The 111,922-nt window shown below is 62.5% G+C and carries 110 protein-coding genes and 1 pseudogene (1 of these 111 cut by a window edge); 59 read left to right on the top strand and 52 right to left on the bottom strand.

Annotated elements, in window-relative coordinates; genetic code table 11:
• From CXP40_RS05635 to metG, 6 genes are all read right to left on the bottom strand, one after another.
• Positions 1-979, bottom strand: the 5' portion of a protein-coding gene (locus CXP40_RS05635; protein WP_106732992.1) for an RnfABCDGE type electron transport complex subunit D. 53 nt of this gene lie to the left of the window's left edge; 979 of the gene's 1,032 nt are visible here — the first part of the coding sequence; the start codon lies at positions 977-979; the stop codon falls past the left edge of the window.
• A gap of 228 nt (positions 980-1,207) precedes the next feature.
• A complete protein-coding gene (gene rsxC, locus CXP40_RS05630) occupies positions 1,208-3,652 on the bottom strand; it encodes an electron transport complex subunit RsxC (RefSeq protein WP_106732991.1) in 2,445 nt (814 codons plus the stop codon).
• Positions 3,649-4,224 (bottom strand): electron transport complex subunit RsxB, encoded by a 576-nt coding sequence (gene rsxB / locus CXP40_RS05625; RefSeq protein ID WP_013714593.1) that lies wholly within the window; start codon positions 4,222-4,224, stop codon positions 3,649-3,651. The genes rsxC and rsxB overlap by 4 nt, the downstream gene beginning before the upstream one ends.
• Entirely contained in the window at positions 4,221-4,805 is a 585-nt protein-coding gene (gene rsxA, locus CXP40_RS05620; RefSeq protein WP_013714594.1) for an electron transport complex subunit RsxA, read from the bottom strand. The genes rsxB and rsxA overlap by 4 nt, the downstream gene beginning before the upstream one ends.
• Before the next feature lie 133 nt (positions 4,806-4,938).
• On the bottom strand, positions 4,939-5,706 hold the full coding sequence (locus tag CXP40_RS05615; RefSeq protein ID WP_106732990.1) for a DUF4349 domain-containing protein: 768 nt from the start codon (positions 5,704-5,706) through the stop codon (positions 4,939-4,941).
• Between the two features lie 21 nt (positions 5,707-5,727).
• Positions 5,728-7,764 carry a methionine--tRNA ligase gene (gene metG, locus CXP40_RS05610; RefSeq protein ID WP_106732989.1) on the bottom strand — a complete coding sequence of 679 codons (2,037 nt, stop codon included), beginning with the start codon at positions 7,762-7,764 and terminating at the stop codon, positions 5,728-5,730.
• 162 nt (positions 7,765-7,926) lie between these two features.
• On the opposite strand from metG, the gene apbC reads away from it, so the two are divergent.
• Positions 7,927-9,015, top strand: coding sequence for an iron-sulfur cluster carrier protein ApbC (gene apbC / locus CXP40_RS05605; protein ID WP_106732988.1), 1,089 nt, complete (start codon positions 7,927-7,929; stop codon positions 9,013-9,015).
• A 258-nt stretch (positions 9,016-9,273) separates the two neighbouring features.
• Here apbC and CXP40_RS05600 read toward each other — a convergent pair whose 3' ends face one another.
• A complete protein-coding gene (locus CXP40_RS05600) occupies positions 9,274-9,483 on the bottom strand; it encodes a cold-shock protein (protein WP_004423761.1) in 210 nt (69 codons plus the stop codon).
• Between the two features lie 1,334 nt (positions 9,484-10,817).
• On the opposite strand from CXP40_RS05600, the gene ltrA reads away from it, so the two are divergent.
• The 4 genes from ltrA (at position 10,818) to CXP40_RS23805 (ending at position 14,165) form a co-directional block, all read left to right on the top strand.
• Positions 10,818-12,551: a group II intron reverse transcriptase/maturase gene (ltrA, locus tag CXP40_RS05595; RefSeq protein WP_106732987.1), complete on the top strand. Its 1,734-nt coding sequence runs from the start codon at positions 10,818-10,820 to the stop codon at positions 12,549-12,551.
• Between the two features lie 170 nt (positions 12,552-12,721).
• A complete protein-coding gene (gene dcd, locus CXP40_RS05590) occupies positions 12,722-13,288 on the top strand; it encodes a dCTP deaminase (protein WP_004423764.1) in 567 nt (188 codons plus the stop codon).
• A 70-nt stretch (positions 13,289-13,358) separates the two neighbouring features.
• Positions 13,359-13,913, top strand: a complete 555-nt coding sequence (locus CXP40_RS05585; protein WP_256579246.1) for a hypothetical protein — start codon at positions 13,359-13,361, stop codon at positions 13,911-13,913.
• Between the two features lie 75 nt (positions 13,914-13,988).
• Positions 13,989-14,165, top strand: a complete 177-nt coding sequence (locus CXP40_RS23805) for a hypothetical protein (RefSeq protein ID WP_177429631.1) — start codon at positions 13,989-13,991, stop codon at positions 14,163-14,165.
• Between the two features lie 121 nt (positions 14,166-14,286).
• On the opposite strand, the gene nadE is transcribed toward CXP40_RS23805, so the two are convergent.
• From nadE to CXP40_RS05570, 3 genes are read right to left on the bottom strand one after another with little or no spacing between them, the layout of a single operon-like run.
• Positions 14,287-15,114: an ammonia-dependent NAD(+) synthetase gene (gene nadE / locus CXP40_RS05580; RefSeq protein WP_106732986.1), complete on the bottom strand. Its 828-nt coding sequence runs from the start codon at positions 15,112-15,114 to the stop codon at positions 14,287-14,289.
• Between the two features lie 10 nt (positions 15,115-15,124).
• Positions 15,125-16,324, bottom strand: coding sequence for a nicotinate phosphoribosyltransferase (gene pncB / locus CXP40_RS05575; RefSeq protein WP_106732985.1), 1,200 nt, complete (start codon positions 16,322-16,324; stop codon positions 15,125-15,127).
• Positions 16,321-16,965 (bottom strand): nicotinamidase, encoded by a 645-nt coding sequence (locus CXP40_RS05570; protein WP_106732984.1) that lies wholly within the window; start codon positions 16,963-16,965, stop codon positions 16,321-16,323. Before CXP40_RS05570 ends, pncB begins: the two co-directional genes overlap by 4 nt.
• Positions 16,966-17,106: 141 nt before the next feature.
• Between CXP40_RS05570 and CXP40_RS05565 the strand changes: the two genes are divergently transcribed.
• Positions 17,107-17,799: an NUDIX domain-containing protein gene (locus CXP40_RS05565; RefSeq protein ID WP_106732983.1), complete on the top strand. Its 693-nt coding sequence runs from the start codon at positions 17,107-17,109 to the stop codon at positions 17,797-17,799.
• Positions 17,800-18,046: 247 nt separating this feature from the next.
• On the opposite strand, the gene CXP40_RS05560 is transcribed toward CXP40_RS05565, so the two are convergent.
• The 4 genes from CXP40_RS05560 to CXP40_RS05545 form a co-directional block, all read right to left on the bottom strand.
• Complete coding sequence (locus tag CXP40_RS05560) at positions 18,047-20,560, bottom strand: penicillin acylase family protein (RefSeq protein WP_106732982.1); 2,514 nt, start codon at positions 20,558-20,560, stop codon at positions 18,047-18,049.
• A gap of 99 nt (positions 20,561-20,659) precedes the next feature.
• A complete protein-coding gene (locus CXP40_RS05555; RefSeq protein ID WP_106732981.1) occupies positions 20,660-21,124 on the bottom strand; it encodes a DUF2489 domain-containing protein in 465 nt (154 codons plus the stop codon).
• A 7-nt stretch (positions 21,125-21,131) separates the two neighbouring features.
• Positions 21,132-21,326, bottom strand: coding sequence for an SEC-C metal-binding domain-containing protein (locus tag CXP40_RS05550; protein ID WP_039964455.1), 195 nt, complete (start codon positions 21,324-21,326; stop codon positions 21,132-21,134).
• Positions 21,327-21,343: 17 nt separating this feature from the next.
• Entirely contained in the window at positions 21,344-21,841 is a 498-nt protein-coding gene (locus CXP40_RS05545; RefSeq protein ID WP_106732980.1) for an LEA type 2 family protein, read from the bottom strand.
• Between the two features lie 192 nt (positions 21,842-22,033).
• Here CXP40_RS05545 and CXP40_RS05540 point away from each other — a divergent pair, with 192 nt between their 5' ends.
• Positions 22,034-22,588 (top strand): hypothetical protein, encoded by a 555-nt coding sequence (locus tag CXP40_RS05540; RefSeq protein ID WP_106732979.1) that lies wholly within the window; start codon positions 22,034-22,036, stop codon positions 22,586-22,588.
• 66 nt (positions 22,589-22,654) lie between these two features.
• Here CXP40_RS05540 and CXP40_RS05535 read toward each other — a convergent pair whose 3' ends face one another.
• The 3 genes from CXP40_RS05535 to CXP40_RS05525 form a co-directional block, all read right to left on the bottom strand.
• Positions 22,655-23,770: a hypothetical protein gene (locus CXP40_RS05535; RefSeq protein WP_106732978.1), complete on the bottom strand. Its 1,116-nt coding sequence runs from the start codon at positions 23,768-23,770 to the stop codon at positions 22,655-22,657.
• Between the two features lie 67 nt (positions 23,771-23,837).
• Positions 23,838-24,320, bottom strand: coding sequence for a YchJ family protein (locus CXP40_RS05530; protein WP_106732977.1), 483 nt, complete (start codon positions 24,318-24,320; stop codon positions 23,838-23,840).
• 4 nt (positions 24,321-24,324) lie between these two features.
• Complete coding sequence (locus CXP40_RS05525; protein WP_099522087.1) at positions 24,325-24,822, bottom strand: DUF6231 family protein; 498 nt, start codon at positions 24,820-24,822, stop codon at positions 24,325-24,327.
• A gap of 439 nt (positions 24,823-25,261) precedes the next feature.
• Here CXP40_RS05525 and CXP40_RS23920 point away from each other — a divergent pair.
• The 3 genes and pseudogenes from CXP40_RS23920 to CXP40_RS05510 form a co-directional block, all read left to right on the top strand.
• Positions 25,262-25,615: pseudogene (locus CXP40_RS23920) on the top strand (OmpA family protein); the annotation flags it as partial.
• A gap of 290 nt (positions 25,616-25,905) precedes the next feature.
• Positions 25,906-26,208, top strand: coding sequence for a DUF1145 domain-containing protein (locus tag CXP40_RS05515; protein ID WP_106732975.1), 303 nt, complete (start codon positions 25,906-25,908; stop codon positions 26,206-26,208).
• The gene (locus CXP40_RS05510; protein WP_106732974.1) at positions 26,201-26,962 is read left to right on the top strand and encodes a hypothetical protein; all 762 of its coding nucleotides are present in this window, start codon (positions 26,201-26,203) and stop codon (positions 26,960-26,962) included. Before CXP40_RS05515 ends, CXP40_RS05510 begins: the two co-directional genes overlap by 8 nt.
• Positions 26,963-27,011: 49 nt before the next feature.
• Here the strand turns inward: CXP40_RS05510 and CXP40_RS05505 are convergent, their stop codons facing one another.
• Positions 27,012-27,476 (bottom strand): CopD family protein, encoded by a 465-nt coding sequence (locus CXP40_RS05505; RefSeq protein WP_106732973.1) that lies wholly within the window; start codon positions 27,474-27,476, stop codon positions 27,012-27,014.
• A 140-nt stretch (positions 27,477-27,616) separates the two neighbouring features.
• On the opposite strand from CXP40_RS05505, the gene dinG reads away from it, so the two are divergent.
• The gene (gene dinG, locus CXP40_RS05500) at positions 27,617-29,761 is read left to right on the top strand and encodes an ATP-dependent DNA helicase DinG (RefSeq protein ID WP_106732972.1); all 2,145 of its coding nucleotides are present in this window, start codon (positions 27,617-27,619) and stop codon (positions 29,759-29,761) included.
• Between the two features lie 5 nt (positions 29,762-29,766).
• On the opposite strand, the gene mnhG is transcribed toward dinG, so the two are convergent.
• The 6 genes from mnhG to mbhE are packed head-to-tail and all read right to left on the bottom strand — an operon-like array spanning position 29,767 to position 35,527.
• Positions 29,767-30,108, bottom strand: coding sequence for a monovalent cation/H(+) antiporter subunit G (gene mnhG / locus CXP40_RS05495; RefSeq protein ID WP_106732971.1), 342 nt, complete (start codon positions 30,106-30,108; stop codon positions 29,767-29,769).
• Complete coding sequence (locus CXP40_RS05490) at positions 30,105-30,416, bottom strand: monovalent cation/H+ antiporter complex subunit F (protein ID WP_106732970.1); 312 nt, start codon at positions 30,414-30,416, stop codon at positions 30,105-30,107. Before CXP40_RS05490 ends, mnhG begins: the two co-directional genes overlap by 4 nt.
• A complete protein-coding gene (locus CXP40_RS05485; RefSeq protein ID WP_106732969.1) occupies positions 30,413-30,910 on the bottom strand; it encodes a Na+/H+ antiporter subunit E in 498 nt (165 codons plus the stop codon). Before CXP40_RS05485 ends, CXP40_RS05490 begins: the two co-directional genes overlap by 4 nt.
• Entirely contained in the window at positions 30,910-32,406 is a 1,497-nt protein-coding gene (locus CXP40_RS05480; protein ID WP_106732968.1) for a proton-conducting transporter membrane subunit, read from the bottom strand. Before CXP40_RS05480 ends, CXP40_RS05485 begins: the two co-directional genes overlap by 1 nt.
• On the bottom strand, positions 32,403-32,807 hold the full coding sequence (locus CXP40_RS05475) for a sodium:proton antiporter (protein ID WP_106732967.1): 405 nt from the start codon (positions 32,805-32,807) through the stop codon (positions 32,403-32,405). Before CXP40_RS05475 ends, CXP40_RS05480 begins: the two co-directional genes overlap by 4 nt.
• Entirely contained in the window at positions 32,807-35,527 is a 2,721-nt protein-coding gene (gene mbhE / locus CXP40_RS05470; protein ID WP_106732966.1) for a hydrogen gas-evolving membrane-bound hydrogenase subunit E, read from the bottom strand. Before mbhE ends, CXP40_RS05475 begins: the two co-directional genes overlap by 1 nt.
• Before the next feature lie 220 nt (positions 35,528-35,747).
• Between mbhE and CXP40_RS05465 the strand changes: the two genes are divergently transcribed.
• The 15 genes from CXP40_RS05465 (at position 35,748) to CXP40_RS05395 (ending at position 50,526) form a co-directional block, all read left to right on the top strand.
• Positions 35,748-36,893 (top strand): serine hydrolase domain-containing protein, encoded by a 1,146-nt coding sequence (locus CXP40_RS05465; RefSeq protein WP_106732965.1) that lies wholly within the window; start codon positions 35,748-35,750, stop codon positions 36,891-36,893.
• 242 nt (positions 36,894-37,135) lie between these two features.
• On the top strand, positions 37,136-37,789 hold the full coding sequence (locus CXP40_RS05460) for an OmpA family protein (RefSeq protein WP_099522076.1): 654 nt from the start codon (positions 37,136-37,138) through the stop codon (positions 37,787-37,789).
• 80 nt (positions 37,790-37,869) lie between these two features.
• Positions 37,870-38,517 carry a pyridoxamine 5'-phosphate oxidase gene (gene pdxH, locus CXP40_RS05455; RefSeq protein WP_099522075.1) on the top strand — a complete coding sequence of 216 codons (648 nt, stop codon included), beginning with the start codon at positions 37,870-37,872 and terminating at the stop codon, positions 38,515-38,517.
• A gap of 104 nt (positions 38,518-38,621) precedes the next feature.
• Positions 38,622-39,140, top strand: a complete 519-nt coding sequence (locus CXP40_RS05450; RefSeq protein ID WP_106732964.1) for a ProQ/FinO family protein — start codon at positions 38,622-38,624, stop codon at positions 39,138-39,140.
• A gap of 100 nt (positions 39,141-39,240) precedes the next feature.
• Complete coding sequence (locus CXP40_RS05445) at positions 39,241-40,371, top strand: sugar diacid recognition domain-containing protein (RefSeq protein ID WP_106732963.1); 1,131 nt, start codon at positions 39,241-39,243, stop codon at positions 40,369-40,371.
• 185 nt (positions 40,372-40,556) lie between these two features.
• Positions 40,557-41,924 (top strand): GntP family permease, encoded by a 1,368-nt coding sequence (locus CXP40_RS05440; protein ID WP_106732962.1) that lies wholly within the window; start codon positions 40,557-40,559, stop codon positions 41,922-41,924.
• Positions 41,925-42,123: 199 nt separating this feature from the next.
• Positions 42,124-43,257, top strand: coding sequence for a glycerate kinase (locus CXP40_RS05435; RefSeq protein ID WP_106732961.1), 1,134 nt, complete (start codon positions 42,124-42,126; stop codon positions 43,255-43,257).
• A gap of 114 nt (positions 43,258-43,371) precedes the next feature.
• Positions 43,372-43,833, top strand: a complete 462-nt coding sequence (locus CXP40_RS05430; protein ID WP_004423834.1) for a membrane protein — start codon at positions 43,372-43,374, stop codon at positions 43,831-43,833.
• Between the two features lie 346 nt (positions 43,834-44,179).
• On the top strand, positions 44,180-46,972 hold the full coding sequence (locus tag CXP40_RS05425; protein ID WP_106732960.1) for a monovalent cation/H+ antiporter subunit A: 2,793 nt from the start codon (positions 44,180-44,182) through the stop codon (positions 46,970-46,972).
• 1 nt (position 46,973) lies between these two features.
• Complete coding sequence (locus CXP40_RS05420) at positions 46,974-47,303, top strand: Na+/H+ antiporter subunit C (RefSeq protein WP_099522068.1); 330 nt, start codon at positions 46,974-46,976, stop codon at positions 47,301-47,303.
• Positions 47,300-48,811: a monovalent cation/H+ antiporter subunit D gene (locus CXP40_RS05415; protein WP_106732959.1), complete on the top strand. Its 1,512-nt coding sequence runs from the start codon at positions 47,300-47,302 to the stop codon at positions 48,809-48,811. Before CXP40_RS05420 ends, CXP40_RS05415 begins: the two co-directional genes overlap by 4 nt.
• On the top strand, positions 48,808-49,305 hold the full coding sequence (locus CXP40_RS05410) for a Na+/H+ antiporter subunit E (protein ID WP_106732958.1): 498 nt from the start codon (positions 48,808-48,810) through the stop codon (positions 49,303-49,305). The genes CXP40_RS05415 and CXP40_RS05410 overlap by 4 nt, the downstream gene beginning before the upstream one ends.
• Complete coding sequence (locus tag CXP40_RS05405; RefSeq protein ID WP_013714638.1) at positions 49,290-49,559, top strand: K+/H+ antiporter subunit F; 270 nt, start codon at positions 49,290-49,292, stop codon at positions 49,557-49,559. The genes CXP40_RS05410 and CXP40_RS05405 overlap by 16 nt, the downstream gene beginning before the upstream one ends.
• A gap of 13 nt (positions 49,560-49,572) precedes the next feature.
• A complete protein-coding gene (locus CXP40_RS05400) occupies positions 49,573-49,911 on the top strand; it encodes a Na+/H+ antiporter subunit G (RefSeq protein ID WP_106733157.1) in 339 nt (112 codons plus the stop codon).
• 99 nt (positions 49,912-50,010) lie between these two features.
• The gene (locus CXP40_RS05395; protein WP_106732957.1) at positions 50,011-50,526 is read left to right on the top strand and encodes a GNAT family N-acetyltransferase; all 516 of its coding nucleotides are present in this window, start codon (positions 50,011-50,013) and stop codon (positions 50,524-50,526) included.
• 224 nt (positions 50,527-50,750) lie between these two features.
• Here CXP40_RS05395 and CXP40_RS05390 read toward each other — a convergent pair whose 3' ends face one another.
• From CXP40_RS05390 to CXP40_RS05375, 4 genes are all read right to left on the bottom strand, one after another.
• The gene (locus tag CXP40_RS05390) at positions 50,751-52,364 is read right to left on the bottom strand and encodes an NAD(P)/FAD-dependent oxidoreductase (protein ID WP_106732956.1); all 1,614 of its coding nucleotides are present in this window, start codon (positions 52,362-52,364) and stop codon (positions 50,751-50,753) included.
• A gap of 165 nt (positions 52,365-52,529) precedes the next feature.
• Positions 52,530-53,687 (bottom strand): MFS transporter, encoded by a 1,158-nt coding sequence (locus CXP40_RS05385; protein ID WP_256579245.1) that lies wholly within the window; start codon positions 53,685-53,687, stop codon positions 52,530-52,532.
• Between the two features lie 68 nt (positions 53,688-53,755).
• On the bottom strand, positions 53,756-54,367 hold the full coding sequence (locus CXP40_RS05380) for an NADPH-dependent F420 reductase (RefSeq protein ID WP_106732955.1): 612 nt from the start codon (positions 54,365-54,367) through the stop codon (positions 53,756-53,758).
• 68 nt (positions 54,368-54,435) lie between these two features.
• Positions 54,436-55,200, bottom strand: coding sequence for a 3-oxoacyl-ACP reductase family protein (locus CXP40_RS05375; RefSeq protein WP_106732954.1), 765 nt, complete (start codon positions 55,198-55,200; stop codon positions 54,436-54,438).
• A gap of 116 nt (positions 55,201-55,316) precedes the next feature.
• On the opposite strand from CXP40_RS05375, the gene CXP40_RS05370 reads away from it, so the two are divergent.
• Positions 55,317-56,246 carry a LysR family transcriptional regulator gene (locus tag CXP40_RS05370; protein WP_106732953.1) on the top strand — a complete coding sequence of 310 codons (930 nt, stop codon included), beginning with the start codon at positions 55,317-55,319 and terminating at the stop codon, positions 56,244-56,246.
• A gap of 59 nt (positions 56,247-56,305) precedes the next feature.
• Here the strand turns inward: CXP40_RS05370 and CXP40_RS05365 are convergent, their stop codons facing one another.
• Positions 56,306-56,977 carry a COG3650 family protein gene (locus CXP40_RS05365; RefSeq protein WP_106732952.1) on the bottom strand — a complete coding sequence of 224 codons (672 nt, stop codon included), beginning with the start codon at positions 56,975-56,977 and terminating at the stop codon, positions 56,306-56,308.
• 126 nt (positions 56,978-57,103) lie between these two features.
• Here CXP40_RS05365 and CXP40_RS05360 point away from each other — a divergent pair, with 126 nt between their 5' ends.
• On the top strand, positions 57,104-57,985 hold the full coding sequence (locus CXP40_RS05360; protein ID WP_106732951.1) for an RluA family pseudouridine synthase: 882 nt from the start codon (positions 57,104-57,106) through the stop codon (positions 57,983-57,985).
• Between the two features lie 149 nt (positions 57,986-58,134).
• On the opposite strand, the gene CXP40_RS05355 is transcribed toward CXP40_RS05360, so the two are convergent.
• The 5 genes from CXP40_RS05355 to CXP40_RS05335 all read right to left on the bottom strand — a co-directional run bounded on the left by CXP40_RS05355 (position 58,135) and on the right by CXP40_RS05335 (position 63,475).
• On the bottom strand, positions 58,135-59,157 hold the full coding sequence (locus tag CXP40_RS05355) for an AbrB family transcriptional regulator (protein ID WP_106732950.1): 1,023 nt from the start codon (positions 59,155-59,157) through the stop codon (positions 58,135-58,137).
• Entirely contained in the window at positions 59,141-60,661 is a 1,521-nt protein-coding gene (locus CXP40_RS05350; RefSeq protein ID WP_106732949.1) for a tripartite tricarboxylate transporter permease, read from the bottom strand. The genes CXP40_RS05355 and CXP40_RS05350 overlap by 17 nt, the downstream gene beginning before the upstream one ends.
• A 1-nt stretch (position 60,662) precedes the next feature.
• Positions 60,663-61,106 (bottom strand): tripartite tricarboxylate transporter TctB family protein, encoded by a 444-nt coding sequence (locus tag CXP40_RS05345; RefSeq protein ID WP_106732948.1) that lies wholly within the window; start codon positions 61,104-61,106, stop codon positions 60,663-60,665.
• 90 nt (positions 61,107-61,196) lie between these two features.
• The gene (locus CXP40_RS05340; protein WP_104727086.1) at positions 61,197-62,177 is read right to left on the bottom strand and encodes a tripartite tricarboxylate transporter substrate binding protein; all 981 of its coding nucleotides are present in this window, start codon (positions 62,175-62,177) and stop codon (positions 61,197-61,199) included.
• 32 nt (positions 62,178-62,209) lie between these two features.
• A complete protein-coding gene (locus CXP40_RS05335) occupies positions 62,210-63,475 on the bottom strand; it encodes an OprD family porin (RefSeq protein ID WP_256579255.1) in 1,266 nt (421 codons plus the stop codon).
• 268 nt (positions 63,476-63,743) lie between these two features.
• Between CXP40_RS05335 and CXP40_RS05330 the strand changes: the two genes are divergently transcribed.
• Together CXP40_RS05330 and CXP40_RS05325 are read left to right on the top strand one after the other, a co-directional pair.
• On the top strand, positions 63,744-64,415 hold the full coding sequence (locus tag CXP40_RS05330; protein WP_106733155.1) for a response regulator: 672 nt from the start codon (positions 63,744-63,746) through the stop codon (positions 64,413-64,415).
• Complete coding sequence (locus CXP40_RS05325) at positions 64,412-65,809, top strand: sensor histidine kinase (protein ID WP_106732946.1); 1,398 nt, start codon at positions 64,412-64,414, stop codon at positions 65,807-65,809. The genes CXP40_RS05330 and CXP40_RS05325 overlap by 4 nt, the downstream gene beginning before the upstream one ends.
• On the opposite strand, the gene CXP40_RS05320 is transcribed toward CXP40_RS05325, so the two are convergent.
• The 3 genes from CXP40_RS05320 to CXP40_RS05310 all read right to left on the bottom strand — a co-directional run bounded on the left by CXP40_RS05320 (position 65,792) and on the right by CXP40_RS05310 (position 68,437).
• A complete protein-coding gene (locus CXP40_RS05320; RefSeq protein WP_106732945.1) occupies positions 65,792-66,547 on the bottom strand; it encodes an ABC transporter substrate-binding protein in 756 nt (251 codons plus the stop codon). The two genes, CXP40_RS05325 and CXP40_RS05320, sit on opposite strands and share 18 nt — an antisense overlap.
• Before the next feature lie 65 nt (positions 66,548-66,612).
• Positions 66,613-67,449, bottom strand: coding sequence for an HDOD domain-containing protein (locus tag CXP40_RS05315; RefSeq protein ID WP_017677773.1), 837 nt, complete (start codon positions 67,447-67,449; stop codon positions 66,613-66,615).
• A gap of 46 nt (positions 67,450-67,495) precedes the next feature.
• Positions 67,496-68,437, bottom strand: a complete 942-nt coding sequence (locus tag CXP40_RS05310; RefSeq protein WP_106732944.1) for a folate-binding protein YgfZ — start codon at positions 68,435-68,437, stop codon at positions 67,496-67,498.
• Positions 68,438-68,582: 145 nt separating this feature from the next.
• Between CXP40_RS05310 and CXP40_RS05305 the strand changes: the two genes are divergently transcribed.
• Positions 68,583-68,837, top strand: a complete 255-nt coding sequence (locus CXP40_RS05305) for a succinate dehydrogenase assembly factor 2 (RefSeq protein ID WP_017677771.1) — start codon at positions 68,583-68,585, stop codon at positions 68,835-68,837.
• Complete coding sequence (locus tag CXP40_RS05300) at positions 68,821-69,288, top strand: protein YgfX (RefSeq protein ID WP_106732943.1); 468 nt, start codon at positions 68,821-68,823, stop codon at positions 69,286-69,288. The genes CXP40_RS05305 and CXP40_RS05300 overlap by 17 nt, the downstream gene beginning before the upstream one ends.
• Here the strand turns inward: CXP40_RS05300 and nadB are convergent.
• Positions 69,242-70,873: an L-aspartate oxidase gene (nadB, locus tag CXP40_RS05295; RefSeq protein WP_106732942.1), complete on the bottom strand. Its 1,632-nt coding sequence runs from the start codon at positions 70,871-70,873 to the stop codon at positions 69,242-69,244. The genes CXP40_RS05300 and nadB overlap by 47 nt on opposite strands.
• 367 nt (positions 70,874-71,240) lie before the next feature.
• Here nadB and rpoE point away from each other — a divergent pair, with 367 nt between their 5' ends.
• The 12 genes from rpoE to pdxJ all read left to right on the top strand — a co-directional run bounded on the left by rpoE (position 71,241) and on the right by pdxJ (position 81,640).
• Entirely contained in the window at positions 71,241-71,822 is a 582-nt protein-coding gene (gene rpoE / locus CXP40_RS05290) for an RNA polymerase sigma factor RpoE (protein WP_017677768.1), read from the top strand.
• Between the two features lie 30 nt (positions 71,823-71,852).
• On the top strand, positions 71,853-72,425 hold the full coding sequence (locus CXP40_RS05285) for a sigma-E factor negative regulatory protein (protein WP_106732941.1): 573 nt from the start codon (positions 71,853-71,855) through the stop codon (positions 72,423-72,425).
• A 15-nt stretch (positions 72,426-72,440) separates the two neighbouring features.
• The gene (locus CXP40_RS05280) at positions 72,441-73,388 is read left to right on the top strand and encodes a MucB/RseB C-terminal domain-containing protein (protein ID WP_106732940.1); all 948 of its coding nucleotides are present in this window, start codon (positions 72,441-72,443) and stop codon (positions 73,386-73,388) included.
• Complete coding sequence (locus CXP40_RS05275; RefSeq protein ID WP_106732939.1) at positions 73,385-73,840, top strand: SoxR reducing system RseC family protein; 456 nt, start codon at positions 73,385-73,387, stop codon at positions 73,838-73,840. The genes CXP40_RS05280 and CXP40_RS05275 overlap by 4 nt, the downstream gene beginning before the upstream one ends.
• Positions 73,841-73,875: 35 nt before the next feature.
• Positions 73,876-75,300 (top strand): DegQ family serine endoprotease, encoded by a 1,425-nt coding sequence (locus CXP40_RS05270; protein ID WP_106732938.1) that lies wholly within the window; start codon positions 73,876-73,878, stop codon positions 75,298-75,300.
• Positions 75,301-75,449: 149 nt separating this feature from the next.
• On the top strand, positions 75,450-77,249 hold the full coding sequence (gene lepA, locus CXP40_RS05265) for a translation elongation factor 4 (RefSeq protein ID WP_106732937.1): 1,800 nt from the start codon (positions 75,450-75,452) through the stop codon (positions 77,247-77,249).
• A gap of 6 nt (positions 77,250-77,255) precedes the next feature.
• On the top strand, positions 77,256-78,110 hold the full coding sequence (gene lepB, locus CXP40_RS05260; RefSeq protein ID WP_106732936.1) for a signal peptidase I: 855 nt from the start codon (positions 77,256-77,258) through the stop codon (positions 78,108-78,110).
• An 88-nt stretch (positions 78,111-78,198) separates the two neighbouring features.
• Positions 78,199-78,576, top strand: a complete 378-nt coding sequence (locus tag CXP40_RS05255; protein WP_099522040.1) for a DUF4845 domain-containing protein — start codon at positions 78,199-78,201, stop codon at positions 78,574-78,576.
• A complete protein-coding gene (gene rnc, locus CXP40_RS05250) occupies positions 78,573-79,262 on the top strand; it encodes a ribonuclease III (protein WP_037000004.1) in 690 nt (229 codons plus the stop codon). Before CXP40_RS05255 ends, rnc begins: the two co-directional genes overlap by 4 nt.
• Complete coding sequence (gene era / locus CXP40_RS05245) at positions 79,249-80,154, top strand: GTPase Era (RefSeq protein WP_177429630.1); 906 nt, start codon at positions 79,249-79,251, stop codon at positions 80,152-80,154. Before rnc ends, era begins: the two co-directional genes overlap by 14 nt.
• A gap of 57 nt (positions 80,155-80,211) precedes the next feature.
• Positions 80,212-80,901, top strand: coding sequence for a DNA repair protein RecO (recO, locus tag CXP40_RS05240; protein WP_106732934.1), 690 nt, complete (start codon positions 80,212-80,214; stop codon positions 80,899-80,901).
• On the top strand, positions 80,894-81,640 hold the full coding sequence (gene pdxJ / locus CXP40_RS05235) for a pyridoxine 5'-phosphate synthase (RefSeq protein ID WP_013714669.1): 747 nt from the start codon (positions 80,894-80,896) through the stop codon (positions 81,638-81,640). Before recO ends, pdxJ begins: the two co-directional genes overlap by 8 nt.
• A 154-nt stretch (positions 81,641-81,794) precedes the next feature.
• Here pdxJ and CXP40_RS05230 read toward each other — a convergent pair whose 3' ends face one another.
• Positions 81,795-82,679, bottom strand: coding sequence for a LysR substrate-binding domain-containing protein (locus CXP40_RS05230; RefSeq protein WP_106732933.1), 885 nt, complete (start codon positions 82,677-82,679; stop codon positions 81,795-81,797).
• 116 nt (positions 82,680-82,795) lie between these two features.
• Here CXP40_RS05230 and CXP40_RS05225 point away from each other — a divergent pair, with 116 nt between their 5' ends.
• The gene (locus CXP40_RS05225; RefSeq protein ID WP_106732932.1) at positions 82,796-83,056 is read left to right on the top strand and encodes a hypothetical protein; all 261 of its coding nucleotides are present in this window, start codon (positions 82,796-82,798) and stop codon (positions 83,054-83,056) included.
• Positions 83,057-83,117: 61 nt separating this feature from the next.
• Here CXP40_RS05225 and cmoB read toward each other — a convergent pair whose 3' ends face one another.
• From cmoB to CXP40_RS05210, 3 genes are all read right to left on the bottom strand, one after another.
• Complete coding sequence (gene cmoB, locus CXP40_RS05220; protein ID WP_106732931.1) at positions 83,118-84,086, bottom strand: tRNA 5-methoxyuridine(34)/uridine 5-oxyacetic acid(34) synthase CmoB; 969 nt, start codon at positions 84,084-84,086, stop codon at positions 83,118-83,120.
• Entirely contained in the window at positions 84,083-84,826 is a 744-nt protein-coding gene (cmoA, locus tag CXP40_RS05215; RefSeq protein ID WP_106732930.1) for a carboxy-S-adenosyl-L-methionine synthase CmoA, read from the bottom strand. The genes cmoB and cmoA overlap by 4 nt, the downstream gene beginning before the upstream one ends.
• A gap of 197 nt (positions 84,827-85,023) precedes the next feature.
• Entirely contained in the window at positions 85,024-85,662 is a 639-nt protein-coding gene (locus CXP40_RS05210; protein ID WP_106732929.1) for a lysoplasmalogenase, read from the bottom strand.
• Positions 85,663-85,815: 153 nt separating this feature from the next.
• Between CXP40_RS05210 and CXP40_RS05205 the strand changes: the two genes are divergently transcribed.
• Positions 85,816-87,051 carry an RNA polymerase sigma factor gene (locus CXP40_RS05205; RefSeq protein WP_106732928.1) on the top strand — a complete coding sequence of 412 codons (1,236 nt, stop codon included), beginning with the start codon at positions 85,816-85,818 and terminating at the stop codon, positions 87,049-87,051.
• Between the two features lie 74 nt (positions 87,052-87,125).
• Here CXP40_RS05205 and rapA read toward each other — a convergent pair whose 3' ends face one another.
• Positions 87,126-89,969, bottom strand: a complete 2,844-nt coding sequence (gene rapA, locus CXP40_RS05200; protein WP_106732927.1) for an RNA polymerase-associated protein RapA — start codon at positions 89,967-89,969, stop codon at positions 87,126-87,128.
• 166 nt (positions 89,970-90,135) lie between these two features.
• On the opposite strand from rapA, the gene CXP40_RS05195 reads away from it, so the two are divergent.
• The 7 genes from CXP40_RS05195 (at position 90,136) to CXP40_RS05175 (ending at position 94,775) form a co-directional block, all read left to right on the top strand.
• Positions 90,136-90,429, top strand: a complete 294-nt coding sequence (locus CXP40_RS05195; RefSeq protein WP_106732926.1) for an aspartate-semialdehyde dehydrogenase — start codon at positions 90,136-90,138, stop codon at positions 90,427-90,429.
• A 34-nt stretch (positions 90,430-90,463) separates the two neighbouring features.
• Positions 90,464-91,063, top strand: a complete 600-nt coding sequence (locus CXP40_RS05190; RefSeq protein ID WP_106732925.1) for an alpha-ketoglutarate-dependent dioxygenase AlkB — start codon at positions 90,464-90,466, stop codon at positions 91,061-91,063.
• Positions 91,060-91,221: a hypothetical protein gene (locus tag CXP40_RS23800; RefSeq protein ID WP_017361613.1), complete on the top strand. Its 162-nt coding sequence runs from the start codon at positions 91,060-91,062 to the stop codon at positions 91,219-91,221. The genes CXP40_RS05190 and CXP40_RS23800 overlap by 4 nt, the downstream gene beginning before the upstream one ends.
• Positions 91,222-91,421: 200 nt before the next feature.
• A complete protein-coding gene (ccoM, locus tag CXP40_RS24105) occupies positions 91,422-91,538 on the top strand; it encodes a cytochrome c oxidase subunit CcoM (RefSeq protein ID WP_017361612.1) in 117 nt (38 codons plus the stop codon).
• A gap of 195 nt (positions 91,539-91,733) precedes the next feature.
• Positions 91,734-93,722, top strand: coding sequence for an FUSC family protein (locus CXP40_RS05185; RefSeq protein ID WP_106732924.1), 1,989 nt, complete (start codon positions 91,734-91,736; stop codon positions 93,720-93,722).
• Positions 93,709-93,912 carry a DUF1656 domain-containing protein gene (locus tag CXP40_RS05180; RefSeq protein ID WP_106732923.1) on the top strand — a complete coding sequence of 68 codons (204 nt, stop codon included), beginning with the start codon at positions 93,709-93,711 and terminating at the stop codon, positions 93,910-93,912. The genes CXP40_RS05185 and CXP40_RS05180 overlap by 14 nt, the downstream gene beginning before the upstream one ends.
• 11 nt (positions 93,913-93,923) lie before the next feature.
• Positions 93,924-94,775 (top strand): HlyD family secretion protein, encoded by an 852-nt coding sequence (locus CXP40_RS05175; RefSeq protein ID WP_106732922.1) that lies wholly within the window; start codon positions 93,924-93,926, stop codon positions 94,773-94,775.
• Between the two features lie 188 nt (positions 94,776-94,963).
• Here CXP40_RS05175 and codA read toward each other — a convergent pair whose 3' ends face one another.
• From codA to CXP40_RS05145, 6 genes are all read right to left on the bottom strand, one after another.
• Positions 94,964-96,199 carry a cytosine deaminase gene (gene codA, locus CXP40_RS05170; RefSeq protein WP_106732921.1) on the bottom strand — a complete coding sequence of 412 codons (1,236 nt, stop codon included), beginning with the start codon at positions 96,197-96,199 and terminating at the stop codon, positions 94,964-94,966.
• An 11-nt stretch (positions 96,200-96,210) separates the two neighbouring features.
• A complete protein-coding gene (locus tag CXP40_RS05165; RefSeq protein WP_106732920.1) occupies positions 96,211-97,434 on the bottom strand; it encodes a PucR family transcriptional regulator in 1,224 nt (407 codons plus the stop codon).
• Positions 97,431-98,702, bottom strand: coding sequence for a cytosine permease (gene codB, locus CXP40_RS05160; protein ID WP_106732919.1), 1,272 nt, complete (start codon positions 98,700-98,702; stop codon positions 97,431-97,433). The genes CXP40_RS05165 and codB overlap by 4 nt, the downstream gene beginning before the upstream one ends.
• 268 nt (positions 98,703-98,970) lie before the next feature.
• Positions 98,971-100,503, bottom strand: a complete 1,533-nt coding sequence (locus tag CXP40_RS05155) for a Fic family protein (protein WP_106732918.1) — start codon at positions 100,501-100,503, stop codon at positions 98,971-98,973.
• Positions 100,504-100,821: 318 nt separating this feature from the next.
• Positions 100,822-101,295: a MaoC family dehydratase gene (locus tag CXP40_RS05150; protein ID WP_106732917.1), complete on the bottom strand. Its 474-nt coding sequence runs from the start codon at positions 101,293-101,295 to the stop codon at positions 100,822-100,824.
• Complete coding sequence (locus CXP40_RS05145) at positions 101,292-102,242, bottom strand: alpha/beta hydrolase (protein WP_106732916.1); 951 nt, start codon at positions 102,240-102,242, stop codon at positions 101,292-101,294. Before CXP40_RS05145 ends, CXP40_RS05150 begins: the two co-directional genes overlap by 4 nt.
• 217 nt (positions 102,243-102,459) lie before the next feature.
• Between CXP40_RS05145 and fadD2 the strand changes: the two genes are divergently transcribed.
• From fadD2 to CXP40_RS05130, 3 genes are all read left to right on the top strand, one after another.
• Complete coding sequence (gene fadD2, locus CXP40_RS05140; RefSeq protein WP_106732915.1) at positions 102,460-104,148, top strand: long-chain-fatty-acid--CoA ligase FadD2; 1,689 nt, start codon at positions 102,460-102,462, stop codon at positions 104,146-104,148.
• A 390-nt stretch (positions 104,149-104,538) separates the two neighbouring features.
• Positions 104,539-106,227 carry a long-chain-fatty-acid--CoA ligase FadD1 gene (gene fadD1 / locus CXP40_RS05135; protein ID WP_106732914.1) on the top strand — a complete coding sequence of 563 codons (1,689 nt, stop codon included), beginning with the start codon at positions 104,539-104,541 and terminating at the stop codon, positions 106,225-106,227.
• A 276-nt stretch (positions 106,228-106,503) separates the two neighbouring features.
• Complete coding sequence (locus CXP40_RS05130) at positions 106,504-107,037, top strand: transposase (protein WP_106732913.1); 534 nt, start codon at positions 106,504-106,506, stop codon at positions 107,035-107,037.
• Positions 107,038-107,118: 81 nt separating this feature from the next.
• Here the strand turns inward: CXP40_RS05130 and CXP40_RS05125 are convergent, their stop codons facing one another.
• Positions 107,119-108,021, bottom strand: a complete 903-nt coding sequence (locus tag CXP40_RS05125; protein WP_106732912.1) for a DMT family transporter — start codon at positions 108,019-108,021, stop codon at positions 107,119-107,121.
• Between the two features lie 85 nt (positions 108,022-108,106).
• On the opposite strand from CXP40_RS05125, the gene CXP40_RS05120 reads away from it, so the two are divergent.
• Positions 108,107-108,613, top strand: coding sequence for a MarR family winged helix-turn-helix transcriptional regulator (locus tag CXP40_RS05120; RefSeq protein WP_106732911.1), 507 nt, complete (start codon positions 108,107-108,109; stop codon positions 108,611-108,613).
• Positions 108,614-108,925 (top strand): hypothetical protein, encoded by a 312-nt coding sequence (locus CXP40_RS05115; protein WP_106732910.1) that lies wholly within the window; start codon positions 108,614-108,616, stop codon positions 108,923-108,925.
• A 12-nt stretch (positions 108,926-108,937) separates the two neighbouring features.
• Here the strand turns inward: CXP40_RS05115 and CXP40_RS05110 are convergent, their stop codons facing one another.
• Positions 108,938-109,831 (bottom strand): LysR family transcriptional regulator, encoded by an 894-nt coding sequence (locus CXP40_RS05110; RefSeq protein WP_106732909.1) that lies wholly within the window; start codon positions 109,829-109,831, stop codon positions 108,938-108,940.
• Between the two features lie 95 nt (positions 109,832-109,926).
• On the opposite strand from CXP40_RS05110, the gene CXP40_RS05105 reads away from it, so the two are divergent.
• On the top strand, positions 109,927-111,093 hold the full coding sequence (locus tag CXP40_RS05105) for an MFS transporter (protein WP_106732908.1): 1,167 nt from the start codon (positions 109,927-109,929) through the stop codon (positions 111,091-111,093).
• A 43-nt stretch (positions 111,094-111,136) separates the two neighbouring features.
• Here CXP40_RS05105 and CXP40_RS05100 read toward each other — a convergent pair whose 3' ends face one another.
• Complete coding sequence (locus CXP40_RS05100) at positions 111,137-111,586, bottom strand: carboxymuconolactone decarboxylase family protein (protein WP_106732907.1); 450 nt, start codon at positions 111,584-111,586, stop codon at positions 111,137-111,139.
• Positions 111,587-111,922: the final 336 nt, after the last annotated feature.

Raw genomic sequence — 111,922 nt, 5'->3', positions numbered from 1 at the left:
GCCGGGTGTAGTAGTCGATGGTCGGCGCCGCCAGGTTCATCAGCAGCACGGCGAAGGCCACTGCATCCGGGTAACCGCCCCAGGTGCGGATCACGTAGACCAGCACGCCGACACCGATGCCGAACACCAGGCGCCCGCGATTGCTGGTAGCGCCGGATACCGGGTCGGTGACGATGAAGAAGGCGCCGAGCATGGTGGCGCCGGTGAGCAGGTGGAACAGCGGCGAGCCGTTGGAGTCCGAACCACTGCCGTTCCAGAACAGCAGGCTCATAACGAACAGCGCGGCGAGCATGCCCACTGGCGCATGCCAGGTGATCAGGCGCTTGTGTAGCAGATACAGGCCACCAGCGAGAAACGCCAGGTTGACCGCCTCGCTGCCGGCTCCGCCGAAATGGCCGAAGGCGGGGTTGCTGGCGTGTAGCTCTTCGATGGTCAGACTTTTGTTCACTTTCAGCGCGTCCAGCGCGGTGGCCTGAGCCCAGCCATCCGGGAGATTGGCGATGCCGAGGATGTGCTTGATGCCGTCCAGTGCAGCGACACCATGCGGCGCGGGCCAACTGGTCATGTCGACGGGGAAGGAGATCAGCACCACCACGTAGCCGACCATGGCCGGGTTGAACGGGTTCTGCCCGAGGCCGCCATAGAGCTGCTTGCCGAAGCCGATGGCGAAGCCGCAGGCGATCAGCGTCAGCCACCAGGGCGAGTAGGGCGGCAGGGCCAGGGCCAGCAACACGGCGGTGACCAGGGCGCTGTAGTCCTTGAGGAAGAACGCCAGCGGACGCTTGCGTGCGGATAGCAGCGCAGCCTCGAAACCCAGGGCGCAGAGGCTGGCCCAGACCAGATTGAACAGGGTGCCGGCGCCGAACAGCCAGGTCAGGGCTAGAATGCCCGGCACGGTGGCCAGCAGCACCTGCAGCATGACCTGCTGGGTACGGTTACTGCCCGTGGCGTGGGGCGATGTGATGCGGGGCAGGGCCATCGGCGCTCCGGTGGTTCTATTGCTGCGTTCTTGGTGATCGCAGTGGTGTTCATTCCCCGGATTGCAGTCCGGGTCGATGTGCCAGCATGCCGGCTTTGTCGTTCTCCCTCTCACGTTTAGGGGAGAGGGCCGGGGAGAGGGGACGGTATACTGGCCCTCTCCCCAACCCCTCTCCCACAAGTGGGAGAGGGGCTTTGATTGTTGTGCTGCCAGCTCCCGAGCCGGATGTCAGGGTTGGTATTCGGCCAGCTTGCGTTCGGCTTCGCTCAGGCGCGTGCGCGCCTGCTCCAGTGCATCGGCAGTGGTGTTGTCGTCACGTTCCAGCTTGCGCAGGTCTGCTCGGGCGAAGGCCACTTCGGTTTTAAAGGCTTTCAGATCAGCATCCACGCCGGGACGTTCGGTGCGCACCAGATCCGGTGCCGGTTTGTCCGAGGCCGCTTCGGCGGCGTGCAGCGCTTGTTCAGCGGCGGCCAGGGCATCGCGCAGCGGTTGCAGTGCGGCGTCGTCGCAGCCGGCCTTCTCGGCCTTCTTCAGTTCGGCGCGTTTCATCGCCAGTTCGATCTTGGCTCTTTTCAGCGCATCGTCGCCGGCGGGTTTGGCGGCTGGTGCCGGCGCCTGGCTCTGCAACTCGGCCAGGGCTTTCTCGGCGGCTTCGAGCTGCTGGCGTACACGGGCGACTTCGGCCTGCTGCTCGTCGTCCGGGTTCTCGATTTTTTCCAGCTTGCGCAATTGTGCCTTGAGCATGGCGGCGTCGATCTTGGCTTTCTTCAGCGCTTCGTCGCCAGCGGGTTTGGCAGCGGCTGTGGGCTTCTGGCTGTCCAACTCGGCCAGGGCCTTCTCGGCGGCTTCCAGTTGCTGGCGCACGCGGGCGATCTCGGCCTGTTGTTCGTCGTCCGGAGTTTCTATCTTCTCCAGCTTGCGCAGTTGCGCCTTGAGCATGGCGGCTTCGATCTTGGCCTTTTTCAGCGCGTCGTCACCGGCCGGTTTGGGCGCCGGGGCTGGTGCTGCTGCCTGGGCATTGGCCAGCGCTTTCTGCGCGGCTTCGGCTGCTGCACGCAGCTCAGTGACCTGCGCCTGCAGTTCGGGCGTGTCGTGGGCGGCCAGCTGTTTCTCTGCCTTCTTCAACGCGACCTGGGCCATGCTGGCTTCGATCTTGAGCTTCTTCAGCGCTTCATCGGCCGGCGCCGCCGCAGCAGCAGGCTGGGCTTCGGCTTGTGCTGCCTTGGCGCGGGCGGCTTTTTCGGCGCGGGCCTTGCGTTCGGCTTCCTTCTGCTCCTCTGCGCGGCGCAGGCGTTCCTGGCGTTGCTCGAAGCGCTGTTTGGAGTGTTCGGCCTTGAGTTGCTTCTGCTCCAGCTCGCGGATTTCCGCCTTGGCCACACGGTAGTACTGCACCAGTGGGATGCTCGACGGGCAGACGTAGGCGCAGGCGCCGCACTCGATGCAGTCGAACAGGTTGTGCGCTTTGAGTTGCTCGTGTTCCTGGCCCAGGGCGAAGAAGTGCAGTTGCTGCGGCAGCAGGCTGGCTGGGCACGCCTGCGCACATTCGCCGCAGCGGATGCAGGGCATGGCCGGCGGCGGTGGCGGTAGTTCGGCGGCGGTGCTGGCCAGCAGGCAGTTGCTGGTCTTGATCAGCGGCACATCGAGACTGGGCAGGGTAAAGCCCATCATCGGCCCGCCCATGATCAGGCGATTGATCTTGCTCGGGTCGAGCCCGGCGAACGCCAGCAGCTCGCCCACCGGCGTGCCGATCAGCGCTTCGACATTGCCGGGGCGCACCAGCGCTTCGCCGGTGAGTGTGGTGATACGCGAGATCAACGGTTTGCCCAGCAGCACGGCGTCGTGGATGGCCACGCAGGTGCCGACGTTCTGGCAAAGGATGCCGATATCGGCGGGCAGGCCGCCGCTGGGCACCTCGACGCCGGTGAGAATCTGGATCAGCTGCTTCTCACCGCCGGACGGGTACTTGGTCGGGAACACTCGCACCTGATAGTCGCGGCCGGCGCAGGCAGCACGTACTGCGTCGATGGCCTCGGGCTTGTTGTCTTCGATGCCGATCAGCACCTGCTGTGGCTGAATCAGGTGGGCGAGCACCTCGATACCAGCCACCAGCTCGGCGGCGCGCTCGCGCATCAGCACGTCATCGGCGGTGATATAGGGTTCGCATTCGGTGCCGTTGATGATCAGTGTGTGGATCTTCTGCGTCGGCCGTGCGGTGAGCTTGACCGCCGTGGGGAAGCCGGCGCCGCCCAGGCCGTTGATGCCGGCCTCGCGGATCAGCGTCAGCAGTTCGGCTGGCTCAAGGCTGCGGTAGTCGGTTGGCGGCGTCAGCTCGATCCACTCGTCCAGGCCCTCGCTGTCGATGACGATGGCTGGTGCCAGCATGCCGGAGGCGTGCGGATAAGGCTGCTCACCGATAAAGGCGATGGTGCCGGAAGTCGGCGCATGCAACGGCACACTGACGAAGCCGTTGGCATTGGCCACCTTCTCGCCCTTGAGCACGCGCTGGCCGACCGCCACGCAGGGTTCGGCGGCAGCGCCGATATGCTGACCAAGCGGCAACACCAGGCGCTTGGGCAGCGGCGCCTGCTGGATCGGTGTGCGGTTGGACAGCTCCTTGCGCTCGGCAGGATGGATACCGCCGGGGATTTCCCAGAACTTTTCCTGCACCGTCATGCCGCCTGCTCCCGGTCACTGGCGATCAACTGGCCGGGTGCCAGCGGCTTGTCCCATTTCCAGCTCTGCACGCTGCTGCCGACTTCGATCATGTCGATGCAGTCCACCGGGCAGGGTTCGACGCACAGGTCGCAGCCGGTGCATTCGCTGACGATCACCGTATGCATCTGCCGCGCCGCGCCGACGATGGCGTCTACCGGGCAGGCCTGGATGCATTTGGTGCAGCCAATGCACTCTGCTTCGCGGATAAACGCGACCATCTGCGGTTTCTCGCCTTCCACCGCGTCCAGTGGTTCCGCCTCGACGTCGAGCAGATCGGCCAGGGCGGCAATGGTGGCTTCGCCGCCGGGTGGGCACTTGTTGATCTTGTCGCCGCCGGCGATGGCCTCGGCGTAGGGTTTGCAACCTGGGTAGCCGCATTGGCCGCACTGGGTCTGCGGCAACAGCGCGTTGATCTGCTCGGCGATGGGGTCACCTTCGACCTTGAAACGCACCGCGGCAAAACCGAGGATGGCGCCGGCGATCAGGCACAGCGCGAGCAGGGCGAGGACGGCGACCAGAACCAGGCTCATAGCTTGATCAGCCCGGAGAAGCCCATGAACGCCAGCGACATCAGCCCGGCGGTGATCATACCGATGGCCGCGCCCTGGAAGGATTTCGGCACGTCGGCGATGGCGATACGCTCACGCATGGCGGCGAACAGCACCAGCACCAGGGAGAAACCCAGGCCGGCGGCGAAGCCATTGACGGTGGCGGTGATGAAGGTGAACTCGGCCTTGTTGGCGTTGAGCAGGGCGACGCCAAGAACGATGCAGTTGGTGGTGATCAGCGGCAGGAAAATGCCCAGCACGCGATAGAGCAGCGGGCTGGTCTTGTTCACCACCATCTCGGTGAACTGCACCACCACGGCGATCACCAGGATGAAGCTGATGGTGCGCAGAAACTCCAGGTCCAGCGGTTTGAGCACGTACTGCTGCACCAGGTAGCTGCACATGGCCGCCAGGGTCAGCACGAAGGTGGTGGCCAGAGACAGGCCGATCGCGGTTTCGATCTTCTTCGACACGCCCATGAACGGGCACAGGCCGAGGAACTGCACCAGCACGAAATTGTTGACCAGGATGGCGCTGACCATGATCAGGACGAGTTCGGTCATCGGATTGCCGTCGAGTGCGCAAAGGCCATAGGAAAAGGGCGCCTATTATCGGGAAGCCGCCCCGGCCATACAAGCCGGATGCGGCGAATTGCCTGCCCTCGGCGACCTCGCGTCACATGCAGTATGGCTCTTTTCAGCGGCTGGCGAGTCGCCGCCACAGCTTGCGCAAACCCAGTGCCAAGGGGAAAAGCACAATCAGGAAGGGCAGGCCGTAGCCGATGAACTCGATCAGGTTGGCGGTGCCTTCGGCGAGGTTGTCCGTCAGGCGCGAGAAGGCGTCGCCGATGCGCCCCAGAGGCGAGCTTTCGTAGGGGCTACTGAAGTTCAGGGTCAGCAGGTTGGTATCCAGGCGGCGCTGCTGTTGGGCGGCTTCCTGCGCCAGTGCCTGCAGTTGCACTTCCAGGGCGGCCTGCTCACGGGCCAGGGCCAGCAGGTCGGCAACGGCCAGACCATCGCGCTTCTCGAACTGCTGCAAGGTCTGTTGCTGGCGCAGCAGTTGCTCATTCTGGCGACGGTTGTCGGCAACGGCCAGGGCCAGGTCTTCGGCACGGGTGGTGCGGCTGCTCAGCTCGCCGCCCTCGCTGGCCAGTGCGGTGATGGCCTCGACACCATCCGGCGCGATACGCAGGGTCAGCTCGCCACGTGGCGCACGGCCGCTGCTCTGCTGCGCGGCGATCAGGCTGCAGGCGCCGAAACGCTCGGCCAGGCAGGCTTCGCGGGTGGCTGCGATCCGCTCGCCGATCTGCTCTGCAGCCAGCTCGATGCCTACGCGGTGTTCATAGGCCAGGTAGCTACCGGCCTTGTTGCGCTCACCCTGCAGGGCACCGCCGAGCGGTGTGCCTGATTGATCGGAGCAACCCGCCAGAATCAGCAGAAGGGGGACGACCATCCATGGTTTCATCATTGCCTCCTGGCGCTGGAGTTACTTGACGCGCTGGCCTGGCTTGGCGCCGCTATCCGGGCTGAGCAGGTAGATTTCCTCACCGCCGGGGCCGGCAGCCAGGACCATGCCTTCGCTGACGCCGAACTTCATCTTGCGTGGCGCCAGGTTGGCGACGTACAGGGTCAGGCGGCCTTCCAGCTTGCTCGGGTCCGGGTAGGCGGACTTGATGCCGGAGAACACATTGCGCTTTTCGTCGCCGATATCCAGCGACAGACGCAGCAGCTTGTCGGCACCTTCGACGAATTCGCACTTCTCGATCAGCGCGATGCGCAGGTCGACGGCGGCGAAGGCGTCGAAGTTGATCTCGGCTGCCAGCGGATCTTTGGCCAGTTCGCCATTACCCTGAGGTTTGGGCGCTTCGGCGGCGAGGTCTTCCTTGGAGGCTTCGATCATGGCTTCGATTTTCGGTTGCTCGATGCGGGTCAGCAGCGGATTGAACGGATTCAACTGGTGGTTGGCCAGCGGCAGCGCCAGGTCGGACCAGGACTGAGGCTTCACGTTGAGGAAGGCTTCTGCCTCGGCGGCCAGCTTCGGCAGCACCGGCTTGAGCATGATCACCAGTTGGCGGAACAGGTTGATACCCAGCGCGCAGATCTGCTGTACCTCGGCTTGCTTGCCTTCGACCTTGTTCAGTGCCCAGGGCGCCTTGTCGGCGATCCAGGCGTTGGCGCGGTCGGCCAGCGCCATGATTTCGCGCATGGCGCGGGAGAAATCACGCGCCTCGTAGGCATCGGCGATGCTCGGCGCGGCGGCCTGGAAGGCATCCCACAGCTCGGGTTCCGGGTTGGCGGCGACCAGCAGGCCGGCGTTGCCCTTGTGGATGAAACCGGCGCAACGGCTGGCGATGTTGACCACCTTGCCGACTAGGTCCGAGTTGACCTTCTGCACGAAGTCCTCGAAGTTCAGGTCGAGGTCGTCCACGCCACGGCTCAGCTTGGAGGCGTAGTAGTAGCGCAGGTATTCCGGGTTCAGGTGGTCCAGGTAGGTGCGCGCCTTGATGAAGGTGCCGCGCGACTTGGACATCTTCTGGCCGTTGACCGTCAGGTAGCCGTGCACGTTGACCGCGGTGGGCTTACGGTAGCCGGCGCCTTCGAGCATGGCCGGCCAGAACAGGGCGTGGAAGTTGACGATGTCCTTGCCGATGAAGTGATACAGCTCGGCGCTCGAATCCTTGCCCCAGAACGCGTCGAAATCCAGTTCCGGACGTTTGCTGCAGAGGTTCTTGAAGCTGGCCATGTAGCCGATCGGCGCGTCCAGCCAGACGTAGAAGTACTTGCCCGGCTCGTCCGGAATCTCGAAGCCGAAGTAGGGGGCGTCGCGGGAGATGTCCCACTCCTGCAGGCCGCCATCGAGCCACTCGGCGATCTTGTTGGCCACCGCTTCCTGCAGCGCGCCGGAGCGCGTCCACTGCTTGAGCATGGCTTCGAAGTCCGGCAGCTTGAAGAAGAAGTGCTGCGACTCCTTGAGCACCGGCACCGCACCGGAGATGGCCGAGCGCGGGTTCTTCAGCTCGGTTGGCGAGTAAGTCGCGCCACATTTCTCACAGTTGTCACCGTATTGGTCCTCGGTGCCGCATTTCGGGCAGGTGCCCTTGATGAAACGGTCGGCGAGGAACATGCCTTTCTCGGGGTCGAAATACTGGGTCACGGCGCGGGTGGCGATGTGCCCCTTGTCGCGCAGCGCCAGGTAGATGGCCGCCGACAGCTCACGGTTCTCGTCGGAGTGGGTCGAGTGGTAATTGTCGAAGTCCACACCGAAATCGGCGAAGTCAGCCATGTGCTCGGCACGTACACCATCGATCAACTGCTCGGGCGTGATGCCTTCCTTTTCTGCGCGCAGCATGATGGCGGAGCCGTGTGCGTCGTCCGCGCACACATAGATGGCCTGGTTGCCACGCAGCTTCTGGTAGCGCACCCACATGTCGGTCTGCACGTACTCGAGCATGTGGCCGAGGTGGATCGAACCGTTGGCGTAGGGGAGGGCGCTGGTAACGAGAATCTTGCGGGCTTCGGTCATGGTGATCGGCTGCACTGGTAAAACGAGGGAAGTCGGCAACTATAAAGCAGCGGCAGGCTGCAAGCCACCTGCTGCAGGCAAGCATGCTCGATGTGCCGCGCATGGGGCGGTGCTGCTGCTATGATGCCGGCCTGTTTTTCCGCTGCCTTCTGGAGTTCATGCATGAGTGCCGTCACCCGCGAAGCGGTCGAAGCCTGTCTGCGTCAGTTCACCGACCCCCATCTCGATCAGGACCCGGTCAGCGCCGGTTGCCTGCGTGAGATCGACATCCAGAGCGCGCGTGTTTCCGTACGTCTGGAGCTGGGCTATGCAGCTGGTTTGTTCAAGAACGGTTGGGCGCAGATGCTGCAGATGGCGCTGGAAAATCTCGATGCAGTCGAGAGCGCGCGGGTGCAGGTCGACTGCGTAATCGACTCGCACCAGGGCCAGGCGCAGGTGCCGGCCCTGGCTGGTGTGAAGAACGTGATTGCCGTGGCCTCGGGCAAGGGCGGGGTGGGCAAGTCCACCACCGCTGCCAACCTGGCGTTGGCGCTGGCGCGTGAAGGCGCGCGGGTCGGCATTCTGGATGCCGATATCTACGGTCCCAGCCAGGGCATCATGTTCGGCATCGCCGAAGGCACGCGCCCGCAGGTCAAGGATCAGAAGTGGTTCGTGCCGCTCGAAGCTCATGGCGTGCAGGTGATGTCCATGGCCTTTCTCACCGACGACAACACGCCTATGGTCTGGCGCGGGCCGATGGTCAGTGGCGCTTTGCTGCAGTTGATCACCCAGACCGCCTGGAACGATCTCGATTACCTGGTGGTGGACATGCCGCCGGGCACCGGCGATATCCAGCTGACCCTGGCGCAGAAGGTGCCGGTGGCTGGCAGCGTGATCGTCACCACGCCTCAGGACCTGGCGCTGCTCGATGCCAAGAAAGGCGTGGAAATGTTCCGCAAGGTGCACATCCCGGTGTTGGGCGTGGTGGAAAACATGGCCGTGCACATCTGCTCCAACTGCGGCCATGCCGAACACCTGTTTGGCGAGGGCGGCGGTGAGAAGCTGGCTGCGCAATATGGCGTCGAGCTGCTGGCCTCGCTGCCGCTGTCGATGGCCATTCGCATGCAGGCCGATGACGGCAAGCCCACCACCATTGCCGATCCAGAAAGCCAGATCGCCATGATCTATCAGGACCTGGCGCGCAAGGTCGGAGCACGTATCGCCCTGGCGGGTAAGCCGGCGATGCCCAGCATCGAGATCAGCGAGGACTAAAAGCAGCCGCGCAGCGGCTTTCTGATGACCCTCTCCCGCTTGCGGGAGAGGGTGCCCGAAGGGCGGGAGAGGGTAGGCAAGCGACTCGTTTCTGGCTCGGCGATTTTCCCATTGCCCCGATCCCGCTTCTGTAGGAGCGGCTGGGCGGCATTCCGCTTCAGCCGCGAATCGCGGATAAATCCGCTCCTACAGGGCGTGCAAACACCCATAAAAAAGCCCCGCACTAGGCGGGGCTCTTTTCAAGCAGGTCAGATCAGGTTAGACAACCTGAACTTCCTCAGCTTGCATGCCTTTCTGACCACGGGTGGCCACGAAAGTCACTTGCTGGCCTTCTTTCAGGCTCTTGAAACCATCGCTCTGAATGGCTTTGAAGTGTACGAAGAGGTCGTCACCGGATTGCGGGGTGATGAAGCCGTAGCCTTTCTCATCGTTGAACCACTTAACGGTGCCAGTCTGACGATTGGACATGTGATGTCTCCTAACAAAAGTAATAGCAGCCCTGGAAAAGCCCAGGCCGGGACTGAGTGCAACGAGTACTAGGAGTCGGACGATGTTTGGATCGAGATCTAGGCATCAAGTAGCGATTCGCGGTGACACATGCAGCACAGTGGGGACACCATACGTGTTTTTATCGCCAAGTGCGAATAGTCGATGCAGCTTTTTTGCAAATAATCTCCGGCGCTGGAGGCTGCGCTCTTTGAAGCGTGGCGCCTGCATCGGTAAGATGCGCTCACTTGTGCGACACGTATGATCGTGTCGTGCTTGGTCGGAGAGCTTTCTCCTTGACGCCAAACCCTTTGATTTCAGGGGGTTGAAGTCGAATAAAGCACAAGAACCTGGTTTTGACTTGCTCAAAACGACCCGCGCGGGGATGTATAGATTCCTCGCTGTCGAGGAAGAAATACGTCACCAACACAGCCTTTAAGGGCTGTGATTGAGTCGTCAAAAGCTGTCAAAGTGCAATTCTGGTCTCAGGATTGTTACAAGACATTTCAAATGCCCTGAGGGTGAATCCGCCCTTTGGGCGGTCATTCATCTTCAAAGGCTATTTGGCTGTCTCAGCCTATACCGCCGTCGTGAGACGTTGGAGGTGTCTTGTCCAAGCACGGAGCGTCAAGCTCCTAATCGCATTGCTCAGCTCCGCTAGTAACGGGAGTACCGAGCCTGGCATGTACCTGCCAGTTCATTAGATCGGCATGCGTCAGGGGCCAACCCTGGGGTGTGAAGCCCGATCGACAATGTCTCGCTCGCAAGAGGGTGTTAGCCGGTGACGGAGAACACTATGTGTCCGAATTGCACGGACGCGCCGAGGCTAATGACCCAACCCGCATGGCTAACTCATGTGAATCGTCGACAGAACCCTCGCTAGCATCGACGGGCCTACGGCAATTATCGGCCTCAGCCAAAACGGCACAGCAGTGGGTCATCCCTATGAGTGAAAGGGATGCGGTACCACAACCACTGCCGGGGGAAAGACGAAGCCTAAACGGGGAATAGATGCGATTCGGGGAACGTGGCAATCCCGACCACTCGCCTGACCAGCAACATCGGACAGGCAGGTTTACTGCAAGGTGAACTGACGGGTGTGGGGAATGGGAGGATGCAAGAAGCGAACGGCTGCCTGTAACGGGTGGCATACCGGTTGAAACATCACCGGCAGGGGAAACCCTGGCAGACGTGCATCTGGTCTACGAGCGCAAAAACAGCCGCTGATTCCAGCGATAAACAAACGACCCTATGGGCGAATTACTGCCCATAGGGGAGTAGTCCGTCCTGAATGTCGTTCATCTCAGGAGGACTGTATGAAAACGCAACCAGCAACAGCGGAAGCGTCTGCGTCCTCAGGCGGAGGGGCGAACTGGCACGATCTCGATTGGGTCAACGTTCAACAATCCGTTCGGAGAACGCAGCTGAAGATTGCGCAGGCAACACGGGAAGGTAACTGGCGCAGGGTTAAACGCCTGCAACGGATGCTGACTCGCTCGTTTTACGGTCGCTGCTTGGCTGTAAGGCGAGTCACGGAGAACCGGGGTCGCAAGACTCCGGGCGTCGATGGAGAAACCTGGGGTACGCCCCAAGCCAAGTTCCATGCCGTGAAGCGTCTGTCGAAACAACGAGGCTATCGGCCCAAACCGCTACGGCGGGTCTGGATACCGAAGCCCGGCAAGCAGGAAAAGCGCCCACTGGGTATCCCGACGATGTTGGATCGGGCCATGCAAGCGCTGTATCTGCAAGCTTTGGAGCCCGCAATAGAAAGCACCAGCGACCCGAAAAGTTATGGCTTCCGGCCTGACCGCTCAACCGCTGACGCCATGGTTGAACTCTTCCACCTGTTGTCGCCCACCGTGGCGCCGACTTGGATTCTGGAGGGGGACATCAAGGGTTTCTTCGACAACATCAATCACGAGTGGCTGTGCCGAAATGTCCCGATGGACACAAAGGTGCTGCGCAAATGGTTGAGAGCTGGGGTTATCGACCGGCGACAACTCATGGCTACGGAAGCCGGGACGCCACAGGGTGGGATCATTTCCCCCTGCCTGGCCAACGCCACCCTGAACGGTCTGGAAACTCAGCTGAAACGTCATCTGGCGAAGAAGTTGGGAATCAAGAAGGCCGAGAAGACCAAGGTGCAATGTGTAAGGTATGCGGACGACTTTGTGATCCTGGCAGCCTCGAAAGAGCTGCTGGAGGAAGAGGTTAAACCTTGGGTAGAACAATTCCTGTCGGTACGAGGGGTTGAACTGTCCCGCGAGAAAACGCACATCACGCACATTCATCAGGGCTTCGACTTTTTGGGATGGAATTTCAGGAAGTACGTGCCGAAGTCACCACGCAGGAAGGCCAAGCTGCTGATCAAACCCTCGAAGAAGAACGCCTCGGCGCTCTATCGGAAAGTGCGCGGGATCATCAAAAGCAGCGGGGCCATGACGCAGGAAGCGTTGATCGGCCAACTGAACCCGGTACTGAAGGGGTGGGCGCAATACCACTCCCCGGTCGTGGCAAAGGAAACCTTCAGCAAGCTGGATCACCTGATCTTTTGGCGAATCTGGAGGTGGGCGAAGCACAGGCATCCGAGGAAGTCAGCTGACTGGATCAGGAATCAATACTTCCGATCCATAAGCGGGCGTAACTGGGTGTTTGCGTATCCCTACAAAAACAGCAAAGGAGAGCGGCAGTACCGCCAGTTGCACCAACTGGCTAAAACCACAATCGTGCGCCATAAGCGTTTACCAGGGCACTACAACCCCTATGATGCGGAGCACGAGCTGAAGTGGGAGGCGCTGAGGGTTCAACGTATGCAGCACAAGCTGCGTTACCGAGGACAAATACTTAGCCTATTCCGCAGGCAGCGGGGCATCTGTGCCTTGTGTGGGCAAGCGGTGAGCAAGGAAACTGGATGGCATGATCATCACGTCATAAGGCGTGTGGACGGCGGTTCGGATAATCTGCGAAACCGTGTACTGCTTCATCCCAACTGTCACTCGCTGGTTCACAGCCAGCGACAGGAGGTAAATCTACGATTCGGCGGCTTATAGCTGTAGAATCCGACGCCACACTCCGTGCGTTGTCGGCCAGGCTACTTGGTTTTACGTAGGCTTGAGCCGTGTGCGATGAAAGTCGCACGCACGGTTCTTAGGGGGGGATAGGCCAGTAATGGCCCATCCCTACCCGACTTCTTGCAATAGCCCACTCAGGACACCTCGCCATGAGCATCAAATCGGACAAGTGGATTCGCCGCATGGCCCAGGAACACGGCATGATCGAGCCCTACGTCGAGCGTCAGGTACGCGGTGCCGACGATAGCCGCGTCATCTCTTACGGCGTTTCCAGCTACGGCTACGACGTACGTTGTGCCGACGAATTCAAGGTGTTCACCAACATCCATTCGGCCATCGTCGACCCGAAGAATTTCGATGAGAAGAGCTTCGTCGACATCAAGAGCGACGTTTGCATCATTCCGCCTAACTCCTTTGCCCTGGCCCGTACCGTCGAATACTTCCGTATTCCGCGTGACGTGTTGACCATCTGCCTGGGCAAGAGCACCTATGCGCGTTGCGGCATCATCGTCAACGTCACGCCGCTGGAGCCGGAGTGGGAAGGCCACGTGACCCTGGAGTTCTCCAATACCACCAACCTGCCGGCGAAGATCTATGCCAACGAAGGTGTGGCGCAGATGCTGTTCCTGCAGTCCGACGAGGCCTGCGAGGTGTCGTACCGTGATCGTGGCGGCAAGTACCAGGGGCAGACCGGGGTGACCCTGCCGAAAGCCTGATCAATCAGGCGGGCAGCAGAAGCCGGGCAACGCCCGGCTTTTTCATGAGCGAGAATCGGAGTCAGGGACGATGACCATCATCACGATATTGAAGCGAGTCGTATTCTGCACCTTGCTGTTCGGCTGCCTGTCCGCTCGCGCCGAGCTGCAGGTGTATTCGGGCAGCAATGTGTTTGGCCTCGTGCCCACGGCGTCGCCAGCGGATTTTGCCATGACCCTTGGTGAGCCCACCGCGGAGCTGCCGCTGCACGCTGGGCGCCGTGGTCTGCTGTATGGCAACAGCCTGATGCTGGTGTTCGACGGTGACCGCTTGCGGGAAGTGCGTTGCTGGTTGGTCCCGCGTTTTACCGGTGATCTCTATTTGGGCTGGTTGCAGGAGGTGCGTGCTCGCGCCGGGCTGGAAGGCTTCGTACTGGATGATCGGCTGCATCTTGGTATGCCGCGTGAAGAGGCGGAGTTGGCGCTGGCAGGGCTGGAGGGTTCGGCCGACCAGCATTCGGCGGTGGCGATCAAGCATGGCCAGCCGATCTGGCTGGGCTTCGGCAGTGCCGACAGTCATGGCCAGGCCGAGGGCGGCGAGCCGCAGGTGCTGGTCTCACTCACCGTGCATTTCGACGCGCAGTAGGCCTGCTGAAAGTTGGAATTAGTATCTGCTGGAGCACTCTACCCTCTGCAAGCCACTCTGAACGAGGGTAGAACCATGTCCGTTTCAGCCTTTACCTTGATCTCCTGCGAGATTCGGGCTGGCGATATTCCCGGCCAGCCGGAGCCTGATATTCCTGATCAGCCCGGTAAGCCCGTGCCGCCGCACGAACCGGGTGAGCCGACCTTGCCGGATCAGCCACCTCCTGCGCCAGTCGCCGGTTGCCGCCCCTGAGACATCTGCGAGCGCAGCGCTCGCCCGCGTGGTCAACGGACTGCTCTGAGGAGCGCGCCATGCAAATGCCGAATACGAAGAAGCCGGGCGATTGCCCGGCTTCTTTTTATGCCTGCGAGTATCAGGGCACCAGCGGTAGCTCGCGCTTGTGCCGCGTGTTGTCGTAGGTGCGCACGATGGTGGCGTAGGCTTCGTCGCTGACTTTCTCGCCATGCAGGAAGGCATCGATTTCGGCGTAGGTGACGCCATGGGCTTCCTCATCCGGCTTGCCCGGGCGCAGCTCTTCCAGATCGGCGGTGGGCGTCTTCTGCACCAGGTGCTGCGGTGCGCCCAGATGCTTGGCAATGGCGCGTACCTGGTTCTTCACCAGGCCCGATAGCGGAGCGAGGTCGCAGGCGCCGTCGCCGAACTTGGTGAAGAAGCCCATCACTGCTTCAGCGGCGTGGTCGGTGCCGATCACAAGGCCGTTGTTGGCATTGGCGATGGCGAACTGGGCGACCATGCGGATGCGTGCCTTGATATTGCCCACGACGAAATCGCGCCGGGCATCGGTCAGTTTCTGCAGGTGGCTGACCTGCTCGCCGAGGCCGCTCACGCTGCTGGCGATGTTGACCGTGTCTTCTTCATCGGCACGGATGAATTTCAGCGAATCCTGGGCGTCATGTTCGTCGTGCTGGGCGTTGTGCGGCAGGCGCACGGCGATGAAGCGATAACCTGTATCGCCCGTTTCGGCGCGCAGCTCCTCGATCGACAGCTGGGCCAGGCGCCCGGCAGTCAGTGAGTCGACGCCACCGCTGATGCCCAGCACCAGTACCTTGAGGCCGGCGTTCTTCAGGGTGTGCTTGATGAAGCTCTTGCGGCGCTCGATCTCTGCGCTCAGCGCTGCCTCATCGGCGAACGGCGGCACTACGTCGAGGGCGGCGGCGATTTCGGCTTGGCGGTTGCTCATGTCTGGGTCCTCACTGGGTCACGCGAAAGACGTGTTTCAGGTAACTGACGAAATTCTCGTCGCGGCATTGGGTCTTGCCAGGCGTATCGGAAATCTTCGCCACCGGCTGACCATTGCAGGCGGTCATCTTGATCACGATGTTCATCGGGGTGACGCCAGGGATGTCGCAGGTCAGGTTGGTGCCGATGCCGAAGCTTACGTGGATTCGCCCGGAAAGTGCACGGTAGAGCTGTAGCGACTTGGGTAGGTCGAGTCCGTCGGAGAACACCAGGGTCTTGCTTCTGGGGTCGATGCCGAGTTTCTCGTAGTGGGCGATGGCTTTTTCCGCCCATACCAGTGGGTCGCCGGAGTCATGGCGCAGGCCGTCGAAGAGCTTGGCGAAATACAGGTCGAAATCGGCGAGGAAGGCATCCATGGTGATGCAGTCGGTCAGGGCGATGCCGAGCAGGCCACGATACTCGCGCACCCAGCAGTCGAGTGCGGCGATCTGGCTGTCGATCAGGCGCGGGCCGAGTTGCTGGTGCGCCATCAACCATTCGTGGGCCATGGTGCCAATGGGCTTGAGGTCGAACTCGCGGGCCAGGTGCACGTTGCTGGTGCCGACGAAACGCCCGGGAAAATCGCGCTTGAGGATATGCACCGCCTGCTCTTGCACGCGGTAGGAGAAGCGCCGGCGAGTACCAAAATCAGCCAACTGGAAGCCGGCCAGCTCGCTCGGCGAGGCTTCGGCCTTGAGCCAGTCGAGCTTCTCGTACAGACGCTCAGCGGCCTGTTCGAGCAGCACTTCGCGGTAGCGATAGCGGTTGCGCACTTCGCTGACGATGGCCAGCAGCGGTACTTCGAAGAGGATTACGTGCAGCCAGGGACCGCGCAGGCGGATGTTCAACTGGCCGTCTTCGATGCTGGTGTGCACGTAGCGCAGGTTGAAGCGGAACAAACTCAGAAAGCGGATGAAGTCGGGCTTAATGAAGGGAATGCTGTCGAGAAAGGCGAGCTGGTCGATGCTTAGGCTCAGCTCGCTGAGGCGTTCGATCTGGTAGCGAATCTCGGCCAGGTAGGGCGTCAGATCCTCGCTGCTGCGGCAGCGGAACTCCCATTCCACTTCGGCGTTGGGGTAGTTGTGCAGCACCGCCTGCATCATGGTCAGCTTGTAGAAGTCGGTGTCCAGCAGATTCTGCACGGTGCGCTCGGCGAAGATGCTCTCGCTCATCGCAGGTTCTCCTTGGCGAGGGTGTCATCCAGCTGTTCCAGGCTGGTGGCAAGTGTGATGCCCTGTTCGCGCATGGCGATGCAGGCGGTTTCGGCCGTTTCGCTGGCAATGGCTCGGCAGGCCGGTAGATGCACGATCACCTCGAAGCCGGCGCGGCGCAGCTGCAGGGCGGTGGTCTTGACGCAGTAGTCCAGGGCCAGGCCACCGACCAGAACGAGGTCGACGTCATTTTGCCGGAGAAACTCGATCACGCCCGTGCTGCGCTTCTCGGCCAGGTCGTGATAGCAGGCACCGTAGGGGTGCAGGTCCGGTTCGACGCCTTTCCACACGAAGTAGTCGTAATCCAATGGCGCGGGCAGGTCATCGAGCAGTTCGAAGCCGGGCGTACCAGGCACGCAGTGGCTGACCCAGGTCAGGTCTGCATTGGCCAGTGGCAGGGGGCGCAACATCTCATCGTGTTTATCGACGACCCAGGCGGCTTGCGGGCTATGCGCATCCTTGCTGCCGATGCGCAGCTGGGCGCGTGCGGCCAGTTGGTTCAGCGCCGGGACGATGGTCTCGCCCTCGGGCACCGGTAGCTCGTTGGGGCACAGCGGGGTGAAGCCTTTCTGGGCGTCGACGTCGAAGCTGGCGATCTTCATGGTGCGCCTCCTTCTCTTGGGTGAGTGACTACATATTTCATCTGATGAAATATGTAGTCAAGTGTTTTCGCCAAATCCTGCGTGAAAAAATATGAGTTATTGGTCAAGATGAAATAAGTACATGAAGGAGCAAGCAACAGGATGAGTGCAGTTGAGGTGCTGGCCGGGGTGGATATCGTTGCTCTGCGCTTGAGCGAGGAGGGGACGCTACAGGTGCTTCTGTTGCGTCGCCAGCGTGAACCTTACGCTGGGCAATGGGCGCTGCCGGGCGTGCTGGTCAACGGCCGTTGTGCCGATGCCAGCCTGGACGCCGCCGCTGCCCGTGCACTGGCCGACAAGGCGCGCCTGCAACCGCAGTATCTGGAGCAGGTGGCGACAGTCGGTAATGGTCTGCGTGATCCGCGCGGCTGGTCGCTGAGCACCTGCTACCTGGCGCTGTTGGCGTCTGATGCAGAGCCGCAGGATGAACACCTGCGGTTCGTCGAGTTGGCGGGCGTCATTGCAGGGGAACAGGCATTGCCGTTCGACCATACGCAACTGGTGCGCCTGGCAGCCGAGCGGCTGCGTGGCAAGTCGGTCTACAGCTCGTTGCCGCTGTACCTGCTGGCACCGCGATTCACCGTGACCGATGCGCTGACGGCATTTCAGGGGTGTCTGGGTGAGCCTGTGCAACACACCACCTTGCGCGGGAGGCTGGAGCGGATGAAGGCGCAAGGCTGGATCAGTGATACCGGCGAAAAGAATTACCCGAAGATGGGGCGACCGCAGAACCTACTGGCGCATAGCCCACACGCGGGTGAGGCGTTTATCTTCGACCGCAGCCTGCTGGCTTAGCAGGTGCTCCCGAATTGCAGGCAAAAAAATAGGCGCCAGAGGCGCCAGGGGAGCATTTCAATCGATGCATAGTCTCTGAACCTGCTTTGTCCGAGAAGTTCCATCCGGTGATGGAAAAAAGCCATCTTTTTCTTCGGGGCAAAAGAAAAGGCGCCAAGGGCGCCTTAAAACGATGATCTATGGAGTAAGTCGATTATTCAGAGTGGGGCGCTGAGGCAAAGGTTCAGCGCCGCCCGACGAACGGTCATTACTTGGCCGGCATCAGCAACAGGCGCTGATTGCCATAAACCTTGTCCAGATTCTCTGCCTTGAACGGGAAGCTCATGTAGCCGCCCTTGAGCCATGCCTCGATGCCGTCGGCGTAGTGCGGGCTGGCTGGGTTGCCCGACTGCCCTGAGCTGTTGACGCCGACCAACGGCTCGTCGGCGGCAAAATCCACCACGATACGCATGGCCGGGATGAGGAAGGTATTGAAGTCCTGGCCCCAGGCGTAGGCAGAGACGTTCAGCGTGCTGTGGTCGCCTCCGGCCGGATAGGGGCCGCGATCCAGATAACCTTTCAAGGCGTTGATGCTGCTGCGTTGACTGGCGCTCATGTAAGGCGCCATGCGCGTGGTATCGGTCACCCACTCATAGGTGTGCAGCTTGCCCCACTGCCAGTCGCGCCGCTCCGTGCCCAACCGGCTCTCCAGCAACTCGATGCTGGCGGCCAGGCTGCGCGCGAGGATAGTCGGTTTGTCTTCCTGCTCTGGCGTGCGGATGTCATTCCAGAAGGGGCTGTCGGCACGGCCGAGCATGTGATCGGCCTGTGCCGAATAGGAGGTGTTTGCGGCTTGCACCAGCGCCTGCCAGGCCGGGCTGTCTTCCGGGCCCAGTTCGTCGAGGAAGATATGTCGTGCACTCTCATGCAGGAAGGCGCCGTAGATGGCGGCATCAGCAGAGCTGGCAGCGAGCTTGCCGTCGAACGCCAGCAGGCGTTTCAGCGCTTCGTCGGCACGTGCGCGTTGCCCAGCCGGCAGGGCGGCGATGGCCTGGCGCAACGAGTCGTGCATGGCCGGGTCGTTGAACATGGCCTGCAATTTGGCGACGAAGGGCGAGGTCTGGTCGTACTGCATGGCGATCATGCTGCGGCCATCGTGACGACCGTTGCCGGCCAGCTCGGCAATGCGCTCGGCGCGCTCCGGGTAGTACCAGGAGCTGGACAGCTGCATGCCGTAGCCGGGCGGCACGCTGCGCTCATTGGCGGTACCCAGCCAACCTTGCGGCGGGTCCTGATCGTAGGGGTGGAGCATCGGGTCAGCGAAGCCATCCCAGGCGTAGCGCTCGTCCCAGCCGGGGGAGGGCAGCAGGCCGCGACCTTCGCGGCGGTTCGGGTAGCGGCCGGTGACCTGCCAGCCAATGTGCTGGGCGTCTGCGAAGACGATGTTCAGCGGCATGGCGCGGATTTCCCGCGTCGCTTCGAAGGCCTGGTCCACCGACTGCGCGCGCGACAGGTCGAAGAAGGCGTCGAGGCTCTGATCACGCTCGAATTGCGTGGTTTTCAGCGCCAGGCCGTAACCGCTCTGCAGAGCCAGGGGCTGCAGCATATGCTTGCGTTCGCCCAGCACCGAGTTGAGTAGCGGACCGTTACGGGTCTCGTAAAGCGTTTCGCGAATCGGGCGTTGGCCCTTGATGAAGAAGGTCTCCTGGCGTTCGGCGACCGGCAGCCATTTGCCGTCGGCCTGGTACATCAGGCGGCTGCCTTCGCGTTTGATGCGCTCCAGGTAGATGTCCTGGTTGTCACCCATGACCATGGTCATGCCCCAGGCCAGCTTGCCGTTGTAGCCGGCGACTACTGCCGGTACGCCCGCCAGGGAGATGCCCGCGGCTTGGTATTTGGGCGAGCGGATCTGCACGAAGCTCCATAGCGAAGGCATGCTCAGCGGCAGGTGTGTGTCATTGGCCAGCAGGCTCTTGCCGCCACGGCTGCGTTGCGGGGCGATGGCCCAGTTGTTCGAGGCAGCGACGCCGAGCATGTGCTGTTCGGCGATCTGTGCTGCGGTGCGGGAAATTGCCTGCAGGCCCGGTAGCTGGCCCTTGAGGTCGAGACCGGCGAGTTTTTCTGCTTCGGCGAAGGGCAGCGGCTCGTCTGGGTAGATCGGCAGCAGCCAGGGCAGCTTGTCGGTGCCCACGCGCTGGGCCATGGTCAGCGCGGCGATCTCTTCCTGCATGTTCACCGCCAGACCGAAGTTGAGCAGGCAGAACAACAGCACCGAGTCCTCGGGCTTCCAGTACTCGGGACGGTAGCCGGATTCGGCCAGATCCATCGGCAGGCGATCGCGGTAGCGGAACAGATAGGCGTTTACGCCGCGCGAATAGACTTCGAAGAAACGTTTCAGGCGTGGCGAGGCGTCGGCGTAGAGAATTTCCGCACTCTTTTTCAGGTTGACCGCGCGCATGAACCGGTCCATTTCCAGCACGCCGGGCCCTGCCATTTCGGCCAGGCGGCCCTGAGCCAGCAGACGCATGCCGACCATCTGGCTGAGACGATCACCCGCATGCACGTAGCCCAGGGTAAACAGGGCGTCGTGGAAATTGCTCGATTCGATCAGTGGCATGCCGAGGGCATTGCGTCGCACCGATGCACTTTCTGCCACGCCCTGAATGCGCTCGACGCCGCGCGTCGGTGGCACGCTGTCGGCATAACGGCTATTGAGCAGGGACTGGCAGCCGGCGAGGCTGGTCAGTGAGGCGGCGAGAGTCAGGCAGGCCAGCGTGCGCATGGCGAATTTCCTTGGTGTGCGGTCGGTCGAGGCCGGTCACACAGGGACCGGCCACAAAGGCGCCAAGGTAATGAGGCTACCGCGACCTGGCAAGAGGCCTCAGGCGTTCGCCTGATGCCTCTTCAACCCTTCATCCAGCAACCAGCGTGCAGCGACACGCGCAGCAGCCTTGTGTTGTAGCTCCAGTTCGGTGAAGCGTTTCTCGAAGCGGCGCCGTTCGGCCTTGTCCAGCGCTTTCCAGCCCGCGTGCGTGGGCACCTCGGCGGTCGCCTCGAAGAGCAGATGGAACACCTGGCAACGGCTGTCATTGCTCAAGGCGCTGTCATAGTTGTCGAGCAGCACCTTGATTCGGATGGCTCCTTCGATCAGCGGCAACTGTTCGTCGAGCAGGCCGCTGGCGAGAATGTTCAGATCGCCGCCGATACGTTGTTGGCGTTCTTGCTGTGCTTCGTCGCGCACGCGCTGGTTTGCCCATACGCGGCGCCACAGGTGCCAGGCATAGGCGGCCAGCGCTGCGATCAGCAGCAGGCCGGTCAGGAGCAGGGTGAGGCTCAGAGCATCCATGCGCGGTTCAGGCGCCGTGGCACTTCTTGAATTTCTTCTCGCTGCCGCACGGGCAAGGATCGTTACGGCCGACATCCTTCAACGCGTTGCGCACGGGCTCCTGATGGCCGTGGTTGCAGTGCGGGCCGTGCACATGGTCGTGATCGTGATGATCGTGGTCATGGTTGCAGTCAGGGCCGTGGACGTGGGGTTGGTTGCTCATGGTGTTACTCATGCAGGTTATTCGGGGATGAAATCGCCGGGAATTATCTCTCCATTGCGCGCCATGTGCACGCTGCGGCCGAATAACATACCGGTTTTTACCTGGCCCTTGAGGCTGTAGCGAATTGGCTCGTTCGGTTTTTCCAGCGCTTTGACGATCTGTCGCACATGACGCCAGAGGTTGGTGCGCACCGGTACTTCGAAGGTGTGGTGGCCGTGGGCGGGCACGGTGAACCACTCGTTGGAGTAACCCTCGGCCAGTTGGATGCCGTTGAGATGGACGTTGTAGTCCAGCCCACGCACCGGCAGGCTGACGCCGTTGGGATTGTCGATTCGAAAGCGCAGGCGGAACTCCTGTTCGAGCAGCCTGGCCTTGACCACATCAACTTTGATGAGTTGGACGTCCGGGTCCTTGAAGCCACCTGTCATCCAGGTGGAGCATCCTGTCAGGCCTGAAAGCAGGCCAAAAAACATCAATAGGCTGATAATTCTTATCATTTGCGCCTGAGAAAGCATTTCATACCCCCATTGCGGCTCAGTGTAACAAGCAAGCGCTTGGCTGCAACGGGGAAGCACTCATTATTTTCAATGAGATAGTGGGGTGGTCTGGTGCTGTCGAGGTTCGGGAGAGCATGAATGAGAAGCCTGCAGTGTCGGGGCAAAGGAACCTGCGCCATACTGAGCGGCGAATAGGACAGGAGTGTGACCATGAGTCGCTACGAGATCGTCTTCTCCGGGCAACTGGTGCCGGGCGCCCAGCCGGAGCTGGTCAAAGCCAATATGGCCAAGCTGTTCCAGGCCGATGCTCAGCGCATTGCCCAGTTATTCTCTGGGCGTCGCATCGTGATCAAGAACAACCTTGATGCCGCTGCCGCGGAGAAATACCGTGCGACCCTGGAACGGGCTGGTGCTCGGGTCGAGGTCGTCGACATGGACGTGGTGATCGAAGAGGTCGAGCTGGCTCCGCCGCCGCCCGTACAGTCGGAACCTGCGCCGGTAGCCATCCCCGCTGCGACCAGGCCGGGTCGCCTGCAGGTCGCTCCCCGAGATGAGTACATGGCCGCGTTCAGTGATGTGGATGCCCCGGATTTCGATATCGCTCCGGTAGGCAGTAATCTGCAGGACGCCAGACCCGACACTGCAGCACCACAGGTCGATCTTTCGCAGTTCAGTCTGGCCCCCGTCGGTAGCGATATGGGGCAAGCCAAGCCCGTAGCTCCTGCTCCTGAGCCGGATACCTCGCACCTGAAACTGCAGGATTGACTGTCCAGCAGGCAATGAAGCGCCGTGAGCTGCCCAGGCAGCCACGGCGTTTTTGCGTTCAGGCTGCTAACCAGCCTTGCACTTGGTGGCGGCCTCTTCAGGTTTGAGGTTACGCACGCTGGTGAAGAACAGCTCGCAGGTTTGCAGTTTCTTCGTCACCTGCCATTTCTCGGTGCAGGTGCTCAGCGTCTGCTGCGGATCAGCTGTGGGTTGCTGGCCCATACCGGCTTGCCAGCAGGCGGCGCTCAGGTCCTGCCCCATGACCTTGATCCCGGCTGCGTTGGCGGCGGCCTCGCTGCCCTTGTTGTTGGCAGGGTCGGCGGCATACCAGATATAGCTTGGATGATTGGCGCCGAGCACGGGGACCTGCTGTCCAGGCCTCGCCTCGATCTGGCCGAGGCCCAGCACCGGCAGATTCACTCCGTATTGCTGTGTGATCCAGCTGCGCACCGGCGCACCAAAGGCGACCATCGGCAGGCTGGTATTCCCCGGGCCGTGGCTGAGTTCGCTGACCATGCGCCGTTGATAGCTGGTGAAGTAGCCATAGACGCCTTCCAGAGCACTGCCGGCACTGGCTGGGGCGGCAATCGGAGCGATGTCGACGATGGTCTGATAAGCGGGTGTGTGTTCTGGTTGTACACCATTGAAACTGAGCAGGGAGGCCCAGCGGTCTGTGGTGCTCGAACGCAGGTAATCCTGAGCCTGGGTCAGTGAGTAGTCCGGCGGGAAGTGCAGCAACTCGACGCTCTTGCGGTTCTCCAGGGCCATGCCCAGGGGCAGGAAGAAGTACCAGTTGTACTGCCATTTTCCGTCACGATTCAGCTGGCTGGCGCCCTGATAGGCCAGGTCACCGGTGTCGAGCAATTGCAGCAGCGGCTTGCCGTAATCCGTTGGCGCGCCGTCGAAGGTGGCATGAATGCGTTCCCCGTTGCGTGTTACGCGCACGTTGGCCTGGGTGTAGCCATCGCGCGTCAGGCTCTGCTGCAGGTAGTGTTCGACCGTCTGTTCCAGCGTCCAGTCGCGGTAGCAGATCACGCTGCAGTTGTTCGGGTAGGCGAACAGGCGGCTGACGCGCTGGCTGTCACCCAGATCCAGCGTTTCCCCTTGCAGCCCGCCGGGCTGGTTGGCGCAGCCTGCTAGCAGGCCGGCCAGGATAAGAGCGATACCACTTTTCTTGTGCATGGCTTTCTCTTTGTTGAGTGTCCTCGCGGGACGTTTCAACTGAAGCAGAAAGCAGGATTAACGCCAATCAGGCACTCAGGTAGGGCGCACAGCACTTCTTGAACTTCTGCCCGCCTTGGCAGGGGCACGGGTCATTGCGTCCGGCTTTCAGTGGCGCCGTGGGGTCGAGAAAGAACCAGCGTCCGTCCACCTGAACGAAAGCGGAGCATTCGCGGTGACGATGTTCGCCGTTGTCATCGTGCCAACGGGCGACGAAGGTGACCTGGGCGTGCTCCGGTTTGCCGCCGAATACCTCGCTGCCCTCTACTTCCAGTCCCAGCCAGGTGCTCTGCGCACTCCAGGCAGCCATCGCGTCGTGGTCGAGCGCCTGTTGCTGGGCAGGCAAAGTGGTGGCGACAAGATAGTCCACCAGGCCCAGTACATAAGCTGTGTAGCGCGAGCGCATCAACAGTTCCGCGCTGGGAGCGTGGGCCCCCGCATGATAGCGACCGCAGCACTGGCTCAGCAGGCTGCCGCTGCCGCAGGGGCAATTGGGATCGAGTGGGTTCATCGCTCTACCACCAGTATTTGCCGAAGTTTTGTGGATTAGCCCAGAATTTTGCGTTCAACCAGTCGGGAACTTGCTTGTAATCAAGCAGATCATAGGTGAACAGATGCAGGGTCTGTCCTTCGCGCTGGAACTGTTCACTGGCTTGCAAAGCCAGGGCGAAAAGATCGGTTTCCTGCCAACCACATGCCTTCAGGTCGAGCAATACGGCGACCCGGCTGGCATTGAGGTTGCGGATGCCGCCCAGTAGTTGCAGTCCATCGCGTTTGGGTAAGTGCTCCAGACAGTCGACCAGAATTGCCAGGTCGAAGCGCTGTGCGGCCAGTTCAGGCGCCAGGGGGGCAGCAGGTGCGGTGGTGACCTGACACTGCGGGTGGGCGCTTTGAAAGGCGCTGACTGCGGGTAGTTCGCTTGCCCCGAGCAACAGCAGTTTCTCGGGGGTATAGCGGGCAAGCAGTGCCGCAATGGCTTGCTGTGGAGTACGGGTGCTAAGGCTGGCGGTCATCGAACTTCCTCGAAAAGTCTGCAAAGACTAACGTGGTGTCGGTATCAGGCCTAGAGTGAGAGAAAATTATCCGCAGAAGCTGCTATAGCTGGCGGATTGTACAACTCCTGTCTTTACTACTATTGAGTCGGTTATGGGCCGATGAACATTGGAGACCTAAAGTATGAGTATCACAAGGAACGCAGTACCCCTGATTCTGGCTAGTACCCTGCTGACCGGCTGTGCCGGCCTGCAGAAAACCGACTGGCCCACCTGCGCAGCTGTAGGCGGTGTGGGTGGTGCGGCGTTAGGGGCAATCGAAAGTTCTACCTGGGCAGGTGGTGGTGCGCTGGTGGGTGCCGGTATGGCCGCAGCCTATTGCTGGGTACACGGTGCCGAAGAGCAGCAGGTTGCCGTTGTCGAAGAAGTCGTTGTCGAGGAGGTTGCCGTTGCCGAGCCGGCCGAAGCCGTTCGTGTCGAACTGGACGTCAAGTTCGACTTCGACAAGGCCCAGGTCAAGCAGGAAAGCTACGGCGATATCAAAGCCCTGGCCGACTTCATGAAACAGTATCCGCAGACCAGCACAGTGGTTGAAGGTCACACCGACTCCGTGGGCAGCGATGCTTACAACCAGGGTCTGTCCGAGCGCCGTGCCAGTGCCGTTCGCGACGTTCTGGTCAACCAGTACGGTGTCGAGTCCGGCCGTGTGCAGGCGGTGGGCTATGGCGAGAGCCGCCCGGTTGCTGACAACGCCACTGCTGATGGCCGTGCCATCAACCGTCGCGTAGAAGCCGAGGTCGAAGCTCAGCCGTAAGGCGCTTCGCTCAACCGGATAAGGCGTCACCCGAAAAGGCCCAACCGATTTTCATCGGTCGGGCCTTTTCTTGTGCGGAATCTGTCGCTGACCGCGGCTTGCGCGCAATCTCCTTGTACCTGCACCTCCTCGCTGATAGTGGGCCGCGCCCATGACGGATGCAGCGGGGCACTCTGGCGTTCGCGGGTGATAAACAAAGTCGTTAAAAAATATTCGTCGCTCTGGTGGTCATTGTTGCGAGGGGGTAACGTGCAGCGCTAATTAGAAAATAGCTGCGCAAGAGGGCGGGGATGAAAACATTGTTGACGATGGGCAAGGTACTGGCCTTGGCCTTCTGGCTGGTATTCGGGGCGGCGCTGGCCAAGCGTTTCGGTACCCCGTTCGAACAACTCGTCTATGTGCTCGCGGCCTTTCTTGCGTTGCTGCATGGCGTGCAACTGTGGCTGTTTTCAGACCTCCTGTCCGGTCGCGCTAGCCCCTGGCTGGATCGTCTACAGGTCCTGCTGTTCGGCATTTTCCACCTCTACCCGCTGAAGGTAGAGCACAAATCCGAATGCATGGCAGCAGCGTTTGAGGAGGCTACTCATGCGTAGTTTCACGCTGTTGCTCTGCCTGTTCGCGGGTACTTCACTTGCTGCTACGCAGGTCAAGGTGCCTTCCAATACCTTGATGCGCTTACCGGTCGCCAGCAGCAGTCTGCAGCTTGAGCGACTGGAGGTGGCGGATCAGGCCACCCTGATGATTCCTGCAACGGTGACCGAGCTGCATATCGGCGAGTTGCTGATGGGCCGCGACGCACGTATTGGCGTAGCGCCCAGCGAGCAGCCACTGCGTCTGGTGGTTGAGGATGCCGATATCGGCCCGGGCGCCTGGATCAGTGCCAAAGGCGCCGCTGGTACGTACACCCGGCCAGCCACTCCTGGTCGGGAGATCAAGCTCAAGTTGCACAAGCTGACATTCGAATCGCTGACCCTGGATGTACGAGGTGGGCAAGGCAGACCGGGTTATGCCGGACTCGATGGCGCGCATGGGCAGCCGGGTGGTTGCACCTGGGGCCAGGCCAGCGCTGGCTATGATGGCCAGGACGGTACCGATGGGCATGAAGGCGCAGCAGGCGGCAACGTGGTTCTGGAAGTGCCGCACCATGTCGAGGTCGAGCGCATGCAGGTATTGCTCGACGGTGGCGCGGGTGGTGCAGCTGGTTCGGCGGGGCGCCCCGGCCGTGGCGGGGCCGCCAAGGGTTGCCTGGTCTATGGCGTAGAGGGGGCTGCCGATGGCAAACCCGGTCAGCCTGGGCGCGAAGGCGCTGCAGGTCGCAGTGGCGCCGTGCAGGTGTTTCGTTTCTGACCCGACCCAGCCCTCGGTCGCTCATTGCCAGCGAGGGCTGCGTCATCGATCAGAATGACGGCCGCATGGCCACCAGCGTCATCAGTGCCAGGCCGATCAACAGATTGCTGCCTACGATCCTGCGAATTCGCCCCAGCACCTCGCCGCCTGCCGGCCAATTCTCGGCCTCCACGGCGCGCCGCAGCTCCGGTAGCTGCAGTGCTTGAATACGCAGGAACAGGGCGAGCATCACCAGGTACAAGCCCATCATGATGTGCACATAGCGCGGCGCTGCTTCGAAGCCGCTGTAGCCCATGTGCAGCATGCCCATGCCGGTCACAGGCAAGATCAGTACCGCCAGCCAGACCCAGACGAAGAAGCGTTTGAACACACTCAGCCACAGGCGCAGGCGTGCTGGCGGCTCCAGTATTTCCACCGCTGCCGGGCGCAGAATCATCCAGGCGAAGAACATGCCGCCGACCCAGACGACGGCGGCCAGCAGGTGTAGCGCATAGAGCGGTGCGTAAGGTGTCATGCGATATCTCCAGAGGGTCCGTTTGGCAGCTTGGTTGATTCGATTGGCACGCGAGTCTGCGCCAGATCGACAGGCGCGCTATGATAGCGACCGCTCCGCGAATACTGAAAATTTATCCAGCCTTTTTCGTTTCAGAATCCATGCTCAGTACCGAACTCAAGTCCCAGATCCAGGGCGCCTATTCGCGCTTTCTCGAGGCCAAGTCGCTCAAGCCGCGCTACGGCCAGCGGCTGATGATTGCCGAGATCGCCAAGGTGCTCGGCACCATCAAGACCGATGACGAGGGTAAGCGTCTGGGTGATCCTGCCGTGGTGGCGGTCGAGGCGGGCACCGGTACCGGCAAGACGGTGGCTTACAGCCTGGCCACCATTCCCACGGCCAAGGCCGCCGGCAAGCGTCTGGTGATTGCCACCGCCACCGTGGCGCTGCAGGAGCAGATCGTGCACAAGGATCTGCCCGATCTTTTGCGCAACAGCGGCCTGAACTTCAGCTTCGCCCTGGCCAAGGGCCGTGGCCGTTACCTGTGCCTGTCCAAGCTTGATCACCTGCTGCAGGATGGTGCCGCGCAGAGCGCTACCGCGCAGTTGTTCGAGGAAGAGGGTTTTCGCATCGATGTGGATGAACAGGGCCAGAAGCTGTTCACCGCGATGATCGAAAAGCTCGCCGGCAACAAATGGGACGGCGACCGCGACAGCTGGCCGGAGGAGCTGGAGGACGTGCGCTGGGCGCAGCTGACCACCGACCACAGCCAATGCACCAATCGTCATTGCCCGAACTTTCAACAGTGCGCCTTCTACAAGGCGCGCGAGGGCATGGGCAAGGTCGATGTGATCGTCACCAACCACGACATGGTGCTGGCCGATCTGGCCCTTGGCGGCGGTGCAGTGTTGCCTGACCCGCGTGAAACCATTTACGTATTCGACGAAGGCCATCACCTGCCGGACAAGGCCATCGGCCATTTCGCCCACTTCACCCGCTTGCGCTCGACCGCCGACTGGCTGACTCAGATCGACAAGAACCTGACCAAGCTGCTGGCGCAGAACCCGCTGCCGGGGGATATCGGCCGGCTGATCGAACAGGTGCCGGAGCTGGCCCGCGAGCTGAAGACCCAGCAGCAATTCATGTTCACTGTTTGTGAAGAGATTGCCGACTTCAAGGCCGGCGAGGACATGGAAGGGCGCGAACGCCCGCGTCACCGCTTCGTCGGCGGCGTGGTGCCGGAGCATCTGACCGAGTTGGGGCTGGAGTTGAAGAAGGGCTTTTCCAAGCTCAACGACCTGTTCACCGGGGTTACCGAGCTGCTCAAGGAAACCATGGATGGCGAAGGCGCCGTGGGCATCGCCAGCCACCAGGCCGAGGAGTGGTACCCGCTGTTCGGCAGCCTGATGGCGCGCGCCAAGGGCAACTGGGAGCTCTGGCTGGCCTTCACCGCCGAAGACCCGGAGGAAAGCCCGCCGATGGCGCGCTGGTTGACCCTGGCCGAGAGCGGTGCGCTGTTCGATATCGAGGTCAACGCCAGCCCGATCCTGGCCGCCGAGACGCTGCGCCGTAACCTGTGGAATGTCGCCCATGGCTGCCTGGTAACGTCCGCGACGCTTACCGCGCTGGGCACCTTCGACCGCTATCGCATGCGTGCGGGCCTGCCCAAGGTGGCGGTCGCCGCCATCGTGCCGAGCCCCTTCCATCATGCCGATGCCGGCCTGCTGCGTGTGCCTGATCTCAAGGCCGACCCGCGCGAGGCGGCAGTGCATACGGCAGCGATTATTCGCGAGCTGCCAGACCTGGTGGCCGGCAGTCGCGGGACGCTGGTGTTGTTCTCCTCGCGCAAGCAGATGCAGGACGTGTTCGACGGCCTGGATCGCGACTGGCGCAAACGGGTGTTCATTCAGGGCAACCTGTCCAAGCAGGAGACCCTGAACAAGCACAAGGCGCGTGTCGATTCAGGTGAGGAAAGCGTGCTGTTCGGCCTGGCCAGTTTCGCCGAGGGTGTCGACCTGCCCGGTGCCTACTGCGAGCACGTGGTGATCGCCAAGATTCCCTTCGCCGTGCCGGATGACCCGGTGGAAGCGGCGCTGGCCGAGTGGATCGAGGCGCGTGGCGGCAATCCCTTCATGGAAATCGCCGTGCCGGACGCCTCGCTGCGCCTGGTGCAGGCCTGCGGTCGCCTGCTGCGTACCGAGGCCGATCGCGGCACCATCACTCTGCTGGATCGGCGTGTGGTTACTCAGCGCTACGGCAAGGCCATTCTCAATGCGTTGCCGCCGTTCCGCCGGCAGATCGACTGACTGATCTATTCACCATCCCTGTTGCGCTGCTCCAGCTCATCGCCCAACCGCCCCAGCGTCGGCCGAATACCGGCGCGGTGCGCGGCACGGGCGATGGCGTGCGCCGCCAGCGGGGCGCTGGCCAGCAGAATCAACAGGCCGACAAAGGCCTCCAGTGCCAGCTCGCCACTGCTCGCCAGCGCCACTGCGCCAAGTAACAGGACCGCGCCGAGAACCCCGGCCTTGCTCGCCGCATGCATGCGGCTGTAGCTGTCGGGCAGGCGCAGCACGCCAATCGCGCCAAGCAGAGAGATCACTGCGCCGCTCAGCACCAGCAGCGAGGCCAGCCAGGCTTGTACTTCGTTCATGAGCGTTCCTCGCTCTTCTCCGGCATCTGGCTGTGGGCATCATCGAACAGGAAGGCAAAAGCCGCCGTGCCGAGAAACGACACCAGTGCCAGTAGCACGGCGACGTCGATGAACAGCGCCTCGCCGCGCATCAGGCACAGCAGCGCCATGGCGGCGACCGCCAGCAGGGCTAGGGCATCGATGGCGACCGCGCGATCTGGTCGGCTTGGCCCGCGTAGCAGGCGATAGAGGACGATAAGGCCGCTCAGCGCGAGCAGGGCAGCAGCCAGGGGCAATACCCAGGCGGCCCCGGTCAGATGCAAGGTCATGGATTCACTCCTTCGGCTTTGCCCGCGTCGAGCCAGGCCAGCAAGCGGCGCTCAAGCTCGGCCAGCGCGTCGGTCACGTCCTCGCGGTGACGGGCATCGAGTGCATGGATATAAAGCAGGCCCTGGTCCTGGTCATACTCCAGGACCAGGGTTCCGGGGGTCAGGGTCAGCAGCGTGCCGAGCAGGGTGACCTTGTCCACTTCGCGGCGGGTCACCGGATAGGCAAGCACTGCCGGCTCCACGTCGACCCGGCGCGCCAGCACCAGAATGGCGACGTGGTAGGTCGCGAGAAATACCTGGGCGATGAACCACAGGCAGAAACTGACGCCATGTTCCAGGCTGCGTGCGTAACGACCAAGGCGCTGGACGGCCAGCCCCAGCAGGCGAGCGATCAGGTACAACAGGGCGAAGGCCAGCAGGCCACCGCCCAGATGGCCGGCGCCGAGGCTCCATGCCAGGCCAGCGCTGGCCAGCAAATGGATGACAAACAGCATCAGATACCTCCTGCGCCGGTGAAGGGTTGCAGATAGGCTTGCGGGTCGGCGAGCTGCGCGGCGGCCGCCACGGCATAGTCGATCAGCGGGCCGGCGCCCAGGCCGATCAACACGGTCAGCAGCGCCAGGGCACTCATGCCCAGCCACGCCGCGCGTATGCCGGTAACCGTTTGCAGCGCCTCTTCACCTCTCGGATGGGGCTTGAGAAACGCTTCGTTCCAGATCTTGTTCATCGACAGCAGGGTGAACACGCCGGTCAGCAGGGCGATGCCCGCCGCCCACCAGGCAGCTGCATCCAGGCTGGCCTTGACCAGCAGGAACTTGGCCCAGAAACCGGACAGCGGCGGAATGCCCGCCAGCGACAGCGCCGGAATGGCGAACAGCAGTGCCAGCCAGGGCATGCGCTTATATAGCCCGCCCATGTCGGCCAGCCGCTCGGAACCACAGATGCGCGCCGCCAGGCCGCCGATGAAGAACAGGTTGGCTTTCACCACGATATGGTGGATCAGGTAGAACACCGCGCCGGCCAGCGCCAGCGGGGTGGCCAGAGCCAGGCCGAGGATCATGTAACCAACCTGGCTGACAATGTGGAACGACAGGATGCGCCGCACCTCGGTCTGCGCCGCCGCGCCCAGCACACCCACCAGCATGGTGGCGCAGGCGACCCACAGCAGCAGTTGATGCGGCAGGCCATGCTCCGGCCAGAGCAGGGTCACCAGGCGGATCAGCGCGTACACGCCGACCTTGGTCAGGAGCCCTGCGAACATCGCCGAAACGGCTGTCAGGGCGACGTGATAGGTGGCCGGCAGCCAGCCGAATACCGGGAACAGCGCGGCCTTGATGGCGAACGACAGCAACATCAGTAGCAGCGCCGGCGTTACGCCAGGTGGCGCCTCACCGCTGCGCATGATCACCGCCAGCTCGCCCATGTTCAGCGTGCCGCTGGCGCCGTAGACCAGGCCGGCGGAGAGCAGGAAGATCAGCGTGGCGAACAGGTTCAGGGCCACGTAGGTCATGCTGCCGGCTAGCCGGCGGCTGCCACCGCCAAGCGCCATCAGGGCGAAGGAGGCGATCAGCAGCACTTCGAACCAGACGTACAGGTTGAATATGTCGGCGGTGATGAAGGCGCCGCAGATACCGGTCAGCAGACCCTGGATGAACAGGTGGAAGTCGCGACCGATCTTGCTGTCGTTGTCCTTGGCCACGCCATAGAGCAGGGTGACTAGCGCCACTAGGGCGCTGATGGCGATCATCACCGCCGACAATCGGTCGATCACCAGGCTGATGCCGAACGGAGCCTCCCAGTTGCCCACCTGACCGCTGAGCACCACGCCTTGCGCGGCCTGCCAGACCAGCACCAGGCCGACGGCCAGCAGCAGGGCGGCGCCGCTCAGGCTGAGCACGCGCACGGCCAGCAGGTGGCGGCGTAGGATGATCGCCAGCAGCAGGCTGCACAGGGGGATGAGAATCGGTGCAACGAGTAACGCGTGGTTCATCGGCGAACCTCCGCGCCATGGGCGTCGTGTTCATGCTCGCTGTCGTGCCAGTCCGGTGCCGGTTGCTCGGTGATCGAGCTGACCGAGTCGGTGGTCTTGTCGCCATGCAGTTCGCGGGTGCGCTTGAGCAGCGCCAGGGCGAAGATGAACAGGCTGAAACCGATGACGATGGCGGTCAGCACCAGCGCCTGCGGCAACGGGTTGGCGGTGCTGACTGCGTTGCCAGCCTCGACGAATGCCGGGCGTTCGCCGAAGAAGCGCCCAGCGGTGAGTACCCCCAGGTTGATTGCATTACCCAGGACCACCACGCCCAGCACGACGCGCTTGAGGTTGCGATCCAGGAGCATCCACAGGCCCAGACCCGCCAGGCCTCCGGTAGTGATTGCGGCTAGCCATTCCATTACTGGCGAACTCCCGTGAGCTTGTCGATCATGTGCAGGGCGGAGCCGAACACGGTGAGGAAAACGCCTATATCGAAGAGCAAGGGCGTACCCAGCGGCAGCCCACCGGGGAAGGTCCAGAGACCGGTAAGAAAGGCGCTGCCTGCGATCAGGCCAAGAATGCCGGCGCCCGCCGCACAACCCAGGCCGATACCGATCAACTGCGCAGGCGCAACGGGCAGCACCCGGCGAATCTGCCCGTGGCCGTAGGTCAGCACCAGCAGGATCAGGCCGCAGGCCGCCACCAAACCGCCGATGAAACCGCCGCCGGGCAGGTTGTGACCTCGCCACAGCACCAGCAGCGACGCGGCCATCATCAGCCAGGCCAGCGGGCGCAGACCTTGGCGCAGCAGGGGCGAGGTGAAGGCGTCTTCACCGCTATGCTCGTTACCGAAGCGCCGGCCGGTGCCCAGCAGGCTGGCTGCAGCCAGGGCGGAGAGGGCGACCACGAGGATCTCGCCGAGGGTATCGAAGGCGCGGAAGTCCACCAGGATCACATTGACCACGTTGTGCCCGTGGCCACCCGGCAAGCTGTTGGCCTGATACCACTGCGCAATTTCACCCGGCAGTGGCAGGCTTACCGCCAGTAGCAGGGCGCCGGTCACGCTGAGGCCGAAGAGAATCGCCACGCTGGCGTGCAGGCGTCGCTTCCACGGCGCGCGTGCGCCGCTGGTGGGAACCGTGGGCATCTTGCGAAACACCAGGGCGAGGAAGATCAGGCTGAGGGTTTCCACCATCAGCTGGGTCATCGCCACGTCCGGTGCATTGACCGAGACGAACACCAGCGCCAGACCCAGACCGCAAGCACCCAACGCCGCCAGCAAGGTCAGTCGGCCAGGCAGGAAGGCTGCTGCCACGCCGCCAGCCAGTGCCAACAGGCAGCCGGCCAAACCCAGCGGTGAGATGGGGCTGTAGCTGCCCTGCAGCAGTTGCGGCAGAGCAGGTACCAGGCCGACCGCCAAGAGGCCGCCGACCGCCAGGGCCAGCAGCACCAGATGCTGACGCAAGGAGCCGTGCTGAAAACGTGCGGCAAGCAGCCCTGCGAAGTGGAATACGCGTTTGAGCAAGCGATCCCAGATCAGGTCGCCGCTGACGTTCCAGGCCGCGTTGGCGCGATCGAGCAGCCGTCTGACGCGGTCACGCATGACATAGAACAGCACGCCCAGCGAAACGGTCAGCAAGCTGGCTACAAGCGCTGGAGTGATGCCGCCCCATAGATACAGGTGTACATCCACCGGGCCACGTGCCACGGCCTGTACCGCATTATTCACCAGCCAGGTTTCCGGCCAGGCATTCCAGGCACCGAGCAGGAAACCACCGATAGCCAGCAGCATCGGCCCCAGCCACATCGGCAGGCCAACTTCATGCGGCGTGCGTGGGTAGTCGCCGCGCTTGCCGAGGAAGGTCTGCAGGAAGACCAGGCCGGCAGCGGCAAACAGCAGGGCGTTGGTAAGGATCATCACCAGCGTCACCGCCCAGCCGATATGACCCATCTCGATCAGGCCGGTGTACTTGAATTCCTTGGCGATGAAGCCGAAGAACGGCGGCAGGCCGGCGTTGGAGAATGCGGCCAGTGCTACGGCGGCGCCAGTCAGCGGCATGAAGCGGATCAAACCGCCAAGGCGTGCCAACTCGCGGGTGCCGGTGGCGTGATCGATGGCGCCGACCGCCATGAACAGCGCGCCCTTATAGAGAGAGTGCGCCACCAGATAGAGCACGAACGCCTGCAGGCCATAGCTGGTGTTGGTGCCGATCAGCATGGTCAGTTGGCCCAGCACGGTGACCGTGGTGTACGCCAGCAAGCGCTTGAGGTCGGTCTGGCGGAAGGCCAGGAAGGCGCCGAGCACGGCAGTGGCTGCGCCGAAGGTAATCAGCAGCGTGCCCCAGCCGACGGAGCCGCCGAGCACCGGGTTGAGGCGGGCCAGCAGATAGATGCCGGCTTTTACCATGGTTGCCGAGTGCAGGTAGGCTGACACTGGCGTCGGTGCGTTCATCGCGTTGGGCAACCACAGGTGGAAGGGCACCTGCGCCGACTTGGTGAAGCAGCCCAGCAGCACCAGGGCGATGATCGCCGGCAGCAGCACATGGCCTTCGATCTGCTCGGCGCTGAGGTTGGAGAATTGCCAGTTGCCCGTCGCGCCACCGAGCAGAATCAGCCCCGCCAGCAATGCCAGACCACCGCCACCGGTGATCAGCAGCGCCTGCAGCGCCGCACGGCGCGAGACGGCTTTGTCGTGTTGAAAGCTGATCAACAGGAAGGACGCAATACTGGTCAGCTCCCAGAACACGAACATCGCCACTAGGTCGTCGGCCAGCACCAGGCCGAGCATCGCCAGCATGAACACCAGCAAGTAGGCATGAAAGCGACCGAGGTGGGCGTGGCTGGCCAGATAACTGCCGGCGTACAGCACGATCAAGCTGCCGATGCCGCTGATCAAGAGGGCAAAAACCAGCGAGAGGCCATCCAGGCGCAGGCTCAGGTTGATGCCCAGCGCCGGAATCCAGCTCAGGCTCTGCATCACCGCGCCACCGTCGGCGATCAGCGGAATCTGCTGGACGAACCAGACGAAGGCCGCCAGGGGCGCCAACATCAGCAGCCAACCTGTGCGAGCACCCAGCAGGCGCGTCAGGCCGGGTGCCATGATTGCAGCCAGGGCGATCAGGGACAGTAGGTAGAGCACTCGTTTCTCCTATGCCGAGCGTCGAATCCAAAGCGGCCTGACGACCACATACGTACCGTTACTGCGCTGTTCAGGGCGTATCGGTCAGATCAGGCCGCATTTGTTTCATCATAGGAAAAACCAATCGAACATCGCTATTTTATGAAGTTTCAGAACATTGCATGATAAGCGGCTGTCATCATTGGCAGCTTAGAGCCAAGCAGCGAAACGGGAGATCAGCGTGCAGATTCAGGGCTATTTCGACTTGCGCTTCGAAGCGGTGAGGGACGCATTCGCCGCTCTGTTCGACGATGCGCAGGAACGGGGCGCGGCCCTGTGCGTGAAGGTCGGTGGGGAAACCGTGGTCGATTTGTGGGCCGGGGTCATGGACAAGGACGGTCAGCAGGCCTGGCACAGCGACACCATCGCCAATCTGTTCTCCTGCACCAAGCCCTTCGCTGCTGTGGTGGCCCTGCAACTGGTGGGTGAGGGCAAGCTCGATCTGGATGCGCCGGTGGCGCGCTACTGGCCGGAGTTCGCTGCCGCAGGCAAGCAGCGCATCAGCGTGCGTCATCTGCTCTGTCATCAGGCAGGGTTGCCGGCGTTGCGCCAGACTCTGCCCGCCGAGGCGCTTTATGACTGGCAGACCATGACCGACGCGTTGGCGGCTGAAGAGCCCTGGTGGCCGCTGGGTGAAGGTCATGGCTACGCGCCCATTACCTATGGTTGGCTCATCGGTGAGCTGATTCGCCGTGTCGAAGGTCGTGGCCCCGGCGAGAGCATCGCTGCGCGCATCGCCAAGCCGTTGGGCCTGGATTTCCACGTCGGCCTGGCTGACAGTGAATTTGATCGCGTCGCCCATATCGCTCGCGGCAAGGGCAATCTTGGCGACGCTGCAGCGCAGCGTCTGCTCAAGGTGATGATGAGTGAGGCCCAAGCCATGAGCACGCGCTCGTTCACCAACCCGCCGTCGATCATGACCAGTACCAACAAGCCGGAGTGGCGGCGCATGCAGCAGCCGGCCGCCAATGGCCACGGCAACGCGCGCAGCCTGGCGGGCTTCTATGCCGGTCTGCTCGACGGCAGCCTGCTCAATGCCGAGCTGCTGGGTGAAATGACCCGTGAGCACAGTGTCGGTGACGACAAGACCTTGCTGACCCGCACGCGTTTCGGCCTGGGTTGCATGCTCGATCAGGCCGACGTGGCCAATGCCACTTATGGCATGGGGGCAAAAGCCGTCGGCCATCCCGGCGCCGGTGGTTCCAGCGGTTTTGCCGACCCGGAACGAGACCTGGCATTCGGTTTCGTTACCAACAATCTAGGACCGTTCGTCTTGATGGACCCCCGCGCGCAGAAACTTGCGCGACAGATTGCGGACTGTATCTGATTGAAACGGCTAAACTTGCGCCAACCGTTCAGTACCAACCATAACAGGCCGTTGAAAAACGTAGGCGAGGCAGCCAGTGCAAGGCAAAAACAGGCGAAAAAGCGCAGTTTACGAGTTGTAAATGAGCATTTTGATCGGACTCGCGCACGAGCCTGTTTTTAACGCAGCAATGGCAACGCAGGTAGTTTTTCAACAGCCTGATAACGAATCGACCATTAGATCTGTTTGACCCCGGGGGCTACATGCGTGCCAACAAGATTTTTGCCTTTACCTGCTGCCTGCTGATCGCGGGCTGCGCCGGCTCGGAAAAGAAGGAAGTCGCCAAGCCGGCAGTGATGCCACCGCCTCAAGTGACCCGCGCCTGGCTCGACGAGTACGAGCCGAAACTGCGTGAAGCGGTCAAGGGCAGCCACTTCGAGTTCGAGCGCCGCGAAAACCTGCTGGTGGTCACCGCCCCGGTGCAGGGCTCGTTCAATCCGGATCGCCCGCAGATGCTGCTGCCGGTCAGCTTGGGCCCGATCACTCGCGTGGCCAAACTGTTGGAAGCCGACGAGGATGTCGCCGTGGTCGTGCTCGGCCATGCCGACACCAGCGGTGACGACGCGAAGAACCGCGAACTCAGTCAGCAGCGCGCGCGTGCCGTGACCTCGATTTTTCGTCTCAGCGGCCTCAAGCAGAACCGCCTGCAGGTCATGGGCCTGGGCTCCGACGCACCCCGTGCGGCAAACGACAGTGCGGCCGGCCGTGCGCTCAACCGCCGTGTGGAAATCCTCCTGACCTCGCGTGACACCATGCAGGGCCTGATCGCCAAGTACAGCCAACCGGCCAAGGCGGAGCTCAAGGATGCACCCAAGGTAGCTGCTGCAGATCAAGGAAAAGTGGGCAAGTCGGAGTAAGCTTGTGGGCATTTCCACCCTGAGCGGGCAGGCACTCGAATCCAGCGGATTGGTTTCTGGCCCTGCCCTGAGGAATTGCCATGACCCAAACCCTGGCCGATATGCGCCGCGACTATACCCGCGATGGCCTGAGCGAAGCCCAGGCCCCGCTGGAACCCTTTGCCCTGTTTCGTCAGTGGTTCGATGACGCGGTCAAGACCGAGCAATTGCCGGTCGAACCCAACGCCATGACCCTGGCCACTGTCGACGAAGATGGCCGCCCGCACTGCCGGGTGCTACTGCTCAAGGGGCTCGACGAACGCGGCTTCACCTTCTTCAGCAACTACGACAGCGCCAAGGGCCGCCAGCTCGCGGCGCGCCCGTTCGCCGCCATGACCTTCTTCTGGCCCAGCCTGGAGCGCCAGGTGCGCATCGAAGGCCGCGTCGAGCAGGTCACCCCGGCCGAATCTGACGGCTACTTCCAGGTACGCCCGCTGGGCAGCCGCATCGGCGCTTGGGCTTCGCCGCAGAGCAAGGTGATTCGCGACCGCGCCGAGCTGGAAAACCTGCTGGCGGAAACCGAAAGACGCTTCCTCAACCAGACGCCACACTGTCCACCGCACTGGGGCGGCTACCGCCTGCTGCCCGAGCGCATCGAATTCTGGCAGGGCAGGCCAAGCCGCCTGCATGACCGCCTCAACTATCGGTTCAAGGGTGAAGCCTGGATTCGTGAGCGGTTGGCGCCCTGACCATCAGCTACCGTCGAGCATGCTGTTCGCCAATAAGGCTGTACGAAACGAGCACATAAGATACCCTTGCGCCACGAACCAACCAGGACGCTGCGAACCGAACGATGGGTTTTGAACAATTAGCCGAGCTACGTGACCGCCTGCGCGCCGAGAAGCAGCAGGTACAGCAGGTAAAGACCGAAAGCGCGAAGCCGCAAAAACGCAAGCAGCCGCCCAAAGGTAAGGCGCGTGAGCAGGATCCTACCGTCGAGGCGATCTGGCGCTTGCAGAAGCACTTCCCCTTGGCCTTCCCGGTCAATCCGGCGCCCAAGGTGCCGTTGAAGGAAGGCATTCTCAAGGACGCCGAGCAACATCTGCAGTTGCTCGGTATCACCGTTGAGCAGCTCAAAGCGGGTATTGCCGCCTGGTGCCGCGGTGGTCGTTACTGGGCTGCCATGACCGAAAATGCACCGCGTCTGGATCTGCAAGGCCAGCCCGTTGGTATGGTGACGGCGGCGCAGGCGCTGCATGCCAAGCAGCAGGCCAGGCGGCACCGTGCCGAAGCTCGGCGCAATCAGGCCAAGGCGAAAGCTCCAGCGGACGACAAGGCCGTGGAGAGCGCTGCAGCACCTGCTGCGGAGTAAATCCTGGCTAGCTGAAGGTTTTGCCGGCGCTGCGAGGGATACCTCGTGAAGCGTCGCTGGCGCGCCTACAATGACGGCCTCATTCGCGAGGCCGTTTTTCATGCTCGAACTCGACTCTACCCTGGCGCAGCACATTGTCGACCGCGCCATGGCCATCCTGCCGCACAACATCAATGTGATGGATGCCCAGGGCATGATCATCGGCAGCGGTGACCCCAGCCGGCTGCACACCCGTCATGAGGGGGCGCAATTGGTGCTGGCCAATTGTCGCGTGGTGGAGATCGACGCTCAGGCGGCGGCGTGCCTGCGAGGTGTCAAGCCAGGTGTCAATCTGCCGTTGCTGCATGCCGAGCGCCTGATTGGCGTGCTCGGTATCACGGGCGACCCCGAGATCGTGCGGCCCTATGCCGAACTGGTGCGCATGGCAGCGGAAATGTTGGTCGAGCATCGCGTGCTACAAGCCGAGCGGCATTGGCAGCGGCACCAGCAGGAGGCCTGGTTGCGACAGTTGCTCGATCCCATGCTGCGTCTGTCCAGTCTCGAGGTCGATGCCGAACGTCTGGGCCTGCAACTGACCTGGCCACGACAGATGTGTCTGCTGCAACTCGATGGTGAGGGCGATCCGCTGCCGCGTCAGGCGCGTCTGCTCGCCGCATTGGGGGGCAAGAGTGAACATCTGGTGGCGCCGCTCGGGCGCCATGAACTGCTCTGGTGCCGGCCCTACAACGCCACCCGTGATGATCGTGCCTGGCTCCAGCAGGCTGACGAGCGCGAGTGGGGGGTAGGGTCGCTGGCGCTCAGCGATCCGCTGCATGATCTGACCGAGCTGCGCCAGGCCAGCCTGGCCCTGCGCGATCTTCAGGCCTATGGCCAAGCGCGCTTTCCCGATCGTCGCCTGCTACGCCTGGACGAATTGCGCCTGCCGACGCTGCTCTATGCCCAGCGCCACAGCTGGTTACTGCAGGGCTGGCTGGCGCCGTTGCGGCAGGTGCTGATGCAGGACCCGCAAGGCACGCTAAGGGCCACGCTGGAAGCCTGGTGCGCGCATGACGGCCAGGTGCAAACCTGTGCACAGGAGTTGGGCATTCATCGCAATACGTTGCGCTACCGCCTGGAGCGCATCGCCGAACTCAGTGGTCTGGATCTCAATCGGCTGGATCAGCGCCTGCAGCTATCTTTGGGGCTGGGCTTGCTGGAGCTTGCCGCGACAGCGCCGTTGAGCGTTCGGTAATTCATCTTCGCTGGTGAATACGAGGTGCTGGCTTTGTGCGATTGCACAGCCAATTGCACTCAGCTCTTGTTGTTTTGGTGCTGGCGCACAGGGCGATGCTGGTGCAGGCTGAGCCACAATGTGGCGCCTGTCGGCATTCCCATCCGGGCCTCGCGCCCGCCATAACAACAATGAGGAGACTGGTCATGGGCCTTGTCCTGATCCTGGTGACACTGATTGCATTCATCGTGCTGTCCACTACCCGTTTGAAATTGCACCCCTTCCTGGCATTGCTGGCTGCTGCGCTGATCGCCGGCTTTGCCTATCAGCTGCCTAGCGGCGAAATCATCAAGACCATGACTGCCGGCTTCGGCGGCATTCTCGGTTACATCGGTATCGTCATCGTTCTCGGTACCATCATTGGCGTGATCCTCGAGCGCAGCGGCGCCGCCATTACCATGGCCGAGACGGTGATTCGTCTGCTGGGCCAGCGTTTCCCCACCCTGACCATGTCGATCATCGGTTACCTGGTATCGATTCCGGTGTTCTGCGACTCCGGCTACGTCATCCTCAACTCGCTGAAGAATGCCCTGGCTGCACGCATGAAGGTGTCCGTGGTGGCCATGAGCGTGGCCCTGGCTACCGGCCTGTATGCCACCCATACCTTCGTGCCGCCAACACCCGGCCCGATCGCTGCCGCCGGCAACCTGGGCCTGGAAACCTCGCTGGGTCTGGTGATCCTGGTCGGTCTATTGGTCGCTGCGGTCACCGCCGTGGCCGGTATGCTGTGGGCCAACCGTTTCCTCAAGCAGAACGACCACGACTTGCTGGAGGAAGCGCCAAGCGAGCTGCTCGCCGATAACGTCGATTTCGATACACTGCGCGCTCGCTACGGCAAGCTGCCCAGCGCCTGGCAGGCGTTCTCGCCGATCTTCGTGCCTATCATCCTGATCTGCCTGGGCTCGGTCGCTGCTTTCCCGAGCAAGCCCTTCGGTACTGGCGCTTTCTTCGATGTGCTGAGCTTCCTCGGTCAGCCGGTTGCCGCGCTGCTGGTCGGTCTGGTGTTGGCGTGCTCGCTGCTCAAGGGCGAAGGCAAGCGTCAGCAGTTCCATGACTATGTCGCTCATGGCCTGAAAGAGGCAGCTCCGATTCTGCTGATCACCGGTGCCGGTGGCGCCTTCGGTGCCATTCTCAAGGCCACCGCGCTGACCGGTTATCTGGGCGACACCCTGTCGGCACTGGGCATCGGCCTGTTTATGCCGTTCCTGGTGGCTGCTGCGCTGAAGAGTGCCCAGGGTTCCTCCACCGTCGCACTGGTCACCACTTCGGCGATGGTTGCGCCTCTGCTAGGCAACCTGGGCCTCGACAGCGAAATGGGTCGCGTGCTGACGGTGATGGCCATTGGTGCTGGTGCGATGACCGTTTCCCACGCCAACGACAGCTTCTTCTGGGTCGTGACCCAGTTCAGCCGCATGAAAGTGGCGACCGCTTACCGTGCCCAGACCATGGCGACCCTGATCCAGGGTGTCGCCGGTATGGCCGCTGTCTGGCTGCTGAGTCTGGTTTTGCTGTAATCGCGCTTTAACAGACCGTTCAAAAACTACCTGCGTTGCCATTGCTGCGTTAAAAACAGGCTCAAAATGCTCATTTACAACTCGTAAACTCCGCTTTTTCGCCTGTTTTTGCCTTGCACTGACTGCCTCGCCTACGTTTTTCAACGGTCTGTAACCAGCAGGCGACTACGGTCGCCTGCCTCCTTTCGAGGTACCTATCATGAAAATCGTCATTGCTCCTGACTCCTTCAAGGAGAGCCTCAGTGCGCCCGACGTGGCCGCCGCCATCGCCCGCGGTTGGCAGCAGGTGTTTCCCGAGGCCGAATGTTTGCTGAGGCCAATGGCCGATGGCGGCGAAGGCACGGTCGATGCACTGCTCGCTGCCGTCGGCGGCGAGCGCCGCGAGTGTGAGGTGCGTGGTCCGCAGGGTGAGCCGGTCAAGGCGCATTGGGGTTGGCTGGGGCAGGGCACAGCGGTTATCGAGATGGCTGCTGCCAGTGGCTTGCACTGGGTGCCACGTGAACAACGCGATGCTCGTCTGGCCTGCAGCTTCGGCACTGGCGAACTGATCCGCGAGGCGCTGGATGCCGGTGCTACGCGCATCATCCTGGGGCTGGGCGGCAGTGCCACCAATGACGCCGGTGCTGGCCTGTTACAGGCGCTGGGGATGCGCTTTCTCGATGTCCAGGGGCGCGAGCTAGCGCCGGGTGGCGCGGCTTTGGCTGGTCTCGACCAGCTTGATTTGAGTGGGCTCGACGCGCGTCTGCTCAAGGTGCAGATCGAGGTCGCCGCTGATGTCGACAATCCCTTGTGCGGGCCACGCGGTGCATCTGCGGTCTTCGGTCCGCAGAAGGGGGCGACGCCAGAGCATGTCGCCGAGCTGGATACGGCGCTCGGTCGCTTCGCCCGTATCGTGGCGGCGATGCTGGGCGAGGACCACGCCGAGTTCCCTGGTGTGGGCGCGGCGGGCGGTCTCGGCTTCGCTGCGCGTGCCTTCCTCAAGGCAAGCTTCCGCCCCGGTATCGCGCTGGTGGCCGAGCTGTCCGGTCTCGCTGCAGCAGTAGAGAACGCGGATCTGGTGATTACCGGGGAAGGGCGTATGGATGCCCAGACCCTGCATGGCAAGACCCCTGTCGGGGTAGCGCGCGTGGCGCGTGCGGCCGGGGTACCGGTCATCGCCTTGTCCGGTAGTCTGGGCGACAACTATCAGGCGCTGTACGACGCTGGTATCGAAGCTGCATTCAGCCTGGCGCCGGGGCCATTGTCCCTGGAGCAGGCGATGGCCGGTGCGGCGGCTGAGTTGCAGGCTCGCACCACGGATATCGCCCGTCTCTGGCGCCTCGCTCGATCCTGATAGGGCGAACCTCGCTGAACCTGATCTGTCTGAAATAACTATTGGTCAGGCTCCGCCGTGACAGTTACGCTCGCCCGGCGTCTAATGGATTGAGATACCTCTGGAGGAATTGCTATGCGTAAACCCACTCTGCTCATTACCTCGCTGGCCGCGGTGTTGGCCCTCGGGGGCTGTCAGTCCAGTCTGACTGGCGATACCTACAGTCGCGATGAGGCCCGAGCGGTGCAAACAGTACGCATGGGAACCATTGAATCGCTGCGCCCGGTGAAGATCGAAGGGACCAAGACGCCGATCGGTGCCGGTGCCGGTGCTGTGGTTGGCGGTATCGGTGGTAGTGGCCTCGGTGGTGGGCGCGGCAGCGCTGTCCTGGCTGTAGTCGGTGCCGTCGCTGGCGGTCTGTTGGGCGCCGCTGCTGAAGAAGGTCTGACCCGTACTCAGGGTGTTGAGATCACCGTGCGTGAGGACGACGGCACCATGCGCGCCTACGTCCAGGAAGTCGAGCCGAACCAAGTGTTCCGCGTCGGCGAGCGCGTGCGCATCATGACCGTCAACGGCACCAGCCGCGTCACCCACTGATCGTGACAAAAAGCCGGAGCAACTTAGGTTGCTCCGGCTTTTTGTTGTCTGCCATCTCTGACGGCAACTCTTCAGGCTCCGACAAAAACGCTCGCGGCAATTTTTTGTGGCCTCGCTATAGTGATGGTCGGCTGCCAGCAGCGCTTGCATGTTACCAAGTGTGTTTAACGATAATTCAATGCATGACGTTGCGTTGATAGTTATGGATAATCGGCCGTTATGCTTGTGCCGACAACGACTTAGCTGATCCGTTGTGGTGCATGGAATATCACCGTCAGGGAGTTGCGACTCCAGTTTTCGTAGCTGGATCGCACGACCTGACGTGCCTGCATAAGGGGTTTTTCCGATGGCGCTTGCGCTGATTGTCGCCTTGCCATTTCTTGGTTTATTTCTGCCGGTACTCACCGAGCGGCTTGGACGCTCGGCCTGTGCTGCGGCTGCGGCACTCGCGCCCGTGGTGGCGCTGGTGCTGCTGTTCAACCACCAATCGGCGGTGTTCGCTGGTGAGGTGCTGCGGGTCAAGCTGGAGTGGCTGCCGCACCTGGGCCTGAACCTCAGCCTGCGCCTCGATGGTCTGGGTTTCCTGTTCGCCTTGCTGATTCTCGGCATCGGTCTGCTGGTGATCCTCTACGCCCGTTATTACCTGGCCAAGACCGAGCCAATGGGACGTTTCTTCGCGTTCCTGCTGCTGTTCATGGGCGCCATGCTCGGTGTGGTGCTGTCGGAAAATCTGCTGCTGATGTTGATGTTCTGGGAGCTGACCAGCCTGTCATCGTTCCTGCTGATCGGTTTCTGGGGCTCGCGTTCCGAGGCGCGCAAAGGTGCGCGCATGGCGTTGGCAATCACCGGTGGCGGTGGTCTGGCGCTGCTCGCCGGTATTTTGCTGATCGGTCACATCGCCGGCAGTTTTGAGCTGTCTCAGGTGCTGGCCGCCGGCTATGCCATCCGTGCGCACGAGTTGTATCCGCTGGCGCTGGTGCTGGTGCTGCTGGGTGTGTTCACCAAATCGGCGCAATTCCCGTTCCACTTCTGGCTGCCGCACGCCATGGCGGCGCCGACGCCGGTATCGGCCTATCTGCACTCGGCGACCATGGTCAAAGCCGGGGTATTCCTGCTGGCACGCCTGTACCCGGCGCTGGCTGGCTCCGAGTGGTGGTTCTACATGGTCAGTCTGACCGGTCTGGCCACGTTGCTGGTGGGGGCGTGCATGGCGCTGTTCCAGCATGACCTCAAAGGCCTGCTGGCTTATTCGACCATCAGCCACCTGGGCCTGATCACCCTGCTGTTCGGCCTGGATACCCGCCTGGCTGCGGTAGCGGCGGTGTTCCACATCATCAACCACGCGACCTTCAAGGCCTCGCTGTTCATGGCTGCGGGCATCATTGACCACGAAACCGGTAGCCGCGACATGCGGCGCATCAACGGCTTGTGGAAGTTCATGCCGCATACGGCAGTGCTGGCGATGGTGGCGGCTTCGGCCATGGCTGGCGTGCCGCTGCTCAACGGTTTTTTGAGCAAGGAAATGTTCTTCACCGAAACCCTGCACCAGCACCTGCTGGGTGGTTTCAATTGGGTGATTCCGGCAGCCGCGACCCTGGCCGGTGTGTTCTCGGTGGCCTACTCGCTGCGCTTCATCCATGACGTATTCTTCAACGGCGAGCCGATCGACCTGCCCAAGTACCCGCCGCACGAGCCACCTCGCTACATGAAAGTGCCGGTTGAGGTGCTGGTCTTCCTCTGCCTGCTGGTCGGTATCGTGCCAGCCTACACGGTAGCGCCATTGTTGGCCGCCGCCGCCGCTTCGACCCTGGGTGGCGAGCTGCCTGAGTACAGCCTGGCGGTCTGGCACGGCTTCAACCTGCCGCTGCTGATGAGTTTCGTTGCGCTGTTCGGTGGGATCATCGTCTACACCTGCCGCAAACCGCTGTTCCGCTGGTACGAGGGGCTGCCCAACCTGGATGCCAAGGATGCCTTCGATCAGGTGGTGCGTTACATGACGCGCCTGTCCGTGCGCATCACCGTGCTGCTGGAAAGCGGCTCGCAGCAGCGCTATCTGGCCTGGATGCTGGGCAGTGCCCTGACTCTGGTGATCATCGCGCTGTCGCCGCTCGAGCAGTTGACCGGTAGCGTGCCAATGACGCCAATCGATCCGCTGACCACCATTGGCATGCTGATTCTGATGGTGACTGCGGTGCTCACCGTGTTTTTCCACCGCCGCCGCCTCGTGGCACTGATGATCCTCAGCGCTGCTGGTCTGATGGTGGCACTGGCCTTCGCCCGCTTCTCCGCCCCGGATCTGGCGTTGACCCAGTTGTCGGTGGAGGTGGTGACCATCATCCTGCTGATGCTCACCCTGTACTTCATGACCGACCGCACACCTGCCGAGTCCAGCAGCCTGCGTGGTCTGCGTGATCTGACCCTGGCGTTGGGCAGCGGCACCATGGTGGCGATGCTGACCTATGCGGTGCTGACCCGTCCCTATCAGAGCATTTCGTCGTTCTTTCTCGAGAACAGCGTGTCCGGCGGTGGTGGCACCAATGTGGTCAATGTGATCCTGGTGGACTTCCGCGGCTTCGATACTCTGGGTGAGATCACCGTGCTGGCGATTGCTGCCATCGGTATCTACGCGCTGCTGCATGGCCTGCACCTGCCGCATCCGACCCATGACAAGAACGGTCGTCCGTGGTCGACCGACGCGCATCCGATGATCCTCGACAACCTGGCGCGGGCCATGCTGCCGATGGCGCTGCTGATTTCGGCGTTCATCTTCCTGCGCGGGCACAACCTGCCGGGCGGCGGCTTCATCGCCGGCCTGATCACTTCGGTGGCGCTGATTCTGCAGTACATCTCCCATGGTGTGACCTGGACTCAGGAACGCCTGAAATTCAGTTATCACGCCACGGCCGGCTGGGGCGTGCTGATCGCTGGGTTGACTGGTCTGGGTAGTTGGCTCTTCGGCTCGCCGTTCCTGACTTCGGCATTTGGCCATTTCCATATTCCGCTGATTGGCGAAATCGAACTGGCCACCGCGATCCTCTTCGATCTTGGGGTGTATCTGGCCGTTGTCGGCGCCACCCTGCTGATCCTTTCCAATATCGGCCATGTCAGTCAGGACGAGTCGTGCAAGGAGGTCATCTGATATGGAGGCAGTATTCGCAATTACCCTCGGGGTGTTGGCTGCCAGCGGCGTCTACCTGCTGCTGCGGGCGCGCATTTTCCCGGTGGTGATGGGGCTGACCCTGATCTCTTACGCGGTCAATCTGTTCATCTTCGCCATGGGCCGGCTCGGCACGGGCGTGCCGGCGGTGATCGGCAAGAGCGCCGAGTATGGTGATCCGTTGCCACAGGCGCTGGTACTGACCGCCATCGTCATTGGCTTCGCCATGACTGCGTTCGTCGTGGTGCTGGCCCTACGTGGCATGGGTGAGCTGAAAACCGATCACGTCGATGGCGAGGAGCCGCGCGCATGAGTCACGCCATCATCCTCCCCATTCTGCTGCCGATGTTTTTCGGCGCGTTGTTGCTGGTCGGCCACGGCTGGTCGCGTGAGGTGAAGCGGGGTATTTCCCTGATCGGCTGCCTGGCGCTGCTGCCGGTGTGTCTGTATCTGGTACTGCTGGCTGGTGCGGGGCAGTTGCAGGTTTATGCGTTGGGCAACTGGGTGGCGCCGTTCGGCATCATGCTGCTGCTCGATCGCTTCAACGCTGCGCTGCTGTTGCTTACCTCACTGCTCGCTTGCTTCGCCCTCATCTACGCCTGCCGTGGCGATGATGAGCGTGGGCCGAACTTTCATGCGCTGTTCCAGTTCCAGTTGCTGGGCATCAATGGTGCGTTCCTGACCGCCGACCTGTTCAACCTGTTCGTGTTTTTCGAGATTCTGCTGATCTCGTCCTACGCGCTGCTGCTGCATGGCAACCGTGCCAATCAGGTCAAGGCCGGCGTGCATTACGTGGTGCTCAACCTGCTGGGCTCGTCGTTCTTCCTGATCGGCGTCAGCCTGTTGTACGGCCTGACCGGCACCCTGAACATGCCGGACCTGGCAGCGCGCGTAGCCAGCGCCGATGTCGCCGATGCACCGTTGATCAAGGCCGCGGCCTACCTGTTGCTGATTGTCTTCGGCCTCAAGGCTGCCGTGCTGCCGTTGTGTTTCTGGCTGCCACGCGCCTATGCCGCGGCGCCCGCTTCAGTGGCGGCGTTGTTCGCGATCATGACCAAGGTTGGCTTCTACGCCATCGTTCGCGTGTTCACCCTGGTGTTCGGCGAAGAGGCTGGGCCGCTGGCCAACCTAGGCCATGAGCTGCTCTGGTGGATGGCGCTGCCGACCATTGCCTTCGGTGTGATTGGTGCTCTGGGTGCGCGACAGTTGCAGGCGTTGCTGGCTTATCTGGTGGTGGTCTCGGTGGGCACGCTGATGGCTGGCTTCGCCATGGGCAACGTAGCGGCGTTGAGTGCTGCGCTTTATTACATGGTGCATAGCACACTGATCAGCGCGGCATTGTTTCTGTTGGCGGGGCTGGTGGTCGCCCAGCGTGATAGCGCTGGTGGCGATCTGCAGCAGGAGCGTGTGCTGCGTCAGCCGTTGGTGCTGGGCTGCATGTTCTTCTTCGCCTCCATCTCCGTGGCCGGGTTGCCGCCGTTCTCTGGTTTCCTCGGCAAGATGCTGCTGCTGCGCGCGGCAGAGCCAGGCTGGCAGGCCTGGAGCCTTTGGCCGGTAGTGCTGATCGGCGGTTTGCTGACGCTGGTGGCGCTGAGCCGCGCCGGTACCAGCCTGTTCTGGCTGGGCCATGGCGCGGATGCGTCGCCGTCGAAAGCTGAGCCGGCTGATCGTATCAGTCTGCTGGCTGCGCTGGGCCTGTTATTGGCCAGCCCGCTACTGCTGATCGCTGCTGCCCCGATAATGGCGTATCTGGAGGCCGCAGCTGCGCAATTGCTCGATCTGCAACCCTACCTGTCGATCATCGCTGGAGGTGCGGCATGAGGCGTTTGTTCCCCCATCCGCGGATGATGCTGGTGCTGGCGGTGCTATGGCTGCTGCTGGTCAACACCCTCAACCTGGGGCATATCCTGCTCGGGCTGTTTCTGGGCTGGTCGATCGTGCATCTGTGCGGCGATTTCCTGCTGACCGTGCCTAAAGTGCGCAAGCCCCTGGGGCTGCTGCTGTTTATTGGCAAGGTGTTCTACGACATCGTGGTGGCCAACCTGCAGGTGGTTAAGCTGGTGCTCGGGCCGAAATCACGCCTTGAGCCGGCATTCGTCGAGGTACCGGTGGAGATAGAAGACGAGTTCGTCCTGTCGGCCCTGGCCTGCATCATCTCGCTGACGCCCGGCACCGTCTCTGCCGGTCTCAGCTCTGACCACAAGACACTGCTGCTGCACGGGCTCAACGTGCCGGATCGCGACGAGCTGATCGCCGAGGTCAAGAGTCGCTACGAAAAGCCGCTGCTGGAGATTTTCGAATGCTCGAGAACGTAGTCTTTCTGTGCATGGGCATCCTCACGCTGGCCATGTTGCTCAATGTCGCGCGTCTGGTCGAAGGGCCGAGCGTGGTCGACCGCGTCCTGGCCCTGGATACCCTGTACATCAACGCGCTGGCGCTGATCGTGCTGTTCGGCATCTGGCTGGCGTCGGACCTGTTCTTCGAAGCCGCACTGCTGATCGCAGTGATGGGCTTCGTTGGTACGGTTGCGGTGGGCAAACACCTGCTGCACGGCGACATCATCGATTAAGGGGGGAATGACCATGCCGTTCTGGCTGGAACTGTTGATTTGCGCTTGCCTGATCCTGGGCAGCCTGTTCGCCCTGGTCGGTGCCATCGGGTTGTATCGCTTGCCGGACTTCTTTACCCGTCTGCATGGTCCGACCAAGGCCACGACGCTGGGGGTCGGCGCTACGCTGATCGCTTCGATGCTGTTCTTCGCTCATCACACCGGCAGTCTCAGTCTGCATGAGCTGCTGATCACGTTGTTCCTGTTCCTCACCGCGCCGGTCAGTGCGCACATCCTGTCCAAGGCGGCGATGCAGCAGAAGGTCGAGCTGACCGAGAAGACCCGCGGCCAGCCGTGGGACGATGATCACTGATTCACTGTCAGGTATTTCTCGTGCCTGGCTGTCACTGTCGCCAGGCAATTCCCCGGCCTAGACTGCGCCCTGAAATCAAGTTCAGGGGGAGTTGGGAGCATGAGCGAGCTGATCATTCGTCAGGCCATCGCCGAGGATATCGAAGCGCTCTGCGCGCTGATTCTCGAGCACGGGCCCAACCCCTGGAATCATCTGCCCGAGGTCGAGGTTCGCCAGCACCTGCAGGGTATTGCGACGAACGCGACGCTGGCGGTATTGGCCGAGGAGCAAGGGTTACTACTGGGGTTCGTCAGCTATCGCCTGACGCAGGATTTCGCGGATCATCAACCTGCCGCGCGTGCCGGGCAGGTGCATGGCTATATCTGCGAGGCGGTGGTGCATCGTGACTGCGCGGGTCGCGGACTTGGTGCTCATCTGCTCACGGAGGCGGTGCAGGACTTATGGCGTCGGGACGTGTGCGACGTCTATATCGATCGCCACGAAGAGAATGCCGCATCGGCAGGGATGATGCGCAAGGCCGGCTTCAGTGAGCTGCTGACCTATGCCGACCCGGCGCGTCGTCCGAATGGTTCGCGGCGTTCGACGCTGTGCTGCCTGCGCCGCGAGGGCCTTTGACGCTTCTACGGCTGCGCGCTATCGAGACTGACCGATATCCGTGGGTTAGGTGCCTGTCACCTATCCTGATGAGCCCGCACGGTCCGTTGCGCCGTAACCCACCATTGGCGCAACGCAGGACTATCGCCTGGTGGGTTACGCGGCGCACTGCGATGGCGCTGATCGGACATTCTCAGGCTTGGCGCCGCTAACCCACTCTATGGGGTATGTGATCCGAAGAGAGTTTAGCGATTCAACCCAAGCATGCTCTTGGCCACGGCCTCGGCCACACGAATGCCGTCGACGCCAGCAGAGAGGATGCCACCAGCGTAGCCGGCGCCTTCCCCGGCCGGATACAGGCCCTTGAGATTCAGACTCTGCAGATCATCGCCACGGGTGATGCGCACCGGCGATGAAGTGCGCGTTTCGATGCCGGTGAGTACCGCATCGGCCAGGTCGAAACCCTTGATCTGCTTGCCGAAGGCCGGTAGCGCCTCGCGGATGGCCTCGATGGCGAAATCCGGCAGCGACGGAGCCAGGTCGCCCAGCTTTACGCCAGGCTTGTAGGAGGGTTGTACTTCACCCAGTGCACTCGACGGCTTGCCAGCGATGAAGTCGCCGACCAGTTGCCCGGGCGCCTCGTAGTTGCGACCGCCGAGCACATAGGCGTGCGACTCCAGGCGCTCCTGCAGTTCCACGCCAGCCAGCGGGCCGCCCGGGTAGTCCTGCTCGGGAGTGATGCCGACGACGATGCCGGCGTTGGCGTTGCGCTCGTTGCGCGAGTACTGGCTCATGCCGTTAGTGACCACGCGCTCCGGCTCGGAGGTGGCGGCGACCACAGTACCGCCCGGGCACATGCAGAAGCTGTAGACCGAGCGACCGTTGCTGGCGTGGTGCACCAGCTTGTAATCGGCAGCGCCGAGTTTTGGGTGGCCTGCGTATTTGCCCAGGCGGGCGCGGTCGATCAGCGACTGCGGGTGTTCGATGCGGAAGCCGACCGAGAAGGGCTTGGCTTCCAGGTACACGCCGCGGGCATGGAGCATGCGGAAGGTGTCGCGCGAGCTGTGGCCGAGGGCGAGCACCACATGGCGGCTGAGGATCTGCTCGCCACTTTCCAGTACTACGCCGGTGAGCTGATCGTCTTCGATCAGCAGGTCGCTGACACGCTCCTGGAAACGCACTTCGCCGCCGAGAGCCTTGATCTCTTCACGCATGGTGGCGACCACGCCGGTCAGGCGGAAGGTGCCGATATGCGGCTTGCTGACGTAAAGGATCTCGTCCGGCGCGCCAGCCTTGACGAACTCCTGCAGCACCTTGCGCCCGTGGTGATGCGGGTCCTTGATCTGGCTGTACAGCTTGCCGTCGGAGAAGGTGCCTGCGCCGCCTTCGCCGAATTGCACGTTGGATTCCGGGTTGAGCTGGTTCTTGCGCCACAGGCCCCAGGTGTCCTTGGTGCGTTGGCGTACTTCCTTGCCGCGCTCGAGCACGATAGGGCGCAGGCCGGCCTGCGCCAGGATCAGCGCGGCGAAGATACCGCAGGGGCCGAAACCGACCACGATCGGGCGTTCGTCCAGCGGCGTTTCAGCTTTGCCCACTGGTTTGTAGGCGATGTCCGGTGCCGGGCCGACATGCTTGTCATCACTCAGGCGAGCGAGCAGGGCGGCTTCGTCTTTCACCTCGCAGTCGATGGTGTAGATGAACGGCATGTCGCCGTACTTCTTGCGCGCATCGTAGCTGCGCTTGAACACGCTGAAGGTCAGCAGGTCATTGTCGGCGATGCCCAGGCGCTGGACGATAGCCGGGCGCAGGGCATCATCGGCATGGTCGAGGGGCAGTTTCAGTTCGGTCAGGCGAAGCATGGGCGGTGTCCTGGTTGGCCGGTGGTGATCCGGCAAGGTGAAGAAGGGGCGCGATTGTACGGGATTCGCTGCCCGGATGGAGGGGGCCGGCAATCTCGAACGACTGGCGGCTTTGCTTCGTTGAGCGTAGGTGAACGATGTCTTCAACGCTGCGCGAGTACGGGCTCAGCTACGCTGGCGTTCGATCGCGCGCCCCCGAATGAACATCAGGGCAGCGCCCGCTAAGGCTGCTGCCGCGGCATAGACGATCACGGCTTGCGAGTCGAGGCTGTCGATGATCAGCCCTCCTAGAACCGCACCTGCGGCAATGGCGACCTGGAAGGTCGAGGACAGCAGGGCGCCAGCGCTTTCCGCATGATCGGCGGCGGCGCGCGCGTTCCAGATCGAGATCGATACCGGGAAGGCGCCGAAGGCGAAACCCCATAGCGCAATCGCGACGAAGGCAATGTTGGCCTGTGTGCCGAACAGGATCAGCGTGAGTGCAACGGCAGCGATCAGGAACGAGCAACTGCTGACTGCCCAGGCCGGACTGCGCGCGGCGACGGCGCCGCCGGCAAGGTTGCCGAAAAAGCCGCTGACACCGAAGGCCAGCAAGGCAAGCGAGACGGTCGCGACATCCAGGCGGGGAACCTCCTCGAGGAAGGGGCGGATGAAGGTCAGCGCGGCGAAGTGCCCGGAAATGACCAGCAGCCCGGTGCCGATGCCGACGACGACCGCACGCCGCGTCAGCGCTGCCTTGAAGGACGCCAGGCCCGGCGCTGCCGCGGCCGGCAGTTTGGGCAGGGTCAGCATCTGGATTGCCAGCGCCACCACGCCAATACCGGACGCCGCCAGGAAGGTTGCCTGCCAGCCCCACAATTCTCCCAGGTAGGCACCCAGCGGGGCAGCGAAGATGGTGGCGAGCGAGATGCCCATCATGATGATCGAAATGGCCCGCGGCACCTTGTCCGGCGGCACCAGGCGCAGGGCAAGCGCTGCCATCATGGCCCAGAAGCTGCCGAGGGCGAAGCCCAGCAGTCCACGTGCGATCAGCAGTACCGTGATGTTCGAGGCATAGGCCGAAAGGATGCAGGAGAACACCAGCATGGCCATCAGCCCCCAGACGATCTTTTGTCGATCCAGGCGGCCCGAGAACAGCACCACCAGTGGTCCGGCGAATGCGGCGACCACGGCGGTGGCGGTGATGGCCTGGCCCACCGCGCCGTTGGATACGCCCAGGTCCGCGGCCATCGGCGTCAGCAGGCTGATCGGCAGGAATTCCGCCGTGACCAGGCCGAAGGCGCCCAGGGCAAGAGAGATGACGGCCCACCACGCAGCAGACATGGATCGGGTGTCAGCAGATGAATCGGTATGGGGCATTACGGAATCCTTCATTTTCGTCTCCCGGTAGCTCAGCCGAACTGCACCAGTTCGAGCGAGGGCAACGGCCCACCGGGGAATTGCATCAGGCGCCCACCTTCGGCCAGCTCGCCAAGGTCGAGAGCGGCGAAGCCCAGCTCATCGATCAGTGCGCTGACCTGGGTTTTTGCGTGATTGTCGTCACCGGCCAGGAACAGCACACGCCGGCCGCCGCGCTCGGCGGGATCGGCGATGAGCAATCTGGGGTTCAAGTGGTTGAACGCCTTCACTACATGGGCGCCCGGCACCAGGTCGGCAAACACCTCGCTTGAGGTGCGGCCATGCAGATCGATGGGATTGAACAGCGGCGCTTCGATCGGGTTGTTACTGTCGATGACGATACGCCCGGCGAAGTCGGCAAGCCCGGACAGTGCGGCTGGCAGCTTCGACCAGTTCACCGCGACCAGCACGATGGACTGTGCTGCCGCCTGCTCACGGGTGCCGGCACGGATGCTCGGGCCGATGGATTGTACCAGGCCTTGCAAGCTCTCTGGCCCACGGCTGTTGGCGAGGATTGCCGGAATGTTCCGCCGCGCCAGGGCGCGAGCGAAGGCCGCACCGATCTGACCGGCACCGATGATGCCGATGTATGGGGACGTGCTCATGAGCAGGTTCCTTATTGAAATTGGTCGTGGCGTCTGCGGGGCAGGCCTTTGGCCGGCCCCACAGCGCTTCAGGAGGTAAAGCCACCGTCGGCGTGAATGTCTGCGCCAGTGATGAGCGAAGCCTGCGGACTGGCGAGGAAGGCCACGAGGTTGGCGATCTCGGTCGACTCTCCGTAACGACCCAATGCGATGCGCGGGGTGAGCAGCTTGGCGATCTCACCATCGGCCGGATTCATGTCGGTGTTCACCGGGCCGGGGTGGATGCTGTTGACCGTGATCCCGCGTGGCCCCAGGTCATGCGCCAGGCTGCGGTTGAAACCGGCTACGGCGCCTTTGGTCAGGCCATATGCAGCGAGCCCGGGAACGCCCGCATATTTGGTTACGGAGCTGCCGATATGAATGATGCGGCCGCCCTCCTGCATGTGCCGTACGGCTTCCTGGGTGGCGACGAAAACACCAGTGACGTTGATGTCCAGCATTGCCTGGTAGTCTTCGAAGCGGGTGTCTTCGATGGCACTGGCCGAGGCGATACCGGCGTTATTCACCAGAATGTCGAGGCTGCCGAACGCTTCTACCGTCTTCGCGACGGCGGCGCGCACGGCCTCGGGGTCGGCTGCGTTAGCCTGGATCGCCAGCGCTCGACCGCCCGCTGATTCGATTTCGACCGCGACTTCTTCAGCCAGTTTGGGCGAGCCATTGTAGGTGAAGGCAACTTGGGCGCCGTCAGCGGCCAGGCGTTTGGCGATAGCTGCGCCGATAGAGCGAGAGCCGCCTGTTACGAGAGCCGTCTTGCCGGCCAGGGGAAGGGGTTTGGAAGAAATTACGTTGCTCATGGTTCACTCCGTTTGATTGCCGAGACATTCGGTGGAGTGACTATCGCGTTTTCATTCATCTTTGATTAGCAGCTAATCGTTTGGATTATCTTCAAGTATCTGTTTAATATCGGTCCATGGAGACATTAGCCAACCTGGAATCATTCGTACGCAGTGCCGAGAGCGGTAGCTTCTCGGCGGCTGCACGTCGTCTTGCTCTGACGCCTGCAGCGGTGAGCCGCAATGTCGCCATGCTGGAGCGCAACCTGGGTGTACGGTTGTTCCAGCGCTCGACGCGCAAGCTGACGCTGACCGAGGCGGGCGAGTCTTTCTTGGCCGCGGTTAGCGGCAATCTGGAGTCCTTGCAGAACGCCATCGCCGCCGTATCAGCCGATGATGGCCAGCCGGCCGGTGTGCTCAAGATCAGCCTGGCGCCATCCTTTGGGACCGGTTACCTGCTGCCTCTTTTGCCCGAGTTCCTGCAGCGTTATCCCCGCGTTCGCCCTGAATGGCATTTCGAGAACCGTACGGTCGACCTGATTTCCGAGGGCTACGACGCCGCCATCGGCGGTGGCTTCGAGCTGGCCAGCGGCGTGGTCGCCCGCACACTGGCGCCGCTGCACGTCGTTGCCTTTGCCTCTCCCGCTTATCTGGCTCGGCACAGGTTGCCAGCCGATCCATCAGGCCTGATCGAGCTGGACTGCATCGTCATGCGCTCTCTGTCTTCGGGTCGTATCCGTACCTGGAACATGCGCAACGCACAGGGCGATGAAGTGATCGCGACGATGCGTGAGACCCTGGTGGTCAACGATCCAACTGCTGTGCGAGAGGCTGCGCGGTTGGGCCTGGGAGTGGCGATGCTTGCCGTGCCCGATGTGTTGCCCTGGCTGGAGACGGGCGAGCTGGTGCGGGTGCTGCCGCGCTGGTGGGCGGATGCCGGCGCGTTGTCGCTGTATTACCCCAGTCGTCAGTTGCTGCCGGGCAAGACACGCAGCTTCATCGACTTCGTGGTCGAGGCCTTCGAGCGGGAAGATTACGCGCGGCGTTTCGCCGGAAGTTTGGGCTAGCACCCCGTTGAGCAATCCATGCCGGTGACACCTGGCGGGGCCACCGGCATTGGCGCGGCTCAGTTACGCATGGCGCCGAAATGTGCGCAGCCACGCAGCACCTGGCCCTCGAGGCGCAGTTCGGCGCTGAGGTGGTTGACCGCGCCGCTCATGCCGTCGACGCAGCGCTGCGGTGCAACCCACAGGTCCAGACGCTGACCATTGGCTTCGCTGCTGAAATTCAGGCGACCGTCCGGCATCTGTTCTTCCAGATAAGGCAGGGCCAACGGCTCTTGATCAGGGCGGTTCAGTACCAGGCCCTTGCTACCGACTTCCACTTGCCAGAACGGCTCGTTGCCGCTGGCGCGCAGGGCCAGGCGCTTGAAGTTGAGGTCGTCGCAGCCGTGTCCTTCACCTTGCAGACGATAGATCTGGTTGACTTCGAAGCGACCATCGCTGCCCTTGCCCTGGCTGCCGCCCAGGCGCCCGGCCAGATCGGCGAACAGGCTGGACTGGCTATCACTGCCAAGTTGCATGACTTCGCGCTCGATACCGGTGGTGTCGCCATCGACCAGCACGAAGCGACGCTGTTCCTGGCAGGGAGTGAACACCAGCTGACCATTTTCGACCTGGACTTGACCTTGCAAGCGAGTCGCTGGCGGTGGGCCTTCCGGCTTGCCGGTGTAGACCTGGCAGGCGGCCAGGAGCGGGAGAAGGGCGACGCTGGTAAGCAGGGAGCGGGTGATGGACATGAGTCTCTCCAGATACGAGCGGCCACCATAGCCACAGCGCGACCTTGGCTCAAGCCGTTTGCTTTGACTGGGCCGCACGAGTACGGCCTAATTCGCCCCTTCATAAGCCGTCGAGCAGCTTCTGCAATGCCCAACCTCGCCATGCGCCCCAGCACGCTTCATTTGCCCCAGGGCCACTGGGCGACGGTGCTCGATTGCCTGTGCGATCACTTTCCCGCCATCGACCGCGCCACCTGGCTGCAACGTATGGCGCGCGGTCGGGTGCTGGATGCGGCTGGTGCGCCTATCGATGCCACGCACCCTTATCGCGTCGGGCTCAAGGTGCGCTATTTCCGTGAGGTGCCGAACGAGACGCCGATTCCCTTCGACGAGCAGGTGCTGTGGCAGGACGAGCACCTGCTGGTCGCCGACAAACCGCATTTCCTGCCGGTGATGCCGGCCGGTGAATACGTCGAGCAGACGCTGCTGGCGCGGCTGATCAAGCGCACCGGCAATCCCGATCTGGTGCCGATCCACCGCATCGACCGACTGACGGCCGGCCTGGTGCTGTTCTCGGTCAATCCAGCCAGTCGCGGCCAGTATCAGGCACTGTTTCGCCAGCGTGCGGTGGAGAAGTGCTATGAGGCCATCGCCCCTGCATTGCCGCAGCTGCAGTTTCCCTACCTACACCGTTCACGGATGGTTGATGGCGAGCCGTTCTTTCGTATGCAGGAAGTTGCTGGCGAGGCCAACAGCGAAACGCGAATCGAGGTGCTGGAACGACGCGGCGAACTGTGGCGTTACGGCTTGTCGCCGGTAACCGGGCGTAAGCATCAACTGCGCGTACATCTGGCCGGGCTCGGTGCGCCCATCGTCGGCGACGATTTCTATCCGCAGTTGCTGGAGTCGCGTAATCAGCCGGATGACTACGGCAAGCCGCTCAAGCTGCTGGCGCGCGGCTTGCGCTTCGTCGACCCGGTCAGTGGTCAAGTGCGTGAGTTCCAGAGCGAATTGCAGCTGCAGTGGTAGCTTCCACTCGTGGGAGGGGCTTCAGCCGCGAGCTTTTCGCCGCTACGACTGCATGGATGCAGGAGGTAGAGCGAAGCAGGACGCCAGAGCCGAAAGCGTCTTCCACCGTGTGTTGCCGAAGGCATAAAAAAAAGCCCGCACAAGGCGGGCTAAGCGTGGCTCTTGCACCAGAGCTTGAATAAGGGTTCGGCGAGGAACATCACCAGAAACAGCCGTAGCACCTGCAGGGCAGTGACCAGCGCTACCGATAGCTGCAAGGCTTCGGCGGTCAGACACAGCTCCGTGATACCGCCCGGCATCATGCCCAGCATCAACGACAGATGGTCTTCGCCGGCCAGCCAACCAAGGGCTTCGCCGAGTGCGGCAGCGGCGAGCATCGCCAGCAGGGTGAAGGCCAGCACGCGGGCGAGAAAACCCGGCGCGCTGCGGAAGAAGGCGCGGTCGAAGTGACAGCCCAGGGCGCAACCGATCAGCCATTGGCCAAGCTGGCCCATACCTTGCGGCAGGCCCAGATGCAGGTCGAAACTGGCACTGGCCACGGCGCAGGCGACCAGTGGACCAAGCATCCAGGGGTTGGGTTGTTTAAGATGTCCCCAGAGCACTGCCAGCACAGCACCAGCGGCGAGCAGACCAATCAGCCAGGTCCAGTCCACCGGTGCGCGAGGTGGCGCGCTGACGTCGGGCAGGCCCCAGGTGAACAGCGCCGGAATCAGCAGCACCACCAGCAGCAGGCGCAGACTATGCGCCGCAGCGACACGTGCGGGTTGCGCGTCGTGACGCAGGGCCAGATTGACCATCTCGCTGGCGCCGCCAGGCATGCTGGCGAAGAAGGCGGTAGCACGGTCTACGCCGGCACGGCGAAGGATGGCGATGCCGATCAGGCTGAGCAGAAGCGTGCCGAAAGCGCCCATGACGATAACGGGCAAGTGGCTGAGCACCTGTTCCAGCACGTCGCTGGTGAAATGCAGGCCGATACCGCTGGCCACCAGCCACTGTCCGGCCTTGCGCCCGCCGGGCAGTTCACTGAAGGGGCGGTCGGCCAGACAGCGCACGGCGATGACCGCCAGCAAGGAACCGACCATCCACGGCAAAGGCCAGCCGGCGAGGCTGGCCAGGTAACCGCCGACCATTCCGGCCAGCGGCGTTACCCAAAGATCACGCGGCAGTGGCATCAGCCCCAGCCTTGATCTGCTTGCGTCGACGCATCCAGCGGATGCCCGGCAGGGCCAGCATCAGCGCTACCAGCGCCCACAGTACCAGGGTGATCGGGCTGCCCCAGAGGATGCCCAGGTCACCAGCGGAGATCGACAGCGCGCGACGCAGGTTGTCTTCCATCATCTCACCCAGTACGAAGCCGAGAATCACGGCCGAGAGTGGGAAATCCAGCTTGCGCAGGATGTAGCCAAACACGCCAAGCGCGATCATCAATACTAGGTCGAAGGTGGTGCTGTGTACCGCGTAGACACCGACCATGCTGATCACGGTGATGGCGGGCACCAGCACCCAGTTCGGCACGCTGAGCATGCGCGAGAACAGGCCGACCAGCGGAATGTTCATCACCAGCAGGATGATGTTGCCGATGAACAGCGAGGCGATCAGACCCCAGACCACGTCGGGCTGCTGTTCGAACAGCAGCGGGCCGGGTGTGATGTTGTACAGGGTCAGCGCACCGATCATCACTGCGGTGGTGCCCGAACCCGGCACGCCAAGGGTCAGCATCGGGATCAGCGAGCCGCAGGCCGAAGCGTTGTTGGCCGACTCAGGCGCCGCAACGCCGCGCAGGTCACCGTCGCCGAACTTGCCGCTGTCACCCGCCAGGCGCTTCTCGGTCATGTAGGTCATGGCGCTGGCGATGGTTGCACCGGCGCCCGGCAGTACGCCAATGATGAAGCCGGCGACCGAGCTGCGAATCATGGTCCAGAAGGTGAAGCAGTATTCCTTGAAGTTGAACAGCACGCGGCCGCTGGCCTTCACGGCCTTCTGGCCGTTGTGGGTGTTTTCCAGCATCAGCAGAATTTCGCTGACACTGAAGAAGCCGATCACCACGATGACGAACTGGATGCCGTCGGACAAGCTGACACTGTCGAAGGTGAAGCGGTATACCCCAGTGGTGGAGTCGACCCCGACTGTGGCCAGTGCCAGGCCGATCAGGGCCGAGAGCAAGGTCTTGACCGGCTTGTCGCCGACCATGCCGCCGAGGCAGGCAATCGCGAAGATCATCAGTACGAAGTACTCGGCCGGGCCGAAGGCCACTGCCCATTTCGCCAGGATCGGCGCGAACAGCACCACACCGCAGGTGGCGATCATGCTGCCGGTGAAGGAGCTCACTGCCGACAGCGACAGGGCGATGCCGGCCTTGCCCTGACGTGCCAGCGGGTAGCCGTCGAGGGTGGTCATCACCGCGGCGGCATCGCCGGGTACGTTGAGCAGAATGGCGGAAATACGGCCGCCATACTCGCAGCCCAGATAGACGGCGGCGAGCAGAATCAGTGCGGTTTCCGGCGGCAGGCCAAGGGCGAAGGCCAAGGGCAGCAGCAGGGCGACACCGTTGATCGGGCCCAGGCCCGGCAGCAGACCGACGATGGTGCCAACGAAGGCACCGAACAGGGCAACCAGCAGGTTGGTCGGCCGGGTGGCGACGTCAAAGCCCTGCATCAGAAAATGTAATGTTTCCATCTCAGCTCTCCACCAACGCTTCGAACACGCCCAGTGGCAGCGGAACGTCTAGCGCATAATCGAACAATGCATACAGCAGCACACCCATCAGGGCGCCACTAATCAGGCACGGCAGCACACGACCCGTGAACAGCAGGCCCAGAACGAAGGTTGCCAGTGCGGTGCTGAGGACGAAGCCCAGGGGTTCGAAGAGCAGGGCATAGGCCAACAGTGTCAGGATGCACAGGCCTGCACGCTGCAGCGCCTGGCGGCTGAGCGCCTCGGTCTGCGGACCCGGCTTGAAGATCAGCCAGGCGGCACCAGCAGCCATCAATGCCAGCAGCAGCAGCGGATAGGCCCTCGGGCCGACAGGGTCGTAGGCGAAGGGGGCCTGGAAACCCCAGGCGATGACTGCGAGAAAGGCGCACAACAGCAGCCAGATCGCAGCGAACAGGCGAACGTACATAGCAGTGGTCTCTTGCGTTGGGACAGGATCGAGCGGCGAGGCGCTCAACTACAGGTTCGGCGTCGGGCAACGCCGAACCTGTCGATGCACTTATTCCTGCATCAGGCCGAATTCACCGGCCAGGGTCTTGTACTCGGCAACCTGCTTGTGCACCAGGGTATCGAGGTCATCACCGGTAACCGACAATGGCAGCAGGTCGCGTTGTTCACGCAGCTTGGCGAACTCTTCGCTGGCCAGCAGGGTGTCGAACTGCTGTTTCCACCAGTTGAACTGCTCGTCGCTGACTTCCGGGCCCATGTAAAAACCGCGGATCACCGGCCAGGTGATGTCGTAGCCCTGCTCCTTGGCTGTCGGGATCTCGGCCAGTTTGCCCGGCAGGCGCTCATCGGAGAGCACCGCGAGGATGCGTACTTTCTTCGCTTCCAGTTGCGGGGTGACTTCACCCAGGCCGCTGCTGGTGACCTGTACATGGCCGCCGAGCATGGCGGTGAGAGTTTCACCGCCGCCTTCGAAGGCAACATAGCGCAGGTTCTTCGGCTCGATCCCGGCCAGACGGGCGATCAGCGCGGTCTGCATCCAGTCCTGGCCGCCGATGGTGGCGCCGGCGCCGAAGACGATGCTGGACGGATCTTTCTTCAGGGCCTGAACCAGGTCATCGAGATTCTTGTACGGAGAGTCGGCGCGCACGGTGATCGCACCGTAGTCGGTACCGACCGCGGCCAGCCAACGTACGGCGTTTTCGTCATAACGACCGAACTTGCCCTGGGCCAGGTTCAGCAGCGAGCCCGAGGAGAAGGCGGTGATGGTGCCCGGGTCCTTGGCGCGCTGAGCGACCACGGCGTTGTAGGCCACGGCGCCGACACCGCCTGGCATGTAGGTGACGCGCATTGGCGCCTTGAGCAGGCCTTCGTCTTTCAGACCACTCTGGGCCAGTTTGCAGGTCAGGTCGAAACCACCACCGGGCTTGGCCGGGGCGATGCATTCGGGGCGCTTGGGTTCGGCAGCCAGCAGTTGGCTGGCGAAGGCCAGGCAGGCAGTCGCCAGAGCGGCGCGGGTCAGTACGGATTTCATGATGGGTGATTCCTCACGAGTCTTGTTGTTGTTTACCAAATCGGCAGGGTGTAGCCGACGATGACACGGTTCTCGTCCGCGTCGCGGGCGAAGTCGGAGCGGAAGCTGGCGTTGCGCACGCGTACGTAGAGGTCCTTGAGCGGGCCGGTTTGCACCACGTACTTGAACTCGATATCGCGTTCCCATTCGCCGCCACGGTCGTCGGAGCCGGCGATACGTGCGTCGTCACCACGGATGTAACGGGTCATGAACGTCAGGCCGGGAACCCCGATGCTGGCGAAGTTGTAATCGTAGCGGGCCTGCCAGGAACGCTCGTCGGCGTTGGCGAAGTCGTTGATCTGCACGAAGTTGACCAGAAACGGATCGCTGCCATCGATGTAGGCAAAGCCGGTGTCGCCGCTCATGTCCTGGAAACCCAGGCCGAATTTGTGCGCCCCCAGGCCATAGCTGACCATGCCGTTGATGGCGCGGTTGTCGACCTTGCCGGCCTTGGCCGCGCCACTGTCGCTGCTGTAGATCAGGCGCAGATCGCTGCTCAGGGTGCCAGGACCGATCTTGTGGCTGGTGAGCAAGCCGAGGAAGTGCTGACGATAGATGTCATCCAGATCGGCGAAGTAGTAGCGGCCGGTGACACCCGGGGTGAATTTGTAGTCGACGCCGGCCAGGTCCAGATGATCGGCACTGATGCCACCGGCAAAGCGGCTGTTCTTGCTGTTCAGTACCAGGTCTTCTTCGTCGGTGGATGCGCGGTCGATGACCTTGTCCAGGCGACCACCAGTGAAGGTCAGGCCCTCGAGTTCTGAAGAGGTCAGCAAGCCACCTTCGAATACCTGCGGCAGCAGACGGCTGTCGCTGGCCTTGACCACGGGCAGCTCGGGAACGTGCGAGCCATAGCGCAGCTCGGTTGCGGAGACCTTGACCTTGGCGGTCAGGCCTAGGCGGCTGAATTCGTCGGCTGAGCGACCATCATCATGTACGGGCAGCAGATCGGTGCCGGTGCGGCCTCGACCGGAGTCGAGCTTGAGGCCGAGCAGACCCATGGCGTCGACACCGAAACCGACGGTGCCTTCGGTGAAGCCGGATTGCAGGTCAAGACGAAAGCCCTGACCCCATTCTTCACGTTTGTTCTGGCCGGAACCTTCGCGGAAATCGCGATTGAAATAGATGTTGGTAGCGGTGAGGCTGGCACTGCTGTCTTCGATGAAGGCGGCGTTGGCGAGGGGGGCAGCGCCGGTAGCGGCGATGGCCAGGCAGAGCAGGCGGATAGGCGGCAAAGCCTGGCGTGAGGCTGCGAGCATCATGTGGTCTCCGTTATTGTTCTTGTCGCTGCCTGGCACCACTGTCAGGTCGCTTGAGCAGGTGGATCGAGCCACCTTGCAACGATGCTATGAGGGCAAGCTTTCACTAGGCTTTCATGAAAGAAAGATTTTTATGGCGTTGCGATGTTGCGTTCCGGCAGGTCACGCGAGCGGGCAAACAGATGCTGCTTTGGCATTTGAGCAATTCACAGCAGCCGTGGCGGCGCTACACTGCGCGCCTTTAACGATGCTGCAGTTGGAGGTGGCGGTGCGGATTCTGCTGGTCGAAGACCACCCGCAATTGGCGGAAAGCGTGGCTCAGGCGCTCAAGGGCGCCGGCTGGACTGTGGACGTTCTGCATGATGGCGTTGCCGCTGACCTTGCGCTGTGCAGCGAAGAGTACGCCTTGGCAATCCTCGATATCGGCCTGCCACGCCTGGACGGCTTCGCGGTGCTGGCGCGCCTGCGTGACCGCGGCCAGACCCTGCCGGTACTGATGCTGACTGCACGTGGCGAAGTGAAAGACCGCGTGCATGGCCTCAACCTTGGGGCAGATGACTACCTGGCCAAACCCTTCGAGCTGACCGAGCTGGAGGCTCGGGTCAAAGCGCTGCTGCGGCGCAGCGTGCTGGGCGGTGAGCAATTGCAGCGCTGCGGCGACCTGGTCTACGACCTTGGCGCACGTCGTTTCAGTCTCAAAGGCGAAGCGCTCAGCCTGACTGCCCGTGAACAGGCAGTGCTGGAGGCGATGATCGCCAGGCCGGGCAGGGTGATGAGCAAGGAGCAACTGGCGGCGCAGGTGTTCGGTCTGGACGAGGATGCCAGTCCGGATGCCATCGAGATCTACATCCACCGCCTGCGCAAGAAGCTCGAGGGTAGTGCTGTACGCATCGTCACCTTCCGTGGTCTCGGCTACCTGTTGGAAGCGGTCGAGGCATGAGCCGTGGTGTCAGCCTGCGTGGGCGTCTGCTGCGGCGTCTGGCGCTGCTGTTGTCGCTGATCTTGCTGCTGAGCAGCTTCAGTGCCTATTGGAGTGCGCGCCGCGCAGCTGACACCGCCTATGACCGAACGCTACTGGCATCGGCGCGTGCAGTGGCTGATGGTCTCTATGCCGACGACGGTCGGCTGCTCGCCAATATTCCTTACGTGGCACTGGATACCTTTGCCTACGACAGCGCTGGACGCATCTACTACCAAGTGCTTGACCTGCAGGGCAATCAGGTTTCCGGCTATGAGGACCTGCCGCCAGCGCCAGCGGGCACGCCACGCACTGACGATTATCCGGCGCTGGCGCACTTCTACGACGCCGTTTACCGCAACCAGGGCGTGCGAGTTGTCAGCCTGCTGCAGCCGGTCAGCGAACCGCAGCTCAATGGCATCGCTGAAATTCGTGTGGCGGAGACGCAGGGCGCGCGCGAGCGCATGGCCCGTGAGCTGCTGATTGGCACCCTGTGGCGTATGGGCTTGCTTTCGTTCAGTGCACTGCTGCTGGTGTGGTTGGCCGTTAATCTGGCCTTGCGGCCACTGGAGGCGCTACGCCGGGAGGTGGCGGAAAGGGCCAGCGAAGACCTGCAGCCGTTGCCGGATAGTGGCCTGCCGCGAGAGGTGCTGCCGCTTGTGGAGGCCTTGAACCAATTCAACGAGCGGTTGCGAGGCCTGTTCGAGCGGCAGTCGCAGTTCATTGCCGATGCCGCCCATGAGTTGCGTACGCCTCTGGCGGCGCTGAAAGCGCGCATCACCCTGGGCTTGCGTGCCGAGCAGCCCGAGCAATGGCGTAGCACTCTTGAACAGGTGGCGCAGCAGGGTGACCGCCTGACGTTGCTGGCCAATCAACTGCTGTCGCTGGCGCGTATCGAGAGTGGTGCGCGAGCCATTACCGAAGGCGGTGCTCAGCGTATCGATCTCAGTCAGCTGGCGCGTGAACTGGGGCTGGCCATGGCGCCACTGGCTCATGCCCGTGGTGTCGCGCTGGCGCTGGAGGCTGATCATTCGGTGTGGATCGATGGCGAGCCCACGTTGCTCAACGAGTTACTCAATAACCTGCTGGATAACGCATTGGCGCATACACCGGCCGGCGGCAACCTGATCATCCGCGCACTGGCGCCGTCGGTACTCGAGGTTGAGGATGACGGTCCGGGTATTCCCGAGGCCGAGCATGAGAAGGTTTTCGAGCGTTTCTACCGACGTAGCAACCTCGGCAATGGCGCAGGCCTCGGCTTGGCCATCGTTGGTGAGATCTGTCGCGCCCATCAGGCTCGTATCAGCCTGCATCAAGCGCAGCCGCATGGCCTGCGGGTACGTGTCGAGTTTCCGTTATCAGTGGCTGAGGCTTAGCGGCTGCTGAATCTCCAGCAGGTACTGGGAAACCTTGCCACTGTCGCGCAATTGATTCAGGCCACGATTGAAGCGTTGCACCAGTTGGTCATTGCCCGGCACCTCGCGCGATAGCAGCAGATGCAGACTGTCGCTGCGCAGAGGCTTGCGATGAACGCTCAGGCGCTGGCGTTCGGCAGCGCTGAATTTCTGATAGAGCAGGTCGAAGCCCACCACCTTGTCCACGGGAAACACATCGATGCGCCCGGCCAGCAACTGGCGCAGGCCCTGTTCATCACCGGTCAGGCGTACCACCTCGAGCTCTCCGGCGGCTTCGGCACGTTGAAAGGCTTCGCCGTAGTCATAGCCACGGGTACCCGCAATGCGCAGACCGCGCAGATCCTCGACATCGTTCCAGTCAAACGCGTGGCTCTTGCGATGAAACAGGTAGTAACCGCTTTCGACCACCGGCTCGCTGATGTGAAAGTGTTGTTCACGTTCGGGGTTGGCAAGCCAGACGGCGCTGCCGTCGCGGGTACCTTCCTCGGCCATTTTCAGCGAGCGTGCCCAGGGGTGAAATTCCCATTGCACTTCGACGCCTTGCAGCGCAAATGCCTCGGCGACGATGCGTGAGGCCACGCCATGGTGGGGCAGGGTTTCGCCGAGGTACGGCGGCCATTCGCCGTTGGTGAGGCGCACCTGCTCGCCAGCCTGGGCGCTGCCGAGCATCAGGACGAGCAGGAGAAATGCGTAACGCATGGCCCTACTTCCTCAAGCGAATGGCTCGAGTGTAGAGGCATTTTGCCATCCATGGCGAGATGCTTTTATTGCAGCATGCTCATGGCTGCTTCCATGGCAGCGGAGAGGTCTTCGTCGGCCTGCATGTCGACCTGCGGATCAAGACCGAGCTTGGCGAACGCCGGCACCTTGCTCCAGTCCAGCTGGGTGTAGGGGTGCTCGCTGCCCAGGTAGCTCTGCAGTGTGGCGACCTGGACGATATCGACATAATCGACCTTGGCCGAGTCGCGCGTGAAGTCCAGATACTGGCTCGGCACGATGGCGATGGGTTCGGGAAATTCCCAGGTGCGCAGGATCTTGTCGCCGATGATCGGGTGAATCTGCTCGATGACATGGTTGAGGCTGATGGAGTCGGCCAGCAGCTCGTTATGCTCTTCGGCGTAGGTGAGGATCGGCAGCACGCCGATCTGGTGCACCAGGCCGGCGAGCGTAGCCTGGTCCGGCATCAGGCGGGTGTAGTGACGGCACAGCACGTGGCAGATACCGGCGATCTCGGTGCTCTTGTTCCACACCTCGCGCATCTTGCGGTCGACCACGTCGCTGGTGGCCTGGAACATCTGCTCCATGGCCAGGCCGGTGGCCAGGTTGCAGGTGTAGTTGATGCCCAGACGGCTGACGGCCATCTGCAGGTCGGTGATCTCCTTGTTGCTGCGCAGCAGCGGGCTGTTGACCACCTTGATGATGCGCGCGGTGAGGGCGGCGTCGTTACCGATTACCTTGCTGATCTGCGGAATACCCACATCCGGGTCTTCGGCTGCTTCACGCACCCGCAATGCCACCTCGGGCAGGGTGGGCAGTACCAGCTCATCGTTTTCGATGGCGTGGATCAGTTCCTGTTGGACTTTTTCGGCAAGCTTGCTCATGAAGTAGCTCTCTTAGGCGATCCGATGCGGCGCCGGGGAAGTTTAGTCAGCGCTGGATTTCCTGGTCGGCATCCAGCTGATAAGGCAGGTCGAGCAGGGTCAGGGGCGGGCCTTCACTGCTGCCGAGATGAATGCGGCCGTCGTTCACGGCGTCTTCCTGCAACACGGCGAGCAGCTCGATGGCGTCGCCGGCCTGGGCCGCCAGCACCACTTCGCCAACGCTGGAGCCATGCACCGGTGAGAACAATTCGACGCCGACGGCCGGTAGCTCTGCAGCGACCAGACGCAGGCGCTGCAGGCGGCGCTTGAGCTTGCCCAGGTACTGCATGCGCGCGACGATTTCCTGGCCGGTGTAGCAGCCTTTCTTGAAACTCACGCCGCCGAGGGCCTGCAGGTTGATCATCTGCGGGATGAACAGCTCACGTGTCGCGCCGAACACCTGGCCCACCCCCGCACGGACCTGAGCCAGCAACCAGTCGTTCAGTGGCGCCTGCGGCAGTTGAGCGGCCAATTGGGCTTGCAGCTTTGGCGCTTCCTCTGCCGGCGCCCAAAGTTCGGCGCGGCCATCGCTCAGGCGTACGGCGAGCAGTTGGCCGGCGCTGGCCAGGGAATCACTGGCGGTGCCCAGCTGCAGATCGAGTTCGCTCAGCACGGCATCGGCGCCCGCCAGGCCAAAACGGACCCAGGCGGCGCTTTCGTCGCTGAGCTTGGATTTGGAGAACACCGCATATTTCTGCAGATCGGCCTGCTGCGACTCGATCAGTTCGCGTGCCATGGCCAGCAGGTATCCGTCTTCCACCGGGACGATGCGAAAGCTCGACAGCATGCGGCCCTTGGGCGTGCAGCGGGCGCCAAGGCTGGACTGGCTGGCACTGAGGTAATTGATATTGCAGGTCACTTGGCCCTGCAGGAACTTGGCTGCGTCCGCGCCGCGTACGGCGAGCAGGCCTTCGTGATCGAGGAGTGTGAAGTAAGCGCTATCGGCCATGATGCAAATCGAATCACTGAATAAAGGTCAGGGGCGTCATCATAGTGGGCAGGGTGGGGCCTTGTCAGCGCAATTGCGCAGCGTCTCGGTGAACAGCGAGGCAATTCGCCGTTATACTGCCGGCCTCGTTCGAGGAGTCCGTTGCATGGTTGAGCAAAGTGAACTGAATCGCCTGTTCTGGCATAGCCGCCGTGGCATGCTGGAGCTGGACGTGCTGCTGGTGCCTTTCGTCAAGGAGGTGTACCCGAGCCTGGATGCCGAGAACCAGGCGCGCTATCGCAAGCTGCTGGAGTGCGAGGATCAGGACATGTTCGGCTGGTTCATGCAGCGCGGCGAGCCCGAGGATGCCGACCTGCGCCATATCGTGCGCATGATCCTGGACCGTGTCCAACCCAAGTGATGTCTTCGAGTGCCGTTGGCAGCCATCACGCTGGCTGCTGAGGCTCTACCTGTCGGTCCAGGCGCTGGCCTTGCTGGCGCCGTGGCTGGCCGACATTCCCACCTGGTCCAGGCTGCTGTCACTCGTGGCGTGCCTGGCACATGCCGCCTGGGCGCTACCGCGACACGTCTTGCTGACTGCGCCACAGTCCATCACGGGTTTGCGCCGTGATGGATTCGGCTGGCATCTATACAGCGTTGCAGCAGGCTGGCAGGCGGTGCAGCTGCGCCCTGACAGTCTGGCGTTGCCGCTGGCGGTGGTGCTGCGCTACCGCCTGCCAGGCCAGCGTTTCAGTCGTGGGCTGTGCATTGCCCGCGATGCGCTGGCGCCCGAGCAGCACCGGCGCCTGCGCTTGCGTCTGAAGTTCAGCCGGCGGCGCTGGGCTGAGCCTGGGACGTCGGCGTCAGAATAGTGTCGCGGGCTTCGGCCAACTGCTCGGGGTAGTCGAGGGTGTAGTGCAGCCCGCGGCTTTCATGACGCTGCATGGCCGAGCGGATCATCAGCTCGGCGACCAGTGCGAGGTTGCGCAGCTCGATCAGATCACGACTGACCTTGTAGTTGGAATAGAACTCGTCGATCTCGTCCAGCAGCAGGCGCACGCGGTGTTGCGCGCGCTGCAGGCGCTTGTTGGTGCGCACGATACCGACGTAGTCCCACATGAAACGCCGCAGCTCATCCCAGTTGTGGGCGATGATCACGTCCTCGTCGGAGTCGGTCACCTGGCTGGCGTCCCAGTCCGGGAGGTTGCTGGGCATGCCGATGCTGTCCAACTGCTCGACGATATCGGCGCAGGCTGAGCGCGCATAAACGAAGCATTCGAGCAGCGAATTGCTGGCCATGCGGTTGGCGCCATGCAGGCCGGTAAAGCTGGTTTCGCCAATGGCGTAGAGGCCGGGCACGTCGGTGCGGCCATGCTGGTCGACCACCACGCCACCGCAGGTGTAATGCGCCGCCGGCACCACCGGGATGGGCTGCTTGGTGATGTCGATGCCAAAGCCCAGGCAGCGTTCGTAGACGGTGGGGAAATGACTCTTGATGAATTCGGCCGGCTTGTGACTGATGTCCAGGTACACGCAGTCGACGCCCAGGCGCTTCATTTCATGGTCGATGGCGCGGGCAACGATATCGCGTGGTGCCAGTTCGGCGCGCTCATCGAAACGCTGCATGAAGCGTTCGCCATTGGGCAGTTTGAGCAGGCCGCCTTCGCCACGCACGGCTTCGGTGATCAGGAAGCTCTTGGCCTGCGGGTGATACAGGCAGGTAGGGTGGAACTGGTTGAACTCCAGGTTGCCGACGCGACAGCCGGCACGCCAGGCCATGGCGATGCCATCGCCACAGGCACCGTCGGGGTTGCTGGTATAGAGGTAGACCTTGGCCGCGCCGCCGGTGGCGAGAATCACGAAGCGCGCGCTGAAGGTGTCCACTTCACCGCGGTCACGATCCAGTACGTAAGCGCCCAGACAGCGCTCGCCATCCAGGCCGAGCTTGCGCTCGGTAATCAGGTCGACGGCGACGCGCTGCTCGAGTAGCTCGATGTTCGGGCGTTGCCGGGCCTGCTCCAGCAGCGTATTGAAGATCGCTGCACCGGTAGCGTCGGCTGCGTGAATGATGCGTCGATGGCTATGGCCACCTTCGCGGGTCAGGTGGAACTCGAAACCGCCATCCTCGCGCGCAGTTTCATCGTCGCGGGTAAAAGGCACGCCCTGGTCGATCAGCCACTGGATGGCTTCGCGGCTATGTTCTACCGTGAATCGCACCGCGTCTTCGCGGCACAGACCGGCGCCTGCGTCGAGGGTGTCGGCGACGTGGGATTCGACCGTGTCGGTGTCATCCAGTACTGCCGCTACACCACCTTGCGCCCAGTAGGTCGAGCCGTTGGCGAGATTGCCTTTGCTCAAGACCGCGATGCGCAAGTGGGTTGGAAGGGTAAGGGCGAGGGTCAGGCCGGCGGCACCGCTGCCGATAACCAGAACGTCGTGCTGGAAGTGTTGGCTCATGTCCGAGTTCCGCGTGAAAGCGAGCCCTAGTATATAGAGAGGGGCAGCGGCACAATAGGTGGCTTATGACCGACCGTGGTGCTCGGGAACTTTCTTAGTCATTAAGGTTCCATAGAGGGTCGCCCATATAAGGGAGAGCGCTTGCGCGTGCCTGCATCTGAAGTTAACGGAGGGTGTGGGAAATGAGCGGCGATAAGATTATTTGCGCGAGCGGAAAGGTTCCGCTGGCGCTATTCCCGGCAGAGAAAAGCAATCTCTGCGGGAAGCTTGCTTGGAGGGGAGAACTTTTGCGTAAGACCCGAGTCTATCTTGGCAAGCTGATTCGCTTACGGGTGCAAGCCTCCTCCAAGCCTCATGAGGAGAGTGCATGCTAACCCAGGAAGATGATCAGCAACTGGTCGAGCGAGTGCAGCGTGGTGACAAGCGTGCCTTCGATCTGTTGGTGCTGAAGTATCAGCACAAGATCCTCGGTTTGATCGTGCGATTCGTGCACGACACCCACGAGGCTCAGGACGTTGCTCAGGAGGCTTTCGTAAAAGCCTACCGAGCGCTTGGAAACTTTCGCGGTGACAGTGCGTTCTATACATGGCTGTACCGCATCGCCATCAACACGGCGAAGAATTATCTGGTGTCCCGCGGTCGGCGGCCGCCGGATAGTGATGTCAGTAGCGATGACGCGGAGTTCTACGATGGCGATCACGGCCTCAAGGACATCGAGTCACCGGAGCGGGCATTGCTGCGCGACGAGATCGAAGCCACGGTGCATCGAACCATCGCCCAGTTGCCAGATGACCTGCGCACGGCTCTGACCTTGCGTGAGTTTGAAGGTCTGAGTTACGAGGACATTGCCGGTGTCATGCAGTGCCCGGTAGGAACAGTGCGTTCACGGATCTTCCGTGCACGTGAGGCAATTGATAAGTCCCTGCAGCCTCTGCTGCAGGAAACCTAAGGCAGCGGCGACAGCCAAGAGAGGAACACCATGAGTCGTGAAACCCTGCAGGAATCGCTGTCCGCGGTGATGGATAACGAAGCGGACGAACTGGAACTGCGGCGCGTGCTCGCAGCCAGCGATAATGGCGAGTTGCGTGGTACCTGGTCGCGTTACCAGGTAGCCCGTGCAGCCATGCATCGTGAGCTGTTGGTGCCGCAACTGGACATCGCATCCGCCGTGTCTGCGGCGCTGGCCGACGAAGCCGTTCCAACCCGCAAAGCACCCATCTGGCGTAGCGTCGGGCGTGTAGCCGTAGCAGCGTCGGTGACTGTTGCAGTGCTGGCTGGTGTGCGCTTCTACAACCAGGATGACCTGAGCGGTGCCCAACTCGCCCAGCAGGAAGCCTCTCCGGTACTTTCGGTACCTCAGGTGCAAGGTCCTGCATTGCTCGCTGGTTACAACAGCAGCGAGGAAGTCGGCGAACCCGCTGAAGCTGGCACCGCCAGCTGGCATGAGCAGCGCCTGCCGAACTACCTGCGTCAACATGCGCAGGAAGCCGTGATGGGTACCGGTGAAACCGCTCTGCCTTATGCTCGGGCTGCAAGTCTGGAAAACCGCTAAGCGCTAAGGAGTCACATGCGCGCGATTCCCCTCTACCTTCTCGGTGGTCTGCTGGCTCTGCCGGTTCAGGCCTCCGAGGTGCAGGACTTGCTCGGGCGCCTCGCGGCGGCGGAGCGCCAGCAAAGCTTCCAGGGTACGTTCATCTATGAACGCAATGGGAGTTTTTCCACCCATGCCGTGTGGCATCAGGTGGAGGAGGGGGGCGAAGTTCGCGAGCGCCTTCTGCAGCTCGATGGTCCTGCCCAGGAAGTATTCAAGGTCGATGGTCAGGCTCAGTGCGTCAGTGGCGCGTTGGCCGATCAGGTCAGTGAGGGGCAAGCCTGGCCTGCCCGTCAGCTGGATGCCGAGCAACTGAGCAACTGGTACGACATTCGTGTCGCCGGTCAGTCGCGCATCGCCAATCGTCCTGCCGACGTTCTGGTGTTGGCGCCCAAGGATCAGCACCGTTACGGCTTCGAGTTGCACCTGGATCGAGAAACCGGCCTGCCGTTGAAGTCCCTGCTCTTGAACGAGCGCGGTCAGCTTCTGGAGCGGTTCCAGTTCGCTCGGCTGGATACCTCCGCCCCGGTGGCGAGCGCCATGCAGCCGAGTTCGGGATGTCGTCCGGTACGTTTGCGTGCTGCCGACAGCATGGCCGAAGGCAGCTGGCGTTCGGATTGGCTGCCTCCAGGCTTTACCTTGACTGCCGCGCAGCTACGTCGTGATCCTTCTTCTGATAACTCTGTCGCCTACATGATGTACGGCGATGGTTTGGCACGATTCTCGGTTTTCCTTGAGCCCCTGAAAGGCAGCGTTGTTGATGATGCGCGCAGCCAGCTGGGGCCGACCGTTGCCGTTTCGCGGCGCATGAGCACCGATGCAGGTGACGTGATGGTTACCGTGGTCGGTGAGATTCCTTTGGGTACTGCCGAGCGTATCGCCCTGTCCATGCGTGCCGGAGTGCCTGAACAGGCTAGCCAATGATCGAAGAGCAGGGGCGTGTAGTGGCGCTCGAGCCCGGCGCTGTCTGGGTCGAGACGCTACGCAAGAGCACCTGCTCGAGTTGTTCGGCCAATGCGGCGTGCGGTCAGGGGTTGATGGATCGTCTCGGCGTAGGTCGGCAGCGCGGTTACGTGCGCGCCCTCAGTCAAACGCCGCTTGCCGTCGGCGACACCGTGATCATCGGTGTGCGCGAAGATCTGCTGGTGCGCAGTTCTCTTCTGGTTTATCTGCTTCCTCTTCTGGGTCTGTTCGCCGCTGCGCTGCTGGCGGACGGTCTGGGTCTGTCCGAGCCTCTGGTGATCTTCGCCGGCCTGAGTGGTCTGCTTGCTAGTTGGCTATTGGTTCGCTGGCGCGCTGCTCGCGTTGCCGAGAACCCCTTATTACAGCCCGTTGTCCTACGTGCGCTGCTGGTGTCTGTGCCAGCGGCGGGTTGAGAGTGTCCGAGTTTTACATGGGGAGTCGTAGTTCGATGAGAAAACTCAAGTCCATTGCGCCGCTGCTGGCGGTTGCCTTGCTCTGGGGGCAAAGTCTGTTCGCTCAGGCCAGCCTGCCAGACTTCACCAATCTGGTAGAGGAAGCTTCGCCCGCGGTCGTCAATATCAGTACCCGCCAGAAGATGCCCGAGCGCGCCGTTGCCGGACAGCCAGGGATGCCTGATCTGGAAGGTCTGCCGCCGATGTTCCGCGAGTTCTTTGAGCGCAGCATCCCGCAGGCTCCGCGCAACCCGGGCGGCCGCCAGCGCGAGGCGCAGTCGCTGGGCTCTGGTTTCATCATCTCGCCGGATGGCTACATCATGACTAACAATCATGTGGTCGCCGATGCTGACGAGATCATCGTGCGTCTCTCCGATCGCAGCGAGCTGGAAGCCAAGTTGATTGGCGCCGATCCGCGCAGCGATGTCGCGCTGCTCAAGGTCGAGGGCAAGGATTTGCCTGTGGTACGTCTGGGCAAGTCTGACGAGCTGAAGGTCGGCGAGTGGGTGCTGGCCATCGGTTCACCGTTCGGCTTCGACCACTCGGTGACCGCCGGGATCGTCAGCGCCAAGGGGCGCAATCTGCCGAGCGACAGCTACGTGCCGTTCATCCAGACCGACGTGGCGATCAACCCGGGTAACTCCGGCGGTCCGCTGTTCAATCTGCAAGGTGAAGTAGTGGGTATCAACTCGCAGATCTTCACCCGTTCCGGCGGTTTCATGGGGCTGTCCTTCGCCATCCCGATGGAAGTGGCCATGCAGGTCGCCGACCAGCTCAAGGCCGACGGCAAGGTCACGCGCGGCTGGCTCGGTGTGGTGATTCAGGAAGTGAACAAGGACCTGGCCGAATCCTTCGGTCTGGACAAGCCCGCTGGCGCGCTGGTCGCGCAGGTCCTGGAAGATGGCCCGGCGGACAAGGGCGGCCTGCAGGTGGGTGACGTCATCCTCAACCTCAACGGCAAGCCGATCATCATGTCGGCCGACCTGCCGCACTTGGTTGGCGGGCTGAAACCGGGCGAGAAGGCCGAGCTGGATGTGGTGCGCGATGGCTCGCGCAAGAAGCTCAGCGTCACGGTTGGCACTCTGCCGGAAGAAGGCCAGGAACTGGCGTCGTCCGGTTCCGAGCAGGGTGGCGAGCGCAGCAATAACCGCCTGGGCGTCACGGTGGTGGAGCTGACCGCCGAGCAGAAGAAAGGTCTCGACCTCAAAGGCGGGGTTGTCGTGAAGGAAGTGCTCAACGGCCCGGCAGCGATGATCGGCCTGCGTCCGGGCGACGTGATCACTCACCTGAACAATCAGGCCATCGATTCAACCAGCACCTTCACTCAGGTGGCGCAGGAACTGCCGAAGAATCGTTCTGTGTCCATGCGAGTGCTACGTCAGGGGCGTGCCAGCTTCATCACGTTCAAGCTGGCTGAATAAGCCGGGTTCGTTGAAAAGGGCGCTTTCGGGCGCCCTTTTTCGTATCTGCACCAGCGCTGTGCAGACGTGACGCGGTCGCGAGGGATCGGGTACAATCCGCGGCTATTTTCGGCAAGCGTCTTGCCTGTGCCTTCTTTGAGTGTTGATCTGTGAGTGACCTGAGTCATATCCGCAATTTTTCCATCATTGCCCACATTGACCACGGCAAGTCCACCTTGGCTGACCGTTTCATCCAGATGTGTGGCGGTCTCACCGCGCGTGAAATGGAGGCTCAGGTTCTGGACTCCATGGACCTGGAGCGTGAGCGCGGCATCACCATCAAGGCCCACAGCGTCACCCTTCACTACAAGGCTAATGACGGCAAGACCTACCAGCTGAACTTCATCGATACGCCCGGCCACGTCGACTTCACCTACGAAGTCTCGCGATCGCTGGCTGCGTGCGAGGGCGCGCTGCTGGTGGTGGATGCCGGTCAGGGCGTCGAGGCGCAGTCGGTTGCCAACTGCTACACCGCCATCGAGCAGGGGCTGGAAGTAATGCCCGTGCTGAACAAGATGGACCTGCCGCAGGCCGACCCGGACCGCGTCAAGGACGAGATCGAGAAGATCATCGGCATCGACGCCACCGACGCCGTGGCCTGCAGTGCCAAGAGCGGCATGGGCGTGGACGAGGTGCTCGAGCGCCTGGTGCACACGATTCCTGCCCCGACTGGTGATATTGATGCGCCGCTGCAGGCGCTGATCATCGACTCCTGGTTCGACAACTACCTGGGCGTGGTCTCGTTGGTGCGTGTGCGCCATGGCCGCGTGAAGAAGGGCGACAAGATTCTGGTCAAGTCCACCGGCAAGGTGCACCTGGTCGACAGCGTTGGTGTCTTCACCCCGAAACACACCGCCACTGCGGATCTGAAAGCCGGTGAAGTGGGCTTCATCATCGCCAGCATCAAGGATATTCACGGTGCGCCGGTGGGTGACACCCTGACCCTGTCCTCGACGCCCGAAGTCGAAGTACTGCCGGGCTTCAAGAAAATCCAGCCGCAGGTCTACGCCGGCCTGTTCCCGGTCAGCTCCGATGACTTCGAGGATTTCCGCGACGCTCTGCAGAAGCTGACGCTGAACGACTCTTCGCTGCAATACATGCCGGAAAGCTCCGATGCCCTGGGCTTCGGTTTCCGTTGCGGCTTCCTCGGCATGCTGCACATGGAGATCATCCAGGAGCGCCTGGAGCGCGAGTATGACCTCGATTTGATCACCACCGCGCCGAGCGTGATCTACGAGTTGGAGCTCAAGACCGGCGAAACCATTGTCGTCGACAACCCCTCCAAGCTACCGGACGTTTCTTCGGTCACCGATTTCCGTGAGCCGATCGTCGATGCGACCATCCTGGTGCCGCAGGAGCACCTGGGTAACGTCATTACTCTGTGCATCGAGAAGCGTGGCGTGCAGCGCGACATGCAATTTCTCGGCTCGCAGGTTCAGGTTCGCTACGACATGCCGATGAACGAGGTGGTGCTGGACTTCTTCGACAAGCTGAAGTCCACCAGCCGCGGTTATGCATCGCTGGATTATCATTTCGATCGCTACCAGTCTGCCAACCTGGTCAAGCTGGATGTACTGATCAACGGCGACAAGGTCGATGCCCTGGCATTGATCGTGCACCGTGATAACGCGGCCTATAAAGGCCGTGCGTTGACCGAGAAGATGAAGGAACTGATTCCTCGGCAGATGTTCGATGTGGCGATCCAGGCAGCCATTGGTGGCCAGATCATCGCGCGAACCACTGTCAAGGCGCTCAGAAAGAACGTACTGGCCAAGTGTTACGGTGGCGACGTGAGCCGTAAGAAAAAGCTGCTCGAGAAGCAGAAGGCCGGTAAGAAACGCATGAAGCAGGTCGGTAACGTGGAGATTCCACAAGAAGCCTTCCTCGCCGTGCTCAGGTTGGATAGCTAAGGCTCTATGTCGATCAATTTCCCGCTCCTGTTGGTTATCGCGGTCGCCGTTTGCGGCTTTCTGGCCCTGGTCGATCTGATCCTGCTGGCTCCGCGCCGCCGTGCGGCAATTGCGGCGTACCAGGGGCGGGTCGACGATCCCGACGACAGGGTGCTGGAGCGCCTGAGCAAGGAGCCCTTGCTGGTCGAGTACGGCAAATCCTTCTTTCCGGTGCTGGCTATCGTGCTGGTACTGCGCTCGTTTCTGGTCGAGCCGTTCCAGATTCCATCCGGGTCGATGAAGCCGACCCTGGAAGTGGGCGATTTCATCCTGGTCAACAAATTCGCTTACGGCATTCGCCTGCCGGTGATCGACGAGAAAATCATCGAGGTGGACAACCCGCAACGCGGCGATGTGATGGTGTTCCGCTACCCCAGCGACCCGAGCATCAACTACATCAAGCGCGTGGTTGGTCTGCCGGGTGATCGTATCGAGTACACCCAGGGCAAGCGCCTGCTGATCAATGGTGAGCCGGTGGCCGAGAAACTGATCGGCGAAGAGGCCGGTAGCCTGGGCAGTGCGACGCTCTATCAGGAGCGCCTCGGCCAGGTCGAGCACACCATCCGCAAAGAAATGACCCGCATGCGCCGTGAACCCGGCGGCCAATGGGTGGTGCCGGAAGGGCACTTCTTCATGATGGGCGACAACCGTGACAACTCCAACGACAGCCGTTACTGGCGTGATCGTCATATCCCTCAGGAGCTGTGGGGCATGGTCCCGGACGACCATATCGTCGGCAAGGCCTTCGCCATCTGGATGAGCTGGCCGGAGCCCAAGACCGGCAATCTGCCCAATTTCTCTCGGGTCGGCCTGATTCATTGAGCACTGGCGCGCTGTTCAATGCAGTGCCACAGGCTATAAATAGTCTAGCCGTCAGGCTTTCCAACAAGACCGTCTATTGGGGATACACATGACTTTCGCGCGCTCGCAGCAGGGGCTTTCCATTCTGGGTTGGTTGGTGGCTCTGGCCGTGGTGGCATTTTTCGCCAGCACTGCCTTCAAGGTGATGCCGCACTATCTCGACTACATGTCGCTGGAGAAGATCATCACTTCGGTGGAAACCGACAAGGCGTCGGATGTACGCACCGTCGGTGAGTTTTACAACCATGTGAGCAAAGGCATGCAGGTCAACAACATTCGTGACCTGAACATGCGCGACGCTCTGCAGGTGAAGGTGGAGAACAACGAGTTTCTGGTCCACCTCAAGTATGAAAAACGCGAGCCGCTGATCGAGAACCTCGATCTGGTGGTGAATTTCGACAAAGAATTTCGTGTACGGATGCCGTGACTCCCAATCTGTCCCGCCTCGAGCGCAAGCTCGGCTATAGCTTCAAGGACCAGGACCTGATGGTCCTGGCTCTGACCCATCGCAGTTTCGCCGGCCGCAATAATGAGCGGCTGGAATTTCTCGGTGATGCCATCCTCAATTTCGTCGCCGGTGAAGCGCTGTTCGAGCGCTTCCCACAGGCCCGCGAAGGCCAGCTGTCGCGCCTGCGCGCACGCCTGGTCAAGGGCGAGACGCTGGCCGTGCTGGCCCGTGGTTTCGAGCTGGGTGAATACCTGCGCCTGGGCTCTGGTGAGCTGAAAAGCGGCGGGTTTCGTCGCGAGTCGATCCTGGCCGATGCCCTGGAGGCGCTGATTGGCGCCATCTATCTGGACACCGGTATGGATGCTGCACGCGAGCGCGTACTGGACTGGCTGACCGGCGAGTTGGACGGCCTGACCCTGGTCGATACCAACAAGGACCCGAAGACGCGCCTGCAGGAGTTTCTGCAGTCGCGTGCCTGCGAGCTGCCTCGTTACGAGGTGGTGGACGTACAAGGCGAGCCGCACTGCCGTACCTTCATGGTCGAGTGCCAGGTTTCCCTGCTCAATGAAAAGACCCTGGGCCAGGGCGGCAGCCGGCGTATCGCCGAGCAGGTCGCTGCGGCTGCGGCGCTGATCGCCCTCGGGGTGGAGAATGGCAATGACTGATGCACCTGTGACCCGTTGCGGCTACGTCGCCATCGTCGGCCGGCCCAACGTGGGCAAGTCGACGCTGCTCAACCACATCCTCGGGCAGAAACTGGCGATCACTTCGCGCAAACCGCAGACCACCCGCCACAACATGCTCGGTATCAAGACCGAGGGCGAGATTCAGGCCGTCTACGTCGATACGCCCGGCCTGCACAAGCACAACGACAAAGCACTCAACCGCTACATGAACCGTAGCGCCTCCACCGCGCTGAAGGACGTTGACGTCGTGGTGTTCGTGGTCGACCGCATGCGCTGGACCGACGAAGACCAACTGGTGCTGGAAAAGGTGCAGCACGTCAAATGCCCGATCCTGCTGGCGGTAAACAAATCCGATCGCCTGGAAGACAAGAGCGAGTTGCTGCCGCACCTGGGCTGGTTGGCCGAGCAATTGCCGCAGGCCGAGATCGTGCCGATCTCCGCGCTGCAAGGGCAGAACCTCGACACCCTGGAAGCGCTGGTGGGCGAGCGCCTACCAGAGTCCGAGCACTTCTACCCGGAAGACCAGATCACTGACCGCTCCAGCCGTTTCCTGGCGGCTGAGCTGATCCGCGAGAAGATCATGCGTCAGCTCGGCGCCGAGCTGCCGTACCAGATCACCGTGGAGATCGAGGAGTTCAAGCAGGAGGGCCGTATCCTGCACATCCATGGCCTGATCCTGGTGGAGCGCGACGGACAGAAGAAGATCATCATTGGCGACAAAGGCGAGCGCATCAAACGCATTGGCCAGGAAGCGCGCAAGGACATGGAAACCATGTTCGACTCCAAGGTGATGCTCAACCTCTGGGTCAAGGTCAAAGGCGGCTGGTCCGACGACGAACGCGCCCTGCGTTCGCTGGGTTACCTGGATTGATCGAGGCGCCATGCGCATCCTCGTTGTTGCTCATGGCGCATTCTGGCGGTTATTCATATGACTTCTGCCGCCTACGTTCTGCATAGCCGTCCGTACAAGGAAAGCAGCGCCCTGGTGGACTTCTTCACCGCTCAGGGCCGGGTGCGTGCCGTGCTGCGCGCTGCACGCGGCAAGGTCGGCAGCATCGCCCGGCCTTTTGCGCCGCTGGAGTTGGAGCTACGCGGGCGTGGCGAGCTGAAGACCGTTGGCCGCCTGGAAAGCGCCGGCATTCCTCTGTTGCTGACGGGCGAGGCGCTGTTCTCTGGGCTTTATCTCAATGAACTACTGATCCGTCTGCTGCCGGCCGAAGACCCGCATCCTATGATGCTCGAACACTACGGCCTGACCCTGCAGGCGCTAGCGGCCGGTCGGCCGCTGGAGCCACTACTGCGCGCATTCGAATGGCGCCTGTTGGACGAGCTGGGCTATGGTTTCGCCCTGGATCGTGACCAGCACGACCAAGCCATCGATCCGGCGGCGCTGTATCGCTGGCAGCAGGACATCGGCCTGGTAGCGGTGGTACAACTGCAACCCGGTGTATTCCAGGGCCGCGAACTGTTGGCCATGGCAGAAGCCGATTGGCAGACACCGGGTGCGCTGGCTGCCGCCAAGCGCCTGATGCGTCAGGCGCTGGCACCTCATCTTGGCGGTAGGCCTTTGGTCAGCCGCGAACTTTTCATGACGCTCAAGGAGTCCAAGCGTGACTGAGGCCAATCGTATTCTGCTCGGCGTGAACATCGACCACGTCGCCACCCTGCGCCAGGCTCGTGGCACGCGCTACCCGGACCCGGTCAAGGCTGCGCTGGACGCCGAAGAAGCCGGTGCCGACGGCATTACCGTGCACCTGCGTGAAGACCGTCGGCACATTCAGGATCGCGACGTACGTGTGCTGGCCGATGTGCTGCAGACGCGGATGAACTTCGAAATGGGCGTCACCGATTTCATGCTCGGTTTCGCCGAGCAGATCCGTCCGGCGCATGTCTGCCTGGTACCGGAAACCCGCCAGGAGCTGACCACCGAAGGCGGTCTCGATGTGGCCGGGCAGGAGGCGCGTATCGCAGCGGCGGTGGAGCGGCTGACGCTGGCCGGTTGCGAGGTATCGTTGTTCATCGACGCCGAGGAGCGGCAGATTGAGGCGGCCATGCGGGTCGGCGCGCCGGCTATCGAACTGCACACCGGTCGCTATGCTGATGCGCATACCGCGGAAGAAGCTGCGCATGAGCTTTCACGCATTCGCGATGGCGTTATCTGCGGCCTGAACCACGGGCTGATTGTCAACGCCGGTCACGGCTTGCACTACCACAACGCCGAGGCCGTCGCCGCGATTCCCGGCATCAACGAACTGAACATCGGCCACGCTATCGTCGCCCATGCGTTGTTCGTTGGTTTCAAGCAGGCTGTCGCCGAGATGAAGGCGCTGATCGTCGCCGCGGCCGATCGCGGCTGAACGTAGTCGAGTGCTGGGGAGTTGGGCGTTCAACTGCCGTTCGGGTGGCTGATCGTAGGGTGCGCTGTGCGCACCGGCAGGCGCCGCGGTGCGCACGGCGCACCCTACACAGCTCTGTGCGATCGTCTGAATCTCTAAGTAAGCGCCGCCCCATTCAGCCCTGTGCGAAAGCCTGAACCATCTGCCTGGCGAGCGCCTCGACGGCGCCATTGCGTTGATGGCCGAGAATCAGTTTGATGTGGTACTCGCCAAGGGCAGGCAAGCCCTGCTCCGCACCGAGCCGGCGCAGGGGCGGTCTGACCAGGCTGCGCGGGAGTGGCGCGATAGCCAGATCTGCGGTCATCGCTGCTTCCTGGCCGGCGCACTGCTCGCACGAATAGGCGATGCGATACGCCAATCCTTGTCGATCCAGTGCATCAATTGCAGTCCTGCGCCAGGCGCAGCCAGGGTTGGCCAGCGCCAGCGGCAAGGGCGAGCGCTGCATGGCCAGGCCTCCATCACGTCCGGCCCAGACCAGTTCCTCGGAATAGATCACTTCGCCGCGTGAGTCATCCAGACCGTCGTTGCCGGCGTTGATCAGGGTCAGGTCCAACTCGCCGGCATCCAGTTTGGCCACCAGATCCACACTGCGCCCCACGTTTACCTCGACTTCCACGGCCGGGTGGCTGCGGGCGAACAGCATGAGCACACTGGGTAACACGCGGTCACCGATATCGTTCGGCGTGCCGAAGCGCACGCGGCCGGTCAGCGTCGGGGTGAGAAAGCGTGCCACCGCTTCTTCGTTGAGTTTGAGCAGACGCCTGGCGTAGCCCAGCAGCAACTCGCCCTCGGCAGTCAGTTGCACGCGCCTGGCCTCGCGAGTGAACAGGCGCTGGCCGAGCGTTTCCTCCAGGCGCTTGATTTGCAGGCTCACGGCCGCCGTGCTGCGAAATATTTGCGCCGCGGTGCGGGTGAAGCTGCCGCTGTCGGCGATGGCGACGAAGGTACGCAGCACATCGCTTTCCAGAAGCGGCAGATTGGTCGTGGCTGTTGTGTGCATTGTCGTTAAGTATTACTTAATTCAGTATTTGATATTTGTCGTTTGTTTGAACGATAGGCGCGTTTCATTCTGATCGCAAGCCCGGCACAGGCCGGCAGCGAAATGGAGGAAAAGCCATGAACAGTTCGAGCAAGTACGACAAGTCGCGTCCGGCCGTGCCCGAGTTCTACATGCCGGCCATGTGGCCGCTGGATCTGCAGAACGCCATCGTCGACTGGGTGGGCGCCTGGTTCTGGCGGCGGCGCATGCGCCGCCTGCTGGCGCAGGATGCACAGGGGCAGATTCGCCTGGGTAGCGCTCGTGGTGTGGTGCAGCAGGGGGCCGGTGAGCCGCTGCGGCTGATCGCACAGCGGCGGGCGCGTTGGCTACGGCCGTAGGGCGGGTGCAATCGCCAATCGCAGTCTGGCGGGGGCGCTCGCCTTAACAGAGTCGCTGTTATCAGGGTTTGCGCGCGACCAGCACGGCGCGGGTCGGTGCCGGCAGGCCTTCGACGGTGCGGCTATGGTTGGCCGGGTCGAGGAACTCCGGCAGCGACTGAAAGCGCATCCACTCGGTGGCGCGTTGTTCTTCCACCGAGGTGGTGCTGACATCGACGCAGCGCACGTCCTCGAAACCGGCGCGGCGCAGCCAGCGTTCCAGCGCCGGCACCGAGGGCAGGAACCAGACGTTGCGCATCTGCGCGTAGCGGTCTTCCGGTACCAGCACCTGTTCGGCATCGCCTTCGACCACCAGGGTTTCCAGCACCAGTTCTCCGCCTTTGACCAAGGCATCCTTCAGATCGAGCAGGTGGTCGATGGGCGAGCGACGGTGGTACAGCACGCCCATGGAGAACACTGTGTCGAAGCCTTGCAGCTTGGCTGGTAGCTCCTCGAAGGCCAGTGGCAGGTGCCATACCGGTTGATCGGGCAGGTAGCGCTTCATCGCCAGGAACTGGCAGAGGAACAGCCAGTTGGGGTCGATGCCGACCACGCTGTCTGCGCCCGCACCGAGCATGCGCCACATGTAGTAGCCGTTGCCGCAACCGACATCGAGGATGCGTTTGCCGATCAGGTCCAGGTGCGGCGCGACGCGCTGCCATTTCCAGTCCGAGCGCCATTCGGTGTCGATATGCACGCCGAACAGCTCGAATGGGCCCTTGCGCCAGGGAATCAAGCCCTGCAGGGCCGCTTTCAATTGTGCGCGGGTCTCCTCGTCGCAGGCGCCGCCAAAGGCGAAACGTTGCACCAGCTCCAGCTCGCTCACTGGCAGATCCGGCAACGCCTGCACGGCGCCGTACCAGCGTGGGAGGTCGCCGTGACCGATGGCCAGTTTGGCATCGAGTTGCCCGGGCAGCTCACATGCCCAGTCCAGCAGCGGCGTGCCGGCCAGTTGCGCCTGCAGCGCGTCGAGATCCAGGTCGCGCATCATGGCAGGGCCACCAGCGAGGCGAAGTTCAGGCACTGGAACCAGGGCAGCACCTTGCTGAAACCGGCGGCCAGCAGGCGTTCGCGGTGCTGCTGGAGGCTGTCGGGAAGCATCACTTTCTCGATGGCGCTGCGTTTCTGCGCGATTTCCAGTTCGCTGTAGCCGTTGGCGCGCTTGAAGGCGACATGCAGCTCGGTGAGCAACTCATGCTCGGCGGCGTCTTCGAAGCGCAGTTTCTCCGAGAGAATCAGTGCGCCACCGGGCAGCAACGCCTGGCGAATGCGTGTCAGCAGATCCAGGCGCCGCTCCGGTGGGATGAACTGCAGGGTGAAGTTAAGCGTGACCAATGAGGTGGGTTGCAGGTCGAGCGCAAGAATGTCGGCCTCGATCACCTCCACCGGCAGCAGCTCCTGGAACATGGCGTCCTGGGCATGCAGGTACTCGCTGCAGCGGGCGATCATGGCCGGCGAGTTATCCACGGCGATCACCTTGCAGCCATCGACGCGCACGTGGCGACGCAGGGCCTGGGTGACTGCACCGAGCGAGGCACCGAGGTCGTACAGGGTGGTCTGCGGCTGGGCGAACTGACCGGCGAGCACGCCGATGTTCTCGACGATAGTCGGGTAGCCGGGAACCGAACGCTTGATCATGTCGGGGAAGACCCGCACCACGTCCTCGTTGAAGACGAAGTCGGGCACCTCGGGCAGAGGCTGGGCGAATAGACGATCAGGTTCTTGGCTCACGGCGGTCGCAACGGGTAGCGGAGAAGGCCGGCATTTTAGCAAAAAGACGGCCGCAAACCTTAGGCTACGAGCTGCAAGTGCAAGGTAATCAGGCACGCTTTTGTAGGAGCGGATTTATCCGCGATATTCGCGATGAGGTCGCGAATACACGTACATGCGATTGCCCTGGCTGCAAGTGGAAAACTTCGCCGGCTGCCTCAGGCGTTCTGACGCTGGAACGCTGAAGCCGTGATACCCCACTGGCCAAGCCAGTAAGTGAGGATGATGGCGTAAGGCGCGGCGTCGAAGCTGGCGACGAAGCGGTCGATACCGATCAGGCTGTCGGACAGCACGAAGAGCGCTGCTCCAACTGCGGCGAGCCAGGTGGAGCGCGGCTGTAGGTCCGGGTGGCCGATGCGGGCCAGGGCGCGCCAGAGCATCAGGCAAATCGCGGTGGCATAGCAGGCCACCGGAATCAGCAGCTCGCCCAGACCGCTGCTGGCCAGTATGGCGAACATCGTGCCACCGGCGATCAGCGCCAGCAGCAAGGCGGGTAGGGCCGGCAGCCGGCTATCGGAGACGTAGGCGTGCAGATAGGCCAGGTGACCGATCAGGAAGGCGCCGAGGCCGAACACGAAGAGGTCGCCGGGCCAGTCCAGAAGGATGTCGCCGGCCAGGGAAAATACCAGGCCGATGCAGATCCAGCGGCGGTAGGTGCCAGCCGGTGCCTGGCGCAGCCAGAGCAGCAGGGCGATCACCGGGATGCCCTTGGTCAGCAGGCTGAGCTGCGCATCGCCGGTGATCCGGCCGTAAAGAAATACCGCAGCACCCGCCAGGCCGAGCAGCAACCAACGCATAGCAAGACTCCCTTCGTTATTGGAATGGCGCGACTATGCCCAGCGGCCGTGCGGCTGCCAATGCGAGGGGTGCCAAATCGAGTGGCGGATCGTGCCGCCCCTCGACGCCACGAGCAGTATTGGGCAACGTAGGCATTCGTCGAGGAGAAGCGCATGTCGATATCGCCACCTGTCACCGATCTGATCGCGCGGCTGTACCGCGAGGAGTCGCGTCGGGTGCTCGCCACCCTGATTCGCCTGCTCGGCGATTTCGACCTGGCCGAAGAGGCGCTGCATGAGGCCTTTCGCAGTGCGGTCGAGCAGTGGCCGCAGGGTGGTGTTCCGGACAACCCGCGCGCCTGGCTGGTCTCTGCCGGGCGCTTCAAGGCCATCGACAACCTGCGTAGGCAGCGCCGCTTTCAGCCGCTGGACGAACAGGCCGAGCTGCCAGATGAGAACGTCGCCGAGGAGAGCGAGCTGCTCGAAGACGATCGCCTGCGCCTGATCTTTACCTGCTGCCACCCGGCGCTGGCCAGCGATGCCCAGGTGGCGTTGACCCTGCGCGAGGTGTGCGACCTGACCACCGAGGAGATCGCTCGCGCGTTCCTCTCCAGTCCTTCGACCCTGGCGCAGCGCATCGTCAGGGCCAAGGCGAAGATTCGCGACGCGCGCATCCCCTACGAGGTGCCGGGGCGTAGCGAACTGCCCGAGCGCCTGGAGGCGGTGTTGCGGGTGATCTATCTGGTGTTCAACGAAGGCTACTTTGCCAGCTCCGGCGATTCACTGACCCGCAGCCAACTGTCTGACGAGGCGATTCGCCTGGGCCGTTTGCTGCTGGAGTTGCTGCCCGAGCCGGAGGTGCAGGGGCTGCTGGCGCTGATGCTGCTGCATGAATCGCGTCGCGCGGCACGCAGCGGGGTCGATGGCGAGGTGATTCTGCTGGAAGCGCAGGATCGCAGGGTGTGGGACCGCGAACTGATCGCCGAAGGCGAGGCCCTGGTCTTGCAGGCCCTGCATTCACGGCGTTTCGGCCCTTACAGCCTGCAGGCGGCGATTGCTGCGGTGCATGCCGAGGCGGCCAGTCTGGAAGATACCGATTGGGTGCAAATCGTCGGCCTGTACGACGAGCTGCTGCGCCTGAATCCGTCGCCGGTGATCGAACTCAACCGCGCCGTGGCGCTGGCCATGCGTGATGGGCTTGAGGTCGGGCTGCAGCAGATCGACCGTCTGCTGCCCATGGGCGAGTTGGACGGTTACCACCTGGCCCATGCTGCGCGGGCAGACCTGCTGCGCAGGCTGGGCCGCCGAGAGCAGGCGATTGCAGCCTACCGTCAGGCCCTGGCGCTGGCGCAACAGGGGCCGGATCGGCAGTTTCTGCAGAGGAGGCTGGAGGAGCTAGGTGACCCGTAGAGTGAGCTGTACGCACCGAAATTCTTCGGTGCACACGCTCGGTGCGCATGGCGCACCCTACGGAGCGGGCATGTTTAACCCGCTACGAGTACGCGAATCGCTTCCAGGCGCAGGGCAGCCTTGTCGAACATCGCCAGGCTCTGTTCGCGCTGCTCGCGCAGGGCGTCGATCTCGCTGTCGCGCACGCTCGGGTTGACCGCGCGCAGGGCGACCAGGCGCGCCAGTTCTTCGTCCAGTTCGGCGATCAGGCGGCGTTTGGCCTCGGCGACGCGCTCGACATGGCGCGGCATGACCTTGGCTTCAGCGTCGTTGATCTGCTTGGCCAGCACGTCGCGTTGGGCCTGGACGAACTTGTTGGCGCTGGCGCGTGGCACGCTTTCGAGCTGGTCGTTGAGCGTCTCGAAACCGACCTTGGCGGCCAGGTCGTTGCCATTGGCGTCGAACAGGCAGCGCAGCGCCGCTGGCGGCAGGAAACGCCCCAGTTGCAGTTTGCGCGGGCCGACCACTTCGCTGACGTAGAGCAGTTCCAGCAGCACGGTGCCAGGCTTGAGCGCCTTGTTCTTGATCAGCGCGACGGCGGTGTTGCCCATCGAGCCGGACAGCACCAGGTCCATGCCGCCCTGCACCATGGGGTGTTCCCAGGTGAGGAACTGCATGTCTTCGCGGACCAGGGCCTGCTCGCGGTCGTAGGTGATGGTCACCGCTTCGTCGTCACCCAGAGGGAAGCTGGCATCCAGCATTTTCTCGCTGGGGCGCAGGATCAGGGCGTTGTCGGAGTGGTCTTCGCTGTCGATGCCGAAGGCGTTGAACAGCTCTTCCATGTAGATCGGCAGGGTGAACTGATCGTCCTGCTCGAGGATCGCCTCGACCAGCGTTTCGCCTTCACCGGCGCCGCCGGAATTGAGCTCCAGCAGGCGGTCACGGCCGCTGTGCAGCTCGCCTTCCAGGCGAATGCGCTCGGCAGTGGCTTCGTCGACCAGTTGCTGCCATTCGCCGTCGTCGGCGTTCTCCAGCATCGGCAGCAGACGCGGGCCGAACTGGTGCTGCAGGGCGTTGCCGGTGGGGCAGGTGGCGAGGAAGGCATTCAGCGCCTGGTGGTACCACTGGAACAGGCGCTCCTGCGGGCTGTTCTCCAGGTACGGTACGTGCAGCTGGATGCGGTGTTTCTGGCCGATACGGTCGAGACGACCGATGCGCTGTTCGAGCAGGTCCGGGTGCGCCGGCAGGTCGAACAACACCAGGTGATGGGCGAACTGGAAGTTGCGGCCTTCGGAGCCGATCTCCGAGCAGATCAGCACCTGCGCGCCAAATTCTTCGTCGGCGAAGTAGGCCGCTGCGCGGTCGCGCTCGAGGATGCTCATGCCTTCATGGAATACCGTGGCCGGGATACCGGAGCGCACGCGCAGGGCGTCTTCCAGATCCAGCGCGGTTTCGGCGTGGGCACAGATCACCAGCACCTTGAATTTCTTCAGCATCTTCAGGGTGTCGATCAGCCACTCGACGCGCGGGTCGATGCGCCACCAGCGTTGCTCTTCGTCGACATCGTCCTGCGCCTGGTAGCTGACTTCCGGGTACAGCTCGGCGTGCTCGCCCAGTGGCAGCTCCAGGTACTCGTCCGGACTCGGCAGCGGGTAGGGGTGCAGTTCGCGCTCGGGGAAGCCTTGCACGGCGGCGCGGGTGTTACGGAACAGCAGGCGGCCGGTGCCGTGGCGGTCCAGCAGTTCGCGCACCAGGCGGGCGCGGGCGTCATCATCGCCGCTGTCTACGGCATCGAGCAGCTCGCGGCCCTCATCGCCGAGGAAACTGCCGATGGCGTCGCGCGCCTGGGCGCTGAGCTTGCCCTGGTCGAGCAGCTCCTGCACGGCCTCGGCAACCGGGCGGTACTGGCTGCTTTCGGCGCGGAAGGCTTCCAGGTCGTGGAAACGGGCTGGGTCGAGCAGACGCAGGCGGGCGAAGTGACTATCCTGGCCGAGCTGTTCCGGGGTGGCGGTGAGCAGCAACACGCCGGGGATGACCTCGGCCAGTTGCTCGACCAGCGAATATTCGGAGCTGGCCTGTTCCGGGTGCCAGACCAGGTGGTGGGCTTCGTCGACCACCAGCAGGTCCCAGCCGGCGGCGAACAGCGCGTCCTGGGCCTTGTCGTCGTCCTTCAGCCATTCCAGGGCGACCAGTGCCAGCTGGCAATCCTCGAAGGGGTTGCTGGCGTCGCTCTCCATGAAGCGTTCGGCGTCGAACAGGGCGACATCGAGGTTGAAGCGCCGGCGCATTTCCACCAGCCACTGGTGCTGCAGGTTTTCCGGCACCAGGATCAGCACGCGGCTGGCGCGACCGGAGAGCAGTTGGCGATGGATCACCAGGCCGGCTTCGATGGTCTTGCCCAGGCCCACTTCGTCGGCCAGCAGCACACGCGGGGCGATACGGTCAGCCACTTCGCGAGCGATGTGCAACTGGTGGGCGATCGGTTGTGCGCGGGCGCCGCCCAGGCCCCAGAGCGACGACTGCAGCAGGCGGCTGTTGTGTTCCAGGCTGTGGTAGCGCAGGGCGAACCAGGACAGCGGGTCGATCTGGCCGGCGAACAGGCGGTCGCTGGCCAGGCGGAACTGGATGAAGTTCGACAGCTGGGTTTCCGGCATGGTGACCGGCTGATGCTGGGCATTGAGGCCGTGGTAGACCAGCAGGCCGTCGACGTCTTCGACCTCCTGCACGGTGAGCTTCCAGTTCTCGAAATGGGTGATCTCGTCGCCCGGAGCGAAGCGTACACGGGTCAACGGGGCATTGCGCGTAGCGTACTGGCGGGTTTCGCCGGTGGCCGGGTAGAGCACGGTGAGCAGGCGGCCGTCCTCGGCGAGGATGGTTCCCAGACCCAATTCCGCTTCGCTGTCACTGATCCAGCGTTGCCCCGGTTGATATTGCGCCATGCCTGTCTGTCTCCCGCGTGAAAAAGCCGGCTATGTTAACGGATGCGGCGCCGCGGCCAAAGCGGTCGTGGCACTATTGCCGAGCGGCTTAGTCGAAAGTGTAGCGAGCACCGGCTAAAGTCGCGGCTCACGGGGCCGACAGCCTGACCAAAGGAGGTGCTGTAACGTGCTACCGCCTATCCCCCATAGCCTGGTGCCAGTCACTGCCACGCAGGACGTGATCAAGCCCAAGCCCGAGATTCCTCCGGTGACTCCGGCCGAAGGCAGCGCCAAGGAAAGTGCGCTGAGCCTGGACAAGCGGCACCCGCAGGAAACCGAGGAACTGCTGCGCGAAGAGCAGCGCCGCCGTCAGCGGCGTGGCTACACTCCGGAACAGCTGGCCGAGGCCGAGCCAGAAGAGGTGGAGCAGAAGCTCGGTGACTTGCCCCGGCAAGGACTGTGGGTAGATGTGGAAGTTTGAGAAACTCTTTTCATTCTTTTGTGCGTAGATCGTCATGCTGTTCGCCGACCCTTTGCCCGCACTCGCCGATGCCGAGCTGGACTACCTCCCCGGCTGGATCAACCCCGCGCTCGCTGACAGCTGGCTGCATATGCTGGTTGAACAGACGCCCTGGCAGCAGCCGGAGTTGTTCATCCATGGCCGCTATCATCGAACACCGCGGCTGACGGCTTGGTATGGCGATCCCGAGGCGCGCTACCGCTACTCGGGGAAGCTTCACGAACCCTTGCCCTGGACGCCGCTGCTGAGCGAGATTCGCCATCGGCTCGAGAAAGAAGTCGGGCAACCGCTCAATGCCGTACTGCTCAACCTTTACCGTGACGGCCAGGACTCCATGGGCTGGCATAGCGATGCAGAGCCGGAGCTGGGACGTGATCCGTTGATCGCCTCGCTCAATCTGGGCGGCAGCCGGCGTTTCGACCTGCGCCGCGTCGGCAGTACGCGCATCGAACATTCACTGACGCTGGAACACGCTTCGCTACTGGTCATGCGTGGGCCGACCCAGCATCATTGGCAACATCAAGTGGCGAAGACGCGGCAAGCCTGCGCGCCACGCCTGAACCTGACCTTTCGCCTGATTCGGTTTCCGCTATGAGCAATGACGACAAGCTGATCGATTTCGCCGCCGAGCGCGACAAGCGTATCCACGATCTCAACGACAAGCGCCTCAACGAGATGCGCCAGGTGTTCGAACAGGTATTGCCGATCGGCAAGGCCAAGAAGAAGTCCAAGAGCAAGCCCAAGAAGCGCTGAAACTCCCATCGTTTGTTCGTCATGCACGGCTGCCAGGCCGTGCTTCCCGCCTCGCACCCCCTCGATTTCTTGACCTGGGTCAGTATTCCCTCCGCCCTGATCGCGCCTGCTCGTCAGCCATTGATCCAGATCAATTTTCCCGCTGCCAGCGCTGATAACGTGAAGCCATCCCAGACAGACAGGCACAACAGGAGGCAGCCATGTTCGTCGATACAGTGGTTCTCGCCGGAGTCGGCACCGTTCTTCTGATGGTCGCGTTCTTCGGGGGTGTTGGTTACTTCATCTGGAAGGATGCTCACAAGCGTAAGCAGAGCTAACCCTTCCAGTTCACTGGGCACGCAAGGCAATTCGGGCGACTTCGGTCGCCCTTTTTTTATTTGCACGTTGCCTACCTGGGTGTATGGCGCCTTCTGGACATAAATACTTAGCTAGCTAATAATTGAGTTTCGCACGGAGGCGGAACCCAATCGCTACAGCTATGTTCAGAGTTGAGATTTCTTCAGGTAGCCATCGTGCGTGATTCCTTGCTGGCGTTTCTCGCGCCAAGCTCGCAAGCCGTTCAATTCGCCATCAAGACCCTGCTCGGCGGCGGTCTGGCGTTGTGGTGTGCGTTGCGTTTCGGCCTGGAGCAACCGCAGTGGGCGTTGATGACCGCGTTCATCGTCGCCCAGCCGCTGTCCGGCATGGTGGTGCAGAAGGGCCTGGCGCGGCTGCTCGGTACGCTGGTCGGCACCTTTATGGCCGTGGTGATGATGGGGCTGTTCGCCCAGGCGCCGCTGCTGTTCATACTGGCGTTCGCCTTGTGGTTGGCGTTGTGTACAGCGTCCTCGACCATGTTGCGCAGCGCCTGGTCGTACTCCTTCGTGCTGGCCGGCTACACCGTGGCGATCATCGCCTTGCCGGCCATCGGCAAGCCGCATGTGGTATTCGATGAAGCCATCGCCCGCTGCACGGAAATCTGCCTAGGCATCATCTGCGCCACCCTGAGCAGCGCTTTGCTCTGGCCGCAGCGCGTCGAGCGGCAACTGGCACAGCAGGCGCGCAACGCCTGGCAGGCCGGCGTTGCGGCTTCGCGTCAGGCGCTGGCGGGTGAGGCTGATTCGCGACAGGGCTTGCTGGAGGTGCTGGCGCGGATCGTCGCCGTCGATGCCCAGCGCGAGCACGCCTGGTTCGAGGGTGCCCGTGGTCGCCAGCGTGCCGTGGCGTTGCGGGTGTTGAGTCGTGATCTGCTCGGCATGTTACGTCTGGCTCGTGGGGTGGCGCGGCAGTGGCGGCAACTGAGCGGTGTCGAGGCGCAGGCGGTCGCGCCCTGGTTGCAGGTGGTGGACGAGCGTTTGCAGCAGGAGCAGTCAGCGGGCCTGCTGGAGCTGGTCGAGGAACTGCGCCAGGCCGCGCAGGACGATGAGCTGAGCAGTGGCCAGCAACTGTGTCTGGAACGCTTGATGGTGCTGCTGTTGCGTGTCGAGGAAGCCAGCCACGCGTTGCGCGCGGTCGAGGAGGGCAGGGCTCCGGCCGATGCACCGCGCGCCTTGTCCTGGCATTACGACTTGCAGACCGCGCTGGTGTATGGCTCGCGCAGCGCGCTGACCTTTCTGGTTCTGGCGGCGTTCTGGCTGGCCACCGGCTGGACCCACGCCACCGGTGCGCTGCTGCTGGCCTGTGTGGTCTGCAGCTTGTTCGCCCGCCTCGAAGCGGCGCCGCAGATCGGCATGATGTTCCTGCGCGGCATCTTCTACGCGCTGCCGGTAGCGTTCTTCGTCGGCCAGATTCTGATGCCGCAGATCGATGGCTTCGTGATGCTCTGCATGGTGCTGGGCGTGCCGCTGTTCTTCGGCGTGCTGGGCATGGCCAAACCGGCGACGGCCGCTACCTCGACCTCGTTCTGCCTGCACTTCATCGTGCTCTGCCTGCCGGCGCCGGGTGTCGGCTACAACGTCGAATTTTTCCTCAATGAAGCGCCGGGCATGCTGATGGGCGTGGGTTGCGCAGTGATGGCGTTCAAGCTGGTGGTGCTGCGCAATCCGGTCTGGCATGGCCGGCGTCTGATGCAGGCGATCCTGACCGACCTGGGGCGGCTGACCCGTCGTGACCTGGGCCGCGCCGAGAACTGGTTCGGCGGGCGTATGGCTGATCGTCTGATCCAGCTGGCACGACACTATCCGGCGCGGCCGGATCAAACGCGCAGCCGCTGGGACGATGGCGTGGCCGGTCTCGACCTGGGCGACGAGTTGTTGCATCTGCGCAAGTGTCTGGCCAATGCCGATGCTGGCCTGGCGCGGTCGCAGCAGCGTTTTCTGGAGCGCCTCGATGACGCGTTGGAGCGTGGTCCCGCACCAGGCCGTGAAGATGACCTGAACGCAGCTGTGGCCGAATTGCAGGAGACCTTGCGCGCCTGCACGCCGAGCATCGACAAGCGCCTGGCCGAGGCGGCTCTGTTGCAGCTGCAGAGCGGCTGGCGCCACTGGTGCCAACTCAGAGGAGGGGGTAATGGGTTTGCATGAATGGTCGCTGGGCGGCGTGTTGCTGAGCCCGATGGCGGCCTACGCGGTATTGGCGCTGCTGCTGACCGGCGTGTTGCGCCTGGGCTTGCAGCGCATCGGGCTGTCGCGCTGGATCTGGCACGAAGCCCTGTTCGATTGTGCCTTGTATGTCTGCGTGCTGGCGGCGGTAATCGCCGTCCTGGCGCATTAAGGAGAGAAAGCATGCGTTCGACCATTCGAGTCGGCATCACCCTGGCCATGGTGGCGGCGGCGATTTTCGCCGGCTCCTGGATCTGGCAGCACTACATGTACTCGCCTTGGACGCGCGACGCTCGGGTGCGCGCCGACGTGGTAACCATCGCCCCGGACGTGTCCGGCTGGGTGGTCGAGCTCAAGGTGCGCGACAACCAGCAGGTCAAGGCCGGTGATCTGCTGATGAGCATCGACCGCGATCGCTATCAGGCGGCGGTGGAGAAAGCCAAGGCGGTGGTGGATATTCGCCGCCAGCAGCTGAGCCTGCGCGAGCACGAAGCTTCGCGCCGCTCTCGCCTGGGTGCCCAGGCGATCAGTGCCGAGCTGCTGGAGAACGCGCAGATCAACGCCGAGATGGCGCGCAGCGAGTACCGCGAAGCGCAGGCCGATCTGCGTGTAGCCGAGCTGAATCTGGCACGCAGCGAAGTGCATGCCCCGCGCGATGGGCAGATCACCAATCTGGTGTTGGCGCAGGGCAACTACATCAATGCCGGGCAAGCAGTGATGGCGCTGGTCGATACCGAGTCGTTCTACGTGCAGGCGTATTTCGAGGAAACCAAGTTGCCGCGCATTCAGATCGGCGCGCCGGTGGAGGTGTGGTTGATGGGCGGTGATCAGCAGATTCGCGGCGAGGTGGACAGCATCAGCCGTGGCATCACCGACCGCAACGCCAGCCCGGATGGGCAACTGCTGGCCAATGTCGAGCCGACCTTCAACTGGGTGCGCCTGGCGCAGCGCATTCCGGTGCGCATCAAGCTCGATCAGGTGCCCGAGGGCATGGTGCTGAGCGCCGGCATGACCGCCAGCGTAAGGGTGGAGTAGGGCGGTTTTGCAGTTGTAGGAGAGGCTTCAGCCGCGAGCTCTTCAAGGTGAATCGCGGCTGAAGCCGCTCCTACGGTCACTATTCGCATGAATTAGTAGGGGGGACAACGCGAAGCTTGTCCACCGCTTGGACCGACGCAATGGTGGATGAAAAAAGCGTCATCCACCCTACGATTAAATGAGCTTGATCAGGCGCGCTCGATGCTGGCCGGCGTGCGCCACATCAACACCTTGCCGTGGCGCACCGACACCAGCGCGTGGCCCTGGCTGCGCACCATCTCGTAATCGTCTGGCGCCGAGAGGATCAGCAGGTTGGCCGGGCGACCTACTTCCAGCCCATAACCTTCACCCAGGTTCAGCGCCCGCGCCGAGTTGTCGGTGATCAGATCCAGGCTGCGCTTGAGGTCTTCGTAGCCGAGCATGTGGCAGATGTGCAGGCCGGCTTCGAGGATGCGCAGGATGTTGCCGTTGCCCAGCGGATACCAGGGGTCGACGATGGAGTCCTGGCCGAAGCAGACGTTCATCCCGGCACGATCGATCTCCGCCACGCGGGTCAGGCCGCGGCGTTTCGGGTAGGTGTCGAAGCGGCCCTGCAGATGGATGCTCTCGGTGGGGCAGGAGATGAAACTGATGCCGCTCATCTTCAGCAGGCGGAACAGCTTGGAGCAGTAAGCGTTGTCGTAGGAGCCCATGGCCGTGGTGTGGCTGGCGGTGACGCGCGCGCCCATGCCGCGCACGCGGGCTTCCTCGGCCAGCACTTCGAGAAAGCGCGACTGCGGGTCGTCGGTCTCGTCACAGTGCACGTCCACCAGGCAGCCTGTGCGCTCGGCCAAATCCATGAGGAACTTGATCGACGACACGCCCTGGTCACGAGTGTTCTCGAAGTGCGGGATGCCGCCGACCACGTCGGCGCCCAGCTCGATGGCTTGCTCCATCAACGCGCGACCGTTGGTGTAGGACTCGATGCCCTCCTGCGGGAAGGCGACGATCTGCAAGTCGATCAGGTGGCGGGTTTCCTCACGTACTTCGAGCATGGCCTTGAGCGCGGCCAGCGTCGGGTCGGTGACGTCGACGTGGGTACGCACGTGCTGAATACCATGGTCGACCAGCATGTCGATGGTCTTCTTGGCGCGCGTCTTGGTGTCTTCATGGGTGACCAGCGCCTTGCGCTCGGCCCAGCGCTCGATGCCCTCGAACAGGGTGCCGCTCATGTTCCAGGCCGGCTCACCAGCGGTGAGGGTGGCGTCGAGATGGATATGCGGCTCGACGAAGGGCGGCACCACGAGGTTGCCGGCTGCGTCCAGATCGCCCTCGGCGATGGGGTGCAGTGCGTGCTGAGCGTCGATGGCGGCGATGCGTTCGCCGTCCAGGGTGATGCGGTGTAGGCCGTCGCGGCCGCGCAGGCGGGCATTGTGGATGATCATCGGGTTTCCTCTCAGGCAGGCGACGACAGGCGCCGGATCAACAGCGCAACGCTGATGTTCAGGCGGTCGTGCGGATCTTCGAATGAGCAGCCGGTCAGCGCTTCGATGCGCTGTAGACGGTAGCTCAGGGTGTTGCGGTGAACGTTCAGGCGTTGGGCGGCCAGGGCCAGATTGCCGTTTTCCTGGAACCAGGCTTCCAGGGTAGGCATCAGCACCGGCTGGTGACGCGAGTCGTCACCGATCAGCGGGCCGACCACGCGCTCCACGAAGCGATCAAGCAAGCTGCGGTCGCGGATCGCGCCGAGCAGTTCCAGCACGCCCAGCTCATTGAAACTGCACAGGCCCAGGCGCTCGGGAAAACGCTGCGCCACGGCCAGGGCTTGGCGTGCTTCACCCAGGCCCTGGGCGAAACGCGGCGCCTCGCAGCCGGCGCTGCCCAGACCGAGGAACAGGCGTAGCGGGCCGAGCTGTGGGCGCAGTTCGTCGAGCAGCACGGTCATGGCCTGGCGGTTGCGCGCTTCGGCGTGGGCATCGGGGCAGGGCAGCAGGGCGATCCAGTGTCGCCCTTGGCTGACCAGCGGCAGCGCGTCACCGAGTTCGCCGAGGCTCTGCTCCAGGCGCCTTTGCAGCAGTTGTTGGCGACTCTGCAGCTGGCGCTCGGCGTCTTCGTCGGGCAGATCACCGAACAGTTGCTCGCTGCCGTCGAGGCGCAGCAGCGCCACCTGACGCGGTACATGCAGTGCCAGGCCGAGGCTGTCGCCACGTTGCAGCAGCACGTCGAGTGACTGGTAATCGCCGTCGAGCACCTGCTCCAGCACGTGCTGGCGCGAACGGCCGAGCTGCTGCGCCTGCACCAGCGCGGTGCCGATGGCCTGGGTGACCACCACCATCTTCAGCGCGTAGGGCTGCTCGATCAGGGGCAGGTTCAGGCGCTCGGCTTCTGCGATGACGCTGGGCGGGATGGCCTGGATGAACTCGGCGCCGGTGAGGATGACCATGCCGGCGACCACGCGCTCATGGCCCTCGCGCACCAGGCGCAGCAGGTTGGCTTCGTCGCGCGGGTGGTTGATGCCGGTGACGAAGATCAGCTCGCCACCCATCACCCAATCGGCGATGCCTTCGTTCTCGGCCACGTAGGGCCAGCGCACCGCATTCTCGCGTCCGGCCTGGCCGGCACGCAGCTGCATGCTGGCCAGGTCGGGCAGGGCGAGTACGTCGGCGACTGTAAGACTCACGCGCCGGCGACCTGCTGGCGGCCGACCAGGGCTTTGTTCAGTTCGAACAGTACGACGTAGGCCAGGGCAGCCACGGCGATGCCTACCAGCGGTGCGACCCAGGGCGAGAAGTAGGCGCTCAGCGCACCGATCAGGTAGGCGCCCAGGCCGACCCAGTTGAACGCTGGCAGGCGTACATCGGCCAGTTTCGGATAGCGCGCGCGGTGGCCGTAGAAGAAGTCGGCCATGATCACGCCGCCAATCGGAGGGATGACCGAGCCGAGCAGGATCAGGAAGGGAATCAGCATCTCGTACATGCCGCCAATGGCCAGCAGCGTGCCGATGGCCGCGCCGGCCAGGGTCACGGTCTTGCGCTTGCCGGTGCGCAGCAGGTTGCAGCCGGCGGCGGCGAAGTTGTAGATGGTGTTGTCCTGAGTGGTCCACAGGTTGAGGAACAGCATGATCACGGCAGCCATGGACAGGCCCTGCAGCACCAGCACTTCGACCACGTCCGGTTGCTGATAGACGATGGCGCCGTAGGCTCCGGCAACGATCATCAAGCCGTTGCCGATGAAGAAACCGAACAGGCTGGCCAGCACCGCGACGCGGCCGCTCTTGGCGAAGCGCGTCCAGTTGGTGGCCTGGGTGGCGCCGCTGACGAAGGTGCCGAACACCAGGGTGATGGCCACGCTCAGGCTCATGCTCTCCTTGGGCTCGACCGCCAGCAGGCCGGCCAGGCCGCCGATATCACGGGTGGCGATCCACAGCGACACCACCAGCAGCACCAGCATGGCCGGCACGGCGACGCGCGAGAGCAGGTCCAGGCCTTTGTAGCCGATGAAGGCGGTGAGGCAGAAACCGAAGCCGAACAGCACCATCAGCGGAATGGTCAGGCCTTCGGGCAGGCCAAGAATCTTCACCAGGACGATGGCGATGGTCGCCGTGCCCCAGGCGTACCAGCCGATCTGGGTGAAGCCCAGGAGCATGTCGGAAAGCTTGCTGCCTACCTCGCCGAAGCAGAAACGGCCCATCAGCACCGAGTTCAGCCCGCTGCGGCAGGCGATCAGGCCCAGTACGGCGGCGTACAGGCCGAGCAGAAGGTTACCGATCACCGCAGCCCAGAGCAGAGTGGTGAAATCGAAGGCCATGCCGATCTTGCCGCCAGCGAACATGGTGGCGGTGAAGAAGGTGAAACCGAACAACAGGATGGCGGTGGAGAACAGCCCTTTGCGTGCGCCGTTGGGCACCTCGCTCAGAGGGTAATCGCTATCGGGGGTGGCGTTGCTCATGGACCTGGCTCCGGTAAGGGTGTGAAGCCTTGGCGATAGCAGGGGACGTGCCAGAAACCAGCGCAGCACGCTGCTTGGCGAGGTGATCAAAGAGTTTTGTGCGAAATGCACAACGAAGCGCACTTATGCAGTGCCAGGTCGCTCAAGGTTTGTGAGTGTAGAACAAAAGTGGTGCGCGACGCTGCGGTCGCGCACCAGCTTGCAGCGGATTTTTGTCGGCTGCAGGCGTTGGCTCAACGCGCGCCCCTTGTTTGTCTAAAGTGCAAACCTACTGCGCAGAGTCCGGAGTCATCTCAGGCTCTGGTTCTTCCGGCGTATGCAGATCGGCATAGATGCTCTCTGCTAGCGCAATATCCTCATCCGTCAGGTGCTGGAACAAGCTCGTCCGTTTACGCTTGGAGACACGCCCGCTGTTCTCGTAAATCACCGCAATAAGCAGCTCAAGATCCCGGTTCGACAGATCCAGCTCGCGATTCATTTGCTCTTTGAATCTATCGCGGCGGACCAGATGGTTGACCTCATCACGCATGAGTCCATCCAGGACTCGTGCAGCACTTTTATTAATCTCGCCCTGCAGGTCAGTGAAGTCCAGGTGGGCGAACAGATGGGTATGCGCCCCATTCAGTTCAGGGTCGCTGGTCAAGTCCCTCCGGTGGTACTGCGTGGCGCTAAGTAACCGCCGTGACAATGCGTCGAGCGTACCGATGTAGCTGTCCAGGTTGACCAGAAGGCCGGCGGAGATAGGCAGGATGATGCCCTGCAGCTTGAGACCTTCGTTGGCCAGAATGTCCTGCATGATGAAGCGGGACAACCTGCCGTTTCCATCCATGAAAGGATGGATGTAGATAAAACTGTGCGCGATCGCGTTTAGCTTCACTAGCGTTGGGGCATCACTGCGCATGACGCGTTCACGCATGACGAACCACTCCTCCATCATCTCAGGCACTGTTTCCGGCGCCGGCGGGATCAGATGGATCAGATCCCCACGGCCGAGCCAGTTCTGCAGGTGCCTGTATGCACCAATGGACGGATCGGGTCGCCCGGTACCGAGGGCTATCCGGTGGATGTCGAACAGAAACTCCTCATCCAGCGGGCGTTGCCCCGCCTGCTCCAGCACTCTCACAAATCGCATGACTCGATCGGGAGCTGGCTGCTCGTGCTCGATCTCGTAGGAACTGCGAGTCTCGGTCGTCAGCAGGTATTGCGCCGCTCTAGCAATCTCGGTGACCGAGAAATCAACCATCTGGTCATGCATGCGCTCGACTATTTGCGCATTCAACAGACTGTCGTCTGTCCAGCCCTGGCGGAAAATCAGGGCTGAAAGCTGAGGCGTTCCTAGGAGATTCATCCGCACTCGATGCCTGCGTGACATCTCCTCTGGGCCGGTGAAATATTTCTCCGGTGGGAGCAGGTGCTCATAGGGAATGTTCTGGGCGGCGTCAGGCAAAGGCAACTGGTGGCCTGCAATGTTCTCGCAGATATACCAGAGCCGGCGCAGATAGCCGCTGGCTGGCTTCTCAGCGATTGCAGCAGCCAGGTCATCCCGGACAACGGGAATCTGGAAGGCGCGCTCCAGGACACCCAGATTTACTCCTTCGTATGAGAGCGCAAAGAGCATCTGGTCGATGGGGCGTTGCTCTCTGGCGTATCCCTTGGCGAAGACCTCTACTTTCACGCCGCCGGCGGACTGAGAGAGCGCTGGGCGCGAGCCTATGACACACTCATGATCAAGCGACATGCAGCGAAGATCGAGGGCGTTGATCAGCCAGCTGTATCCGGCTCGCTCAATGGGTTGCCGCATGACAAATTTCCTATAGGAAGCGCGAGAAAACTATAGTTCACGCAGTTTCATGGGAAAAACTTATAGCTGATTGCCCGTGCTAAGTGAAGGGTAGAAGAGGGGCTGGAGGATTTAACTGCCTCGCCGCATGCGCAGAGGCCAGGCTTCACTTCCCGGCCATGAATACGTCCTACCTACCAATGCAATTGGCTGGCGTACGGATGCGATTGTGCAGGAGCTCGTCAACCGGCCTCTCTTCAGATGCAGACAGCCCTTAAACCGATCCTAAGCCAGTCATGCGATTACCCAGGGGATACCCGGTAGTTCAGCGTTTAAACACTATGCACCGACAGTCACCTGCGGCATCGGTGGCATGGTCACGGTCTGCTCGCTGGCCGGGGCGAGCACTTCGGCTTCGCCGTCGACCACTTGCTTGCCGTCCTGGTTGAAAACGCGGGTGGCGATGCGTACGCGGTTCTTCGGCAGTTTTTCCAGCACTTCCAGTTTCACGGTCAGGGTGTCGCCGAGTTTCACCGGGCGGGTGAACTTGAGTTGCTGGCCGAGGTAGATGGTGCCCGGGCCGGGCAGGTTGCAGGCGATGGCGGCGCTGATCAGCGCGCCGGTGAACATGCCGTGGGCGATGCGCTCCTTGAACATGGTCTCGGCGGCGAAGGCGGCGTCCAGGTGTACCGGGTTGTTGTCGCCGGATACCGCAGCGAACAGTTGCACGTCGCGTTCTTCGACCTGTTTCTCGAAGCTCGCCTGCTGGCCGACTTCGAGGGCTTCGTAGGGGATGTTGGTTACCTGGGTCATGGACACTCCTTGATTGGGCTTCGACCATGGCTCAGCGCCTGCTGCAGCCAATCGATCAGGTGGGCGGTGACCTCGTCGCGATTGCTCTCGTTGAGCAACTCATGACGGGCCTCGGGATAAATCTTCAGTTGCACGTCGCGCACGCCGGCTTCGCGCAGGGCGCCCGCCAGGTCACCCAGGCGCTTGCCGTCGCTGACCGGGTCGCGTGAGCCGCCGATCACCAGCAACGGCAGGTCGGCATCGATCTGCGCCAGGTTCTCGACCGGGGTGATGTATTGCAGGCCATCGAGCAGGTCGCACCACAACTGCGTGGTGCAGACGAAACCGCACAGCGGATCGGTCACGTATTTATCCACTTCCGCTGCATCGCGGCTGAGCCAGTCGAAGGCCGTGCGGTTGGGCTTGAAGGCCTTGTTGAACGAGCCAAAGGACAGGTAATCGATCACCTTGCTGCGCCCCTTGGGACCCAGACGCCAGCGCTCGAAGCCGGCGATCAGCCGCGCGGCCTTGTACAGCGCCACCGGCTGGTAGTTGGAGCCGGAGAGGATGGCGCCCTGCAGGCTGCAACTGTGCCCCAGCAGGTAGGCCATGCCGATGTAGCTGCCCATGCTGTGGCCGAACAGGAAGATCGGCGCCTGGGGGTAGCGTTGGCGGATATGGTGATTGAGCGAGGCCAGGTCGCCGACCACCTTGTCCCAGCCGCCTTCGTCGGCGTAGTGACCGAGCGTGCCCTGAGCGGCGCTCTGGCCGTGGCCGCGCTGGTCCAGCGCATAGAGGTCGAAGCCGGCGGCCACCAGGCTTTCGGCCAGGCGTGCATAGCGCAGACCGTGTTCGGCCATGCCGTGGGACAGCATGACCACCGCACGCGGTGGTTGATCACCGTGCCAGTGGTTGACGTGCAGGTGAAGACCGTCCTGGGTGGCCAGGGGAAAGGCGTTGTGGCGCATGGCGAATCCTTGTGCCGGAAGTTGGCGGCATTGTGCACCTTGGCCATCAACAGGCATAGCTCCCCGGTTTTCTTCGAAGCGGTAAAGATCGGTTACGAATCACTACATTTATTGCGAAATTCAGCCCATCAATGACGCCTTCGAGCTATTTGCGGCTCGGCCCTAAGCTGCTACTTTCCGGGCAGTCAGATCACTTCAGGGGAAGAGGACAAGAACAATGCAGCCTGATTTCTGGAACGACAAACGCGCCCCTGGCGTGCCCAACGATATCGACCTGTCCAGCTACAAGTCGGTGATCGAAGTATTCGAACGCTCGTGCAAGCGCTTTGCCGACCGTCCGGCCTTCAGCAATCTCGGCGTTACGCTGACCTATGCCGAGCTGGACCGTCTCTCCGCGACCTTCGCCGCCTACCTGCAAAAGCACACCGACCTCAAGCCGGGCGATCGTATCGCGGTGCAGATGCCCAACGTGCTGCAGTATCCGATCGCGGTATTCGGCGCCATGCGTGCCGGGCTGATCGTGGTCAACACCAACCCGCTGTACACCGCGCGCGAGATGCGCCACCAGTTCAAGGACGCCGGTGTGCGTGCGCTTGTGTACCTGAACATGTTCGGCAAGCTGGTGCAGGAAGTGCTGCCGGATACCGAGATCGACTACCTGATCGAAGCCAAGATGGGCGACCTGCTGCCGAGCCTCAAGGGGTGGCTGGTCAACACCGTGGTGAAGAAGATCAAGAAGATGGTGCCGGACTACCATCTGCCCCAGGCCATTGCCTTCAAGCAGGTGCTCAAGCAGGGCCATGGCCAGGCGCTGGCGCCGGTCAAGGCCAGCCACGACGACATCGCCGTGCTGCAGTACACCGGCGGCACCACCGGTGTAGCCAAGGGCGCGATGCTCACTCACGGCAACCTGGTGGCCAACATGCTGCAGGTCGATGCCTGCCTGTCGCAGCTCGGCCCGGACGGCACGCCGCTGATGAAGCAGGGCCAGGAGATCATGATCGCGCCGCTGCCGCTATACCACATCTACGCATTCACCGCGAACTGCATGTGCATGATGGTCAACGGCAACCACAACGTACTGATCACCAACCCGCGCGACATCCCCGGCTTCGTCAAGGAGTTGGGCAAGTGGAAGTTCTCCGCGCTGCTGGGCCTGAACACCCTGTTCGTCGCGCTGATGGATAACCCCGAGTTCAAGAACCTCGACTTCTCCAACCTCAAGGTCACCAACTCCGGTGGTACCGCGCTGGTCAAAGCCACCGCCGAGCGCTGGCAGCAGATGACCGGCTGCACCGTGGTCGAAGGCTATGGCCTGACCGAAACCTCGCCGGTGGCCAGTACCAACCCCTACGGTGACAAGGCGCGTCTGGGTACCGTCGGCATTCCGGTGCCGGGCACGGCGTTCAAGGTCATCGACGACGACGGCAACGAACTGCCGACGGGCGAGCGCGGCGAGCTCTGCATCAAGGGGCCGCAGGTAATGAAGGGCTACTGGCAGCGTGAAGAAGCCACCGCCGAAGTGCTCGATGCCGAAGGCTGGTTCAAGACCGGCGACATTGCCGTGATCGATGCCGACGGTTTCGTGCGTATCGTTGATCGCAAGAAGGACATGATCATCGTCTCGGGCTTCAACGTGTACCCCAACGAAATCGAGGATGTGGTCATGGCCCACCCGAAGGTCGCCAGTTGCGCCGCTATCGGTGTGCCGGACGAGAAATCCGGGGAGGTGGTCAAGCTGTTCGTGGTGCCGCGTGACGGCGGTGTCACCGCGGAAGAACTCAAGGCCTACTGCAAGGAAAACTTCACCGGCTACAAGGTGCCTAAGCACATCGTGTTCAAGGACTCGCTGCCGATGACCCCGGTTGGCAAGATCCTGCGTCGCGAGCTGCGCGACATCGCTTGATCCAAAGCCCCTCCCCTGCTCAGGGGAGGGGCTTCCCGCCTCAGCTGCCATCGGGCAGTCCAATTGTTGTGATTTGGTAACTACCTTCGCGTGTTTCATACAACTCAGTGCTGCATCGGTGACAGAGACGAGCTAGGCTCTATGCGCTGCAATATGCGAGCTAGAGGCTTTTTGCGGGTTTGCGAAGATAAAGATTGTTTGTGACTTTGTAGTCTTTTTTGGTCACTTTAACGACTCTGCTGGCCATGGTTGGTGCTGGTCGGCCTCTGGCAAAGCTGCTACTCTCGGCGCGCTTCCGTGCCCTGGGGCCAGCGGAAAAGCGAGCTATACACACAACAAACAACCGCCTTCGCGCGGTGAAGATCAGCTGTTGCTTAGGAGTGGGCTTCCATGACCGAAAACTTCTGGAAGGACAAGTATCCCGTTGGGGTTGCTGCCGAAATCAATCCCGATCAGTACCCGAACATCCTTGCGGTACTGAAAGAGTCCTGCCAACGCTTCGCCGACAAGCCTGCTTTCAGCAACCTGGGCAAGACGCTCACCTACGGCGAGATCTACAAACTCTCCGGTGACTTCGCCGCTTACCTGCAGAAACACACCGACCTCAAGCCCGGCGACCGCATCGCCGTGCAGCTGCCTAACGTGCTGCAGTACCCCGTCGTGGTATTCGGTGCCATGCGCGCCGGCCTGGTGGTGGTCAACACCAACCCGCTGTACACCGCACGAGAGCTGGAGCACCAGTTCAACGACTCCGGCGCCAAGGCGCTGATCTGCCTGGCCAACATGGCCCACCTGGCCGAACAGGTCGTGCCCAAGACCGGCGTCAAGACCGTGATCGTCACCGAAGTTGGCGACATGCTGCCGACCTTCAAGCGCCTGCTGGTCAATGCCGTGATCAAGCACGTGAAGAAGATGGTGCCGGCCTACAACCTGCCCAAGGCGGTCAAACTCAATGACGCCCTGGCCAAGGGCCGTGGCCAGAGTTTCGCCGAGGCCAGCCCGAGCAACGACGACATCGCCGTGCTGCAGTACACCGGCGGCACCACTGGCGTGGCCAAGGGCGCCATGCTCACCCATCGCAACCTGGTGGCCAACATGCTGCAGGTCAAGGAGCTGATGGGCGCCAACCTTAATGAAGGCTGTGAGGTGCTGATCGCACCGCTGCCGCTGTATCACATCTACGCGTTCACCTTTCACTGCATGGCGATGATGCTGATCGGTGGCCACAACGTCCTGCTGACCAACCCGCGCGACCTGCCGGCAGTGGTCAAGGACCTGGCCAAGTACCGCTTCACCGGCTTCGTCGGCCTCAACACTCTGTTCGTGGCCCTGTGCAATAACGAGGATTTCCGCAAGCTGGACTTCTCCAGCCTGAAAGCGACCTTCTCGGGCGGTATGGCCCTGCAGTTGGCCACCGCTGAGCGGTGGAAGGAAGTCACCGGCTGCGCCATCTGCGAAGGCTTCGGCATGACCGAGACCAGCCCGGTGGCTACGGTCAACCCGTTCAGCGCCATCCAACTCGGCACCATCGGCATTCCAGTGCCATCGACGCTGTGCAAGATCGTCAACGATGACGGCCAGGAACTGGCCATCGGCGAAATCGGCGAGCTGTGCGTGAAAGGCCCGCAGGTGATGAAGGGCTATTGGCAGCGCCAGGAAGCCACCGACGAAATCCTCGACGCCGAAGGCTGGTTGAAGACCGGCGATATCGGCCTGATCCAGGAAGATGGTTACCTGCGCATCGTCGACCGCAAGAAGGACATGATTCTGGTGTCCGGCTTCAACGTCTATCCGAACGAACTGGAAGACGTGCTGGCAACTCTGCCGGGCGTACTGCAGTGCGCCGCCATCGGTATCCCGGACGAGAAATCCGGCGAGGCGATCAAGGTGTTCGTGGTGGTCAAACCAGGCGAGAGCGTGACCAAGGAACAGGTGATGGAACACATGCGCGCTAACCTCACCGGCTACAAGGTGCCCAAGGCCGTCGAGTTCCGCGATGTGCTGCCGACCACCAACGTCGGCAAGATCCTGCGTCGCGAATTGCGCGACGAAGAGCTGAAGAAGCTGGGCAAGAAGTGATTCGAGCTTGCTGATGAAAACGCCACCTTCGGGTGGCGTTTTTCATTGCGTCACCTGCCTGTGGGGTGCGCCGAGTGGCCTGGCGGACTGTTCGCTTCGCTCCTGAGTCCGCCCTACGCGCTATAGCCTTCAGCGTACTCGGCTTTGGCTTCCTGCGTCGCTCTACCTCCTGCATCCATGCAGTCGTCGCGAAGCAGTACGCCTTTAAAGGTCGAGGTATTGGTGCAACCTGTCGTCTAGACTCTTGCTCACCAGGACTGTCAAGGACGACGTCTCATGCCCAACTACCGCCGCGTCTGGTGTCCGGGTGGCACCTACTTCTTCACTCACGCCCTGCGTGTTCGCCATGGTAACGATCTGCTTGTCCGCAATATCGACGTCTTGCGCGAGGCCGTGCGTATCGTCCGGCGCAGCCATCCGTTCCAGATCCATGGCTGGGTGGTATTGCCCGACCATCTCCACTGCCTGATCGAGCTTCCGCAGGGCGAGGCTGATTTCGCACTGCGCTGGCGCCTGATCAAGATGCTCTTTTCCCGTGATGTGCCGGCTGAAGAATGGCGCTCGAAGATTCTGCTGCGCCGCCGTGAGCGTGGCATCTGGCAACGTGGTTACTGGGAGCACCTGATTCGTGACGATGAGGATTTCTGCCGCCATCTCGATTACATCCACATCAACCCGCTCAAGCATGGCTTGGTGCAGCGGCTAAGTGACTGGCCCTATTCCACTTTTCACCGAAACGTCGAGAGTGGACGCTATCCCCTGGACTGGGCGGGAGGCCCGGAGACGGATGAAGGGCTTTATGACGATTGATGCGTGCGAGGACGCTGATCGGCGGACTGTTCGCTCCGCTACGAGCGGTCGGCGTCCCGATCCGCCCTACGCGCTGACGCTTCACGCCTTGGCGTCCTTCGCCCCGCGCCAGGCCACCAGTAGCACGCCGCCGACGATGCACAGCGCCGCCAGTAGCATCGACAAGCTGCCCTGTTCGCCGAGCAGGCCTATGGCGATGGCCGCGCCAGTGATCGCCGCTACCGAGCCGATCTGGCTGAGAAATACCGTGCCAGCCAGGTTCTGTAGAACGAAGAACAGCGCATAAACGGCCGCGAACAGCAGCATCTGCAAGACCAGCAGGCCCACGGCCGCAGCGCCTTGCAAACGCGGTGCGAGGTCTACGCCGAACAGGCCCAGTGGCACCAGCAGCAGTGCGCCGCCGAGCAGCATGCCGGGTGCCAGGGACAGCGGGCTGGCCCCTTGTGGCCAGTCGCGGGCACGGTAAATGTTGCCGAGCGCCAGAAACACCGGCACGCAGAGCGCTGCCAGCACCCACAGCAGGGGGCTGTCGCCTGCGTTGAGCTTGCCCAGTGCCAGTAGCAGACTGCCGGCCAGACCGATGCAGATGCCCAGCAGACGAATGCGGCTCAATCCCTCCATGCGCAAGGCCAGGGCCAGCAGGTAGGTGATCAAAGGCGGGAAGGCCAGGCACATCGAGGCGAACCCGGCGCCGACATGGCCGATGGAGCTGAACAGCAAACCATTCGGCACCGCGATGCTGAGCAGCCCCGAGGCCAGGTAGTAACCCAGCAACCTTGGGCTGATGCCGGGGCGCTCGCCGCGTATCCAGGTGAACAGCAACAGCAGCAAGCCGCCGCCCAGCAAGCTCCAGAGCAGGTAGGCCATGGCCGGCCAGCCAACGTTGCCGGCCAGTTTCACCAGGATGCTGGTCAGTCCCATCAGGGCGCCGATGGTCAGCAATAGTGACAAGGCGAGAACGGGACGAAATTGGGAGCCGGGCATGCAGCTGTCTCCTGAGGATGGATGCGTTACGATGCAAACATTCTTTTTGAAAAGTATCTTGATATCAAGATAAGTCGAGGGCGATATGCAAGACCGCGCACAATTGGCTGCCGAGCAATGGCTTCGACAGCGCCCGGATCTGGATGGTTTTTCCATGGCGGTGATTGGCCGTCTGGCTGAGCTGAACCAGATGATCAGCCGCGATCACCTGCTGCCGTTCTTCGCCGAACATGGGCTGCAGGCCGGTGAGTTCGACTTGCTCGCTACTCTGCGTCGCTCGGGTGAGCCCTATGCGTTGATGCCGACAACGTTGTACGAGAGCGCGATGATTTCCTCGGGCGGCATGACCAGTCGTATCGACCGCCTGGAAAAAGCCGGGCTGATCGAGCGGCGCAAGCATCCCTCCGACCGCCGTGGTGTGCTGGTGGCGTTGACGCCGGCTGGGTTCGAACTGATCGACGGCATGCTCGAAGGCCATGTGGCCAACCTGCAGCGCGTGCTTTCAGGATTGACCGCTGACGAGCAGCGCACGTTGCATGAATTGCATGGCAAGTTGTTGGCGGGGTTGGTTGAGCGCGAGGGAGTACGCTGAATGAGCTATCAGATGCGGATCTATATGCACCCCGACGTTGAGTCGGTTCGAGGGGAAAACACCCTGGCGCTCTGGGAGGCTGGGTGGCCGCGGTGGGTCGATGAACTGGCCGAAGCCGGGAAGCTCACGCAGACCCGCTCTGACAACTTCCCCAGCCTGTACAGGGGCTCGGCCAGCGACATACTGCCGAGGCTGCCGGCAAACCGAAGAATGTCCCCGGCGCTTTACTTCACGCCCGAAGTGCTTCAAGAGCGGATTGATGCATGTCCGCCCGATGCTGAGCTAGGCATCGAAATCTGGGATCAGTGTTGACCCAGCCGCTGCTCACATCCGGAGATGTTCCACCAGGAAATCCACGAACACCCGCACCCGCGCCGGCATTGCCGGGCCGCCGATGAATACCGCATGAATCGGCTCCCGGTCGTCGGGGTTGAAGGCTTGCAGCAGCGGCACCAGATCGCCGCGCTGCAGGTCTTCGGCCACGCTGAATTCGCCGATGCGCGCGATGCCGGCGCCGACCCTGGCGAACTGCGCCAGCGCTTCGCCGCTGCTGCATTCGATATTGCCGCAGACCTTGAGCGAGAACGCCTGGCCATCGCGGGTAAAGGGCCAGTTGGGTTCGGCGCGGCGGAAATTAAAGCGCAGGCAGTTGTGCTGCAGCAGGTCTTCCGGCTGCTGCGGCGTGCCATGGCGTTGCAGGTAATCGGGGGAGGCCACCACCACCTGGCCGGTTTCGCCGACCTTGCGGGCGGTCAACGGGCTGTCCGGCAGATGGCCGAAGCGCACGGCCACGTCAGCCTGGCCGCCAAGAATATCGACCACTTCGTCGCCCAGGCTTAGGTCGACAGTGATGTTCGGGTAACGCGCGCTGAACGCCGCCACCAGCGGCACGATGGTCATCCGCCCATGGCCGAGCGCAGCGCTGACGCGCAAGCGCCCCCGTGGCACGCCCTGATCGGCGATGGCTTCTTCGACCTCCGCCATATCGGCAAGGATGCGCCGTGCACCACGCAGGTACGCCTCGCCCTCGGCGGTAAAGGTGATCGCGCGGGTGGTGCGCAGCAGCAGGCGTGTGCCAAGGCGCTGCTCGGTACGCGCGATGATCCGGCTGACCGCCGAAGGTGTCAGCCCCAATGCGCGTGCGGCGGCCGACAGGCTGCCTTCCTCCGCCACGGTGGCGAACACCACCATGTCACCTGATCGGCCGCCTAGGTCCATTTGTGCTCCGTAAGCAAAGGTGTTTGCCAGAAATACCATCTACCGCCGTTAAAGGCTGGATCGTAGCATTCGCGGCATAGATGAGGAGCCTTTCCATGCGTATCAATCCACCACTCGTTGCACTCGCCATCGGTGCCTTCGGCATCGGCGTTACCGAGTTCGCCCCCATGGGCATGTTGCCGGGTATCGCCAGCGATCTCGGCGTTTCCATTCCCGCTGCCGGCCTGCTGGTCAGTGCCTACGCGCTGGGCGTGCTGCTCGGCGCACCGCTGATGACACTGACCACCGGCAAGATTCCCCGGCGCTACCTGCTGATCGGGCTGATGGCCATCTTCACCCTGGGCAACCTCATGTCGGCCCTGGCCACCGACTACTACAGCCTGCTGATCGCCCGCGTAGTGACCTCGCTCAACCACGGCGCCTTCTTCGGCGTCGGCTCCATCGTAGCTGCCAGTGTGGTCGCGCCAGATAAACGCGCGGGGGCGGTGGCAGCGATGTTCATGGGCCTGACCCTGGCGACCATCGGCGGCGTACCGCTGGCTGCCTGGTTCGGTGAGGTGCTCGGCTGGCGCACGGCGTTCTGGGGCATCACCGGGCTCGGTGTGCTGGCGATGGTCTCGCTATGGTTCGCGCTGCCCAACGTGCCGCTGCCGAAAAGCGACGGCGTGCTGGCGGAAATCCGCGTGCTGGGCCGTGGCCCGGTGCTGGCGGCGCTGGCGCTAACCGTAATCGGCTCCAGCGCGATGTTTACCGTGTTCACCTATATCGCGCCGATCCTCAGCAGCGAGACCCAGGCGTCCACCGCCTTCATCACCGCCATGCTGGTGCTGTACGGCATCGGCCTGACGCTGGGCAATGTGTGGGGTGGCAAGGCGGCAGATCGCTCCGTCGACCGCACTCTGATCGTCTCGCTCAGTGCGCTGATCCTGGTCTTGCTGGCCTTCACCGTGCTGATGCGCTGGCCGCTACCGGCTGCCGTGGCCATCCTGATCTGGGGCATCGCCAGCTTCGCCATCGTGCCGCCACTGCAGATGCGTGTGATGGAAGCCGCCAAGGAAGCACCCAACCTGGCCTCGGCGGTGAATATCGGCGCCTTCAACCTCGGTAATGCGATTGGCGCCGCGCTGGGCGGCGCGGTGATCAACGCGGGGTTGGGCTACCCGGCGATCTCCCTGGCCGGTGCAGCGATGGCCGGGCTGGGGTTGCTGATGGTGCTGGGGTTTGCCTGGCGTTCCAGAGGTGCAGCGGCGGTAGCGGTTTAAGAAGAGACACTTGAGACGGGGGGTTTAAATCCCCCCTTCCGGTTTACGCCTTCGCAGCAGGGCTCAAGCGAAAGCTGACACCCATGCGGTTGAAGGCGTTCATGGCTGCGATAGCGGCCGTGAGGTCGACCAGGTCTTTCGAATTGAATGCGGACGATGCCGCGGCATAAGCCTCGTCGGAAACATGCGTTTCGCCGATTAGGGTCACTTCTTCCGTCCAGGCCAGGGCGGAACGTTCCTGCTCGGAAAACAGATGCGCGGCCTCATGCCAGACTGGCACCAGAACGAGCTTATCTACTGACATACCTCCCTTGATCAGATCTCGCGAATGGATATCGATGCAGTGCGCGCATCCATTGATTTGCGATGCCCGCAAGAACACCAGATGGATGAGCTGAGGCGGCAGGTTCGTTCCGGTGGTGACGTAATGGTGCAGCCCTCCCAGCGCTTTTGCTGCACCGGGTGAAGCTTCAAACCAATCAAGACGAGTCATAGAGCAGTACCCTTTGTGGATGTGGGATCAGTAAGGTCTGCCCAATTAAGACAACTAAGAGGATCAAGGTATTGATCCAATTAAGGGCTTAATGAATGATCCACTTTGCGGCGTGGCCGTTGTGGCTTTGATGCGGTGTGGAGTTCAGCGCCCATCGCTCAGTCATTGGCCTAGAGGGGCGTTGTGATGCTCGGGCTTCCGGCTATATGAAAGCCTTGCGCATTGGCTCATGGCTGCTCAGCTCTGTGAACGGAATACGATGGCTCCCACGCTGCGGCGTGGTAACGATCATGAAACGACTGCTTTTGGCCGATTCTGTTGAAAAAGTAGGTTTAG

The organism is Pseudomonas sp. YY-1, assembly GCF_002843095.1.
Classification (GTDB): Bacteria; Pseudomonadota; Gammaproteobacteria; order Pseudomonadales; family Pseudomonadaceae; genus Aquipseudomonas; species Aquipseudomonas sediminis_A.
Note: the sequence above shows the minus strand (reverse complement) of the source record. Positions and strands in the feature narration are given on the sequence as shown.

Coding starts and splice junctions, on each gene's coding strand:
- ltrA (WP_106732987.1), top strand. CDS start 10,818: ATGAAAACGCAACCAGCAACAGCGGAAGCGTCTGCGTCCTCAGGCGGA.
- CXP40_RS05530 (WP_106732977.1), bottom strand. CDS start 24,320: ATGAACCCACTCGATCCCAATTGCCCCTGCGGCAGCGGCAGCCTGCTG.
- mnhG (WP_106732971.1), bottom strand. CDS start 30,108: ATGAACGAAGTACAAGCCTGGCTGGCCTCGCTGCTGGTGCTGAGCGGC.
- CXP40_RS05475 (WP_106732967.1), bottom strand. CDS start 32,807: ATGGAATGGCTAGCCGCAATCACTACCGGAGGCCTGGCGGGTCTGGGC.
- CXP40_RS05345 (WP_106732948.1), bottom strand. CDS start 61,106: ATGTACGTTCGCCTGTTCGCTGCGATCTGGCTGCTGTTGTGCGCCTTT.
- CXP40_RS05120 (WP_106732911.1), top strand. CDS start 108,107: ATGCAAGACCGCGCACAATTGGCTGCCGAGCAATGGCTTCGACAGCGC.
- cmoB (WP_106732931.1), bottom strand. CDS start 84,086: ATGATGCGCGACCTGGATCTCGACGCGCTGCAGGCGCAACTGGCCGGC.
- CXP40_RS05485 (WP_106732969.1), bottom strand. CDS start 30,910: ATGCTGTTTGTCATCCATTTGCTGGCCAGCGCTGGCCTGGCATGGAGC.
- CXP40_RS05405 (WP_013714638.1), top strand. CDS start 49,290: ATGCTCGAGAACGTAGTCTTTCTGTGCATGGGCATCCTCACGCTGGCC.
- CXP40_RS05270 (WP_106732938.1), top strand. CDS start 73,876: ATGAGAAAACTCAAGTCCATTGCGCCGCTGCTGGCGGTTGCCTTGCTC.
- rsxC (WP_106732991.1), bottom strand. CDS start 3,652: ATGACGGTGCAGGAAAAGTTCTGGGAAATCCCCGGCGGTATCCATCCT.
- CXP40_RS05210 (WP_106732929.1), bottom strand. CDS start 85,662: ATGCGTTGGTTGCTGCTCGGCCTGGCGGGTGCTGCGGTATTTCTTTAC.
- CXP40_RS05110 (WP_106732909.1), bottom strand. CDS start 109,831: ATGGACCTAGGCGGCCGATCAGGTGACATGGTGGTGTTCGCCACCGTG.
- lepB (WP_106732936.1), top strand. CDS start 77,256: ATGTCGATCAATTTCCCGCTCCTGTTGGTTATCGCGGTCGCCGTTTGC.
- CXP40_RS05445 (WP_106732963.1), top strand. CDS start 39,241: ATGCTCGAACTCGACTCTACCCTGGCGCAGCACATTGTCGACCGCGCC.
- CXP40_RS05155 (WP_106732918.1), bottom strand. CDS start 100,503: ATGCGGCAACCCATTGAGCGAGCCGGATACAGCTGGCTGATCAACGCC.
- CXP40_RS05365 (WP_106732952.1), bottom strand. CDS start 56,977: ATGTCCATCACCCGCTCCCTGCTTACCAGCGTCGCCCTTCTCCCGCTC.
- CXP40_RS05430 (WP_004423834.1), top strand. CDS start 43,372: ATGCGTAAACCCACTCTGCTCATTACCTCGCTGGCCGCGGTGTTGGCC.
- CXP40_RS05115 (WP_106732910.1), top strand. CDS start 108,614: ATGAGCTATCAGATGCGGATCTATATGCACCCCGACGTTGAGTCGGTT.
- CXP40_RS05335 (WP_256579255.1), bottom strand. CDS start 63,475: ATGCTCGCAGCCTCACGCCAGGCTTTGCCGCCTATCCGCCTGCTCTGC.
- CXP40_RS05280 (WP_106732940.1), top strand. CDS start 72,441: ATGCGCGCGATTCCCCTCTACCTTCTCGGTGGTCTGCTGGCTCTGCCG.
- CXP40_RS05460 (WP_099522076.1), top strand. CDS start 37,136: ATGCGTGCCAACAAGATTTTTGCCTTTACCTGCTGCCTGCTGATCGCG.
- CXP40_RS05545 (WP_106732980.1), bottom strand. CDS start 21,841: ATGCTTTCTCAGGCGCAAATGATAAGAATTATCAGCCTATTGATGTTT.
- CXP40_RS05125 (WP_106732912.1), bottom strand. CDS start 108,021: ATGCCCGGCTCCCAATTTCGTCCCGTTCTCGCCTTGTCACTATTGCTG.
- nadB (WP_106732942.1), bottom strand. CDS start 70,873: ATGAGCCAACACTTCCAGCACGACGTTCTGGTTATCGGCAGCGGTGCC.
- CXP40_RS05190 (WP_106732925.1), top strand. CDS start 90,464: ATGCTGTTCGCCGACCCTTTGCCCGCACTCGCCGATGCCGAGCTGGAC.
- CXP40_RS05325 (WP_106732946.1), top strand. CDS start 64,412: ATGAGCCGTGGTGTCAGCCTGCGTGGGCGTCTGCTGCGGCGTCTGGCG.
- CXP40_RS05415 (WP_106732959.1), top strand. CDS start 47,300: ATGAGTCACGCCATCATCCTCCCCATTCTGCTGCCGATGTTTTTCGGC.
- CXP40_RS05350 (WP_106732949.1), bottom strand. CDS start 60,661: ATGGAAACATTACATTTTCTGATGCAGGGCTTTGACGTCGCCACCCGG.
- fadD1 (WP_106732914.1), top strand. CDS start 104,539: ATGACCGAAAACTTCTGGAAGGACAAGTATCCCGTTGGGGTTGCTGCC.
- CXP40_RS05310 (WP_106732944.1), bottom strand. CDS start 68,437: ATGGCCGATAGCGCTTACTTCACACTCCTCGATCACGAAGGCCTGCTC.
- CXP40_RS05175 (WP_106732922.1), top strand. CDS start 93,924: ATGCGTTCGACCATTCGAGTCGGCATCACCCTGGCCATGGTGGCGGCG.
- CXP40_RS05540 (WP_106732979.1), top strand. CDS start 22,034: ATGAGTCGCTACGAGATCGTCTTCTCCGGGCAACTGGTGCCGGGCGCC.
- codA (WP_106732921.1), bottom strand. CDS start 96,199: ATGATCATCCACAATGCCCGCCTGCGCGGCCGCGACGGCCTACACCGC.
- CXP40_RS05600 (WP_004423761.1), bottom strand. CDS start 9,483: ATGTCCAATCGTCAGACTGGCACCGTTAAGTGGTTCAACGATGAGAAA.
- CXP40_RS05375 (WP_106732954.1), bottom strand. CDS start 55,200: ATGAGCAACGTAATTTCTTCCAAACCCCTTCCCCTGGCCGGCAAGACG.
- CXP40_RS05390 (WP_106732956.1), bottom strand. CDS start 52,364: ATGCTTCGCCTGACCGAACTGAAACTGCCCCTCGACCATGCCGATGAT.
- CXP40_RS05615 (WP_106732990.1), bottom strand. CDS start 5,706: ATGAAACCATGGATGGTCGTCCCCCTTCTGCTGATTCTGGCGGGTTGC.
- CXP40_RS05370 (WP_106732953.1), top strand. CDS start 55,317: ATGGAGACATTAGCCAACCTGGAATCATTCGTACGCAGTGCCGAGAGC.
- ccoM (WP_017361612.1), top strand. CDS start 91,422: ATGTTCGTCGATACAGTGGTTCTCGCCGGAGTCGGCACCGTTCTTCTG.
- recO (WP_106732934.1), top strand. CDS start 80,212: ATGACTTCTGCCGCCTACGTTCTGCATAGCCGTCCGTACAAGGAAAGC.
- CXP40_RS05510 (WP_106732974.1), top strand. CDS start 26,201: ATGCGTAGTTTCACGCTGTTGCTCTGCCTGTTCGCGGGTACTTCACTT.
- CXP40_RS05255 (WP_099522040.1), top strand. CDS start 78,199: ATGACTTTCGCGCGCTCGCAGCAGGGGCTTTCCATTCTGGGTTGGTTG.
- CXP40_RS23800 (WP_017361613.1), top strand. CDS start 91,060: ATGAGCAATGACGACAAGCTGATCGATTTCGCCGCCGAGCGCGACAAG.
- CXP40_RS05305 (WP_017677771.1), top strand. CDS start 68,583: ATGGTTGAGCAAAGTGAACTGAATCGCCTGTTCTGGCATAGCCGCCGT.
- rapA (WP_106732927.1), bottom strand. CDS start 89,969: ATGGCGCAATATCAACCGGGGCAACGCTGGATCAGTGACAGCGAAGCG.
- CXP40_RS05320 (WP_106732945.1), bottom strand. CDS start 66,547: ATGCGTTACGCATTTCTCCTGCTCGTCCTGATGCTCGGCAGCGCCCAG.
- dinG (WP_106732972.1), top strand. CDS start 27,617: ATGCTCAGTACCGAACTCAAGTCCCAGATCCAGGGCGCCTATTCGCGC.
- CXP40_RS05360 (WP_106732951.1), top strand. CDS start 57,104: ATGCCCAACCTCGCCATGCGCCCCAGCACGCTTCATTTGCCCCAGGGC.
- CXP40_RS05380 (WP_106732955.1), bottom strand. CDS start 54,367: ATGAGCACGTCCCCATACATCGGCATCATCGGTGCCGGTCAGATCGGT.
- CXP40_RS05275 (WP_106732939.1), top strand. CDS start 73,385: ATGATCGAAGAGCAGGGGCGTGTAGTGGCGCTCGAGCCCGGCGCTGTC.
- dcd (WP_004423764.1), top strand. CDS start 12,722: ATGAGCATCAAATCGGACAAGTGGATTCGCCGCATGGCCCAGGAACAC.
- pncB (WP_106732985.1), bottom strand. CDS start 16,324: ATGAGCGAGAGCATCTTCGCCGAGCGCACCGTGCAGAATCTGCTGGAC.
- rsxB (WP_013714593.1), bottom strand. CDS start 4,224: ATGAGCCTGGTTCTGGTCGCCGTCCTCGCCCTGCTCGCGCTGTGCCTG.
- metG (WP_106732989.1), bottom strand. CDS start 7,764: ATGACCGAAGCCCGCAAGATTCTCGTTACCAGCGCCCTCCCCTACGCC.
- CXP40_RS05385 (WP_256579245.1), bottom strand. CDS start 53,687: ATGTCTGCTGCGTGGTGGGCCGTCATCTCTCTTGCCCTGGGCGCCTTC.
- CXP40_RS05555 (WP_106732981.1), bottom strand. CDS start 21,124: ATGGATGCTCTGAGCCTCACCCTGCTCCTGACCGGCCTGCTGCTGATC.
- apbC (WP_106732988.1), top strand. CDS start 7,927: ATGAGTGCCGTCACCCGCGAAGCGGTCGAAGCCTGTCTGCGTCAGTTC.
- pdxH (WP_099522075.1), top strand. CDS start 37,870: ATGACCCAAACCCTGGCCGATATGCGCCGCGACTATACCCGCGATGGC.
- CXP40_RS05480 (WP_106732968.1), bottom strand. CDS start 32,406: ATGAACCACGCGTTACTCGTTGCACCGATTCTCATCCCCCTGTGCAGC.
- CXP40_RS05230 (WP_106732933.1), bottom strand. CDS start 82,679: ATGCACACAACAGCCACGACCAATCTGCCGCTTCTGGAAAGCGATGTG.
- CXP40_RS05525 (WP_099522087.1), bottom strand. CDS start 24,822: ATGACCGCCAGCCTTAGCACCCGTACTCCACAGCAAGCCATTGCGGCA.
- CXP40_RS05570 (WP_106732984.1), bottom strand. CDS start 16,965: ATGAAGATCGCCAGCTTCGACGTCGACGCCCAGAAAGGCTTCACCCCG.
- rsxA (WP_013714594.1), bottom strand. CDS start 4,805: ATGACCGAACTCGTCCTGATCATGGTCAGCGCCATCCTGGTCAACAAT.
- nadE (WP_106732986.1), bottom strand. CDS start 15,114: ATGAGCAACCGCCAAGCCGAAATCGCCGCCGCCCTCGACGTAGTGCCG.
- CXP40_RS05410 (WP_106732958.1), top strand. CDS start 48,808: ATGAGGCGTTTGTTCCCCCATCCGCGGATGATGCTGGTGCTGGCGGTG.
- CXP40_RS05560 (WP_106732982.1), bottom strand. CDS start 20,560: ATGCGCACGCTGGCCTGCCTGACTCTCGCCGCCTCACTGACCAGCCTC.
- CXP40_RS05400 (WP_106733157.1), top strand. CDS start 49,573: ATGCCGTTCTGGCTGGAACTGTTGATTTGCGCTTGCCTGATCCTGGGC.
- CXP40_RS05130 (WP_106732913.1), top strand. CDS start 106,504: ATGCCCAACTACCGCCGCGTCTGGTGTCCGGGTGGCACCTACTTCTTC.
- CXP40_RS05585 (WP_256579246.1), top strand. CDS start 13,359: ATGACCATCATCACGATATTGAAGCGAGTCGTATTCTGCACCTTGCTG.
- CXP40_RS05535 (WP_106732978.1), bottom strand. CDS start 23,770: ATGCACAAGAAAAGTGGTATCGCTCTTATCCTGGCCGGCCTGCTAGCA.
- codB (WP_106732919.1), bottom strand. CDS start 98,702: ATGAGCAACGCCACCCCCGATAGCGATTACCCTCTGAGCGAGGTGCCC.
- CXP40_RS05440 (WP_106732962.1), top strand. CDS start 40,557: ATGGGCCTTGTCCTGATCCTGGTGACACTGATTGCATTCATCGTGCTG.
- CXP40_RS05355 (WP_106732950.1), bottom strand. CDS start 59,157: ATGCCACTGCCGCGTGATCTTTGGGTAACGCCGCTGGCCGGAATGGTC.
- era (WP_177429630.1), top strand. CDS start 79,249: ATGGCAATGACTGATGCACCTGTGACCCGTTGCGGCTACGTCGCCATC.
- CXP40_RS05105 (WP_106732908.1), top strand. CDS start 109,927: ATGCGTATCAATCCACCACTCGTTGCACTCGCCATCGGTGCCTTCGGC.
- CXP40_RS05425 (WP_106732960.1), top strand. CDS start 44,180: ATGGCGCTTGCGCTGATTGTCGCCTTGCCATTTCTTGGTTTATTTCTG.
- CXP40_RS05315 (WP_017677773.1), bottom strand. CDS start 67,449: ATGAGCAAGCTTGCCGAAAAAGTCCAACAGGAACTGATCCACGCCATC.
- fadD2 (WP_106732915.1), top strand. CDS start 102,460: ATGCAGCCTGATTTCTGGAACGACAAACGCGCCCCTGGCGTGCCCAAC.
- CXP40_RS05550 (WP_039964455.1), bottom strand. CDS start 21,326: ATGAGCAACCAACCCCACGTCCACGGCCCTGACTGCAACCATGACCAC.
- CXP40_RS05340 (WP_104727086.1), bottom strand. CDS start 62,177: ATGAAATCCGTACTGACCCGCGCCGCTCTGGCGACTGCCTGCCTGGCC.
- CXP40_RS05285 (WP_106732941.1), top strand. CDS start 71,853: ATGAGTCGTGAAACCCTGCAGGAATCGCTGTCCGCGGTGATGGATAAC.
- CXP40_RS05505 (WP_106732973.1), bottom strand. CDS start 27,476: ATGACACCTTACGCACCGCTCTATGCGCTACACCTGCTGGCCGCCGTC.
- CXP40_RS05450 (WP_106732964.1), top strand. CDS start 38,622: ATGGGTTTTGAACAATTAGCCGAGCTACGTGACCGCCTGCGCGCCGAG.
- CXP40_RS05395 (WP_106732957.1), top strand. CDS start 50,011: ATGAGCGAGCTGATCATTCGTCAGGCCATCGCCGAGGATATCGAAGCG.
- CXP40_RS05150 (WP_106732917.1), bottom strand. CDS start 101,295: ATGACCCAGGTAACCAACATCCCCTACGAAGCCCTCGAAGTCGGCCAG.
- CXP40_RS05145 (WP_106732916.1), bottom strand. CDS start 102,242: ATGCGCCACAACGCCTTTCCCCTGGCCACCCAGGACGGTCTTCACCTG.
- rpoE (WP_017677768.1), top strand. CDS start 71,241: ATGCTAACCCAGGAAGATGATCAGCAACTGGTCGAGCGAGTGCAGCGT.
- CXP40_RS23805 (WP_177429631.1), top strand. CDS start 13,989: ATGTCCGTTTCAGCCTTTACCTTGATCTCCTGCGAGATTCGGGCTGGC.
- CXP40_RS05565 (WP_106732983.1), top strand. CDS start 17,107: ATGAGTGCAGTTGAGGTGCTGGCCGGGGTGGATATCGTTGCTCTGCGC.
- CXP40_RS05435 (WP_106732961.1), top strand. CDS start 42,124: ATGAAAATCGTCATTGCTCCTGACTCCTTCAAGGAGAGCCTCAGTGCG.
- CXP40_RS05205 (WP_106732928.1), top strand. CDS start 85,816: ATGTCGATATCGCCACCTGTCACCGATCTGATCGCGCGGCTGTACCGC.
- CXP40_RS05180 (WP_106732923.1), top strand. CDS start 93,709: ATGGGTTTGCATGAATGGTCGCTGGGCGGCGTGTTGCTGAGCCCGATG.
- CXP40_RS05515 (WP_106732975.1), top strand. CDS start 25,906: ATGAAAACATTGTTGACGATGGGCAAGGTACTGGCCTTGGCCTTCTGG.
- CXP40_RS05225 (WP_106732932.1), top strand. CDS start 82,796: ATGAACAGTTCGAGCAAGTACGACAAGTCGCGTCCGGCCGTGCCCGAG.
- CXP40_RS05420 (WP_099522068.1), top strand. CDS start 46,974: ATGGAGGCAGTATTCGCAATTACCCTCGGGGTGTTGGCTGCCAGCGGC.
- CXP40_RS05490 (WP_106732970.1), bottom strand. CDS start 30,416: ATGACCTTGCATCTGACCGGGGCCGCCTGGGTATTGCCCCTGGCTGCT.
- CXP40_RS05100 (WP_106732907.1), bottom strand. CDS start 111,586: ATGACTCGTCTTGATTGGTTTGAAGCTTCACCCGGTGCAGCAAAAGCG.